General features: G+C 42.5%; 107 protein-coding genes and 1 tRNA gene (2 of these 108 running past the window's edge). 31 read left to right on the forward strand and 77 right to left on the reverse strand.

The window, feature by feature from the left end; genetic code table 11:
- The 3 genes from nadD to I2I33_RS00770 all read right to left on the reverse strand — a co-directional run.
- Positions 1-278 carry the beginning of a nicotinate (nicotinamide) nucleotide adenylyltransferase gene (gene nadD / locus I2I33_RS00760; protein ID WP_087419057.1) on the reverse strand. It extends 319 nt beyond the left edge of the window, so 278 of the gene's 597 nt are visible here — the first part of the coding sequence; the start codon lies at positions 276-278; its stop codon lies beyond the left edge, outside the window.
- A 4-nt stretch (positions 279-282) separates the two neighbouring features.
- The gene (gene gmk / locus I2I33_RS00765; protein WP_087419058.1) at positions 283-843 is read right to left on the reverse strand and encodes a guanylate kinase; all 561 of its coding nucleotides are present in this window, start codon (positions 841-843) and stop codon (positions 283-285) included.
- A 118-nt stretch (positions 844-961) separates the two neighbouring features.
- Positions 962-1840, reverse strand: coding sequence for a YicC/YloC family endoribonuclease (locus I2I33_RS00770; protein WP_087419059.1), 879 nt, complete (start codon positions 1838-1840; stop codon positions 962-964).
- A gap of 112 nt (positions 1841-1952) precedes the next feature.
- Here I2I33_RS00770 and I2I33_RS00775 point away from each other — a divergent pair, with 112 nt between their 5' ends.
- From I2I33_RS00775 to lepA, 4 genes are all read left to right on the forward strand, one after another.
- Entirely contained in the window at positions 1953-3146 is a 1194-nt protein-coding gene (locus I2I33_RS00775) for a uracil-xanthine permease family protein (RefSeq protein ID WP_118304549.1), read from the forward strand.
- Between the two features lie 168 nt (positions 3147-3314).
- Positions 3315-4376 carry a phosphate ABC transporter substrate-binding protein PstS gene (pstS, locus tag I2I33_RS00780; RefSeq protein ID WP_229128138.1) on the forward strand — a complete coding sequence of 354 codons (1062 nt, stop codon included), beginning with the start codon at positions 3315-3317 and terminating at the stop codon, positions 4374-4376.
- Positions 4377-4500: 124 nt separating this feature from the next.
- The gene (locus tag I2I33_RS00785; RefSeq protein WP_087419062.1) at positions 4501-5670 is read left to right on the forward strand and encodes an ATP-binding protein; all 1170 of its coding nucleotides are present in this window, start codon (positions 4501-4503) and stop codon (positions 5668-5670) included.
- A gap of 73 nt (positions 5671-5743) precedes the next feature.
- On the forward strand, positions 5744-7531 hold the full coding sequence (gene lepA, locus I2I33_RS00790) for a translation elongation factor 4 (protein ID WP_087419063.1): 1788 nt from the start codon (positions 5744-5746) through the stop codon (positions 7529-7531).
- 68 nt (positions 7532-7599) lie between these two features.
- Here the strand turns inward: lepA and I2I33_RS00795 are convergent, their stop codons facing one another.
- The 19 genes from I2I33_RS00795 to I2I33_RS00885 all read right to left on the reverse strand — a co-directional run bounded on the left by I2I33_RS00795 (position 7600) and on the right by I2I33_RS00885 (position 32157).
- Positions 7600-8406 (reverse strand): nitrilase-related carbon-nitrogen hydrolase, encoded by an 807-nt coding sequence (locus I2I33_RS00795; protein WP_229128139.1) that lies wholly within the window; start codon positions 8404-8406, stop codon positions 7600-7602.
- Positions 8407-8780: 374 nt separating this feature from the next.
- Positions 8781-8930, reverse strand: coding sequence for a hypothetical protein (locus I2I33_RS00800; protein ID WP_162613658.1), 150 nt, complete (start codon positions 8928-8930; stop codon positions 8781-8783).
- 124 nt (positions 8931-9054) lie between these two features.
- On the reverse strand, positions 9055-9684 hold the full coding sequence (locus I2I33_RS00805) for a hypothetical protein (RefSeq protein ID WP_087419064.1): 630 nt from the start codon (positions 9682-9684) through the stop codon (positions 9055-9057).
- A 92-nt stretch (positions 9685-9776) separates the two neighbouring features.
- Positions 9777-10385, reverse strand: coding sequence for an N-acetylmuramoyl-L-alanine amidase (locus tag I2I33_RS00810; RefSeq protein ID WP_087419065.1), 609 nt, complete (start codon positions 10383-10385; stop codon positions 9777-9779).
- A gap of 56 nt (positions 10386-10441) precedes the next feature.
- Complete coding sequence (locus tag I2I33_RS00815; RefSeq protein ID WP_317193308.1) at positions 10442-10807, reverse strand: 3TM-type holin; 366 nt, start codon at positions 10805-10807, stop codon at positions 10442-10444.
- Complete coding sequence (locus tag I2I33_RS00820) at positions 10804-11193, reverse strand: MerR family transcriptional regulator (protein ID WP_087419067.1); 390 nt, start codon at positions 11191-11193, stop codon at positions 10804-10806. Before I2I33_RS00820 ends, I2I33_RS00815 begins: the two co-directional genes overlap by 4 nt.
- Before the next feature lie 151 nt (positions 11194-11344).
- Positions 11345-11965: a DUF6266 family protein gene (locus I2I33_RS00825; RefSeq protein WP_087419068.1), complete on the reverse strand. Its 621-nt coding sequence runs from the start codon at positions 11963-11965 to the stop codon at positions 11345-11347.
- A gap of 621 nt (positions 11966-12586) precedes the next feature.
- Positions 12587-14053, reverse strand: a complete 1467-nt coding sequence (locus I2I33_RS00830; RefSeq protein WP_087419069.1) for an ATP-binding protein — start codon at positions 14051-14053, stop codon at positions 12587-12589.
- Positions 14054-14215: 162 nt separating this feature from the next.
- Positions 14216-14617 (reverse strand): LytR/AlgR family response regulator transcription factor, encoded by a 402-nt coding sequence (locus tag I2I33_RS00835; protein WP_087419070.1) that lies wholly within the window; start codon positions 14615-14617, stop codon positions 14216-14218.
- A 124-nt stretch (positions 14618-14741) separates the two neighbouring features.
- Complete coding sequence (locus I2I33_RS00840; protein ID WP_140402515.1) at positions 14742-16088, reverse strand: hypothetical protein; 1347 nt, start codon at positions 16086-16088, stop codon at positions 14742-14744.
- Positions 16089-16182: 94 nt separating this feature from the next.
- Positions 16183-16893: a hypothetical protein gene (locus I2I33_RS00845; protein ID WP_087419072.1), complete on the reverse strand. Its 711-nt coding sequence runs from the start codon at positions 16891-16893 to the stop codon at positions 16183-16185.
- Between the two features lie 41 nt (positions 16894-16934).
- Positions 16935-17702 (reverse strand): hypothetical protein, encoded by a 768-nt coding sequence (locus tag I2I33_RS00850; protein ID WP_087419073.1) that lies wholly within the window; start codon positions 17700-17702, stop codon positions 16935-16937.
- 88 nt (positions 17703-17790) lie between these two features.
- Positions 17791-18882 (reverse strand): TlpA disulfide reductase family protein, encoded by a 1092-nt coding sequence (locus I2I33_RS00855; RefSeq protein WP_140402516.1) that lies wholly within the window; start codon positions 18880-18882, stop codon positions 17791-17793.
- An 85-nt stretch (positions 18883-18967) separates the two neighbouring features.
- Entirely contained in the window at positions 18968-22270 is a 3303-nt protein-coding gene (locus I2I33_RS00860; protein WP_087419075.1) for a metallopeptidase TldD-related protein, read from the reverse strand.
- A 337-nt stretch (positions 22271-22607) separates the two neighbouring features.
- Positions 22608-24182, reverse strand: coding sequence for a DUF4998 domain-containing protein (locus I2I33_RS00865; RefSeq protein ID WP_087419076.1), 1575 nt, complete (start codon positions 24180-24182; stop codon positions 22608-22610).
- A 3-nt stretch (positions 24183-24185) separates the two neighbouring features.
- Entirely contained in the window at positions 24186-25532 is a 1347-nt protein-coding gene (locus tag I2I33_RS00870; RefSeq protein WP_195666709.1) for a DUF4959 domain-containing protein, read from the reverse strand.
- Between the two features lie 55 nt (positions 25533-25587).
- Positions 25588-27519 carry a RagB/SusD family nutrient uptake outer membrane protein gene (locus tag I2I33_RS00875; RefSeq protein WP_087419078.1) on the reverse strand — a complete coding sequence of 644 codons (1932 nt, stop codon included), beginning with the start codon at positions 27517-27519 and terminating at the stop codon, positions 25588-25590.
- A 17-nt stretch (positions 27520-27536) separates the two neighbouring features.
- A complete protein-coding gene (locus I2I33_RS00880) occupies positions 27537-30986 on the reverse strand; it encodes a SusC/RagA family TonB-linked outer membrane protein (protein ID WP_229128140.1) in 3450 nt (1149 codons plus the stop codon).
- A 142-nt stretch (positions 30987-31128) separates the two neighbouring features.
- Complete coding sequence (locus I2I33_RS00885; protein WP_195666710.1) at positions 31129-32157, reverse strand: FecR family protein; 1029 nt, start codon at positions 32155-32157, stop codon at positions 31129-31131.
- 109 nt (positions 32158-32266) lie between these two features.
- On the opposite strand from I2I33_RS00885, the gene I2I33_RS00890 reads away from it, so the two are divergent.
- The 3 genes from I2I33_RS00890 (at position 32267) to I2I33_RS00900 (ending at position 34458) form a co-directional block, all read left to right on the forward strand.
- A complete protein-coding gene (locus I2I33_RS00890; RefSeq protein ID WP_195666711.1) occupies positions 32267-32794 on the forward strand; it encodes an RNA polymerase sigma factor in 528 nt (175 codons plus the stop codon).
- 150 nt (positions 32795-32944) lie between these two features.
- A complete protein-coding gene (locus I2I33_RS00895) occupies positions 32945-33661 on the forward strand; it encodes a type IV toxin-antitoxin system AbiEi family antitoxin (RefSeq protein WP_317193304.1) in 717 nt (238 codons plus the stop codon).
- Positions 33658-34458 (forward strand): nucleotidyl transferase AbiEii/AbiGii toxin family protein, encoded by an 801-nt coding sequence (locus I2I33_RS00900; RefSeq protein ID WP_087419081.1) that lies wholly within the window; start codon positions 33658-33660, stop codon positions 34456-34458. Before I2I33_RS00895 ends, I2I33_RS00900 begins: the two co-directional genes overlap by 4 nt.
- 125 nt (positions 34459-34583) lie before the next feature.
- Here I2I33_RS00900 and I2I33_RS00905 read toward each other — a convergent pair whose 3' ends face one another.
- Positions 34584-34895 (reverse strand): helix-turn-helix domain-containing protein, encoded by a 312-nt coding sequence (locus tag I2I33_RS00905; protein ID WP_229128141.1) that lies wholly within the window; start codon positions 34893-34895, stop codon positions 34584-34586.
- 582 nt (positions 34896-35477) lie between these two features.
- Between I2I33_RS00905 and I2I33_RS20515 the strand changes: the two genes are divergently transcribed.
- Positions 35478-35642, forward strand: coding sequence for a helix-turn-helix transcriptional regulator (locus I2I33_RS20515; RefSeq protein ID WP_368660536.1), 165 nt, complete (start codon positions 35478-35480; stop codon positions 35640-35642).
- 10 nt (positions 35643-35652) lie between these two features.
- Positions 35653-35979: a hypothetical protein gene (locus I2I33_RS00915; RefSeq protein ID WP_087419083.1), complete on the forward strand. Its 327-nt coding sequence runs from the start codon at positions 35653-35655 to the stop codon at positions 35977-35979.
- Between the two features lie 54 nt (positions 35980-36033).
- On the opposite strand, the gene I2I33_RS00920 is transcribed toward I2I33_RS00915, so the two are convergent.
- Positions 36034-36444, reverse strand: a complete 411-nt coding sequence (locus I2I33_RS00920; RefSeq protein WP_118304568.1) for a hypothetical protein — start codon at positions 36442-36444, stop codon at positions 36034-36036.
- Positions 36445-36598: 154 nt separating this feature from the next.
- Between I2I33_RS00920 and I2I33_RS00925 the strand changes: the two genes are divergently transcribed.
- From I2I33_RS00925 to I2I33_RS00935, 3 genes are all read left to right on the forward strand, one after another.
- The gene (locus I2I33_RS00925; protein ID WP_229128142.1) at positions 36599-37906 is read left to right on the forward strand and encodes an amidohydrolase family protein; all 1308 of its coding nucleotides are present in this window, start codon (positions 36599-36601) and stop codon (positions 37904-37906) included.
- Between the two features lie 120 nt (positions 37907-38026).
- Positions 38027-38890 carry an agmatinase gene (gene speB / locus I2I33_RS00930; RefSeq protein ID WP_087419084.1) on the forward strand — a complete coding sequence of 288 codons (864 nt, stop codon included), beginning with the start codon at positions 38027-38029 and terminating at the stop codon, positions 38888-38890.
- A 72-nt stretch (positions 38891-38962) separates the two neighbouring features.
- Positions 38963-39985: a 1,9-bis(guanidino)-5-aza-nonane synthase gene (locus tag I2I33_RS00935; protein WP_087419085.1), complete on the forward strand. Its 1023-nt coding sequence runs from the start codon at positions 38963-38965 to the stop codon at positions 39983-39985.
- 237 nt (positions 39986-40222) lie between these two features.
- On the opposite strand, the gene I2I33_RS00940 is transcribed toward I2I33_RS00935, so the two are convergent.
- Both I2I33_RS00940 and I2I33_RS00945 read right to left on the reverse strand, forming a co-directional pair.
- On the reverse strand, positions 40223-40732 hold the full coding sequence (locus I2I33_RS00940) for a threonine/serine exporter family protein (RefSeq protein WP_087419086.1): 510 nt from the start codon (positions 40730-40732) through the stop codon (positions 40223-40225).
- Entirely contained in the window at positions 40729-41505 is a 777-nt protein-coding gene (locus I2I33_RS00945; RefSeq protein ID WP_118304569.1) for a threonine/serine exporter ThrE family protein, read from the reverse strand. The genes I2I33_RS00940 and I2I33_RS00945 overlap by 4 nt, the downstream gene beginning before the upstream one ends.
- Before the next feature lie 100 nt (positions 41506-41605).
- On the opposite strand from I2I33_RS00945, the gene dinB reads away from it, so the two are divergent.
- On the forward strand, positions 41606-42682 hold the full coding sequence (gene dinB / locus I2I33_RS00950; protein WP_087419752.1) for a DNA polymerase IV: 1077 nt from the start codon (positions 41606-41608) through the stop codon (positions 42680-42682).
- Between the two features lie 636 nt (positions 42683-43318).
- On the opposite strand, the gene speA is transcribed toward dinB, so the two are convergent.
- The gene (gene speA, locus I2I33_RS00955; protein WP_087419088.1) at positions 43319-45211 is read right to left on the reverse strand and encodes a biosynthetic arginine decarboxylase; all 1893 of its coding nucleotides are present in this window, start codon (positions 45209-45211) and stop codon (positions 43319-43321) included.
- A gap of 157 nt (positions 45212-45368) precedes the next feature.
- Positions 45369-46832: a hypothetical protein gene (locus tag I2I33_RS00960; RefSeq protein ID WP_087419089.1), complete on the reverse strand. Its 1464-nt coding sequence runs from the start codon at positions 46830-46832 to the stop codon at positions 45369-45371.
- Positions 46833-47052: 220 nt separating this feature from the next.
- Between I2I33_RS00960 and I2I33_RS00965 the strand changes: the two genes are divergently transcribed.
- The 6 genes from I2I33_RS00965 to I2I33_RS00990 all read left to right on the forward strand — a co-directional run bounded on the left by I2I33_RS00965 (position 47053) and on the right by I2I33_RS00990 (position 51037).
- Positions 47053-47328, forward strand: a complete 276-nt coding sequence (locus tag I2I33_RS00965; protein WP_087419090.1) for an HU family DNA-binding protein — start codon at positions 47053-47055, stop codon at positions 47326-47328.
- A gap of 219 nt (positions 47329-47547) precedes the next feature.
- Complete coding sequence (locus I2I33_RS00970; RefSeq protein ID WP_087419091.1) at positions 47548-48015, forward strand: thioredoxin family protein; 468 nt, start codon at positions 47548-47550, stop codon at positions 48013-48015.
- A 257-nt stretch (positions 48016-48272) separates the two neighbouring features.
- Complete coding sequence (locus I2I33_RS00975) at positions 48273-49628, forward strand: hypothetical protein (RefSeq protein ID WP_087419092.1); 1356 nt, start codon at positions 48273-48275, stop codon at positions 49626-49628.
- A gap of 347 nt (positions 49629-49975) precedes the next feature.
- A complete protein-coding gene (locus I2I33_RS00980) occupies positions 49976-50176 on the forward strand; it encodes a hypothetical protein (RefSeq protein ID WP_140402518.1) in 201 nt (66 codons plus the stop codon).
- Positions 50177-50225: 49 nt separating this feature from the next.
- Positions 50226-50711, forward strand: coding sequence for a DUF5053 domain-containing protein (locus tag I2I33_RS00985; RefSeq protein WP_162613660.1), 486 nt, complete (start codon positions 50226-50228; stop codon positions 50709-50711).
- Positions 50708-51037: a hypothetical protein gene (locus I2I33_RS00990; protein WP_087419094.1), complete on the forward strand. Its 330-nt coding sequence runs from the start codon at positions 50708-50710 to the stop codon at positions 51035-51037. The genes I2I33_RS00985 and I2I33_RS00990 overlap by 4 nt, the downstream gene beginning before the upstream one ends.
- Before the next feature lie 128 nt (positions 51038-51165).
- On the opposite strand, the gene I2I33_RS00995 is transcribed toward I2I33_RS00990, so the two are convergent.
- Complete coding sequence (locus I2I33_RS00995) at positions 51166-51318, reverse strand: hypothetical protein (protein ID WP_162613661.1); 153 nt, start codon at positions 51316-51318, stop codon at positions 51166-51168.
- A 50-nt stretch (positions 51319-51368) separates the two neighbouring features.
- A tRNA-Pro gene (locus tag I2I33_RS01000) sits at positions 51369-51441 on the reverse strand.
- A 92-nt stretch (positions 51442-51533) separates the two neighbouring features.
- Between I2I33_RS01000 and rbfA the strand changes: the two genes are divergently transcribed.
- From rbfA to I2I33_RS01045, 9 genes are all read left to right on the forward strand, one after another.
- The gene (gene rbfA, locus I2I33_RS01005; protein ID WP_087419095.1) at positions 51534-51872 is read left to right on the forward strand and encodes a 30S ribosome-binding factor RbfA; all 339 of its coding nucleotides are present in this window, start codon (positions 51534-51536) and stop codon (positions 51870-51872) included.
- Between the two features lie 12 nt (positions 51873-51884).
- A complete protein-coding gene (locus tag I2I33_RS01010) occupies positions 51885-53093 on the forward strand; it encodes an ABC transporter permease (protein WP_087419096.1) in 1209 nt (402 codons plus the stop codon).
- A 14-nt stretch (positions 53094-53107) separates the two neighbouring features.
- Positions 53108-53932: a peptidylprolyl isomerase gene (locus tag I2I33_RS01015; protein ID WP_087419097.1), complete on the forward strand. Its 825-nt coding sequence runs from the start codon at positions 53108-53110 to the stop codon at positions 53930-53932.
- Between the two features lies 1 nt (position 53933).
- Positions 53934-54359, forward strand: a complete 426-nt coding sequence (locus I2I33_RS01020) for a VanZ family protein (RefSeq protein WP_087419098.1) — start codon at positions 53934-53936, stop codon at positions 54357-54359.
- A 52-nt stretch (positions 54360-54411) separates the two neighbouring features.
- Positions 54412-55353, forward strand: coding sequence for an aldo/keto reductase (locus I2I33_RS01025; RefSeq protein ID WP_087419099.1), 942 nt, complete (start codon positions 54412-54414; stop codon positions 55351-55353).
- 74 nt (positions 55354-55427) lie between these two features.
- The gene (pheS, locus tag I2I33_RS01030; protein WP_027201321.1) at positions 55428-56450 is read left to right on the forward strand and encodes a phenylalanine--tRNA ligase subunit alpha; all 1023 of its coding nucleotides are present in this window, start codon (positions 55428-55430) and stop codon (positions 56448-56450) included.
- A 77-nt stretch (positions 56451-56527) separates the two neighbouring features.
- On the forward strand, positions 56528-57394 hold the full coding sequence (locus I2I33_RS01035; protein ID WP_087419100.1) for an N-acetylmuramoyl-L-alanine amidase-like domain-containing protein: 867 nt from the start codon (positions 56528-56530) through the stop codon (positions 57392-57394).
- A 110-nt stretch (positions 57395-57504) separates the two neighbouring features.
- Positions 57505-58101: a penicillin-binding protein activator LpoB gene (locus tag I2I33_RS01040; RefSeq protein WP_087419101.1), complete on the forward strand. Its 597-nt coding sequence runs from the start codon at positions 57505-57507 to the stop codon at positions 58099-58101.
- Between the two features lie 65 nt (positions 58102-58166).
- A complete protein-coding gene (locus I2I33_RS01045; protein WP_087419102.1) occupies positions 58167-59636 on the forward strand; it encodes a COG3014 family protein in 1470 nt (489 codons plus the stop codon).
- 398 nt (positions 59637-60034) lie between these two features.
- Here the strand turns inward: I2I33_RS01045 and I2I33_RS01050 are convergent, their stop codons facing one another.
- The 3 genes from I2I33_RS01050 to I2I33_RS01060 form a co-directional block, all read right to left on the reverse strand.
- Positions 60035-61048, reverse strand: a complete 1014-nt coding sequence (locus tag I2I33_RS01050; protein WP_140402519.1) for a Kelch repeat-containing protein — start codon at positions 61046-61048, stop codon at positions 60035-60037.
- 17 nt (positions 61049-61065) lie between these two features.
- The gene (locus I2I33_RS01055; protein ID WP_087419104.1) at positions 61066-62265 is read right to left on the reverse strand and encodes a hypothetical protein; all 1200 of its coding nucleotides are present in this window, start codon (positions 62263-62265) and stop codon (positions 61066-61068) included.
- A 252-nt stretch (positions 62266-62517) separates the two neighbouring features.
- Positions 62518-63891 carry a dipeptidase gene (locus I2I33_RS01060; protein ID WP_087419105.1) on the reverse strand — a complete coding sequence of 458 codons (1374 nt, stop codon included), beginning with the start codon at positions 63889-63891 and terminating at the stop codon, positions 62518-62520.
- A 336-nt stretch (positions 63892-64227) separates the two neighbouring features.
- On the opposite strand from I2I33_RS01060, the gene I2I33_RS01065 reads away from it, so the two are divergent.
- Positions 64228-65166 (forward strand): ribose-phosphate pyrophosphokinase, encoded by a 939-nt coding sequence (locus I2I33_RS01065; RefSeq protein ID WP_027201316.1) that lies wholly within the window; start codon positions 64228-64230, stop codon positions 65164-65166.
- Positions 65167-65240: 74 nt separating this feature from the next.
- On the opposite strand, the gene I2I33_RS01070 is transcribed toward I2I33_RS01065, so the two are convergent.
- The 29 genes from I2I33_RS01070 to I2I33_RS01210 all read right to left on the reverse strand — a co-directional run bounded on the left by I2I33_RS01070 (position 65241) and on the right by I2I33_RS01210 (position 89734).
- On the reverse strand, positions 65241-65495 hold the full coding sequence (locus tag I2I33_RS01070; RefSeq protein WP_229128143.1) for a hypothetical protein: 255 nt from the start codon (positions 65493-65495) through the stop codon (positions 65241-65243).
- 133 nt (positions 65496-65628) lie between these two features.
- Positions 65629-66270 (reverse strand): DUF6266 family protein, encoded by a 642-nt coding sequence (locus tag I2I33_RS01075; RefSeq protein WP_087419106.1) that lies wholly within the window; start codon positions 66268-66270, stop codon positions 65629-65631.
- Between the two features lie 30 nt (positions 66271-66300).
- Positions 66301-66924 (reverse strand): hypothetical protein, encoded by a 624-nt coding sequence (locus I2I33_RS01080; RefSeq protein WP_087419107.1) that lies wholly within the window; start codon positions 66922-66924, stop codon positions 66301-66303.
- Between the two features lie 21 nt (positions 66925-66945).
- A complete protein-coding gene (locus I2I33_RS01085; RefSeq protein ID WP_087419108.1) occupies positions 66946-67527 on the reverse strand; it encodes an N-acetylmuramoyl-L-alanine amidase in 582 nt (193 codons plus the stop codon).
- Positions 67528-67538: 11 nt separating this feature from the next.
- Entirely contained in the window at positions 67539-67910 is a 372-nt protein-coding gene (locus tag I2I33_RS01090) for a 3TM-type holin (RefSeq protein ID WP_087419109.1), read from the reverse strand.
- A gap of 303 nt (positions 67911-68213) precedes the next feature.
- Entirely contained in the window at positions 68214-68597 is a 384-nt protein-coding gene (locus I2I33_RS01095; protein ID WP_087419110.1) for a DUF86 domain-containing protein, read from the reverse strand.
- Positions 68590-68883, reverse strand: a complete 294-nt coding sequence (locus tag I2I33_RS01100; RefSeq protein ID WP_087419111.1) for a nucleotidyltransferase family protein — start codon at positions 68881-68883, stop codon at positions 68590-68592. Before I2I33_RS01100 ends, I2I33_RS01095 begins: the two co-directional genes overlap by 8 nt.
- 113 nt (positions 68884-68996) lie before the next feature.
- Entirely contained in the window at positions 68997-69389 is a 393-nt protein-coding gene (locus tag I2I33_RS01105; RefSeq protein ID WP_087419112.1) for a LytR/AlgR family response regulator transcription factor, read from the reverse strand.
- A gap of 195 nt (positions 69390-69584) precedes the next feature.
- Positions 69585-70760, reverse strand: coding sequence for a DegT/DnrJ/EryC1/StrS family aminotransferase (locus tag I2I33_RS01110; RefSeq protein ID WP_087419113.1), 1176 nt, complete (start codon positions 70758-70760; stop codon positions 69585-69587).
- Between the two features lie 26 nt (positions 70761-70786).
- Positions 70787-71425, reverse strand: a complete 639-nt coding sequence (locus tag I2I33_RS01115) for an MBL fold metallo-hydrolase (RefSeq protein ID WP_087419114.1) — start codon at positions 71423-71425, stop codon at positions 70787-70789.
- 5 nt (positions 71426-71430) lie between these two features.
- A complete protein-coding gene (locus I2I33_RS01120) occupies positions 71431-72060 on the reverse strand; it encodes a hypothetical protein (protein WP_087419115.1) in 630 nt (209 codons plus the stop codon).
- Between the two features lie 11 nt (positions 72061-72071).
- Positions 72072-72815 (reverse strand): SDR family NAD(P)-dependent oxidoreductase, encoded by a 744-nt coding sequence (locus I2I33_RS01125; RefSeq protein ID WP_087419116.1) that lies wholly within the window; start codon positions 72813-72815, stop codon positions 72072-72074.
- Between the two features lie 9 nt (positions 72816-72824).
- Positions 72825-73874, reverse strand: coding sequence for a 3-oxoacyl-ACP synthase III family protein (locus I2I33_RS01130; RefSeq protein WP_195666713.1), 1050 nt, complete (start codon positions 73872-73874; stop codon positions 72825-72827).
- Positions 73875-73901: 27 nt separating this feature from the next.
- Positions 73902-74960: a 3-oxoacyl-ACP synthase III family protein gene (locus tag I2I33_RS01135; RefSeq protein WP_162613662.1), complete on the reverse strand. Its 1059-nt coding sequence runs from the start codon at positions 74958-74960 to the stop codon at positions 73902-73904.
- Between the two features lie 50 nt (positions 74961-75010).
- On the reverse strand, positions 75011-75238 hold the full coding sequence (locus I2I33_RS01140) for an acyl carrier protein (RefSeq protein WP_087419754.1): 228 nt from the start codon (positions 75236-75238) through the stop codon (positions 75011-75013).
- 5 nt (positions 75239-75243) lie between these two features.
- Positions 75244-76173 (reverse strand): ACP S-malonyltransferase, encoded by a 930-nt coding sequence (gene fabD, locus I2I33_RS01145; protein WP_087419119.1) that lies wholly within the window; start codon positions 76171-76173, stop codon positions 75244-75246.
- Positions 76174-76181: 8 nt separating this feature from the next.
- Complete coding sequence (locus I2I33_RS01150; protein ID WP_087419120.1) at positions 76182-76784, reverse strand: GNAT family N-acetyltransferase; 603 nt, start codon at positions 76782-76784, stop codon at positions 76182-76184.
- Positions 76785-76860: 76 nt separating this feature from the next.
- A complete protein-coding gene (locus tag I2I33_RS01155) occupies positions 76861-77496 on the reverse strand; it encodes a sugar transferase (protein ID WP_087419121.1) in 636 nt (211 codons plus the stop codon).
- A gap of 42 nt (positions 77497-77538) precedes the next feature.
- Complete coding sequence (locus tag I2I33_RS01160) at positions 77539-78603, reverse strand: peptidoglycan bridge formation glycyltransferase FemA/FemB family protein (RefSeq protein WP_087419122.1); 1065 nt, start codon at positions 78601-78603, stop codon at positions 77539-77541.
- A 15-nt stretch (positions 78604-78618) separates the two neighbouring features.
- Complete coding sequence (locus I2I33_RS01165; RefSeq protein WP_087419123.1) at positions 78619-79641, reverse strand: hypothetical protein; 1023 nt, start codon at positions 79639-79641, stop codon at positions 78619-78621.
- 129 nt (positions 79642-79770) lie between these two features.
- Complete coding sequence (locus tag I2I33_RS01170) at positions 79771-80988, reverse strand: glycosyltransferase family 4 protein (RefSeq protein WP_087419124.1); 1218 nt, start codon at positions 80986-80988, stop codon at positions 79771-79773.
- Positions 80989-81042: 54 nt separating this feature from the next.
- The gene (locus I2I33_RS01175) at positions 81043-82143 is read right to left on the reverse strand and encodes a glycosyltransferase (protein ID WP_087419125.1); all 1101 of its coding nucleotides are present in this window, start codon (positions 82141-82143) and stop codon (positions 81043-81045) included.
- 29 nt (positions 82144-82172) lie between these two features.
- Positions 82173-83324, reverse strand: a complete 1152-nt coding sequence (gene wecB, locus I2I33_RS01180) for a non-hydrolyzing UDP-N-acetylglucosamine 2-epimerase (protein ID WP_087419126.1) — start codon at positions 83322-83324, stop codon at positions 82173-82175.
- A gap of 187 nt (positions 83325-83511) precedes the next feature.
- Positions 83512-84540, reverse strand: coding sequence for a hypothetical protein (locus I2I33_RS01185; RefSeq protein WP_087419127.1), 1029 nt, complete (start codon positions 84538-84540; stop codon positions 83512-83514).
- Positions 84541-84564: 24 nt separating this feature from the next.
- Positions 84565-85605 (reverse strand): EpsG family protein, encoded by a 1041-nt coding sequence (locus I2I33_RS01190; protein ID WP_140402521.1) that lies wholly within the window; start codon positions 85603-85605, stop codon positions 84565-84567.
- Between the two features lie 12 nt (positions 85606-85617).
- Positions 85618-87069, reverse strand: coding sequence for a lipopolysaccharide biosynthesis protein (locus I2I33_RS01195; protein ID WP_087419129.1), 1452 nt, complete (start codon positions 87067-87069; stop codon positions 85618-85620).
- 43 nt (positions 87070-87112) lie between these two features.
- Positions 87113-88423, reverse strand: coding sequence for a UDP-glucose dehydrogenase family protein (locus I2I33_RS01200; protein ID WP_087419130.1), 1311 nt, complete (start codon positions 88421-88423; stop codon positions 87113-87115).
- Positions 88424-88444: 21 nt separating this feature from the next.
- Complete coding sequence (locus I2I33_RS01205) at positions 88445-89206, reverse strand: hypothetical protein (RefSeq protein WP_229128144.1); 762 nt, start codon at positions 89204-89206, stop codon at positions 88445-88447.
- A 6-nt stretch (positions 89207-89212) separates the two neighbouring features.
- On the reverse strand, positions 89213-89734 hold the full coding sequence (locus I2I33_RS01210; RefSeq protein ID WP_087419131.1) for a UpxY family transcription antiterminator: 522 nt from the start codon (positions 89732-89734) through the stop codon (positions 89213-89215).
- 666 nt (positions 89735-90400) lie between these two features.
- Between I2I33_RS01210 and I2I33_RS01215 the strand changes: the two genes are divergently transcribed.
- On the forward strand, positions 90401-91120 hold the full coding sequence (locus I2I33_RS01215) for a pirin family protein (RefSeq protein WP_087419132.1): 720 nt from the start codon (positions 90401-90403) through the stop codon (positions 91118-91120).
- 68 nt (positions 91121-91188) lie between these two features.
- Here the strand turns inward: I2I33_RS01215 and I2I33_RS01220 are convergent, their stop codons facing one another.
- From I2I33_RS01220 to I2I33_RS01285, 14 genes are all read right to left on the reverse strand, one after another.
- Positions 91189-92649, reverse strand: a complete 1461-nt coding sequence (locus tag I2I33_RS01220; RefSeq protein ID WP_087419756.1) for a DUF3868 domain-containing protein — start codon at positions 92647-92649, stop codon at positions 91189-91191.
- A gap of 13 nt (positions 92650-92662) precedes the next feature.
- Entirely contained in the window at positions 92663-93241 is a 579-nt protein-coding gene (locus I2I33_RS01225; RefSeq protein ID WP_410491988.1) for a DUF3575 domain-containing protein, read from the reverse strand.
- 7 nt (positions 93242-93248) lie between these two features.
- On the reverse strand, positions 93249-95408 hold the full coding sequence (locus I2I33_RS01230; RefSeq protein ID WP_087419134.1) for a hypothetical protein: 2160 nt from the start codon (positions 95406-95408) through the stop codon (positions 93249-93251).
- A gap of 21 nt (positions 95409-95429) precedes the next feature.
- On the reverse strand, positions 95430-97394 hold the full coding sequence (locus tag I2I33_RS01235) for a hypothetical protein (RefSeq protein ID WP_087419757.1): 1965 nt from the start codon (positions 97392-97394) through the stop codon (positions 95430-95432).
- A gap of 11 nt (positions 97395-97405) precedes the next feature.
- Entirely contained in the window at positions 97406-98851 is a 1446-nt protein-coding gene (locus I2I33_RS01240; protein ID WP_087419135.1) for a FimB/Mfa2 family fimbrial subunit, read from the reverse strand.
- Positions 98852-98861: 10 nt separating this feature from the next.
- Positions 98862-99722 (reverse strand): FimB/Mfa2 family fimbrial subunit, encoded by an 861-nt coding sequence (locus I2I33_RS01245; protein ID WP_087419136.1) that lies wholly within the window; start codon positions 99720-99722, stop codon positions 98862-98864.
- A gap of 57 nt (positions 99723-99779) precedes the next feature.
- The gene (locus tag I2I33_RS01250; protein ID WP_087419137.1) at positions 99780-100976 is read right to left on the reverse strand and encodes a hypothetical protein; all 1197 of its coding nucleotides are present in this window, start codon (positions 100974-100976) and stop codon (positions 99780-99782) included.
- Positions 100977-101292: 316 nt separating this feature from the next.
- Complete coding sequence (locus tag I2I33_RS01255) at positions 101293-102732, reverse strand: sodium:solute symporter (RefSeq protein ID WP_087419138.1); 1440 nt, start codon at positions 102730-102732, stop codon at positions 101293-101295.
- A 50-nt stretch (positions 102733-102782) separates the two neighbouring features.
- Positions 102783-103106, reverse strand: a complete 324-nt coding sequence (locus I2I33_RS01260) for a DUF2149 domain-containing protein (RefSeq protein WP_087419139.1) — start codon at positions 103104-103106, stop codon at positions 102783-102785.
- Complete coding sequence (locus tag I2I33_RS01265) at positions 103103-103705, reverse strand: MotA/TolQ/ExbB proton channel family protein (RefSeq protein WP_087419140.1); 603 nt, start codon at positions 103703-103705, stop codon at positions 103103-103105. The genes I2I33_RS01260 and I2I33_RS01265 overlap by 4 nt, the downstream gene beginning before the upstream one ends.
- Positions 103705-104403, reverse strand: coding sequence for a hypothetical protein (locus I2I33_RS01270; RefSeq protein ID WP_087419141.1), 699 nt, complete (start codon positions 104401-104403; stop codon positions 103705-103707). The genes I2I33_RS01265 and I2I33_RS01270 overlap by 1 nt, the downstream gene beginning before the upstream one ends.
- Positions 104404-104405: 2 nt before the next feature.
- Positions 104406-108869, reverse strand: a complete 4464-nt coding sequence (locus I2I33_RS01275; protein ID WP_195666714.1) for a cobaltochelatase subunit CobN — start codon at positions 108867-108869, stop codon at positions 104406-104408.
- 19 nt (positions 108870-108888) lie between these two features.
- Positions 108889-111126, reverse strand: coding sequence for a TonB-dependent receptor (locus I2I33_RS01280; RefSeq protein WP_087419143.1), 2238 nt, complete (start codon positions 111124-111126; stop codon positions 108889-108891).
- Positions 111127-111200: 74 nt separating this feature from the next.
- Positions 111201-112238, reverse strand: a complete 1038-nt coding sequence (locus tag I2I33_RS01285; RefSeq protein WP_087419144.1) for an HmuY family protein — start codon at positions 112236-112238, stop codon at positions 111201-111203.
- Positions 112239-112488: 250 nt separating this feature from the next.
- On the opposite strand from I2I33_RS01285, the gene leuS reads away from it, so the two are divergent.
- Entirely contained in the window at positions 112489-115260 is a 2772-nt protein-coding gene (gene leuS / locus I2I33_RS01290) for a leucine--tRNA ligase (RefSeq protein WP_087419145.1), read from the forward strand.
- Positions 115261-115299: 39 nt separating this feature from the next.
- Here the strand turns inward: leuS and I2I33_RS01295 are convergent, their stop codons facing one another.
- A protein-coding gene (locus tag I2I33_RS01295) for a hypothetical protein (RefSeq protein ID WP_087419146.1) crosses the window boundary here: on the reverse strand, positions 115300-115343 show its 3' end. The gene runs 1111 nt beyond the window's last position; only the last 44 of its 1155 coding nucleotides appear in the window; its start codon lies beyond the right edge, outside the window — the gene reads right to left on this strand; its stop codon occupies positions 115300-115302.

Genomic DNA, 115343 nt, shown 5'->3' on the forward strand with positions numbered 1-115343 from the left:
TAGGAAGGTTTAGGCATTGAAAATTCGATATCACAGGCTTTCATTCCGGGAATTCCTTTGATGGCAGCCTTCACGATCTCGAAACGCTCGGTCTCCGGCAAAAGGAATCGATCTACTTTAAACGGGTTACAAGGACTGACCACAAACCACACTTCCGCACACAACTTTTTTTCCAACAGGTAACGAGCAATTCCCACGTGCCCGTTATGGATCGGGTTAAACGATCCGAAAAAAAGTCCGATAACAGGTCCGCTTTTCTTTTCCTTACCTTGTTTCATTCGATTATTTCAAAAAATCCCTTACCGCCTTTTCAGCTTCGGCTAAAGCCGTATCTAAATTGTCATTCACAATGACCACGTCAAATTTATCAGCAAATGTCATTTCATACTCCGCTTTAGCCACACGTTGCTCTATCTTCTCCATTGAATCCGTACCCCGTCCGATCAACCGTTGCCGCAAGACCTCCACGGAAGGAGCTTTAATAAAAACAGATAGCGCCTGATCCCCGAATATTTTCTTGATATTCACCCCTCCAACAACATCCACGTCAAATACCACGGCATGACCAGCCTTCCAAATTCGCTCCAGTTCACTCTTCAACGTCCCGTAGAAACATCCCGGATAGACCTCTTCCCACTCTAGGAAATCCTCCGCCTCAATTCTCTCTTTAAACTCATCCGTTGAAAAGAAATAATACTCTTTCCCATGTTTTTCCTCTCCCCGGGGCGCCCTGCACGTTGCCGATACCGAAAACTCCAACCCGAAATCCTTCGCCAACAAGTAATTCACGATCGTACTCTTCCCCGATCCGCTAGGAGCTGAAAATATGATTACCTTACCCATAACAATTGAAAATTGAAAATTGAAAATTGAAAATTGAAAATGAGACCGAATACTCTTTTTCAATCTTCAACTTTTAGTTATTAGCTTTTATCTTTTAGTTTCAATGTTTTGTAACAAGTTACAAAACATTGAGACTCTGTTCCTTTATTTTTTCCAGTTCATCTTTCATGCGGACAACCAGTTTCTGGATGTCATGGTCATTGGCTTTGGAACCCATGGTGTTGATTTCTCGACCGATTTCCTGAGCGATAAATCCGAGTTTACGTCCCGGCGCCTCTTCTTTCTCCACCGTCTCGACAAAATATTTACAATGATTTGCCAAACGAACTTTCTCTTCCGTAATATCCAGTTTCTCCAAGTAATAGATAATTTCTTGCTCTAACCTGTTCTCGTCAATATTTTTAATCTCTCCCCACTCCTTCATCTTGTCTTGCAAGCGTTGCTTGATAGTAATCACTCGTTGTTTCTCGAACTGGGGCACTTCTCCCGACAAGCTTTTGATCAACTCGATCCGTTTCAAAATATCTGCAATCAAAACTTTACCCTCTTGAATACGGAAATCATCGACATCCGACAACGCTTTCTCGATAGCACTTCTCAAACAATTCCAACCTTCTTCATCCAACTCTTCCATTTTAGCTTGCATCGTGTCAGGGAAACGCATAATGGTTTGCAGCAACTCGCTCTTGTTGATTTCCACTCCCAACGAACTCGCAACTTCCAACATCTGATTATAATACTGTCTTACCACCGATTGGTTCACGGCAACATCTTTCTCGTCCTCCGCATTATCAAAATAGATATACACGTCCACCTTCCCGCGTTCCAGAACGTTCTTTATCATATTCCGGATCTCGATATCCTTCTCTTTGTAAATACTCGGAGTCCTCAAATTAATATCCAATTGTTTTGAATTCAGACTTTTTACCTCCACGATCACTTTCTTTGTCCCGCAGTCCACTGTTGCTTTACCGAAACCGGTCATTGATTTTATCATAGCTCTTGTTTTAAATACAAACATTTAACCACAAAAGTAAGGCTTTTTTTGAAAATCCCCGCCAAATAACTACCTTTGTTCAGTTTGTCAAATCATCAGAATATACATAATCATGGATGCGAATCATCTTTCTGCCTTCCAAAAAGGAGTTATCGGGGTACAATTTCTTTTCGTCGCCTTCGGTTCGACGGTACTCGTTCCCTTACTTGTAGGATTGGACCCGTCAACAGCACTTCTTACCGCGGGAATCGGAACATTAATTTTCCATCTTGTCACGAAAGGTATCGTTCCCATCTTCTTGGGAAGTAGTTTCGCATTCATCGCCCCAATCATCAAAGCCAGTGAATTGTACGGTATGGCAGGAGCCCTTTCCGGGATGGTCGCCGTGGGTGCGGTCTACGGGCTTATGAGCTTGTTGGTAAAATTACGGGGAACCGACTTTATCAAGCAACTATTTCCCCCCATCGTGATCGGTCCGGTAATCATATTAATCGGGCTTTCCCTCGCCAGCTCCGGGGTAAAAATGGCAAGCGAAAACTGGGTATTGGCCCTTATCTCCCTGATCACGGCTGTCGTCGTCTCTCTGAAAGGCCGGGGGCTGTTAAAATTAATCCCTATATTCTGCGGAATCATTGTCGGATATCTTGTAGCACTTTTCTTCTATAACGTGGATACCGCCCCGATCAAAGAAGCCGCATGGTTTGCCCTTCCCCAATTCGTGACACCCGATTTCTCTTGGGCTGCCATTATCTATATGGTTCCCGTGGCCATCGCTCCTGTCATCGAACACATCGGGGATGTCTACGCGGTGAACAGTGTTGCCGGTAAGGATTTCGTGAAAAACCCCGGATTACACCGTACACTACTGGGTGACGGTCTTGCCTGTGTTTTCGCCGGGTTAATCGGTGGCCCTCCCGTAACCACGTATTCCGAAGTTACCGGGGCCGTGTCTTTAACAAAGGTGACAAGCCCTGCCGTGATTCGAATTGCTGCCGTGATGGGGATCGTCTTCTCGGTTTTCGGTAAAATCAGTGCTTTGTTAAAATCCATCCCAGCCTCTGTTTTGGGAGGGATCATGCTACTCTTGTTCGGAACAATTGCCTCTTTGGGAATGAGTAACTTAATACAGAACAAGGTTGACCTTTCCAACACCCGCAACATGATTATCGTCTCTCTCATCCTAACCTTCGGTATTGGAGGGGCGGCCTTCGAATGGGGTAATTTCTCCATGTCCGGCATAGGCCTTGCCGCCTTATTGGGCGTCATCTTAAACTTGATATTACCGACAAAAGAATCCAAAGCATAATACAGGCTTCCAAACGTCACTCATCTCTTGTGGATCAACATATCCACCACCCCTTTATGCCCTACCGCGTAACAAAAAAATAACCGTTTTGAAACATTAGATTCACATAATCAGCGGAACTTGCAATCGCAAAAAAGAAAGAAAACAATTTATTTAAATGAATAGAAAATGAAAAACTTACTTTTAACCACAGTTCTTATGTTAGCTGTTATTTTTAGCAGCAACGCGACACATGACGTGAACGGTCCCGCTAAAAAAGTATCTATCTCCGGAGCAGGGGCAACCTTCCCTCTTCCCTTCTATAACCTTGCATTCAAAACTTATCAAGATAAAACAGGTAATTCCATTACCTACGGAGGCATCGGTAGTGGTGGCGGTATTCGTAGCCTGAAAGACAAAATCGTGGATTTCGGGGGGTCCGATGCCTATCTGTCCGACAAAGAAATGAGCGAAATGCCCGCGGCCGTGGTTCACATCCCGACGTGCATGGGAGCCGTGGTGTTGGCGTACAACCTTCCGGGAGTAGACAACTTGAAACTAACCGGGGATATTATCGCCGATATTTACTTGGGCAAAATCACCAAATGGAACGACAGCCGTATTGCAGCCATCAATCCCGGCGTGAACTTACCCGACAAAGCCATGAGTCCTGTCTATCGTTCAGATGGTAGCGGAACCACTTTCGTGTTCAGTGACTACATGACCAAAGTAAGCCCGGAATGGGCCGAGAAGATCGGAACCGGAAAATCATTAAAATGGCCAGTAGGTATGGCCGCTAAAGGTAACCCGGGCGTTGCCGGAGTAATCAGTCAAACTGAAGGGTCCATCGGTTACGTGGGTTCCGAATATGCTTTTGCCATGAAAATCCAATTCGCCCAGATGAAAAATGCGGCCGGTAACTTTATTACCCCAAACACGGAAAGCATCTCAGCCGCGGCGAAAGGAGATATGCCCGCCGATACCCGTACAATGATCACCAATTCGGCCGCCCCGGATGCATACCCGATCAGTTGTTTCACATGGATCATCTTATACAAAGAGCAAGCCTATGCCGATAGAAATCAAGCTCAAGCCGAAGAAACATTGAAACTATTGAACTGGATGCTGGACGCAGAGGCCCAAGCCTTAACCACAAAAGTAAACTACTCCCCGCTCCCGGAAAAGGCAGTAAAAAATGCAAAAGCGTTACTAAAATCAGTCACTTACAACGGGCAACCCGTGTTGAAATAATCAAGTATACACATTATTCAAAAAACTACAAACTCCAAATTGCACTATAAAAGTGCAGAAAACAGCAATTTTCTGCACTTTTATAGTGCAATTTGCGTATATTTGCAGAAAATACATACTAATCATGGATAAACTTTACGAAAGTTTCAACAAACTATTAAAAATTACAAACACCGATTTTATTCGCTATAAATATGCCGAAATTAATTGGGACAGCCATATGTTAGGACTTGTTGGTCCACGGGGTATTGGTAAAACAACAATGTTTCTCCAACATATTAAACAAAACCTACACCCGAAAGATACGTTGTATGTTTCAGCAGACAACATATATTTTACAGAGAATTCTTTGATCGATCTAACAGACAAATTTAGTAAACAAGGAGGGAAACACTTGTTTATCGACGAAATACATAAATACCCTAATTGGTCACGTGAATTAAAACAAATATACGACACCTATCCAGATGTGCAGATACGATTTACCGGATCATCCATTCTAGACATCTATAAAGGAACTGCAGACCTAAGCCGACGAGCTCCTATCTACGATATGCAAGGCCTCTCTTTCCGCGAATATTTAAACATGTTTCATCACATGAATATTCCTGTTTATACAATAGATGAAATATTAGAACACAAAGTAGAAATACCCCAAATAACGCATCCTCTCCCCCTCTTCATAGAGTACCTTCAGCAAGGCTATTACCCGTTTGGTAAAGACAAAACTTTCGAGATTGAATTGGACCAAGTGATAAACCAGACCATGGAGATCGATATCCCACAATATGCAAACATGAATGTCTCCACTGGACGCAAATTAAAACAACTTCTAATGATCATTTCTCAAAGTGTTCCATTTAAGCCAGTCCTACAAAAACTGGCAGATATGATTGGTGTAAGTCGGAATTATTTAGCCGATTACCTACTTTACATTGAAAAAGCAGGCATGATAGCTCAACTTCGTGATGATACAGGGGGGATCAGGGGATTAGGCAAAGTAGAAAAAATATATATAGATAATACGAACCTCATTTATGCTTTAGGACGAGAAAGTCCAAATATAGGAAACATTCGTGAAACATTCTTTTACAACCAGATGCGCGTGAAACAAGAAATCACATCCTCAAAAATTTCAGATTTTCAGATAGGAGAAAGAACATTTGAAATAGGAGGGAAAAACAAAGGACAAAAACAAATAGAAGGTCTCCCAAAAGGATATATTGTAAAAGATGACATCGAAAGTGGATATGCCAATATTATCCCGCTCTGGCATTTCGGAATGAATTATTAAACAAACAGTTCCTTTTCGTTTGAAATTTTCCGCTTTATCCATATTTTTGCAACTTAAATCTAAAATTTCGTAGATGAAGAACATTAGGAATTTCTGTATAATCGCACATATTGACCACGGTAAGAGTACACTTGCCGACCGTTTACTGGAAACGACCGGAACTGTAGTAGGGAAAGATTTACAAGCACAGGTGCTTGACGATATGGATCTGGAACGAGAGCGAGGCATCACGATCAAGAGTCACGCGATACAGATGGATTATCATTACAAGGGAGAGAAATATGTTCTAAACTTGATAGACACCCCGGGACACGTGGACTTCTCGTACGAGGTATCACGTTCCATTGCTGCCTGCGAGGGTGCGCTACTGATTGTCGATGCCACGCAAGGTATTCAGGCACAAACCATCTCGAACCTTTATCTTGCCATTGACAATAACTTGGAAATCATTCCCGTTTTGAACAAGATGGATATGCCCAATGCCATGCCTGAGGAAGTGAAGGACCAGATTGAAGAACTGATCGGATGCGAGCGGGATGATATTATTGAAGCCAGTGGAAAAACTGGTTTGGGCGTGGATAAAATACTGGAAGCGGTTGTAGAACGAATTCCCGCACCTACGGGTGATCCCGATGCGCCACTTCAGGCTTTGGTGTTCGACTCGGAATTTAACTCTTTCCGCGGAATCATCACCTATTGCCGTATCATGAACGGTAGTCTGAAAAAAGGTGACATCGTGAAATTTGTGAGCACGGGCAAGGAATACGATGCAGATGAAATTGGAGTATTACGCCTAGAACAAGAACCCCGCAACGAACTGAAAACGGGAGATGTGGGATACATTATTTCCGGTATTAAAACTTCATCCGAGGTAAAAGTCGGGGATACGATCACGCACGTGGAACGTCCATGCGCCGCCGCCATCGAGGGATTCGAGGAAGTAAAACCCATGGTCTTTGCCGGAATCTACCCGATTGATTCGGAGGATTACGAGGACCTGCGTACCTCCATCGAGAAATTACAGCTAAACGATGCCTCCCTGACCTTCGAGCCGGAATCTTCAGCCGCCCTTGGATTTGGATTCCGCTGCGGGTTCCTCGGAATGCTCCATATGGAAATCGTGCAGGAACGTCTGGATCGGGAGTTCGACATGAACGTGATCACCACCGTTCCCAACGTTATGTACATCGCCCACACCACGAAAGGCGAAGTTTTCGAAATGCACAACCCCTCCGATATGCCCTCTCCCACGGTAATGGACTATATCGAGGAGCCTTATATAAAAGCACAGATCATCACGCCCACCGACTACATCGGCCAAATCATGACCCTTTGTCTCGGCAAGCGAGGCGTACTGATAAAGCAACACTACCTGACAGGAAACCGGATCGAGTTGAACTACGAGATGCCACTGGCCGAAATCGTGTTTGACTTCTACGACAAATTAAAGAGTATCACGAAAGGATATGCCTCTTTTGACTATTTCCAGATCGGTTATCGTCGGGCTAACCTTGTGAAATTGGATATACTGCTGAATGGCGAATCCGTGGATGCCCTCTCTGCTTTAATCCACTTTGATAACGCTTATTCTTTCGGGAAACGCATTTGCGAGAAATTAAAAGAACTGATTCCCCGTCAGCAATTCGACATTGCAATCCAAGCTGCCATCGGTGCGAAGATTATTTCCCGCGAAACCATCAAAGCCGTTCGCAAGGATGTAACCGCAAAATGTTACGGTGGTGATATTTCCCGTAAACGTAAACTACTGGAAAAACAGAAAAAAGGAAAGAAACGAATGAAACAAATCGGGAACGTTGAAGTCCCGCAAAAAGCATTCCTTGCCGTGCTGAAATTGGACTAGTTCATAAGGTTTGTAAAGTTTATAAAGTAAGCGTCCCCCAAGGACGCTTTATTTGTATGCCCCTTAAGCTACTTTATAACCTTACGAACTTTACAAACCTTATGAACCACAACGTCATCCCAATAATCCCTGCATCTCGCCCTTACTCCCCCGTCGGGAGCGATCACGCAACTCTCTCCCCGGTAAACAAGTCCTGTTAAGTCTGTCCCGGCACAATTAACGGCCACGACATACGCCTCGTTCTCGAAAGCCCGTTCCCGTAGAAGTTGATTCCAATCGTCCCGTCGGGATTCCGGCCAATTCGCAATGTAAATGGCAACATCATATTCGCCCTGATTCCTACTCCACTCCGGAAAGCGCAAATCATAACAGATATAAGTTGAGAAACGTATCCCTTTCCATTCCAGTGTCAGATGACGGTCTCCGGGCGAGAAACTACCCTTTTTAAAACAATTATGCTTGTCGTAATATTCGTATTTCCCATCCGGATAAACAGCCAGTAACCGGTTATAATATTTCCCTTCCTCCTTGTAAATCGTGGAACCGATCACCAATGCCCCGGAGTGCCTTGCCCATTTCTTCATCCGCTTGATCACTGTCGGGTAATAGGAAGCCACCTCATCTTTCGAACGCATTGCCTCTTCTTTATCCCGTTTCTTCATCTCACATCCGGAAGTGAAAAGCTCCGGAAATACAATCACATCGGCACCCTTACACAAAGGCACCCGCTTATCAAAAGCCCATAGATTGGATTTCACATTCCCCCATATCAAGTGCGCCTGTACAAGCGCCACCCTCACCGAATCCTGCGCCTTCACGTTTAAGGATAAAACAAACAGGAAACATAACATCCCGCCAAATACTTTCATTTTCATAAGATTATTTAGGCGAATTTACACAAAAATTTTGATTCTTTCCTAGATTGTTGAAAAATTACACGGTTAGGTAAATACCCAAAAAATCACAACTTTCCCCGCTTTGCAATGCTGGTACATACAAAATCAACTTGCTTAGGTTTTGAAACAAAAATAAGGTCAACTTGCTTAGGTTTTGAAACAATTTAATATATTTATAACTGGAAATCAATATATAATAAAACATTTAATATCCCAAAAGTGAGGGGGCTACCCAAAAAGTCTATTTTAAACAACTACCCCCTCCAGCTCCCCCTGTGTAAGGGGGAGCTGGAGGGGGTAGTTTATAGATACTGAATAAGACTTTTTTGGACAGCTCCCTATCCCATTCTCTCTCACCGTCGTTTCACCCATGCTACTGCAAGCGAACTGATCACCCCACCAACGATACTGAAAACTCCTGCCAACAAGTTGTCCGCCATCTGCGACAACACGGCGTTAAAACTCAACGTCGAAAACATACCGATCAAAAAATAATTACCCATTTTGATAATTTAAAATTTAAAGTTTAGAATTTAGAATGGGATTCACGTCCCCGGCATGGATCCTCTGCCGGAGACGTGAGAACTCGTTCCTCTTGCGAAATCACTCGATCAGGAACCATAAAATTTACAGCGTCATCACCCAGCTATCCGAAGCGCTCTTCCCGTTCTTCAACGTGGCGAAACAATACAGTTTCACGTTCTCGTGACTCCACTCCTCCGGGAGAGCGTAGCTCGTGTTACCGTTCTCCCCACGGACTCGCAACGTCACTAGACGGGCTCGCCCAAGCACGCTCTCGTATAACACCGCATACACCTGATCGTCACTGAAGGCGTAACCGTTCTCCTCGTCCTGCATCTCCTGCATGAAAGAATACATCTTGCTCTCTTCCGTGTAAGTCACTTCCACCTTCGGCGGGTACAACATACCGGAAGCGCAAAGCAAGCGTTCGAGATCCACCGTCGCCACGTTCGCCTCGTCCACCGATACCCGGGACATATTCACCTTCACGAAAGCGTTCGCCGCCGAACCTCTACCGATACCCGCGAAGCCTTTCCGGATCACCGGCAACAACTGCCGGGATAACTGTACCAGCGCTTTCATTCTCGCCCGTTGGGCCAGGATCTCCGGCGTCGGGTTGTCCTTCCGGGCAAACACCTTCGCCTTGGCGATGTTCTTCCCTCTCGTGTAACACAACGTGATGTTTCCCACTGATTTTCTTGCTTTTCCCAATAAATACGAGTTAAATTCTGCCATAACTTTACAATTAAAAATTGAAAATTGAAAATGAACTTTACATGCCCGGGGCGGGCCCTGCCCCAAGAAGGTAAATTTTTAGTTTCTAACTTCTAGTTCCTATCTTGAAATTCGCTAAAGGCGAATTCCAACGCCGGCCCCGGGTCGATCTTTCTCGGCGTGATCACCGAGTGACCCACCACGTCACGGATCGGGTAGGTCTCTTCCAGTAGGGTACAGATCTCCCGTAACACCCGGACCTGCCTTGCCGTGTAGCGATGCCAGTACGTCGGGCGATCACCGGAACAATCCGTGTAAACCTCCTCCGGCGGTACCACCCGCCCGCACTCCGCGATAAACAACCCGCCCGAGAACCGGAGTTTCCCGAGGTTATCCAGCTCTATCCCGATCGAGTAACGGTTCAACCCGCCACGCCCGGCGTACCAGCTCTTCCCCGCGTGCCACGCCTCGATGTTGAAAGGAACCAGCTGGAACACCTCTCCCTCCCGACCGATCACCACGTGAGCCGAGGCCGAAACGTCCGGGCGGGTCAGGAAAAGCGCGGAACTCTCGGCACTCGTTCCCGCCGTGTAGTGCAGCACGATCATGTCCGGCCCCTCCAAACGCCGGGTGTTCTTTGCGCTCACCAGGTGAACCACCCCGCCACCCATCAAACGATGGTTGACAATTGAAAATGGAGAATTGAAAATTGAAATTCCCATGAATAAAAATTTAATTAATCAAGTTTTTACCTTTTACTTTTTCCAACTTTTAGTTTTTACTTTTTAGCTTTTACCTTAAAAATCGCCTCCGCCATTTTTTCCCCGCTCCTCCCCACCACGTAACCGCCCAGGCCGATTTCCAGCAAATCCCAAAAGCGGGAAGTATCGGAGAGGATGGGCAGCGTCGTGAACGTCCCCACGAGGACGATCAAGGCGAACACCAGCATCACCAGCGGCCGCCACGATCGCTGCAACCAATTTCCCCGGGCCTCCTCCACCACAGCTGCCGAGCGAGAGCGGGCCACCTCTTTCTCGTGTTCTGCCAGCAATCCCAGCAGGTCCACTTCCAGTTGTCTCTTCTCCCTCGCCGGGAGCGTCAGGCGGTCGATCACCTCGCCAACCGCCCCGACCACGTTCTTCACTCCTTCCAAAGTCGTAAAGCCGTGACGATACAATTCTTCACCTCTGCCGCGAGGTAAAACTTCTTGTTACCCACCTTCCTCTCCGGGATAAGGAGTTGTTTCTCGTAACGCCGTAATGTCTGCCTGGATATTTGCATAGCCCGGCACAACTCCTCGGCATCCATCAACCTGTAGGAAGCGTTTGATGCTGCCTCGATTGCCAACCGCACCTCTTCCCGCAATTCCCTCAACTCTTCAAGTACTTGCACGGACACGTTCGCCGTTTCTTCCCTTTTACTTGTCTCTTTTCTTGCCATGTTTTTATTATTAAAGTTACCCCGTTCCCTTTCCCCACACACACCTCCCCGTAACGACACGCCCGGAACAGCTAAACGCCTCGTCTTCATTTAGTTCATAAAGTTCGAAAGTTTATAAGGTTCATAAAGTAATCCTTCAACCGGAAATCACCCAATCCCTGAATTTTTAAATCTAAAATTTAAAATCTAAAATCAGTAAGGCCCCGTGCGGCTGGAATCTAAAATCATAAATCTAAAATCATTAAATTCTTACGTGTTGGCTCGGCGAATAAGCCTTCCCATCCTTTTCCCGAAAGAAACAATACAAATGGGCTGCCGTTCCCCGTTTACGCTGCAAACGGAAAGTGGCTTTCCCGTCACCCCTAGTCTCCCCGCTCGTCTTGACAAACTCCGGGGAAAACGAACGATCGGCATAAAGCACGGCAACCATGAACTTATCCTCTTTTCCCGCGGAAGGAAGATCTTCCTCCCGTTCCCACGCCACAGAAACCACATCCCCCTCATCAACACGCACCACGAGATGATTCACTTTTTGTAACCGACCGACCGTCAACTGCAACCGGGCAAAATCCCCAATCTTCCCGTCAGGCTTAAAAATCATCATGTTCAACTTCAAAAATAAATTATACCCGCTTTTCCCCGTTCCCTTTGTTGCCAAATACCACACCTTTCGTAATTCCGTCTCCGCCAAACGGTGGTAAAAGCGTATTGCCACCCTCAAGCGGGAACGGCTTTCCCGCTGTTTTGACGTGTTCGCATCCGCATACCGTGCCGCCACACTCCTCACCCGTGTCACCGATCCCACTCGGTAGAAAATCGAATTCCCGATCTTTCCTCGAATATTCTCTTCTGTTATTGCCATCACTCGTTCGTTTTTAAAGTTTTCTTTGTTTTCTGATGCAAAGATAGAGCCTGCATCTTCGACATAAAACTCTAATTCACAGACAACAGGATGTTTTCACAAATAACCTTTTTCGTTTCATATTCGCCATAAATTCGAATCTCTCACTCGTGAACACACAACTCTCCCGATAAAAGAAAATCCCTAAACAGACCGTAGAACAAAGCAATGAACAACCGAAAAACATCCCCGGTAAAGAGGAGACAATCTCCCCCTTTCTCCCACATCAAAGACACCCGCTGAACGTCTTTGATTCGTCTTTGATTCGAAAATGATACGTCATTAATCCCTAACTACATTGGATTCTCAACGGAAGAAGAATGGATATTGCCCGATAGAATATCAAGTAACATACCTAGATTAAAAAGATACCCAAACGAAATTTCTAGAGATAAAGCTATAAATACCAACAATCAAAAAAAACCAAACATTATAATCTAGATGCGATTATTACAAAAGAATTTTTGCCAAAGTCCAAAATAAAGTTACACTACGTAATTCATAGTCATACAGCAGTCCTAATACGTCTAATTCTATTAAACTTTTCATCTAAACACTGTCTGGACAATTAAACTGGAACCATTACATTGAAATATTAGAAATAGAAGATAATAGCAATCGACCTTTCTCGGTTAAACGATACTTTTGATTTCTATGCCTAGAATTTTCAGGATGAGTTTGTTCCACAAATCCATCCTTCATTGCAGGATTCAAATACCCATTAAGAAAATTATCTCTCCCCCTCAAAGACAATACTTCCATAATCTCTTTCACCGATAATTCTTGCCTATCCAAACATGACACGAGCATCCTTACTTGTCCTGTTACTTGTCCCATTACTTGCCCTGTTACTTGTCCTGTTACTTGTCCTGCAACTGGTTCATACCTAAATGTAAGAACAATAAAACCATCTTCCGATTTATATTCTGGCTCCTGCAAATTAGCTTTTTTACATTCTTCAATCATTAAAATAATACCACGCCCCCAACTTTCCAGTAATTTACGTTTATAAAGGACATTGGCAATCAATGGATTTTGTGGTTCAGAACGATGCTCTGACTTCATTTTTTCCAAATCCCAAGCGGGAGGAAATACCCCAGGATTCTCTATTTCCACTCGATCATCATATATCGCAATTCCGACAGATCCTCTAATCGTACGGTATTGTCTATGGCATAGGCTATTAATAATTCCCTCCCGTACCGCTTTATATGGAATAGTCAATTGTTCCTCTCTTTCTAAACCCTCGATTTTACCCGATAGAGAAAGATGTTTGAATATAAAAGCCATTGCGGCATCAAGTAATTTAAAAATATTACCTTGTATTCGCTGATTATCTAAAAATTCCATCTTATCCGTTCCTCTAAAACGCGCCAATCTTAACAAACATTGCGGATATTCTACAAGTTCTTTATTTGCAAACAAAATAGCAGCTGCATGATTAAGTATTCCATTCCTAATAAGGCCAAATTTTTCCAAAATCATAGGAATATTATTTCCTATATTTTCCGGCAAACGACCACACTCAATTCCAAGTCGTACTGTTTTTAAAACTTCATTATCATCTATATCCTGTAAAGAAATATCTCCATTCTCAAATAACTCCCAACGATATTTTGAACCATCACGAAACATTAAAAATTCATTGTATATAGATTGAGGCATCGTGGTTGTCATACTCTCTACACGATAATAAGGACGGCCCTTATATGTAAAAGGGCGTTCAAATCTCGAATCCTCCACATGAAGTGCTATGACCTTTTTATCACTACCAGGGATTGCCACATAAGATAACTGAACTTCAGCCAATGGTTCCAATCGATTAATAGCTTCTGCTATATTTCTTTTAGTATTATCTGCTATATCTTGCCCGATAACTTTCCCTTTATCAGTAACACCAAATAGAACTGTACCACCTTCTCCATTGAGAAAGGCACAAATTGTTTCCATCCCACGTTCCAATTGTCCTGTAGTTTCCTTAAATTCAATCTGAGAACTTTCCAAACCGGTTATCAACGATTTTATTACACCGAAATTATTTATATTCATTTTCAATTATTTGAATAAATACAAATATAATATTTTTATCTATCCTAAACAGTTAAAAATGATCTTATATTCCACTATATTGGATAATATGATACAAAAATATCCACTAATAAAGCCGCCGATGGCCGATTCACCAGGCCGATTGATGATTAAAGATGATAATTATAACTCCTGTTTGCTGTTTTGCCGGGGAAGTTCCGGGAAGTGTAGCACTTGTAATAGGCGGGGACGATAGGCCCGCCCGATCGGGAACCATCGGTCACCGATTTTCACGCTGTTGCCCACAAATGTATCGATGTAATGCCAGTTCAAGATGAAACTCTGGTGTACCCGGATGAACGTGTCGTCCGGCAAAGAGCGTTCCATCACCCCCAAACGATAAGAAATCGTCACTCGACTCCCGTCGATCGCATGAAACTCGCTATAACTGCCCGATCCCTCGACATAAAGAATGTCTGCGTACAAAAGCCGCCGGCAATAATTCTCCCACCAAAGAAATATATGTCCCTCGCCATAACGGGGTTCGCTTGAATGTATTAACGTGTTGGTCTTTTTGTTTTCCATAAATGATTGATTTTACACCTCGTAAAATCTGCCCCGGCGGCTGTAGCGATTATTGACATTCGCGAATAAACCCGGAAAACAAAAGACCAAACAGACATTGTCTAAATCAAAATGTCACTTAAAACTATTCCAAATCAAAATGATAGTTCCCCCAACGGGAAATCTTCCCTTTTTTCTTTTTTACAGGAACGACTTTCATCCGCTTGATGACTTTTCCCTTTTTCACCTTGTAAAAAATTTCCCCACGACCGTGACGGGGACAGTAGTCGCTTTCAGCACTTCGCACATCCGACAAACGCAACTTACCCGTGTACCACGTTGCCTCCACCGGGTTATCGCCATTCCCGGGAAAAACGACATCAAGAGGGATTATTTCCCATGAATTCGCCCGTCGGAGCGAGAGAAGATAGAGTTTATCGTCCCGAATTTCCCAATACCCGATATATCCCCGCAAACGGAAACGCGTGAACTCACCCCGCAACAGGGGACGAATCCGGGCGTAAAGATTCGTGTTATATTGGAAAGGGTAATTCTCCAGATTGTAAGTCTTACCGTTCGTGGTAATCTCATCAAAATCCTTGTTAACCCAAAAAGTAGCCGAACAGATAGCCTTACATCCCTTGCCCTCCCATGCTCTCACTTCTATCAACGGCGCATGTACTCGACCGCGTAACTTCACGTACTCCCATTCAGGCACAAGCTGCACGCACTCTTTCAATTCTTGTATGTAAGGGTTGGAGTAATCATTCTCTACCCATTGTTCGTCATCGTCTCTTACTTGTCCGATAGCGGCTTTATTCGATACCACTCGCACGGCAAGACCGAGGCTGTCTATCGTCCCGTCAGGCCGGGGAGTCACCTGCACTTTAGCAAGCAAATATTTATTCGCCAATTCCGGGAAACGATCCCCGTCAAATAACGTCTCGATCAAATCCCCGGCCTCGACATAGGAGAACATTGATTCTCTCAACTCGTTACGATACGTCGCTTTAGACATGATTCGTCCGTTTTCTACCCGGTATATCCATTCATCCTCGTAATCCGATCGAAATCCCAAAGCACCCCGACGAATACATTTTCCTCCTACCACATCCAGCTCCCCGCTAAACCACGAGGCAAAAACTTTTCCATCTTGCACATAATCATCAAAAATACCGCCTAAATCCATAAACACGACTTCATGATCATCAGAACGCATCGTGCCATAGTGATCTTCGATCTTCTCCAAAAATAAGGAATCCTCCTGCAAACGCCACCACCCATAATACGCTGACGCATCCCGAATATAAGGAGGAGAATATACCCGATCGTACACCTTGGCCGCCAATGTTGAATCTGCGTTTAAAGGATTGGAATACATCCGGAAAGTATCCCTCTCGATAAGAACCATGCTCTGCCCGGAAACTTCCATCGGAACAAAAACACGAAAACAAGCTAAAAATATCCATGGAACAAACTTCAATTTTTTCATCATACCGCAAATTTTAAAAGATAAAAGATTGGACCGCCCCCTAAACCCATCCAAAAGGCGGTCCCCATTCCATACGTTTCTCTCGTTTACTTATTTACTCGTCTTGCTTCCGGCTGTTCATCTCGGCCTCATTCTTTTTGAGTAATCTTTTAAACTCGTCTTTCGGCAATCTCCATGGACTAAATGTACCGAACATATCATAACCAGTCTTATTCAAAATAATGGTCGTGTACTCATTTCCACTTCCAAACGAACCACATACTTCTAAAAGAATCCGTCGACCTCCTTCGCTATCTGGATCCAAAACTTGTAAATCTACCTCTTTGAAAGCTTCACATTTCTCCTTTATTAATTTGTGGTAAAAATTTTTTAATGTGTTCTTTGGGAATCCGTCCAATTTCTGAAAAGCTTCGTCCGGCATAGAAAATTCCACGGTGAAAACTTGTCCATTTTTATCAACAAAAAGCTTAAGATTAAATCCTTCTAAAGCTTTTATCTCGGGAGGAAATATTTCCCAAAGTTGATCCTCCCAATCATAAATAGCCTTGTTCACTTCGTCGGAATTTAGATTATAATTAATTCCTCCCGGGTATTTACTCTCAAACCGTTGAAAACATTCTTTAAAATCAGAGACTCTCAATCTCCAATAAAATTCTCCCGATTCATAGGTCTTCCTTATAGGAATAACTTCCAAACCGTTAATAACTCTTTTGGGCAACGTATCCACAACGTATGGATACCATTGTGCATTTGCGATCATGGTACATGACAAGCATACGAATAGTGTTATAATTATTTTTTTCATCTTTATGCATTTTTGAGGTTAATATAATAAATTCACATTATTCAAATTTTACCGTAAAACCAAACAATAGCTAACAAGCGTGGTCTATAGCCATGCAAATCTTTAACTTTAATATACTTATCTTCGATCTGAAAAATACAAGAAAATCCATAATTATAAAAATCAGATGAGAACTGATCCATATTCTGAACCTCATTGTCAAGAATCTTTTGTAACCAAATTAAATAAGATTCATAATCTTTATGTTCAGAATTCAACCCTTGATATTTATACGGAAATGAACTAAAATCACGACGCATAAATAAATCGGTCAAAACCCTTATCTCGTACTCTTCCCGAGCGGCATACAATCGCTTCCGGTACTCGTCAACCGTGTAAAAAGCAAAAAAATGCAACAACTCATGTATCATGTTTTCTATCTTAAGGTTTTCTACACCAGAAAAACCTATTTCGGAAGAATTAGGATTAAACCAAGATTTCCTTTCATCATCATGTCTTACCGCTACTCGAAACTTAAATCCCCTATTTATCAAATCATCTACAACATCACGCATTTCCGGAATAGAGCGATATATGCTTTGAAGAAAATTCTCCACTTTGCCAAGATAACTCTTGCAATCAGCGGATTTATCGTAATCGATAAGCTTCTTCACCCATTCCTCGTACCCGGCAAAAGGTGGCGATGTCCTACTACTCAAGACCTCCAACCCTTGTTCGTCTTCTACCATATCCATCTCATTAACACAACTACTAAGTGCTAATAGGATGAACACCAAATAACCGATGTCTCTAAATAATTTTGTTTTCATAAGTTTATATGTATTTAGTTTTTAAAATTAGGACCGCCCCTTGGATGAGTTTAGAGGCGGTCCCGGTTCAACGTACTCCTCACACTTGCTATTTCTTCTTTTTCAGCATCTCGTCGATCTTCTTCTCCAAGTCTTTACCCCGGAGATTTTTAGCCACAATACGGTTTTCACCATCGAGGATAAAGGTGCAGGGAATTCCTTTCACACAATACTCCGCGGCAATTTCAGATTGTCCGCCTTTTAAGTCGGACACGTTTTTCCAATCGCTGCCATCCTGACCGATTGCCGACAACCAAGCCTGCCTGTTATCATCAATGGAAACACTGATGATCTCCAACCCTTTCGGGCGATAACGCTTATAGATCTTTATCAAGTTCACGTTCTCTGCCCGGCAGGGACCACACCAAGAAGCCCAAAAATCAACGACTTTCACTTTAGCTTTGGTCTCGTGCAGTGAAAGTACACCGCCATCTGCCAACGGGGCACTGAAGTTGGGAGCGATTTCCCCCACGGCGACTTTTTTCATCATTTCCAGATCAGCTGCAATCTGTTTGCCGTAGGAAGTTGCTTTCGCCTTTTCACTCAGAGCATCGTAACGTTCGGCCAATTTCACCTCGTCCAAACTCTGCGGCAACTTCGAAGCGATCACAAATGCAGACACGGGAGAGTCGTTATGCTTCTTTATTAAGGCCAACTCGTCAGCCTCGACTTTCGCCACTATTTTTTTAAACTCCTGTTGCAATCTCTGTAATTGCGGGGGATTTGCCCGGGCTTGCATATCCAACTGTTTTTGACTTTGTTTCAGATACTTATCCAAATCATAAAATTCTTTCCATACTTTCTGCGCCTCCCCATCGCTCTCCACGATCAACTCGTTTGCGCCCATCGTGATCGTGTAGTTGGCGTTTTCCAGCATGAAAGAAGCCAACACGGCATTCTTTTTCACCGGCATCAGATAGACCAACGTCAATTCCGGCATCCGGCCCGTGAACTCGAACACGCCATTCGTGACCGTGGCCTCGCCAATGTCAAGCATTCCCTTATCCGTGTTGGCCACCAACAGCAATTTACCATTGACCGTGTTAGCCAATTTCCCTTCAATCTTATAGCTATCCTCTTGTGCCATCGTGAACAGGACACAACCTAATAACATACATACTGTAAATAAAATCCTTTTCATCTTTTCCGCTTTTTGTTGTAGAGAAGTGACTGAAAGCCCGCCCGCCGTAACGAACGGGACTTTCAGCACTTCCGATATTCATGTTCTAATCCCGCTGTCTTGGGAGTTTCAACGCCGGTTCCTTCTCCGTCTTCGGGTTAGCCTTCTCGATCACCATGCCATCCACGATCATCCCCGCAGGATAAATCATCGAGGCCGGGTAAGCGTTCGGCAAGTAATTCATCACCTCTTCCTTCGAGGAGATGGCAACCAACTTCAACAACTTCGTCAACTCCGGCATGTGGAAACCCGTGGTCCGGACACGGGTCTCTTTCCCGTCCTTCAAGTCCACCCGGTACACGACAAGTGCCGACCCGGAAATACCTCTCACGATGTAGGCACAGGATTGCCCGGCTGCTTTCGCCGCCTTGATCAACAATTTTTTCATCTTCTCGTGAGCAACGCCCTTTTCCGCCTGCACGTGGATCGTTCCCGTACCCGTCACTAACGTCGGGCTTTGCGGTGACATCATGAAACGGGAACTACCCGTGGTCTCCGGAGCCTTCAACGCAGGGATCCGCCCGTTCAGCATTTTCTTGAACACGCCCTTTTCCACCAGCACCATTTCCGCTTCCGGCGTGACACCGTCCCCGTCCATCTCGTAATAACCGTATAGCGGGGTTCCGTTATATTCCTTCTTGTTCGTGTAGTTCTTCACCGTCAGGCGCTCGTCCATGATCTTCTGGCCGAACTGATCCGCCAATCCCCGTCCCATAGGCATGAGAGAACGGGCCGCGATCAACCCGCCGCGATAAAGCAAGTTATTGGCTAGGACGGTTGCCACGGCACCTCCCTCGAACAGAATCGGGCCATTGTAATATTCCGCCACGGGAGGAGCCGCTTTCAACTGCATCAATCCCTCGGCAAACGCTTTCACCCGCTCTTTCAACTCCTCCACCGAAGGAATCTCTGCCGGATTCAACAGGGAAAGAGAGAACGAATCCCCCAAGTTCGAACCGTCGTCACCGCGGACTTCCGCAGAAACCGTGACACTCACGTATCCACCCGGTTCTTTCAGTTGTACCCCTTCCGTCGTCAGGCGGTACATATCCACCTCCAGCCCGTTGATCGCCACGCTGGAATTATAAATCTCCTTGTACTCGTTGAACACGGCAGACACCTCGGTCACGAGCCGTTCCAAAACACCCTGATCAATCTTGTAGGCCTCCGGACGCTCTTGTACACGGGTAACCGTCGGGAGCGGTTGCATATCTGCCAACGCCGCCTCTTCCGAGGGAAGCGGGTTCTGTTGCAGGTAATTCATTTTCTGCGCCATCATACCCAACGCGTACTTGTACATCATATCGGACGATTCCCACAACCCGCGGCGGATCACGTCATAGTCCACCTCCGAAGGTAATTGCGCGGGAGCGATCTGTTCCTGATACTGCACGTCACTGTTTCTCTGGTAATCACCAAGCAACACCTGCGTGCCGCCACTCATTTGCCACGGGGACACGTTCGAAAGCATTAATCCTCCCAACGAGGCCGCCATTTGAAAATGACGATAGCGGGCTATCGTGTACGAGATATAATAAGGTTTCGGCCCGTTAGGAAGAACTAAAGCTGCCTTGTTACGTTCCTGTTCGGAGCGCATCGCGGCAAAAATAACATCATCCGGATTATTCTCTTTCACCACCTCCGGTTTCGGGGAAGGCAGGATCGGGGCAATATCACGAGCCTGCGCCCGACGTTGCGTTTCGATCTTACTCACGAATATCGTGGGTGAGGATGCCGTCACGGGCACCCATCCCGACTCCGCACCGCAAACGCCCGTGAAAACGCTGGGTTTGTCTCCGGCAGCCGCGATATTGGAGAACATGGACAACGGGGTACCGATCAAATCCACCCCCCGCACCAACTGATCCGGGCGACCGTCCACGAACACCCGGTACACTTCCAAGGGAGTCACGTTGAAGGAGTTCAGACTTCCACCCTCTCCCGTGTACGTGAAACCGCTTGTCACAGTCCGGAAATAGTAACCATACTCTTTCCCTTGTTTTTGAGCCTCTGCCACCAACATGGCCCGAAGTTCATCCTCCGTGTAAGCGTGAGTGGTCTCTATGATCAGGTTGGATTGCCGGGAAACGGGGTCTCCCCCGCCGGAAGTACGACCGTGGCCGTTACTTGACGGGAAACCATCCAGCGGAACCCGGCTCATCAAGAACTCTTTCAACACGCCATTCACCACGTTATCCACCCGGTGAGCTTTTACTCCCTCGTCATCATACACGTAATGACCGTATAAATCGGTATCGGCATAACGTTCCAACAAAGGCGTACAATACACTTGAAATTCAACAGGCAACACTTGCTCTCCCACCATCTTCTTGAAGGTTTGACCGCCCGATTTCAAGCGATGGCCTTCCAGACGGTGACCAAAGATCTCGTGAAAAAACACTCCGCTGGCAGGGCCGGACAGAATGGCGGGACCCGTGTAAGGATCGGCCACCGGGGCATCACGCAACGCAAGCAACCGATTAATCATGTCCCGTGCATCCGCGATCATCCGATCATTATCCGGTAAGTCATCGGGCGTGTAAGCAAAATAGTCCCTGTTCAAGGGCAGTTCCATCCCGTCAGCCGCTTTCAAGGAGGCCATCAACATCACCCGGGTAGCAATCCGGTTCTGCACCACCACGCTCCCCTCGCTATTCACAAAATAGGTGCGCAATACTTGAAAACTAAAACTGGCTGATCCCTCGCTTAACTCGGGGCAAGCCTTGAACACGGCGGAAACCTCGTTCAAACGCTGTTCCCAAGCCCGCTTAATATCCATTTTCTGCCTCCCGGCAGCCAAGGGAGCCTCGTAATAACGTTCCATGGGAGCATCAGAGAAACACGGGGCTTTATCCTCGTCCGCCACGCTCACCGTGGCCCGGGTCTTCGCCTGATCGTACATATTACGGGCGAACTCGTAACGTTTCAACGTTTCCCGCCAAATCGCTTCCCGGATCGCATCCGTGGCATCATCATCCAAGGGTAAAACGACCCCTCGCGCTCCTTGCGCGTTAGGTCCGGCAAACCCTCCTTGCATATTATACTTGAAATTATCCAGATCCGGACTACCCAACCGGACTTGTGGCACCAACGTCCTCATACGATTCTCGTTAGAGGTAGTCACGGCCCCGAATGAACTCACGACCGTTATCGTGCGGTCGTCCATCGCCCGTAAGTTCATGTAATAGGGAACACTTTCCTGTTTTTTCAGTTGCTCCATGCTATACGCCAGCTCCCGTTTCATCAGTTGCAGGAGACGATCCTCCTGCTCTTGAGCGAAAGCCCCGGAAAAACACAACAAGAGTATCCCGCTAAAAAAGAGTTTGGTAAAATGATTGATTTTTAGCATATCGATCTATTTGTAGGGGCCATCCGAAAAGCTCTATCTGTCGCGAAACAAACTCCTCCGGCCTTCGGCCACCTCCTCTATGAACAGAGGAGGAGCTGGTAACTCTTACCAAAGACGGTAAGTAACTCAACTCTCCCTCTGTTTATAGAGGGAAATCGGCGAGTAAGCAAGAACAGACAGAGAGTTTACTCATCGTCTGTCGAGCGAGAGCCGATTCGAGCCTGCAAGCAGGCTCAATACCCGAAGGAGGGAGGGAGTTAAAAAAACAACTTTCCAGACTCCCCCTTTTTAATTACTTATCAAAATTGCTCAAGCGAGCATATCGAGATTCCGTCCTCTACTTCAACTTAAAGAGAAGAATATCCCCCAAAGCGATCGCACAGTTTCCACCCGGGTCTGAACCATCCTGTAAGGTAAACTTGATATAGCGTACCCGCCGGGAACCTTCCGGGAATTTCAACAAAGTAACTTCTCCCGATCCGCGTCCCAGTTCATTGGTTTCAAAATAAGTGACATTCTGCCAATGACCTCCGTCCGTGGACACTTGAATGGAAATCTGAGAAGGCATGATGTATTGCATCCGTCGATCCATCATCGGGTGATACAGGGGTTGTGCAATCTTTATCCCGCTAATCTCTGTTTCCTCCAACAATTCCATAGCCATCTCGTACTTACGAGGCATCGTATTAGACGTGGTTGTCCATGTTGTTTGATAATTATCATCCAACAAAGCATCCAAAACAGCATAAAGATCCGAAGGAGAACAATTAACCTTACTCCCGTTGTCATACGTTTTCAAGGCCTCCGGTGCAATCAATTCCATCTCGGGAAGCGGGGAGTATCCCATGTATTCCATATATGGAGGTTCTTCCGTCTCGAAATAGGGTATATTCCAGCCACCATACCATTCGATTTTCAATCCCAAGACATCCGGTTCACTTGCCTTATCCAAAACTTGAAGACTCCTCTCTATATCACTTCGCAACACGGGATGATCATAATCCGTCGAATATTTATACTTCGAGTCCAGATAACGGTTTTTCGCAAATATCAATTTTTTCAGATTCGGGCAATACAACACGTCCTCGAAAGTTTCCATATCGTAATCAAATTCCAACTCGGTCACCCCTTCTACAAATTTCTCAAATTCCGCTTCCTGCTCTTTCGTTTTAGTCGAATAACCATAACGACGCTCGATAGCATTGACAAATCCTGAACTGAAAATCTTCGTACGGTTCAGAGCCAACGGATCAAATTCAATCAGATCCGGACAACCTTCCACCCTTCCTTTCCGAAGTACATAGACCGTATCCGTCGGGTTCATGCTCACGTCATCAATCGTGATAAAAGCGTTGTAACTCGTTTCCTTATCAAACGTGTAATATTGAATATCACCCTGTGTATTCTTGTATTGCAACTTGATCTCATCAATATTCTCGTTCCACTGGTCGGAGAAGAAAATCAACTTATTTTTCAAGAAATAGGGTTTCACGACCCCTCTCGTGAATGCCAACATAATCTCGTGTTCCCTCGTGTAAGGACGCCCATAGGTCGTTTCCATCAAAGACTCGTTCCCCTCACCGTCCACAGCACAAATATCGAACCGGTACGTCCCGTTTTTCAAATTTTTCAACTCGTAGGATTCGGCCGTATTCGGAAGAAATATCGTATCTCCCAAGTTCTCACATGACCATATCACCTTGATTTTATCAACGGTAGCATCCGTCCCGTTTATCCATTCCAAAAGTAACCGTTCCCAACCGGGAGTGGCATGAACCTCTGTACATTTTGCCACGTAACGGATCTTTCCGTCCCCGGCATAATCGCTATACGTGTCTTCCAAGCTTTCACCGCACCCCACTAACAACGCAGCAGCCGCAAATAGATTTATGATATATTTTCTCATTCTCATAGCTTAATCCTTTTTCACATAAACTTCCAGTTCCTGTAACGTAAAATACTCTTGCAAATTACGATTTATCCCGTCTTCCTTCGACACGTCAAACGTGTCGTGTACCAACACTTTCAAGTAACGATACTTGTTGTTCACAGGAGGGAATTGAATATCCACGTAAATCGGGTCTCTCGTTTCCAGATCTTCCACGTCCTTAGGAGCCAACGTAAGATCCGTTGTAAGACGTGACCAACGTTTTTGTACAGCCTCACGCTTGGGATCCTGATTTAACTGTCCTAAGAAAACCCATCCTTCGTCATCCGGATCCGAAGATGTGCTATTACCATATACCGATATTCGACACGGCACCTTGTCTTCGTAAGAACCAATCCACACGTTCCCCCAAGTGGCAGGACTAACTGCATGATTACCAAACATAGGATAAAGACAATAAATACGAATCCACGCCGGAATTTTCTCTTCCTTCAAGTCAAGAACCATCGGTTTTTCGTAAGCGTAAGGACCGGCAAGATAAGCTCCATAAACTTCCGTCCCCGTACGTGCATCCTTGTCTTCATAAGCAGAAGCGATCAAACGCTCCACACCTTTCAAGTCCCCGTCAAACAGATATTCCACTCCCGTCTTGGCCTTAGCACTTTCCCTTGACATACCGAAATCATTGAAATCGTTCGCAGACATCTGCCATTGTTCTGTCCGGAAAGCATCAATGTCCGGATAAATTTCCTGTCTTACACGGAAACCGTGAAAATCCTCCGTGCGGACAATGACGGTATTCTTCGTTCTTTCTTGTTTCTGTATAAAATTAAGCGTGTCTCCTTTTTGCGTAATCGGGAAACTACTCATCAGAATCGTGTCTTCCTTCTGTGTCAGCGGATTTGTTCCCAAGTAAAAAACATGAACCATCCCGGTAACTATTGAAGGACTTTTGTAAATCACCTGAAAACCGTTCCACGAAGCTCTTACGTTCAGATCTTCGAAAAAAGACCAAGGCGCACTGTCCAGCGTTGAAAATTGATATTCCACCGCTGCCGATTCTTCGCTATTCTTGTTAACGAAAGAGATCCAAGCATTGATTCCCTCCTGACTTCTGGTGAAACCGTCCAACAACACCGAGTCACCACTATATCCACAGGCTTTCAATACATCCAATCCTTGCCAGTCCTTGTAACGGATATTCATGGCAAAGATGTCACTGTCATTCGGCAGGCTGTAATGCATCATCGCCCCACCTGCAACCGGAGTAAACTTAATTTCCAGTCCTTCCGTCGATGGTTCGAAAACCGAATTATCGTCCTCGCAGGCAAACAAAGCGAACACAAATAATAATAAGAAAATGGTATTTTTCATCATTCTATCTTTTTTAAGGATTAAAATTTACAATCTACAATCGTAAATCCATCAATTATCTACCACCCCATCCCGGGTTCTGCACCATTCCAGAAATCAGAATCTCTTCTGCATCAAACGGATCAAGATAATCTCGCGGGGCAATAAACTTATTGCTGCTCCACACCACAACCGGACCTGTCTCATAGTTGTAGAACGCCTGATCTGTGGTTCCAATAACATTCCAACCGTATTGTTTTTCGTTCATCGTCTGATGAGCTGTCAGCCAACGGCGAAGATCCCAGTAACGATGCCCCTCAAAAGCGAACTCAATACCATACTCTTGATGAATAATATCCCGCATTCCGACTTTTGTGGTTACTTTTGTCGGATTGTTGGAATAATTTCCCCAAGCCTCCCTTACAGGCAAAATTCCGGCACGTTCGCGAACCTTATCCAGTGGATCATACACCCGGCTATCCGGCTGATCCAAGTATTCATTCCAAGCCTCTGCCTGCATCAAGTAGACTTCGGCCAAACGAATAATGGCAGCAGTCTCATTTCCTTGCAGATTATTGGAATATCCCAAAGTATTGTACCACGAGAACAAATGTTTTTTCAACCAGTAACCGTTAATGTTTTGCCATGAATTACTGACAATAAAGTCATATTGTGTTCCCCATGGTTCTTCTCCCTTGTGAGCCCGCACAAGCAAGTTATAATCTTTGTCAGCCGTGTTCGTCCCACGCTGCCAGTACATCCGGTCTCCGGCGATAGAGGCATAGAATCGGGGCTCACGACGAAGATGAAGATTCACCACGTCGGTATTCATCGGGATGACACCCTCGTACACGGGACTACTCTCTGATCCCAATTTATAGCGATTATTATAACTCCATGTAATATCAGCGTCAATAGGTAACCCGTTCGACGTGTAGTACATTTCCACCATCTTCATGGATGGAGAGAGGCAACCTAACGCCTGAGAATCAAAATTATCATCATCACCAACCAACCGCGGCAGGAAAAATTGGTGAAATGTAGACGGATATTTCCATTCCAACAAGTATTCTGAATTGGTGAAACGAGAAAATGTCATAGTCTCTATATCAGACATTTTATTCAACAAATCAGTCTTTTTCACGGTTGTTCCCGAGATCAAAGCCCGTCCACCTTCTTCACACATTTCAGCCGCTTTATCGGCAGCTTCTGCGGCTAATAACCATTTATTCCGATCATAAGTGGAATTAAAAAGCAATTCCCCATCCTTGTTCTTGAAGTCGGAATAAAACGCATTCCCGTTGAAAAGAGGAGAGGCAGCATAAAGCAGCACTTTTGCTTTCAGCGCATACACCGCTTCAAGGCTGAACGTATGGCCGTAATTGGATATTCTTTGACTATGTTTGGGCACGTATTCCATGGACTCATCCAACAAATTAATGATCTCCTTGAAACAAGTGTCCACATGTTGACGAGGTAATTGATAATCTTTCACCGGCAAATCTACCGGCATATTCTGTGGAATCAAACAAATAGGCCCATAACGACGCACTAATTCGAAATAGACATACGCTTTCACTGCTTTCACGTCTGCCTTCCACCAGTTGCGATCTTCCTCGCTCATATTGTAGGTATGGTCTACATTTTCAAGGAAAATATTACAGTTGCGAATAACAACATACATCCTGTACCAGATTGACCCGTAAGGATTCTGAGACATCTGAAGACCATCAGCGATCTTTAGCCCATCGAGATTATACAGAGTTGAATTATACAACGCCTGACAAGTTACAAATTCATCCGCTCCAAGATAAGCCGTATTAACCCTAAAATCGGCAAATATACGGTTCAACTCGGAGTAAAGCCCTTTCCACCAATTCTCAACTTTCGTGCGCTGCTCAAAAAGTGATTCAATCGTTTCAATGTCTTTCTCCGGCACCATGTCAAGGTAATTACACCCGGGAAGCAGAAGAATGCCACAAAGTATTGATAATAAATATTTTTTCATTGCTACATATATTTAAATTAGAAACTCAGGTTCAATCCAACCGACCAAGTACGCTGGATCGGATAATTAAAACCATCGTCCCCCAATTCCACGTCCCATATTTTGAAGTTCGTGATTAAGAAGGGGTTGTTGACACGAGCGTAAAATTTCACGCTTTGCATTTTCAACCTGCGCAAAAACTCTTGTGGAAGATTATAAGCCAGTTCAATAGAGGTACAACGTAGGAAACTACATTCTCGCATGAAATAGGTTGACCTTCTTTGTTCTGATCCTGTCCATGCTTCCTGCGGGTTATGCACGGTGATCGATTGCGTGGAAAGACGTGGCCAGAAAGGACGTTCCTTCATGTTATCGGCACTCCAGTGATCATCATAAATAGCCTTCAACATGGCCCGGTTATCCACGAACGGGCTAATTTTCGTGGGACTCATAAAGAAAGCCCGTTTCCCAGATCCTTGGAAAGCAAAGCTAAATTCGATGTTCTTGAAGTTGAAGAATCCACTAAACCCGTAGATTACCCGAGGAGTAGTCGGGAACCCAATGTACGTGGCATCATTCACATCGATCACGCCATCCTCGTTTATATCACGGTAGCGGATATCCCCCGGCATGATGTCACCTCCTTGGGTAGGCGAATTATTGATCTCCGCTTGATCGCGGAAAAGACCTTCGGCAATGTAACCAATCTGTTGTGACAGTTCATGTCCCTCTCTCCGCTGCCATGCCGGTTTACTCGTCGCTTCCTCGATCTTCCTGTAAGTAGCCTTGCTATACGTGAACGTACCGTTCAAAATCATCCAAAGATCCGGCGTAAAGGCATGTTGTACTTTACCTGAAAGATCAATACCCCGAGAGCGAGCCTTACCCACGTTACCTAATTGTGGTTTTTCCAATCCGGTAGTAGACGGCATCGTGTAGCGATAGTCCAAGATATTATGACGAACTTCTTGATAAATGTCGGCATTAAGCTCCACGATTCCTCCAAAGAACTTGGTTTCGATACCAATATTGCTTTGTTCAGCGATTTCCCACGTAAGTTTTTCATTGGGATAAGAAGCAACATAAGGTCTCGTCAAGGAGTTTCCACTAGGAGAAGGATCTAGACCACTATCATTATCCAACAACGGTAGGTGAGTAAAGCGAGGGGATTTAATTACACCATCATTTCCAACCTTACCCCACGAGAAACGGAATTTCAAGAAAGAAAGCCAATGAGCTGTGTGATCGGCAAGAAATCTCTCCTTGGAAGCAATCCAAGCACCACCTAATGCGGGGAAAAAACCAAATTGGTGATCTTTAGCAAAACGTTCAGACCCGTTATACCCGAAACTGGCCTCCGCAAAATATTTGTCCCTAAACCCGTAGGTCCCGCGCATGGACAAACCCAAATTCCGATTCGGGATACCATCTAACACGGATGCGGTTTGAGATGTGGTAGTCTCTTGGGCATTCAACACAACTGTCAAGCTGGTCTGATGTTCACCCCAAGCTGCCACGTGCAAACCCCGTACCTCGTAACTCATCTGCGTGGATTGAGCGCTATTGGTATGTTGAGGATCAGTATCTTTTGCCAATGTCCTTGAGGCTTCAGTACTATTCAAAGCATTCAACTGATGTACTCCAGTTTCAAAATCATAGTTTTTCAGAGAATACATATAAGGTTGTGTTTTATAAGCATTCGCATAGTACCCGGTTTGATTTATCGAAACGGAAGCTCGTAATTCCAAACCCTTGAGAAGAGTCGAAAGATTATGTATATACTCCGCACGAGCCACAGCCGAGTAGCGACGACGATCCTTGTATCCCTGATGCAATATCAAATAAGGATTTACAGTCTGTTGATCCACGGCACCAAAACGAAGATGCGGCCAGTTAGATGATTCATCGGCAGGGTAAGTCGGGGCAAAATCTACCGGAGAGGCATTAAATGCCAAATAATAAGCCTCCGAAACATCAGCATAAGGGCCACGGTATTTATCCAAATTTGCTGAAGTGTTTATATTCAAACGAATCCCGGCACTCAAGTCAATATTCAGGTTCGTACGGAAAGAAAAAGTATTGTTTTCAATATTACATTTGAACTGGTTCAGACGGTCGGTTTTCAACATACCCTCATCCCGTACATAGTTAACAGAAGCATAATACTGCACCAATCGAGAACCTCCCCGCATATTTAACCCGGCACGGTGATTGATGGAGTAATCATGGAACATGATGTTGTACCAGTCGTTCGCCGGATACACCCAAGAAGGATATTTATCTGACCCTGTACGCTCGATACGCTCCACGCTATACTGCGGAGTGGCATCCGGATTACGTGCAAGTAATGCCTGGTTGTACATCTTCATGTAATTGATCGGGTCTACCACCTCTATCTCCCTTGTCGGCATACTCAATACTGCCTCGTAACGAACAGAAGTGTAAACACTACCTTCCTGTCCTTTTTTCGTGGTAATCAAAATTACTCCGTTTGCCCCGCGGGCTCCATACATGGCAGTTGCCGATGCATCTTTCATCACACTGAAAGTTTCAATATCTTCCGGTGTCATACGGGAAAGATCCAGCTTAGACGACTCTACCCCGTCAATCAAGATCAAAGGGTCAATATTGGCATCCGTTTGGAAAGAAGTAATACCACGAATGTAGAATTTGGTATTCATTTCTTCTTCCGTCAACGCACCGGGAATACCTCCCGTTTGCCATCCCACGATACCGGCGATTTTCCCGGCAAACTGGGAAGTCAAGTCACTACTTGAAGATTTCAAGGTTCTTGCATCCACGGTAGTGATTGCCGAAACCACGCTCTCTTTCTTTTGCTCCCCGAAAGCCACAACGGTTACCTCCTCGATATTCTCAGCCGTGGGATTCAAACGAACGTTTAATTTCGTTTTCCCTTTGAGCGGTACGACTTCTGTCTTGTAACCAATGAAAGAAACCCGCAAGGCATCCTCCGGCCGGGTATTGATCGTGTAACGTCCCTCGGTATCCGTGGCCACCCCTTGGGTCGTTCCTTGGATAAGCACCGTGGCCCCGGGAATAGGATTCCCTTTTTCATCCACAACCCGCCCGGTTACGGCTACCAACTGTACCGGTTTTGCCTCCTTAACCACGATCACGACCCGATTCTTTTCGAGAACATAATCATAGGGACTGTCTTTCAACAATGTTTTTAAAGCCTCGTCCACGGTAACATCTTTTACTTCCAAGGTGAAGTGTCGGTTTTTGTCCACCGCCCCGTTACTTTGGAAACCGTAATCAATACCCGTCTGCCGATTAATCTCGGCAAGAATGGTCTCCAGCGTGGCATTTTTCATCGAAATGGTTACTTTCTTCTGGATGACCTGAAACACACAAGATGTCGCCCCGTACGTGTCCCTAGGTATAGCTCCTAGTGTCGTAAATACCAAGAATATATACAACACAATTTTTTTAGCGATAGAGATACCGCCCATGTGATTTTTTTGCATAAATTTGTCGTACTAATTTAATTAAATAGTAAATTCACTTTACTGTTTGATGGTCGCTATGGATAAAGGCTCAATTTTATACGATAGCGATTTTACCCTAAATTATCCTGCCTAGCGGGATAATTTTTTTACTTGTTGTTTTTTACTTCACGATGTAATGCCCCCTTTCTTTTATAAATTTACAATCCGTCATTTCTTCAAGGAATTGAATTACCTCATCAATCGGAGTTTCTTTACTCAAATTCATGGTTACTTCAATCCGGGCTAATTCCGTCCGGGTCTCGAACTCGACCCCGTACCAAGTTGAAATATCTTCCAGCACGAGATCCAAAGGCTTGTCCCGATAGCGGAACACGTTATCCAGCCACGCCGTGGCATATTGCACGTCCACACGTTCCACTTTAATATCACCGGACCCCACGTTATAAGCGACCTGTTCTCCGGGAATGACTTGAATCTCATCACGACCGGGAGATTTAAAACCAATCTTCCCCTCGATCAACACGGTCTCGACCGTCTTTTGCTGGCGTCCCTTCACGTTAAACCGGGTCCCGTAAACCCGAATTTTAGAACTGTCAATATTTACCACGAACGGCTGCCCCGACTTCGTCACGTTAAAATAAGCCTCTCCCGACAATTCCACCTCCCGCAAATCCCCGACAAACTCTTCCGGGTATTTCAAGCGACTCCCGGCATTCAACGTTACCTCTGTCCCATCAGCAAGCGTCACGTTATACGTGAACCCGGCAGGAATGATTAGAGTGTTGTACGCAATTTCGCGAGCAGTCCTTACCGTATCATACGTGATATGGTTATTCGCAATCTGAATGTTCGATTTCTGAACAACGGAATCCATCTTTTTCTCTTTCAGGTTCAAACTGTTCCCGTCCGCCAGAATCAAGGTCGGCACGGCAAACTCGTGATCCATCTTGATCACGCTGACCACTTTTGTCGCCTCAGGCACTTCTTCCTTTTCATGTACCCACAACGAAGCAAACACGAGTCCACAACACAGCACCGCCGCCACGGAACTCCCGCTCCAAATGATCCGACGGCACATTCTCACACGACGCAGCCGCCGATCGAATCGTACTCCTGCGGCCTCAACCTCTTCATCCGAAGGGATTTTCACGTTATCCAGCATTTCTTCTATATCTTTTTCAGTCTTCATGTCTATATCTTTTTACACATATATAAACTGAAACAGGAAAAACTACCGTAGAAAAGTGATTTTTTTCAAAAAAGATTTACATTTGCACAAATAAATCTATATTGGATGTATGTCAAAACAGAACGATATTATCCTTTTGGAATCTTTTAATCGGCGAAACCCGAAAGCCTTTAGTATCGTTTATCGAATGATATATAGAGAATTATACCTATACGCGACCCATATTTTCAACCCGTTGAATCTTCCGGCAGAAGACGTTATACAAGATATTTTCACCGATATATGGCTCCGGGAATCCGTTCAATTCCCGTCACTCCCTTACATCAAAACATTCTGCTTTATCGCATTGAAGAATGCCTACAAGAATAAAATCAAGCATCTGGGATACCAGCAACGTTTCGAACTGGAAAGTAAAGTCGAAAACGAATTTTCGGAAGACATCGAGCAAGTGGAACTATTCCATTCCTTGTATGAATCACTAAAATTCCTACCCGATGATCACGCCACGGTTATCCGCATGTACCTCGAAGGCTGGAAACCCGAAGAGATCGCCACGAAACTGGGCCTCGCCCTCCAAACCGTCTACAACAAACGCCGAGAGGCAGTTCTTATTTTGCGGAAACATATGGTGAAGTAATTGTCTATAATTTATTGCAACCCTAATCAAAAAATGATTATCTTTACAACAAATTATATTGATATGACTATAAGAAATTGGATAAAACAACAAGAAAGTCTTGGTAAGCCCACATTCTCATATCGAGATGTAAAAGTCAATTTTAGTGACATGCCCGAACAACATATCATGAACGAGTTGTACCGTCTGTCAAGGCAAAAAATTATCCAATCAGTTTACAAAAGCTTTTATACCGTGATTCCGATACAATATTCAGTTCGTGGTATCGTCCCCCCCACTTATTATATCGACCAACTGATGGAATATCTCGCTAAACCTTATTATATCAGTTTACTCAGTGCAGCGGAGATTCATGGTGCAGCCCACCAGCGCCCTCAACGCTTCTCTGTCACGACTTTACGCCCCGTGGTAACAACATCTGCACGGAAAAACAACCTTATCGTTTGGAATTATAGAAAAGATATTCCCGAAAATTTACTTTGCAGCAAGAATTCCGAAACCGGGATAATTCATTATTCATCAGCTGAATTGACAGCTGTTGACCTCGTACAATTCGAGCATCAGATAGGAGGATTGTCCGTTGCCGCCACAGTTCTTTCTGAATTAGTAGAAACTATCGACTTCTCCAAAAACTCAAATACTTTATTTCAGACAGCCTCATTAACATCGATTCAACGACTCGGATATATATTGGATTACATACTGGAAGAGACAAAACAGGCCGAGATGCTGTATCAGCAATTATGTCTACTAAACAAAAAGCTCGGCTATACACCTCTTGCACATTGTCTGCCCATCCGTGGAAACAAACGAAACAACAAATGGAAAATTATTATTAATCAAACAATAGAAATAGACGATATATGATAAACAGATCAGCGATACAAGAATGGGGCGCACAAGTACCTTGGACGGACAATGCTCAAGTGGAACAGGATTTACTGATTTCACGTTGCCTCGTGGCTATTTTTAACGATAACTTTCTGCGAAATCAACTGGCTTTCCGTGGAGGTACGGCTCTTCATAAATTATATCTTTCCCCCCAGCCTCGATATAGTGAAGATATTGATCTGGTACAAATAACTGCCGGCCCCATAAAATCCATCATGTCCCGACTAGGCGAAGTTCTTGATTTTATGCCAAATAAAGTAACAAAACAGAAACGATATAATAACACCATGCTATTTCGTATGGAATCCGAAATACCTCCCGTCATGCCGATTCGTTTGAAACTGGAGATAAACTGCTTTGAGCATTTCACTGAAATGGGCCTGGTAGAAGTTCCTTTCTCGGTCGGAAATAAATGGTTTTCCGGTTCCTGTAAGATTACTACCTACCAATTTGCTGAATTATTGGGGACGAAATTACGTGCGCTCTATCAACGAAAAAAAGGGCGTGATTTATTTGATCTGTACGTTGCATTAAAACAAACGGATGTAAATCCAGATGACGTGATTCGCTGCTATCACAAGTATATGAGGTTTACAGTACAACAGCCACCCACCTACAAACAATTTATTCTCAACATGGAGGAGAAAATACAAGATCCAGATTTCCTTGGTGACTCACAATTATTACTGCGACCGGAGATTTCATTCAACCCCCAAGAGGCATATCTAGTTGTGAAAGAGAGGCTCATTGATAGACTTTCTTGGACCAGATAATATACTTTTGGGCCTCGCCCTCCAAACCGTCTATAACAAACGCCGGGAGGCGATTCTTATTTTATGGAAGCATATGGTGAAGTAATAAACTACTCACCTCGTTTGGGAACAAGGAATTTATGAAATTACATTATAGTAAAACTAATTTTACGTCCAAGCCCTTGAAATATCTTAAACAACGTGGAAAGCTGAATATCTGCATGTCCATTTTCGATACGGGAAATATAACTTTTTTTTGTTCCTATTTTAGCTGCAAGTTGCTCCTGCGTCATACCCGCTTTCAAACGCTCCGCTTTTAATTGTTCCCCTATAATGAATGCCTCACAACCATTTTCAAATTCATTACGTTCTTCCGTCCCGATAGCACCAAAATCTTCCGTGATTAAATCCTCAATCGGAGTACATCCTATTGCTTTCAATTCATCATTACTCATCATTTTATTCTCTTTTTTCTGCCATAACAAGTATTTTCGCTTTTACAAAGATAACTAATTAGTGAACAAAAATCAATGATTCATCCGTTTTTATTATTAGAAAACATCAACAGGGATAAAATAGGGATAAGCCCCCCTTTTACTATAGTTATAATCTCCCTTGGACCTTTCCTCTTTCTTTCATCGTCCTTTCATAACCCATTCCCAATATACAGGAAATGGTGCTGAAAGGACGGTATAACGGTCCCGTGAGATTATTACAGTATTATCACAATGTTATTACGAGGTTAAAACTCTAATTAGGCAGGGGTAGAGAATCTAAAGAGAACCTAAGGAGAAGTTTCCCAAATAATCCCACTTATTCGAAGAACCCTCGAAGCTTACACGTAGCTCCCACATTCCACAATATTTAAGCTCTGTGAAAGCTTCGAATAAGCTCTGGTTAAGTGAGATTATCTCGATTAGATTACCACTTTATCTGGGTTAGATTAGGATATAAATTGGGGTTGTCCAAAAACATTTGAATTATCCCGTTTTTATCGTAAATTTGCACTAAAAGGGAAATATATTGCACTATGGATTTCTATCAACTTATTAAAGAACCGTCGTGCTTTACTTGGTCTGACTCAACAGGATTTGGCAGATTATACCGGTTTGAGTCCGCAGATCATCAAAAGTATAGAAACGGGAAAGCAAATACACAAGCGTTCTTATCAAGAGCGTTTACACCGTTTTCTGAGGAATAATTAAATATCACACCATGACAGAAGAAGAGAACAAACAACGGATGCACGATCTATTGGTAGAGATCGAAACCTTGGAAAAAGATGGGTTCCCCATCCAGCAGCAATGTACCGAGGCGATTGCCTGTCTCGAAAGAGCCCATAAAATGTTTGTCCAAAGAGCAACAAAAGAAGGATTCAGCTTACAGGATTGCCGGGTGGGAGAAATAGAAATAAAGCAATACTCGGCGATGAAACAGATGGCTATAAAAGGAGGACTCCCCCACGCACATTATGACCAGCGCATCCGGGAAGTACGAGTCCGGCTATTCGGAGAACAAATGGTAAAAGATAATTTTGATTGACTTCATCAGCTCTCCCGGAGAACCCCAACAAGGAGCTGATGATTTTTGCAACGCCTATTCTTCAACAATCTCTACTTTCAGACGATCCGGTTTTTCTTCCGTGATTTGCAGTTTCGTACCTTTAATTGCTACGCGAATCGCATCCCGGATACTCATTTTACCTTTCACGGCATTTACTTTCACGCTACCCGTCTTTGCCAAATCCGTCTCGATAAAACATCCCGTGGCATGAGCCAAAGCCTGTGCCGTTTCATCGAATCGCTGTGCCGGAATATCATACGGGATTTCAGTAATCGTATCCAGACATCCCCGACAGGGATGACGTAAAGTATCCACAGAACTCGATTCAGCAATTGTTGTGGACTTCGCCTCAACAACCCCAGAATCACTTGTTTTCACCTTATCCTTACACCCGCAGAACAACGCTCCCGCTAGCAAAAGAAAAATTAAACTTACACGTTTCATAATATCTCACATTTTAAAGTTAAACTCCTATCCATCTCACCTATAGCTATCACTCTTGATTTCACTATTACAAATGAAATGCCATACCAGGAAAAACAGTCATATTGTCCCTCGAAACCGGAAATATCACTAACTTTGGCATAAAAACAAGACTATGGCAACTACAATTATATTCAACGCTTGTATCATTACCATGAATGAAGGCATGGAGGTGATCAAAAACGGTTCCATCCGGGTGGAAGACAACCAGATAAAAGAAATTCGAGAAGGAAAAATCGAATCTCCTGACGCGGAGTATTTCGATGCAGAAGGCATGATCGTGATGCCCGGATTTATCAACACACATACTCACGTCCCCATGACCATGTTACGCGGGTATGCCGATGATCTCCCTCTCCACACTTGGCTAAACGAACATATTTTCCCGGCAGAGGCACGCATGGTGACCCCGGAAAACGTGGCAGTTGCCGCCCGCTTTGCTTTTATCGAGATGATCAAGTCGGGAACCACGTGTTTCAACGACATGTACTTCTTTGAAGACATCATCGCCTCGGAAGCCAAGAAAGCGGGTATCCGGGCCGTCGTGGGGGAGTCCCTGATCGACTTTCCGACACCGAGTTTTCACACGGTCGACGAAGGGGTAGCTCGCTGTGAATCTCTCGTTCAACAATGGTACGGGGACAGCTTGATTCATCCTACCATTTGCGCCCATTCTCCCTATACCTGTTCAAAAGAGACGCTACAAAAAGCCAAAATACTCTCTGAAAAATACAACATTCCCCTCCACATCCACGTGGCAGAAACCCGTAAAGAAGTGGAAGACCTCACGAGTCAAACCGGTATGGCCCCGGCCGAATACCTTTACTCGATCGGGTTACTGGACAGGAACGTGATCGCAGCCCATTCCGTCTGGCTGAACCTGAAAGAAATTGAATTATACGCCCGGACCCGCACGTCTGTTGCCCACTGTCCGAAAAGTAATCTAAAACTGGCCAGTGGTATCGCCGACACGGATACATACATGAAAGCGGGCATTAACGTCAGCATCGGTACCGATGGCACGGCAAGCAACAACACGCTGGATATGGTGGAAGAAATGCGCTTCGCGGCCCTCCTTCCCAAAGGCTCCCTCCACAACCCGGAAGCCGTCAACGCCCGAACGGCATTACGAATGGCCACGATCAACGGGGCAAAAGCCCTCGGTATTCATCACCTCACGGGTTCTCTCGAGGTCGGGAAACGAGCCGACTTGATCGTGATTCATGCCGATGCCAGCAATATGCTCCCGATCTACGACGTGTATTCAGCCATCGTTTATGCATCCAACAGCAAAAACATCCGTTCCAGCATGGTAAACGGGAAATGGATTATGCGCAACCGGGAGCTTATGAATATCAATAAAACGGAAACCATGGAGTCCATGAAACACATCGTTAACAGCCAGATTGACAACCGAAAATGATGACATGGAAATGAGTCTTTCATTTTCGAATTTCCATTTTCAATTCTCAATTATATTCGTTAGTTTTGCAAACCTTTTTACAAAGAAAGGAGTTTATAAATACTATAAACCCAATTAGATATGGAAAATAAAAATTATGGAGGACTCGACAGCGAGTTTACGGCATACGAAACTGCCGAGATTGTAGTATTACCTGTACCTTATGACGGGACAAGCACGTGGTTGAAAGGGGCAGATAAAGGTCCCGATGCAATTCTTGAAGCATCGGCTAACATGGAACTCTACGATATTGAAACGGATTCCGAAGTATATACTCATGGTATCGCAACCTTGGAACCGGTGACAGAGGCCTCATCTCCGGAAGCCATGTCTCAGGAAGTTGAAAAACAAGTTGACAAGATATTAACCGACAAAAAGTTCCCGGTGATCCTGGGAGGAGAGCATTCCGTTAGTATCGGTGCATTCCGGGCTTTCGCCAAACACTATGAAAAGTTCTCTGTCCTGCAGTTGGATGCACATTCCGATATGCGTAGCGAATACGAAGGATCGACCCACAACCACGCTTGTGTCATGGCACGTGCCAAAGAAGTGGCAACCGTGGCTCAGGTAGGAATCAGAAGCTCCGCTATCGAGGAAAAAGAGAACATCATGCCGGACCGTATTTTCTATGCTCACGATTTACATGATGCCAAAGAAGGTAACAACTGGATGTACATGGTGTCCCAAAAATTACATGACAACGTGTATATCACGATTGACCTTGACGTTTTCGACCCGGCTATCCTTCCGGCTACAGGAACCCCGGAACCGGACGGACTCTATTACAGAGAAGTGCTGAACTTCCTGAAATTGATCAACGAACGTCACAACATTGTCGGTTTGGACGTGGTAGAACTTTGCCCCAACGAAGTCAACAAATCATCTGACTTTTTGGCTAGCAAACTAATCTACCAGATATTGAGCATAAAATATCAAAACCAATGAAATAATTTTAAATGACGAAATTGAGTCAATAAGGTCCTCATAATTGTACCTTATATTTTTAAGATAAATAGAATGGAAAAGAAAGATTTATTAAAAGACACTATCAAACACATCGACATCAAGTCGTATGACTCAACCCAATTGATCGACGCGATGCGCGATATGTCATTCACCTCTCGCGACACGGCCAGAGCAACCGATATTCTGATGATGATGGTCGGAGAGAAAGAGTGTACTAATATTCTTACCATTGCCGGAAGTACCAGTGCTGCCGGATGTATGCAGGTTTACGTGGATATGGTTCGTAACAAAATGGTTGACGTGGTAGTTTCTACCGGTGCGTCTATCATCGATATGGACTTGTTCGAGGCCCTTGGCTACAAACATTACAAGGGACATCAGGATGTGCCTGACATGCAATTAAGAGAACTTTACATTGACCGTATTTACGATACGTTCATCGATGAAGAAGAATTACAGGCTTGCGACCACACAACTTACGAGATCGCTAACAATTTGGAGCCGCGTCCCTATTCATCACGTGAATTTATCTGGGAAATCGGTAAATGGTTACACGAAGGACACGCCGTGAAGAAAGACAGCTTGATCCAGACTTGCTACGAATGTGGAGTACCCATCTTCTGCCCCGCATTCTCTGATTGTAGTGCAGGATTCGGAATTGGTAAACACCAATGGGAACACCCCGACAAACACGTGTCGATCGACTCTGTAAAAGACTTTATCGAATTGACCCAGATCAAGATCAAGGCAGGAACAACCGGCTTGTTCATGGTAGGTGGCGGAACCCCGAAGAACTTCGCTCAAGACACTGTTGTTTGTGCTGAAATCCTCGGATTCGACGTACCGATGCACAAATACGCCATCCAGATCACCGTGGCCGATGTTCGCGACGGGGCTTGCTCTTCTTCTACCTTGAAAGAGGCTTGCTCTTGGGGTAAAGTTGACGTTACCTACGAACAAATGGTTTACGCTGAAGGAACCACCGTTATTCCCGCTATCGCAAGCTACGTTTACCACAACGGACCTTGGAAAGAGAGAGAATACAAAAACTGGAACAAATTATTCCAAAAATAATTACGACACGAGGGAAACGAAAGTTTCCCTCTTTCTTTTTCCCCTCTTTACCGACAAACAGGTATATTACCAGTAACTTGCCTCGGGAATGCACTATACTCTCGTTAATATCTGAATCGTGAATTCATGATTCATCCCCACAAATGAACCAATCCCATCCGTTGACTTCCCGTTAACTTACTAACGAGACACACAAGAAACCCCGATTCAAGTAACCGTCATTACCTCACTGCATTTCTACTCTTTCCTCCTTCGCAGGAAACGAGTCATTGAAATCGCTTGCTTATGGAAAATGAATAGCGGCAATGACACCCCGATAGCCAACACAGCCAAAACAAAAGCGGTTGTCAATCCGTTGCGGAAAATCTCTACAATCAAGTTGGGGAGAATTTCCTCATCCTCCGTTCTCATGAAACGGATCAATGCCAAGATTGTCTTGTAAGCATACATTCCGGGAATCATGGGTAGCAATGAAGGGAAAGAAAAAACCTCTGCCGGGCAATGAATCAACCGGGCAAAATAAATACTGAACAAACCGATCGTGAACGAGGCACATAACGTGGAGGGGATTAAACCCAAGGCCGTGTGATTCAACAAGTAAAATCGAAGAGCGTGGCCCACGGCAGCCAACAAAGCCGAAATAAGAATCGCTTTCCTCGGGGGATTGGAAATCACGGCAAAACCAATAGCCGCTATCGCCGCAAAAATTCCATCAAGCAATACAGATAATACTAAATCCCAGTTCATAGCGTATCCAATCCTAAAATTAATAATGTTACCGACAACCCCAATGCGATACAAATTATAAGTATCGCCGCATTCACCGCACGAGACATACCTATCAGCACATGACCTCCCAAAATATCAATAATCGAATTAATCAAAGGTACCCCGGGGATCAGATAAAGGACACTGGAAGCCAAAGCTATATCCGGGGTCTTACCCCAGCCGAAATAGGTCCCGACCGAGGCAATAAACGAGGCAATAAAAGCCGATACAACGAAAACGACCATATGATTCACGTGGCGATTCATCATCTCCTGCCGTACCCAAAAACCCACGCAAGTCGCAGCACAAACCAGCATCATGGCAATCCCGTCTCCCCCGAACAAGCGACAGAATGCCGCGTTGGCCAAGGAAACCAAAACCAGCACCACCCAACGGGAAATGCGGGGTTCGTTCATCACCTCATGGTAATGAGCCGTTAACTCGCCCAACGACAGATGATGATCGTAAGCCTCCCAGCTCAAGGCACTTAACTCAGAAATCACTTGAAAGTTAATCGCCAAGGCAGGAATCTTCCGCACGTAAGTTCGCCGGATAGAATAATCTTCCGGATGCTTGATTGTCATGGTAATATTTTTCTGAAAAATCGTCACGTCAATCCCATACCCGAACGACTCGGCAATACGGGAAACACTCCTCACGGCTCTCGCCGTGTGTACCCCGACTCCCATCATACTCGTGGTGTAATCCATCAAGAAATTCGAGAGTTCCTGAATATCAACCTTTCTTTCCATATTATTTAACTATCTACCCTAATTTTCCCCTCGTATTCGGGGCCGCAAATATACATCAAAATTCAAGAGAAAGTTGTATATTTACTCATCGAAACGGGAGATGGAAAACAGAAAAATTATTCATATCGACATGGACGCGTTCTACGCCTCTATCGAACAACGGGATCACCCGGAATACAGGGGAAAACCGCTTGTCGTGGGGCGTCCGGAGAAACGCGGGGTCGTGGCTGCCGCCAGCTACGAGGCTCGCCGTTATGGCATACGTTCTGCCATGTCGTCCATGAAAGCCAAACAGCTTTGTCCCGACCTCATTTTCGTTGGTTCTCACATGGAATACTATAAATCGGTATCCATGCAGATTCACGAAATATTCCACGAATACACGGACATGATCGAACCCCTAGCTCTCGATGAGGCATTCCTAGACGTGACCGAGAACAAAAAAAACATCCCGTTAGCCGTCGATGTCGCCAGAGAAATCAAGAAAGAGATTAAAGAAAAACTAGGACTCGTGGCCTCAGCCGGGATCTCTTACAATAAATTCCTCGCCAAGATCGCATCCGATTACAAGAAACCCGACGGGCTTTACACCATACATCCTGACCGGGCCCCCGCTTTTATCTCCAAACTCCCGATCGAAGCATTCTGGGGTATCGGCAAAGTCACGGCTCGTAAAATGCACTCACTAGGTATACACACGGGGGCTGACCTCAAGGAATGTACACTGACATTCCTTACCCGCAATTTCGGGAAAGCCGGTACCTTGTATCACGATTTTGCCAACGGCATCGATCCCAGAATGGTTACCCCCGAACGAATCCGTAAATCCGTAGGCTGTGAAAGTACCTTCGAGAATGACTTGACGAACTATATCGCTGTCATCATAGAACTATACCACGTGACAACGGAATTAATTCTCCGACTAGAAAAGTCTGATTTCAAAGGACATACCCTAACCTTGAAAATCAAATTCCACGATTTCACCCAAAAGACACGTAGTGTCACTATGGCACACGAGTTACGAACAAAACAGGATATTCTTCCCCTAGCCAAAAAATTACTCAAAGATTTAGAACTTACGCAATTTAGAATACGCCTACTAGGTCTCTCTGTATCAAACCCTTTCGAAGAATTAACCACCGATGGCCCTTTACAATTAAGAATTAATTTTGATTAATTATGAAACCTTTACGTTCATGTGCCGTATATAGGCATATATTTTGAATGTAATCATAGTGTAACCGAAACTTAATACATAAGTGACAAGATTACGATGACAAAACGATACCTTTGTATCGGATTTCAAAAGAGACTTCGATTTTTTTTCATAAATTTGTTATTGGTATTTTGGGTCCCCGCTGAGACAGCGCGGACCATTTTTATTTTAGTATAAATCCTAACTTTTGTCTCCTTGTATTCGTATATAAAAGTGTGTATCGAAAATTAATCGATATAACAGAAATTTAACTACTAATTTTTTTGTATATAAAGAAAAGCCGATACCTTTGTATCGGATTTCAAGAAAAGACTTCAATTTTTTTTCATAAATTTGTTATTGGTTGCCTCCTGCTGTGACAGCACGAGGCTTTTTTTCTTTCACCGATGCTAAACTAGCAAATCTTTTTTTACCCGCAAACATTTGCGTAAAATTTAATAGTGTTAAAAATCAGATTTTTATTAACACGCTGATTACCTGGTCAAGTAAAAATCACGTTAACATTTGCACGACAGGAAATTTACAAAAAAAAAGATCGTGCCTGATTCATTTTAACAAATTCGGCACGACCTCTTTATTTTGTTATTATCTATCGAATTATTCCAAATAGGTATACCCGTACAGTCCGGAACGGTAATTAGACAAGAATTCCCGTCCTTCTTCTGCCGAGATAATTCCCTTTTTCACGGAAGAAGTTACCCATACCTCTACCGTACGAGCCATTCTTTTCGGCATAAATTGAACGTACTCCAACACGTCAGCCACCGTCTCTCCTTCAATCACCTTGTCGATCACGTAATCATCACCTTTCACTTTGATGTGGACGGCATTCGTGTCCCCGAACAGGTTATGCAGGTCACCAAGAATCTCTTGGTAGGCACCCACGAGGAATACCCCTAAATAATACGGTTCTTTATTATTTAACTCGTGTACCGGAAGATGGTACGAGAAATTACGCGTCGAGATAAAATTATCAATCTTCCCGTCAGAATCACAGGTAATATCCTGAATTGTTGCCGATTTAGTTGGTTGCTCATTCAAACGAGAAATCGGTATAATCGGGAATATCTGGTCGATCGCCCATGAATCAGGCAAAGACTGGAATAACGAGAAATTACAGAAATATTTATCCGGCAACATTTTGGAGATTTTCTTCAACTCGTCCGGAGCATGTTTCGTGGCCACTGCCATGTCGTACACGTCTCTAGCCACGGACCAGAACAACCGTTCCACTTGCGCACGGGTGAACAAATCAATCAAGCCAAGATTAAACAAACCGAGAGCATCCTCCCGAATCTGCATAGCATCATGCCATGTCTCGATCAACCGGGGCTGATTCAGGTTCTCCCATAAATCATACAACTCTTTCACCAGCTCGTGAGCATTCTCGTCGATTTCCTCGTTTTCATCGAAAGCGGGCAAACTTGTACTGGCAAGTGCCTCGAAAATCAACACGGAGTGATGTGCCGTCAGAGAACGTCCCGACTCGGTGATAATATTCGGTTGCTCCAGATTATTCTTTTCGCAAGCATCTACTAACGCAGACACGGCATCATTCACGTACTCCTGAATCGAGTAGTTCATGCTGTTCCCGCTCGTGGCCGAGCGTGTTCCATCGTAGTCTACACCCAAGCCCCCGCCAATATCCACGAAATGTATATTGTATCCTAAATTCTTCAATTGCACGTAGAACTGAGAGGCTTCCTTCAACGCCGTCTTGATACGCCGTATATTGGTCACCTGACTACCGATATGGAAATGGATTAACTTCAAGCAATCCGTCATCTTGTTCTTTTCCAGAATGTCCATGGCTTCCAGCAACTCGCTCGAATTTACCCCGAACTTACTGACATCTCCTCCGGACTCTTCCCACTTGCCACTCCCGGAACTAGCCAATTTTATACGAATTCCTATATTCGGGCGAATTTTCAAGCGTTTGGAGATTGTCGCGATATTTCTCAATTCGTTCAGTTTCTCTACAACCAAGTATATATTCCGTCCCATTTTCTGGGCCAAAAGAGCCAACTCGATATAATTCTCGTCCTTGTAACCGTTACAGATGATCATCGCATCGTCGTCAATATCAATCGACAACACCGCGTGTAATTCCGGTTTCGAGCCTGCCTCAAGACCAATGTTATACTTGGTCCCGTGACTGACAATCTCTTCCACCACCGGGCGCATCTGGTTCACTTTAATAGGATAAATGATAAAATTTTTCCCCGTGTAACCATATTCCGTTGCCGCAGCTTGAAAACAACTAGAGATTTTCTCGATCCGGTTATCAAGGATGTCCGGGAACCTTAACAACACGGGAGCCGATACATCCCGCACCTGAAGTTCCTCCATCAATTCCTTGATGTCAATTTTCGGTCCTCCGACTTTCGGCGTTACTGTAACGTGTCCCTTCTCGTTAATCGAAAAATAGTTCAGCCCCCAACCGTTAATATTGTACAGTTCTGCTGAATCGTCAATACTCCATTTTCTCATTTTTATTCTATAAGCTCATTAAGATTGATTGTCCCGCAAAGCTACAATATATTTTCAATATTATACGCTTAATCGCCTAGGATTTCACGATTTTAGCCATTAGATTTCATGCTCCCCGGCATCATGCCAGGCAGAATAACACTCCCGTCAAACGACCTCACATTTTCTGGATCTCCTGAATACCGTCCCGATCTATCACCAAACGGTAACGCTTGTACTCGACCTGCTCCCCATGTAGCAATTGTATCAAGAAATTAAGGTAATATATCTTGTCTCCCATGATCGGGCCATAATCCGCCTCTCCCCTCGGCACGTATAACTCGTAGTCCCGCTCATCCATTTTCTGAACGAAACTCCCCACGTTAAAACGCAATATCTCGTTCACCCCGGCAATATCGTACTGGCTATATTCGCCTAGCGCCTCCGGATCGAGCTGTACCCATTTCCGGTAAAGAATAATTTTCTCCCCGCCATTCCGATTGTCCGCCTCCAACAAATCCGGACGGGCTCTTCGCTCGATAATCTCCTCCGGGACTTTCCTTTCCGAGATAAAATCCACCCCGTCCTTGATCCACCCGACCACTCTCTCGTTCATACTGATCGTTGTCTTCCGGTCAAAATAATTCTTCCCCAGCCGATGGGCAAAATAAAAACGCATCAACTCCTTAATCCGGTCCTTCAACATATAGCTCACCACCAAAGCCACGAACAACGGCATCGTGAAATTCCCGTATTTTTTCTGAAATGAAAAAGCTACCACCGTGGCAAATATCATGGAGAGTCCTGCCGCAATACTATAATATATCTGCTCCACCAGTACTCCATCCTTTTTCTTCGATGCCTTTAAGAACAAATCACTCTCCGCGTATTTCTTCAGCATCCCCCGCCGATAGATCACCGTCCGATTCCGATCCTTACTCTCCGGATCTGCCACGAGATAACCGTTCTGTTTCTTGTAATCAATCTCCGAATGTACCAAAGACAACAATAACTTCACCATCCGATCATAACATCCCGGATCCGTCGTCTTCAAGCCGTCCAGTAACTTGAACGTATGAAATTCCACCAGATTGGAAAGATACTCATCCCCGAAAGAGAAATAATTCAACGCCTCCCGGGGAATACCCGGCACGTTAATAATGGTCTTCAAATCCCGATACCGTTTCACGATCAATTGCACGTATTCAACATACCGATTGACCATCCCTTCCCGTTCACCACTTTCCACCTCATGATGAATCGTCTCTCCCGCCATCCCCCGAAGGGCACTTTTAAAAATGGATGTAAACATCTTGATCTGGTACTCGTAAGAGGCTAACGCATCCCTCGTCCCATCCGCCACCAAATGCTGGAACGCATCCTCCAAGAAAACGAAAGGCGTCCATTCGCCACTCGCAATCTCCTCCAACGTGTAAATCGGGGTGATCAAACGCACGTTGGACTTCACATCCCGGTAGAAAGCCTCCTTGGGATAAGTCGAGGCATTAATATCCAAACTATGAGGCACGAAAAACCACGTGTTCATCCTGAACTCGTTCTCCCCCGTGTCCCGGTCAACATGGTAGCCAACCTTACATTCCACGGAGTACCGATCATGCAACTTAACCTGAATATCTATCATATCATAAAATCACAACGCAAGATACGAAAAAAAGTATAATGAAAACAAAGTACTCCAAGCTAAAAGGATTCCTTCTTGCAGAAGAATATTCTATAATTTCGAACCGTTTCGTGCAATTATTCGTTAATCTACCTATTTAGGTATAATTCATGCTAAATTATTTGTTTCCTGTTTTTTTAATACATAACTTTGTTACACTATAAATCTAAAATAAAAGAGCATGAATAGGCAACAAATAATTAAAGCCGTGACAGAGAAAACCGGCATATCACGAAAAGACACGGCAAAAGTATTTTCTTCCATTTTCGAGACTATTTTAGAAAGTCTGGAAAAAGAAGAATCGGTACGGTTAATGAACTTTGGCAGCTTTACCGTAAAGACTTACAAACCACGCAAAGGCTATAATCCAGCTTCAAAAATAGTTGTCCAACTCCCGGAAAGAAAAGCCATCCGTTTTAAATTAGCCAAACGTGCAGCTTCAAAAAGCTTAAAATAATAACTGACAAGATACAATCACTGAATTCTTTCTCTTCATAAAACAAAGGGTTCAGTGGTTATCCCCCTTCAAAGAACGTTTACTTCCCCGTTCCTCGTTGTCAATACACACCCCATCATTCCATAAAAAATATTTCAATAACATTTGACTCGCATGAATATTATTCGTAAATTTACGAATAGACAGTCTCCATTATAGAATCTTTAAAAAAATATAATCATGAAAGAATACAAAACATACGTACCGGTCGCACTTATCATCTTGATGTTTTTTTCTCTCATGATCTTTCACAAAGACATTGCCACCTACATCTCACAAAGTAAGATTGAACAATTATCCGCCAACTCCCAAAAAAGTATCAGCGACTCGATTGCCCAAAAATACAACTATCATCATAACGGGAAAACTTACGATTACACGTTCATTGAATTTGGCTCCACAGGCTGTCACTCTTGTCGCCAAATGGAAGAAGTCATGGAGAAAATAAAAACCGAATACAAGGGGAAAGTCAATGTAGTTTTTATGAACTTAATGGAACCAGAGAACAAAAGATTCTTCGAATACTACGGGGTCGCCACAATTCCCACCCAAGTATTACTTGACAAGAAAGGGAAAGAATTCTTCCGCCACACGGGTTTTTATTCGGCTGACGAACTATCAACACACTTCACAAGCAGAAACAAATAATTGTAAGCTCATTATTATACAGAAAAGATTCTCCAAATCATTTATATCGAACACAATTTATTACAAACCTCACAAGAAAGATAACGCAAATTCTCGCATTTACTATTATCTCAATATGTGAGAGAAACAATAACCTAGATTCCCTTCCACAGCCTAAATCATAAAAATATAATCTATAACTTCCAATGCTAGTGGACAATTTTTTCTATAACTTTGCATAATAAAATTCACGTGAAATACTATTAAACGTTATTATCATGAATATTGTCAAAAGTAAACGAATCTCGTTTCTGAAACGAAACATTCGCGAGGTGAAGTTTCTTCTATCAATCATGCTACTAATGTACTGCGGCTCCTTACAAGCCCAGGACAAACTGATATTATTAATGGAAGAGCAAACCGGATTCTCGTCACAAACATGGTTTTATTGTGGACTTGGGAACGAACTCGACTTGAAATTAATTGAAAAACATTGGAACGAAGGACGACGTATCACGTCTGCCGCTTATACCTCTAACGGATGGTTCGTTACGATGGCCAAAAACTCGGGATTAACATGGCAAGCTTGTCATTATGATAGCAACTGGCCTACCGATTGGCTCGCCGAACATCGCAAGAATAACCGCTACATCACGTCTATTGGCATGAGTGCCAATAAATGGTTTATCGTGGTATCAGAAGGTACCGGATACACGGACCAGATAAATAATTGCGGGGATTGGGATCAAATGAGTCAATGGATAAAGAAATACTGGAACGAGGACTTTCGCATTACACACGCTGCCCGGCATACTTCCGGATGGGATATCGTTATGAGTAAGAACTCCGGCATAGACCAGCAAACTTATTGTTTCGCCACGGAATCAGAATTAAAAAGCAAACTGGAAGAGCAATGGGCAAACGGGTATTGTCTTCAATTAATAGAATTCGCCAATGGACAGTACTTTATAATTGGTTGTACTTACAAAAACGGGAAAGCTCCCATGCAATCCTACAACATTTCACCAGACGATCCCGGAACTTGTATCTCGGAAGGATGGGACAATCAGAGAAATATTGTCTACATCGGAGGTGGTTTTAACTCTTCCACCCCAAACACGGGCTCAAACCAACAACTAGCCACGAACAATAACTTGAGAAACAACGAAAAATACACGGAATACAACCTCCCGTACATGGGAGGAACCATGAAAATGCGTATATACCCTGATGGCTCCGGGACCACAATAACTGAAACACCATGTCGCCTATGTTATAGTAGCGGACGATGTTCTGTTTGCAATGGTGCCGGGCAATACTGGCACGCTTATTTTAAAACGTGGAATCCCTGTCCTAGCTGCATGGGCTCCAAAGTATGCAAATATTGTCAAGGGAAAGGACAACAAACCATGTCTAAATACTTTGCCCCGGGAGAAGCCGAGGCATACCTCAAGGCTAAAAGAGCAGAAAAGGGAGGCAATCCCGGAAGTAATCAAAATCGGAACAGCAATCCACAGTATACAGATGAGATATACTGGACTCCCAATTACACGGGAAAACCTTATGCCGACGAGTGGTGCGCCAAATGTCAAAAGTGGATGCAACCACACAAACACATTCGTAAACGCCTTTAAATAAAGGGAATGCTGTTACTTTTTCTATAAGCAGAGGAACTTAGCTCTCTCTCTGTTTATAGAAGAAGCGTTAATCCTGTTCAAAACACAGTTAATACGAAGGGTGGGAGAGGTCTTTAACTCGTCATTATATACCGTCCTTATACCAAATATATACGATTCCTTTATAATTTAAATGTAGTCTTTGATTGCAAAAAAAAATTCATGCAATCAAGGAAGGTCGGTAGGTCATGAAGAAAACGCAATCGAATATTAATTATTACCTCTCAAAATAATATTTATTTTTCTTCGTCAATAAACTAAAGTTTATTATATTTGTATGAAGTTTAACCCCAAATACTAAGTTTATGAGGGAATCTTTAAAAGAGTTCTTGGACATTATTGAAAGCTGCAACACCCCCACGACTTTCCATCTATCAATATTAGAAAATCTTTTTCTAATATACACGAAAGGTTGGAAGGAAATGGGGTTAACAGAGAGCGAGAAAGAAACATTAATCAATGCCATTCTTGACCAGTTCTCCAAGTTGCACGAATCCAAGAATTAGCCGTGTCCCCTTCGGGGGACACATTTTAAAGATTACGAAAGGAGGACACATGAAGAAAATAACATTTTTTGAGAACAAGGAACTGAATCACATTTTGAATGAAATGGAAACGTTATCCACGACCGAAGAGAAAGAAGCCTACCTGAAGATCCAGTTAAAAGAACTGGCCAACCTTCCGGAATCCCGCAAAAAGGAGATACAGGCAGCGGCACGCAAAGGTATGGTATCCACGTTAGAGCTGGCCTCTCACGTGAAAGTCATGTATGACTTACAACGCCTTGGTAATATCATATCCTTCGCTTATATAGCGAACGAGTATTTCAAAAAGTCAAAGTCTTGGATCCATCAACGCTTAAACGGTTACATCGTGAATAACAAACCCGCATGTTTTAACACCGGGGAGATTTCCACGCTAGCCACCGCCCTGGAAGAGATAGCAGAAGAGATTCAAAACGTGGCGAAAGACTTGAAAAAAACGATAGCTAGCGAGAAGGAGGGTATGATAAAACTAAAAAAAGGAAAGGAGGAATCATGATTAACCTAACGAGACACACGATTAACGGGAAAATTTCCCTGGGATCACTGGTGAACATGTTGGAAGAATACAAGGATAAAGAAAAGGATATCGCCAACAGAATGTACAAGTTAAGAGGTATATTCCCACGACCGGACGAGTATATCGAGCTACGCGGAGAAATGGCCTTGATCAAAAGCACCTTGTACGATATCCGAAATTGTCTAAAGATTTACCACCGTTACGGGAACATAAATGGACTGGAAGTTATCAAGGATCGTGAATTCCATTTCCCAAAGGAATGGGAGAAAGCCACGAGAATCTTTGATACCCACGAGAAAGAATAAATCGAAACGATATAACGAAACGATCGAGTACCGTACAGTTTTAAAAAGAGCTTTTAATTGAACACCTGTACATACTTGAAAAACCCGTGACAATCTTGCCACGGGTTAAGTTATCAAGATCCGGAAACTTATCCCTGATTTCCCGGAAAATCGTTCCCACCTTGTTTTTCGTGTATACCCTCAATATTCTTGTAACGCAATTGATCAGCGTAAATAACTTGAGTATCGTCCATGAAAGGATTCCAACTGCTTTTCAACTTCCCCGATTTCTTGTAGACCATGTCTACTTAAAAAACAAACGCCCTGATGATCAGAGCGTCTGTACTTTTTGTCGAGATGACTGGACTTGAACCAGCGGCCTCCACGTCCCGAACGTGGCGCGCTACCAACTGCGCTACATCTCGTTTCCGTTTTGCGAGGGCAAAGATAATAAAAGTATCAATTATAATCACTATATTTGTAAAAAATTTTATTGTATAAAATATTTTTCTTCAGAATGGACTCAATTAGACAAAATAAGGTTGGCCGCTTAATCCAACGAGACCTAAGCGAAATGTTTCAGAAAGAGTGTAAAGAATTCACCGCAGGTGCCATGTTATCCGTTACAGCAGTGCGAGTTAGTCCGGATATGTCATACGCCAGAGTTTACCTTAGTATCTTCCCGTCGAACCTGACGGAAAAGGTACTGGAGAGCTTGGCAGAAAAAAACAAAAGCATCCGTTTTATCCTCGGAAAAAAGATCGGCAAACAGACACGAATCATTCCGGAGCTTAAATTTTTCGTGGATGACAGCCTCGATTACATCGACAAAATCGATTCCCTGTTGAAACAATAGCCCGTATCCACGATGAATCTGTCGATATTCATTGCACGGAGATACCTGTTTTCAAAAAAGAAACAGAATGCCATAAACATCATTTCCATCATCAGCATGGTCGGTGTAGCGATTGGCACAACGGCTCTTATTGTCGTACTCTCCGTGTTCAACGGAATCGACACGCTCCTCACGGAAGCAACGGACAGCTTCACCCCGGATCTCACGATTTCCCCGACAAAAGGGAAATTCATCACGAAAGACTCCATTTTGATCGACCAACTGACCCAAATGCCAGAAGTCGCCTCCTGTGACCCCATCGTGGAAGAAAATTCACTCGTGAAATTCGGCGACAAATTGGTTCCGGTGGTCGTGAAGGGGGTAGACTCGACTTACGCCGAACACGTGAATATACTCCCTTCCATTGTTAGTGGCATCTACTCGCTCGAAAAGGACGGTAAACCTGCCGTTGTCATGGGCTATGGCATCGCGGCTGCTTTAAAAATCAGATTAGGAACGCTTTCTCCCGTTACATTCTACTACCCGGATCGAAAAGCGTCTTCCGCATCAAGCTCGGCACTAAACAGCCAGCAAATATACCCGCTCGGGATATTCTCCGCACAACAAGACATTGACGGTAAATACGTGATCACCGGAATAGAAACAGCAAGGGAATTGTTCGGGGTTCCGGGACAAATCTCCAAAATAGAGATAAAATTAAAAGACCCCAATCAGATAGAATCATTAAAAGAAAAACTATCCGTCCAAATACAACCGACATACAAAGTCGAGAACAAATATGACCTGAACCGTTCCTTTTATGCCATGATGAAATCGGAAAAACTGGCCGTCTTCCTGATCTTGTTATTTATCCTGTTAATCGCCTCCTTCAACATCATCGGTTCCGTATCGATGCTAATTATTGACAAAAAAGAAGACATCGGGATTTATCAAGCTCTAGGGATGACCAAAGAAAAAATAATCTCGATTTTCAAGCTGGAAGGCAACCTGATTACCGGATTCGGGGCATTGATCGGTCTGGCATTAGGGACCATATTATGCCTGCTACAAGAATACTACGGGTTCATCACTCTCGGCAACGGGAGCTACATCGTCAGCGCTTACCCGGTGAAAGTCATTGCGTCGGATATTCTGATTATCATGATCACGGTGATTGCCATCGGTTACCTAGCCTCGCATTTCCCGGTAAAATACCTCGTGAACAAAATCGTCAAATCATAAATAAGGATCACGCTATGTATAAACTTTTAACGCTCTCACTTTTATCCCTAACGCTCACCCTACTCCCCTTGACCTCGAAAAGTCAGGAGAAAGAGCCTGTTGTTTTAATCGAAACAAATATGGGAAACTTAAAAGCAAAACTATACAACGATACACCCTTGCACCGGGATAACTTTATCCGGTTGGCAAAATCCGGCCACTATAACGGGACATTATTCTATCGTGTTGTCAAAAATTTCGTGGTACAGGGAGGCTCTTCCGACAGTCGAAATGCTATTGCCGGACAAGCTATCGGCTACGGTAAAGGGGTCACGATTGACGCGGAGATCAAGCCACACCATTATCACAAAAAAGGAGCCCTAGCCGCTCCCCGCCAACCGGACCGGGTAAATGTCTTCAAAGAATCAGATATCGCCCAATTCTATTTCGTGGTCGGTAAAAAATACACGCCGGAAGAACTGGACAAAATCGAGAAATCAATAAACAACCCGATTAAAAAAGCCATCCAGAAGAAATATTATACCCCCGAGAAAAAAGCCATTCTTGACACTTTGAGGGCGCAAAAGAAAGTACCTGAGTTCCGGGCTATCGCGGAAAAGATCAAATCGGACATCAATTTCGAATGGGAAAACAACACGGACAAGCTCTACATGGATGATGAAAAAAGAAAGGCATACACCACGATAGGCGGGGTACACCATTTGGATAAAGAGTACACGGTTTTCGGAGAACTGATCGAAGGTTTCGAGGTTCTGGATAAAATTGCCGCTCTTCCCACGGACAGGCAGGACCGCCCGTTCAAAGACGTCAGAATAATCAGTGTAAAAATAATAGAATAACATGATTCCACGCAAATACTCTTTATTATGGAGGAATATCATCTGGGCAGGAGTAATCTTTTTCTTATGCGCTATTCCATCCGACTCGATCCCTGATCCGAAATTAAATATCCCCCACCTTGACAAGGTGGTACATTTCGGAATGTTCTTTATCATGTCGATATTCCTGTGCAGCGAACTCCGCTATCAGACTCGATTGTCTCTACAAAAAATCTACCTGATCGCCATCGGGTTCAGTTTCATCTACGGGGGACTTATCGAAGTCCTGCAATTCAAATATTTCAACCGGGGCGGAGACTGGTGGGATCTGTTTGCCGACGTTCTCGGGGGAGTGGCTGGTTGCCTGCTATACCCCACGGCGAAAAAACAGAAAGACAAGTTTGTTGATTATCTATACAAGAAACTAAAAAGCCGGAAAGAAATATAACCACTCCGGGGAAAATCTCGTTCACTAAAATGGAATATAAAGATTCATAAATATGAAAACAATTACATTTAGAAACGGGGACCCAATGCCCCTCTTCGGGTTAGGAACCTATCAATCCAAAGCAAACGAACTACACGACGCCATCATTAGCGCACTGAAAGACGGGTACAGGCTGATTGACTGTGCCGCCTATTATAAAAATGAAGAAATCATCGGGGCTGCCCTGCAAGAAACATTCACGTCCGGACTCGTGAAACGGGAAGAACTTTTCATCACGTCCAAATTATGGAATAATAACCACGCCCCGGAACACGTGGAAGAGGCTCTTCGAAAGACTTTGCACGATCTCCGGCTGGACTACTTGGACCTGTACTTGATTCACTGGCCGATAGCACTGAAACACGACATCGAATACCCGCAACAAGCATCCGATTTACTTTCCCCCGAAGAATGTCCCCTCACGGAGACTTGGAAAGCGATGGAACAAATGCAGGCAAAAGGACTATGCAGGCATATCGGGGTTTCGAATTTCAGCATCCCGAAATTGAAAGAACTGATCGCCGTGGCGAAAAATAAGCCCGAAATGAACCAGGTAGAAATGCATCCTTACTTGCAACAAAATGAATTATTCCGATTCTGTCAGTCTGAAGGAATTTACTTGACGGCTTATTCCCCTCTCGGGCGTAATTTGCCCATCAAAAACAAACCCGGCCTGACCAATGAACCGATCATTATCGATTTGGCAAAAAAATACAATTGCACACCGGCACAAATTATCATTGCTTGGGGAGTACAACGAGGGATCGTGATTATCCCAAAATCAGTTCACCCGGAGCGAATCAAAGAAAACATTAAATCACTGGACATCAACATTTCGCCAGAGGATATGACCAAAATTGCCACCCTCGACTCACACACCCGAATGACCGACGGCTCGGCTTGGATTTTCCCCGACGGACCGTATACGATGAAAAATATTTGGGATGAAAAATGAAGTTCTCAAAAGAGTTGAAATGTATGAGACTTTTTTATTAACTTTGTCCACCAAAGATTTCAAATTTTGAGAAGATGTTAGACAAGATTAAACAACTCAGTGCTGAAATAGCCGGTTTCCAGGCGAAAAGCCTAGAAGAAGTAGAACAGTTCAGGATCAAGCATTTAAGCAAGAAAGGAACGATCGCTGCTCTCTTTGATGATTTTAAAACCGTTCCCGCAGATCAGAAAAAAGCCATGGGACAGGAATTAAATGAATTGAAGAACACGGCTCTGGCAAAAATCAACGAGTTGAAAGAGTTACTTTCTAACGCGGAAGAAGATTTAAGCGGTATTGACTTGACGATGCCGGGAGATCCTTTAAAACTAGGAACCCGTCACCCGTTAGCTATCGTGAAAAACGAGATTCTGGCCATCTTCAATAAACTTGGATTCACCATTTCCGAGGGACCGGAAATCGAGGACGACTGGCATAACTTCTCCGCGTTGAACTTCCCGGAAGAACACCCGGCACGTGATATGCAGGATACATTCTTTATCAGTAAGAACCCGGACATCGTGCTACACACGCATACCTCATCCGTGCAAGTGCGAGACATGGAGGCTCATCGTCCCCCGATCCGATTAGTTACTCCCGGAAGAGTGTTCCGTAACGAGGCTATCTCGGCCCGGGCACATTGTATCTTCCACCAAATCGAAGCTCTTTACATCGACGAGAACGTTTCCTTCGCCGACTTAAAGCAAACCTTGACCTATTTTGCAAAAGAACTATTCGGACCGGACACGCAAATTCGTCTTCGTCCGTCATACTTCCCCTTCACGGAACCATCGGCAGAAATGGACGTATCGTGTACACTATGTCACGGAAAAGGTTGCAATGTTTGTAAAGGAACCGGATGGTTGGAAATCCTCGGGTGTGGAATGGTTGACCCCAATGTTTTGGAATTAAATGGTATAGACAAGGAAAAATATACCGGGTTCGCACTCGGTATGGGTATCGAGCGTATCACCATGCTAAAATACGGCATTAAGGATATACGCCTCTTTTTCGAAAACGACATCCGTTTCCTTGAACAGTTTTCGGCCGCAGGCAAATAATATATAAACACAACACAAGAGAGATGAGGATGTCGGTCACACGACTCCTCATTTTTTATTCTCAAACACCGGTTGCTATGAAGAATTTAGTCCTTCTATTCCTGATCACCTTTTCATTCGGGGCTTTCGCTTGCTCTCCCGCTGATTCCGTGTACCGGAAAGATCAAACTTTGCTAAAACATTTCTTTGAATACGCCAATAAAAAGGAAATAGCCAAACTCCCGATCAACGAGAAAGTTGTCGCCATCGGACGCTATTTTCTCGAAACGCCTTACGTGGGAGGAACGTTGGACATCAATCCCCAGGAGGAGCTGGTTGTCAACCTGCGAGAATTTGACTGCGTGACTTTCGTCGATAATGTCATCGCCCTGGCACGCCTAGATAAATACGAAGAACAAAGTATTCCCCAATTCCAAAAGAATTTACAAGAGATTCGGTACCGGAACGGGAAGATAGCAGACTACACGTCACGCCTGCATTACTCTTCCGACTGGCTATACGAGATGACCTGCCTGAACCTTCTGGAAGACATCACGAAAGAAAAAGGAGGTATCCCTTTCCCCAACAAAGTATCTTTCATCTCCCAAAACTGGAAAAAGTACCCGGCTCTAATACAGGATTCCACCCTCGTTACAAAAATAATTGATATTGAAAAGACTATTAACGGCAGGGCATATTACTATATCCCGAAAGAAAAAGTACTCCCTTTCGCGGGACAAATCAAAACCGGGGATATTATACTGATCACCACGAAGAAAAAAGGACTCGACACGGCTCACGTGGGCATTGCCATTGAAAATGAGGGACAAATATACCTGCTCCACGCCTCGGTTTCCGACAAAAAAGTGTCCGTCACGACAGAAACACTCCCCGATTACTTACAACGAATCACGTCACATTCCGGCATAATGATCGGTCGTCTCATCAATTTTAAATCTAATTAACATCCATAAAACTACGCAATACGTATATTTGGTAGAATTATTGTTATAAACTTTTACAAGAACACAAAATATGATCGTGGAAATTGAATAGAAACCTAAAACAACGGAATATGAGAAGAATATTTATCGGAACACTTGTTGTGTTGACCATTGCTTTAATTAACGGATGTGCTAACCGGAAAATCACACGGGTAGACCCGAATGAAACCATCGACCTTAGCGGACGTTGGAATGATAGTGACTCACGGCTTGTTTCCGAAGAAATGATCGGAGACCTGCTTACTTCAGCCTGGATTCCAAGATACTTGAAAGCAAACGACAAACGCCCCGTGGTGGTTGTCGGCCTCGTGGAGAACAAAAGTCATGAGCATATCAACTCAGAAACCTTTATTAAGGACGTAGAAAAAGCAATTATCCGGGATGGTAACATCCGTTTGGTTGTTGCCGGAGAGAAGCGGAATGAGCTTCGAAAAGAAAGAGCCGAACAACAAGATTACGCATCACCGGAAACCACCAAAAAGTGGGGAAAAGAACTGGGTGCCGATTTCATCTTGCAAGGAACAATCAACAGCATCGTTGACTCGTACAAGAAACAAAAAGTCGTGACTTACCAGATCGACCTGCAACTCACGAACATCGAGACCAACGAGGTTGTCTGGATGGGTGACAAGAAGATCAAGAAACAAATCAGCGACCGGGTTCTTTAATCAGTTTGTAAAGTTTATAAGGTTTATAAAGTAACTTCCCCAAAAGTTTAAGATTTTAAAAAGAAATGATAAATATTCATTATCCATACTTTAAAAGAAATAAAATCGGGATTCATAAACCTTATGGACCTTATAAACTTTATAAACCTTATAAACTCCTAGGACTTCTTCTCGTTTTTCTTTTCTCCGGATGCGCCACTTGGTACCAGCGAACGGCAGATTTCCAAGCAGCCGTCAACACGGGAAATTTCGAGAAAGCAAACAAACTCCTAGATAAAGATAAAAAACAAGCCACGGGTAAAAACCGCATCCTCTATTATCTCAACAAAGGATACGTGGAATTCATGCTCGGCAATCCCACCAACAGCAATCAATACTTCGAGACCGCCGAGAACCTGATTGACGAGTATCACAGTAATATCGGGGCTGAAGCCGCGGCATTGGTTACCAATCCGGAAGCACGCCCCTACCGACCGGAAGATTTCGAGGTCATCATGATTAACTTCTACAAAGCCTTGAACTACATCGACCTGAATGACATGGAAGGCGCCCTGGTCGAGGTTCGTAAAATCAATATCAAACTCAACCAGCTAAACGACAAGTATCCCGATAACAAGAACCGGTATCAACGAGATGCTTTCGCTCATCTACTAATGGGCCTGATCTACGATGCCACGGGAGATTACAACAATGCGTTTATCGCCTATCGAAATGCCTACGAGGTCTACCAGTCCGATTATATTAAAAACTTCGGTGTGAAAGCCCCGGAACAACTAAAACAGGACTTGATGCGTACCGCCTATAATTGTGGTTTTACAGCTGAATTAAAACAATACGAGAAAGAGTTCAACACGACATACACCCATACCCCGACACCCGCAGACGGACAACTCGTATTCTTCTGGCTAAACGGGATGGGTCCCGTGAAAGCGGAATGGAGCATCAACTTCGTAAAACAAAAAAGAGGGGACGGGGCAATTGTTTTTCACAACGAATCCCTCGGGCTTACCTTCCCTTTCTTCTTCGGTTCGGGATACAGTGACGACGAAAAACAAAGCATTGCCGATCTGCAAACCCTGCGTGTTGCATTCCCCAAATACATGGAACGTCCCCCGCTTTACGCGACGGGAACTCTCGTGAACGGGACGCACTCGTACCCGTTGGAAATAGCGGAAAATATCAATGAAATTGCATTAAAAACCCTGCGAGACCGCATGGTACGGGAATTTTCAAATTCCCTCCTCCGGGTGGCAGCCAAAAAAGGACTGGAATATTCTGCCCGTAAGCAAAACGAATGGCTAGGCTTTGCCGTCGGTATCGCTAACAGCCTCACCGAGAAAGCGGACACCCGTAACTGGCAAACGTTACCATACTCGATTTCCTACACCCGCCTGCCCTTATCTACCGGAACTAATAATCTAACACTTCGTCTGAATGCCCGAAACGGTTCCCAACACACGGAACAATTCTCCATCGAAGGCGGAGGACGTAAAACCCGTTTCCACGTATTCCAAACAATGGATTCCAGACAATAATGTCCATTCTTGTGATTAAACTGTCGCGAATTGTCACTCTTTTACCGTTACAATTCTTTTCTTACAATAGCTTATTTTAGAGTCCTTTAGAATTCTATCTGTATTTAGCAAAAATTAAAGGAGAAATAAGCGGCCCCAAAAGAATAACAACCGTTTCCCTTCCGTTACATATTCGTTTGGCAACTGGCTATAACCCATGAGCCGAACACCCCTGCCGACTTTATAATTACCTGTTACTCGCTTACCTTTTTCCAAATTCCACAGATCACTCTACCATTACAGGTATAATCTCTCATACTCCATCAAAAATTCACAACTGATTTAAACCAAAAAACCGCTTGACGTTTTGCAAGCGGTTTCCTTGAACTATTTATAGAATTTTCAATTTATATAAACGATTAATTCACAACACGAAAAGTATAAGCCTCAAATGTTCCCTCGCCATTTCCAGGACTCATGGCATAACCTTGCCCTCCAACAGTAAATCCATAATCTCCTCCAACAGGGTAATCCACACTTTTCCAGACATTTTCACTAGGATTATATCCCCATCCAAGAATTTTGTCATTTGACTTCAAACCTCCAAAAACATAAACATAGTCCTGCCCATCCTTGTTCAACACGAAAGATTTTGCAGCATCTGTTGTTGAAAGCCTCTCGGTCTCTCCATCCTCATAGTTAACCGGAATTCCTGTCCATTTTCCTGTGTTCGGATCAAGTTTTTGTAGCCCAGGTCCACTAGGTACACCATACAATTTCCCAAAACAAACATACCCACACCCATCTGCAACAAAAGCTGTTGCCCCATAACGAGGATAAGAAATATTCGATATTTGTTTCCAACCTCGTTGAGGATCAAACTCATAAAAATCAGACAAATAATCTCCTTCTCCAGGAGCTCCCGGTTTAACAATACCTGTCCCTATATATCCTTTTCCTTCTATTGAGAAAGCAACTGCTCCACGACGAGCTTTGCCAGGGAATTGAAATGGAAGTTTTTCCCATTTATGAGTAAGAGCATCATATACGAAGAAATCGTCATACACTTCTTGCTCTTCATGGTTTAACATATACCCTAAACCGACATAAGCTTTTTCCCCAATAACAAATGCCACGGCTCCAAAGCGAGGTTTGCCTGGAAATTCACTTTCAAGTATTTCCCATTCATGGGAATTGGGTGAATACTTACTAAAATGTAGATTATTACCCACGATATTATTCCATCCTAAACCGATATATTCTGTTCCTTCGATATTGAACGTAACCGCATCATACAAACCCAAACTTCCAGACATGGAAACATGTGCTTTCTCTAGTACTGGTAAATGAGCACTTACTTTGTCATCATTGTCATTACACGAAAATAGTAATATGACGCTTAGACATAGTATCCAGTTGATATTTTTTTGCATAATTTTATTATGTTTGCTTATTCAATAACTGTATCTAACCATTGTGAATGCTCACTAATGATTTCATAAAGGAATTGATTTTGTATAGATGCTCGTTCCATCTTAAATATTCCTTGAGCATTCACATCTTTATTAATACCATCCACATCAACAAAATTGATTTTTGCATATGCACCAAATTGTGCAGACAATATATAAGTGTAAGGATCTTCTGTAACCTGTGGCGTTTTTCCTTCTAGTAACATACTGAAAGAAGGGTAAAATGTATAATATACATTAGAGCCCAAACCGCTTACGCCTATATTTATAGCATCAGAGATGACTCCATTTGTTTCTGTCATTACCTTAAACGTGAGATCAAAGCTACATCCATAGAAACCATAAGAATTGGTTCCATTTACCCTTTTTTGACAAACTACTTGTATATATAAATCTCGGGTATATTTAGGAAGATTAAGTCCTATTTTATCTATAAATGTCACTATAAATCTTCCATCAAATGGAATAATCCCATTAAAACCAGGTTGATCTAAATATTGCACAACTCCTTTTCTAATTGTTGATGGTGGAGCGGGGAAGGAAACACGAGATGAAACATTTGAATTCTCAAAAGTGAAATTTTGACCTTTTGTATAATCAAAAATAAAAATATTTTTTTCAGTATCAGAATTAGTCGCTTTTGCTAATATATCTATCTTTTTTAAATCTGCTCCTATCCACACTTTTACATAGTTTTCCGTGATCTGATAAAGAGTGTCCTGAACTGCAAAGAATCCGTCCTTATTTATAACTGAAGAATAATAAGGTACAGCTAAATTGTAATCATAAGACGAAGTCCCATCTGAATAAAACACTTCTTTTATCAACCTTTCTTTTAATGCTAACTCATATAATGGCGAGTGCTTGGGAGCCTTTTCTAAAGACTCTCCACTTAGAGTATCTAAATAATCCATCTGTTTACTCTCTGCTATAATGATATCTTCAAACATTCGTTGTTGAGATTTAAACTGATTTACATAGCCTGCATAGAGGTACTTACCACCATTAATTACTTTTTTCAAAACTTCATGATTAGAAAATACTAACATTCCATTCTTTATTTGAATGTTTTCAATTGAAGGATCGACCTTCACATCTTCATAATCTTTTGAACAAGCAAAAAGTATGGCTCCACCTAAAAGGCAAAAGATCCATTTTAAAGAAACTCTTTTTTTCATAATTCATCGTTTTAAATCATTGCTTTGTAACAAAGCAGTAAACAGTATTTTATTTAAAATAATGCTCTTTACGAAGGTATGAAATAATTTTGACATAAATACAACTATATAGCATAAACTTAAAATAAATTCTCGATCATGCTAATTTACGAATACAACTTTAATCTATATCCTATTGATTCAACCACAAAAAAAACACCCCTCACCTTACTACCGTAAAATGAGGGGAGTCTAAATTATTGACTACAAAATTTATTTCTTCATGATCTCTCCGAAATACTTGTAGAATAATGGAATTGTCGTTATTCCGTTAAAGAATTGCTCCAACGGATAGTTCTCGTTCGGAGAGTGGATCGCATCGGAACCCAAACCAAAGCCCATCAGTACAGACTTGATTCCCAGCACTTCCTCGAAAGTGGCAATAATTGGAATACTACCACCGGAACGCACCGGAACGGGTTGTTTTCCATACACTTCCTCGTATGCTTTCTCGGCAGCCTTGTAAGCCGGGAGATCAATCGGACACACGTAAGAAGGTCCGCCATGCAGGTAATCCACTTTCACCTTCACGTAATCCGGAGCGATAGACTCGAAATATTCCTTGAACAATTTCGCAATCTTCTCGTGTTTCTGGTTCGGAACCAAACGGCAGCTAATCTTGGCGTATACTTTAGAAGGTAATACGGTCTTTGCACCTTCGCCCGTGTAACCACCCCAGATTCCACAAACATCGAATGTCGGACGAATACCCGTACGTTCATTGGTCGTGAACCCTTCTTCGCCTTTCACCTCTTTAATATCTAAAGACTTCTTGTAATTTTCTAAATTGAAAGGAGCCTTGGCCATCTTCGCACGTTCCTCGGCAGTTACTTCCAACACGTCATCATAGAAACCGGGGATCGTGATATGTCCCTTCTCGTCTTGCATATCGGCAATCAACTTGCACAACACGTTAATCGGGTTCGCCACCGCTCCCCCGAAAATACCGGAATGCAAATCAGCGTTCGGACCGGTAACTTCAACCTGCCAGTAAGCCAAACCTCTCAATCCCGTGGTAATTGAAGGAATATCACGGCCAATCATACTGGTATCGGAAACCAAAATCACATCAGCTTTCAACATATCCTTATGATCCCGGCAGAACTTGGGAAGACTCGGGGAACCGATTTCCTCTTCTCCCTCGATCATGAACTTCACGTTACAGTTCAATTTCCCGGATTTCATTAAATATTCAAACGCTTTCGCGTGCATGAAAGCCTGTCCTTTATCATCGTCAGCCCCGCGAGCCCAGATTTTGCCATCTTTAATAACCGGCTCGAAAGGTTTCGTGTTCCACAACTCGATCGGGTCAACCGGCATCACGTCCATATGCCCATACACCAACACCGTAGGAAGAGCCGGATCAATGATCTTCTCCCCGTAAGCAACCGGATTACCCTCTGTTTCATACACTTCTGCCCGGTCAGCTCCGGCAGCTAACATGATTTTCGTCCATTGTTCGGCACAACGATACATATCTGGCTTATGCTCAGACAATGAAGAGATTGAAGGAATGCGAATCAACTCGAATAACTCGTTCAGGAAACGTTCCTTGTTCTCTTCCACGTACTTTTTGATTTCTTCCATCTATTTGAAAATATATTAATTAATAAAATAAACATACTGCACATAATTACAAGTTGCAAGTTTACAAGTTACAAGTTAAGAAAACCAATCTTATCATTGAACAGCAAGCTAGTCAACTTGTAACCTACGAACCTGTAACTTGAAACTGTTCCAACAACATCTTGTTGGAACAAATATAACATTTTCGAGCGAAGAGATCAAACGGTTCGTGTAAAAAACACAACGATTACAACTTGTAACCTGCAAACCTGCAACTTGTAACTGTTCCACCAAATTCCTTTGGTGGAACAAAATAATTTCATACTTTTGCCAAGTGTTTCAACTAATGAATTAGATATGTCAAATCTTCCCGAAATTAAAGTTTTCGCCGGAGAGAATAGTCAATATATTGCAGAAAGTATTGCTAGTTCTCTAGGGCTGGAACTCGGTAAAAAAACGTTTACGAGATTTAGTGACGGAGAATTCGTCACCTCATTCGACGAAACGGTGAGAGGCGAACACGTGTTTATCGTGCAATCAACCTTCCCGCCCAGTGATAACCTCATGGAATTACTCTTGATGATCGATGCCGCCAAAAGAGCATCTGCCTACAAGGTAATCGCCGTAATCCCCTATTTCGGGTTCGCGCGTCAAGACCGGAAAGATAAACCGCGTGTCGCCATCGGGGCAAAACTAGTGGCTAATATGCTACAGGCAGCCGGAGTCGACCGAATTATCACCATGGATTTACACGCTGACCAAATTCAAGGATTCTTCGATGTTCCCGTGGATCACCTATACGGTTCTACCGTGTTGATTCCTTACATCAAATCTTTAGGATTACGTGATTTTGCCATTGCCTCCCCTGACATCGGTGGGGCCAAAAGAGCAAATTCCTGGGCAAAATACTTTGATTCAGGGTTGATCATCTGCCACAAAACCCGTATCCGGGCAAATGAAGTTGCCGACATGAAAGTGATCGGGGATGTAGAGGGCAAAAATATCATCGTTGTTGACGACATGATCGATACGGCCGGAACAATTTGCAAAGCAGCCGATATGCTTATCGACAATGGTGCTGCCAGCGTACGTGCCGTGGCCACCCATGCAGTTCTTTCCGGTAAGGCATACGAAAATATCGAGAAATCAAAACTGACGGAAGTAATCTTCACCGATTCCATTCCCCAGAAACAACCTTGCTCAAAAATTAAAGTATTACCGATCGCTCCCATGTTTGCCGACACGATCCGCAACATCTACGAGCATAAATCGATCAGTGATCACTTCCTCATGTAATTCATTTTTTCATGATATAAAAAATGGCACCCTACATAGAGTGCCATTTTTTACTAAGACTAAAATCTCAAAAATCATTCATTACTAAAACTTACATTATATTCTTTCCCCCATTTTGCCCGTTGCTTACGGATATACTCTCTTATTTCCTGAAAAAACTTTTTATGCGCTTCTTCCGATTTACGTTTTGCTTCTTCAGCAACTTCTTTCATCAAAGTAGTAAGCATTTCATCAGTTGGTTCTTCCAAACTGGTTAAACGATAAGAATTCATCTCTTTTTCAGACATAACCAAAATATTTATTACAAATATAGTCAATTCAAAAGACATAAGCAATTCTAATTTGAAAGATCAGAAACATCAAGCCAACATTTTACAACTTATATGCCGGACCCTCTCTCCTATCTTCTCCCCCCGTCCGGCATGTAAAATCACCATCTCACCAATCTAAAGTTTTCCCATTTCAACCATTAATGGTTAACCGTTTACTATTCGACGCTTTCCTCTTATCTTTCGACAACATGAAAGTATACACCTCCAGATTCTCTTTTACCCATCCATTATCCAAGCTAATCGTCGTCACGCCATTCTCTTGACGGTTCCGGCAAGGTTCCACGATCATTTGGTTTCCCGTTTTCTCGTAAACCACCACGTACAACACGTCCGTCGGGTTAGCCACCACCGACCAGCGACTTTGCGCCTCCTGGGTAATCGTTATCATATCCTGATCCTCGTTCAACGACACGGTCAGTGTTCCATCCTGTAGGCTCCCCTCGGCACACACGATCTTCTCGTAGTCAATCGTGGGGTTATACTCCTCATCAACCGTAACGGCCTTCATATTCGCTTTCACGAAGGCATTATAAAACGTACTTCCCGCTTTTCTTCCCGGGAAACCGAGTTCTGCCGCCGGGGCAAAATACAGCGAAGCCACCTGCAATGCTTTCATCTTCGCTCGTTGCGTCAACTGCCCGGGAGTTCTGGGATTACGCATCGTGCTTCTCTTTCCCCTAGCAATACTATACCCGTTTGCCCCCGCGTACATCGTGATGTTTGCCACTGATTTTCTCACTTCTCCCAATACAAATGATTTAAATAAAGCCATAATCTTAAAATTTAAAATGAAACATATAAATTACAATACTAAATGCACGTTTTCTGAAAAATCACACCTGTTTACCGAACCAAAGAAACAATACAAGTGAATCCTCTTTCCCCGCTCTTCCGTGAGTTCTATCTCCGCGCTCTCATCCCGACGAACACTCCCGATCGCCTCGGGAGTCACAATCCGAAACCTCATGTCTTCCATCATCACCACGCACCACAACTCGTCCCCTAAACGCTCTTCACGTACCACGTATTCATTCTTCCACGTCAGGCGAACCTTATCGCCCTCCCGGCATCCCTGTAACTCACTCGGTAAAAACAAGTTCCCGGCACTGAAATGCACGAGATCATACAGCAACCCCTCCCCGTTAAACGCCCGCATATTAGCCTGCAGGAAAAGATTATATCCCGAACGATGCTCCACCACTCCCAACATCTGCCAGATCCGGGCCAACCATGTCTGCCGGATCACCCCATAAAAAGTCGCCGTCTTCCTCATCCTCTCCCGGTAATACAATTGCAACTCCGAACGACAATCCTTCACCTCTCCCGGGGCAGCTCTCGCGTAAAGATGATCCCCCACCTGGTAGTAAATAACACGTCCCATCCGCCCCGACAAACGATTAAACAAATTTGAATAACAACAAGCCATACTTACCTCCTTTTTTCATTACTAAAACTTCAACCTTTTTCTCAACTCATCAAAAGGAAACGCCGGACCCGGATCCGTCTTTCGAGGGGTGATGTCCGAGTGTCTCACCAAGTACTTGATCCCGTAACACTCTTTCAACAAACGACAGATCTCCTCCGTAACCCCGAACTGCCCCTCGGTAAAAGAATGCCAGTATCTCGCCCTCCCCTCTTCTTCCGTCGTGTACACTTGATCGGGAGAATATTCCCGCCCGAAACTCGAATAATAGCGGTCTCCCACGCGTTGCAACTCCCCGGCATTATCCAGCTCGATCCCGATCGAACAATCATTCAGGTTCACCCGCCCGGCATGGAAACTCTTCCCGGCGTGCCAAGCCTTCACGTCAAAAGGTAACAACTGGAAAACCTCCGCGTCCCTTCCAACCACCACGTGAGCGGCAACACTCGTGTCCGGCCGACCCAAATAAAGTGCCGATGAAATCGCCCCGGCTCCAACCGTACTATGTAAAACAATCGTATCCACACGAGATAGTTTCACCTTACACTTTGAACACTGCAAGTACTTCACGTTATCCCCGAACAACAAATTCTCAATAATTTCCATGATACCCCGTTTTATTTCCATTTCCTTGACAACAAACAATCCGTCACCTTCTCCCCGCTTCTCCCGATCACGTATCCCCCAAGCCCGATCTCCAGCAAATCCCACAACCGGGAACTATCGGACAACAACGTCGATTCCATGAACATCCCCGACAAAATCACCAACGCGAACGCCAACATCACGATAGGACGCCAAGACCTCTGCAACCAATTTCCCCGGGCTTCTTCCCCCACCGCCGCCGACTGCTCCCGCACCAGCTCACTCTTGTAACGATACACCAAAGATTGAATCTCTTCCTGAATCTTCTGCTTTTCTTTCGAAGAAACCGACAAGCGGTTCACGATGTCACCGATCTCTCTAATCACGTTCTGTAATACACCCATAATCTTTTGTTTTTAAATTTGATATACCAAAAGTACACCCCAGAACGCCCGTTACCAACCATAATATCTGAACACACTCATTTATCATCCGAACGGCAGGAAAATTCATCCGAACAGACTTTTTTTCTCCACATACAATTATCTATACCCGCAAAAAAACTTAAATGACAAAGCTACCGTGATACATAGGAAAACAAAAAAAGGTATGACAAAAGCCTTAACACTCTCGTCACACCCTTATTATCGAATACTTTATCTCTACAATTTTATCCGAAGAAACACCTCAAATTTTAGTCACTCTCTTTACATTCTAGATAACTCCACATCACCTTGCACCTGAAGAAGCACATCCCGCAACAACGGCAAATCATCATGTATCGTTTGAAAAACAATTTCCGCATCTATCTCGAAATAATGATGAACAATGATGTCTCGCATCGCCATAACTCCTTTCCAATCCACGGAAGGGTAATTTTTCAGCAAATCTTTATTTGTCAAACGATCTAATTTCTTCACACTTTCCCCTATCGCTATTAACTTCATACAAACACTATCCAACAGGATCATCCCTGATTCCGAAAGCAAAAAATCATTTAATATCTGAATATCTTTCGTTCGCCTTAAAACAACATCGATAGTCTCTATGATTTGTCCGATTTCAGACAACACAAGTCGCTTATCACACATAAATACCCTCCTTCTCTATTCGTTCTCGCAAAAAAGCGTTCATGTGATCCCGTAAACGCACAATATCAACCCGGCATCCGAACAATTGTTCCAAAGTATTTTTCAAGCTTCCAAGACGAAACAATCCCATTGGGGGACACTCTACATACACATCCACGTCACTCTCCTCCGTTTGCTCTCCCCGTGCAACAGAACCGAAAATCCCGATACGGGATATTGCATAATGTCCCGCTTCTTTGTTTTTAAACTCCTTCAACAACTCTATGTACTCTTTTGTGGATTTCATACACGTGTTCCTTTCTTGATTACTATCAACAAAAATAAAAAAATAAACCGACAATACAAAGCGTAATGGGGATAAGGTCACCCCACAAGAATGATTAACAAATTTCCTTACCCCTACATCTCCTTATCCTCTCGCCCCTTTTTCACCCGTCCTAAATCCCAAAAATTAAAACACCCGAAGACCGCCGCTCGGTAAGGTGGACTGACTGGAAGCACGCTCTTACCGATACAGATCGCTTTCCCGATAAAACCATCCACTTCGCAAAGGTTCACGATATAACTCCGGTGTACCCGCCGGAACATATCCACGGGCAAAAAAGGCTCCAACATCAAGAGAGGATAAGCAATCGACAACCGGGGCTTATCCCGACGGTGAATATAACAATAACATCCCGAAGCCTCCACGTACAATATCTCCGAGTAAAAACACCTTTCCCTACGTTCACCCTGACGCACAAAAAAACAGTCTCGCATGAGACCTCTCGTCTGATCATTCGTTTCTTTCATAACGATTATTTTTATATCCCGCAAGATGACCTTTAACAACAAAGGCACGCCCCCGCATGCCTACAAACAACAAGGGTGTGACAAAAGCCCTAACACGCTCGTCACACCCTTGTTATCGAGTATCTTACCTCTATCTAAAATCTTTTACCCCTCAATCCAAAATCATAAATTATTTTCGGTCCTTCAATCTAAAATTTAAAATCTAAAATTAGAAAGTTGTCTCACAACTTTCGCCACTCTTTCTATATCTTGGTCAGTCAACGTCGGCCCAGACGGCAAACACAAACCGATCTCGAACAACCGATCACTCGTTCCGTTCCCGTAAAACGGGGCTTCCTTGAACACCGGTTGCAAGTGCATCGGTTTCCACAACGGACGACTCTCTATATTACCTCCCTCCAAAGTCAACCTCAGGTCTTCCCTCGTGAAACCCGCTTCCTCCGGTTTTACCGTGATACACGTCAACCAGTAATTCGAATTAAAACCTTCCCCTTCTGGCTGGCACATCACCTCCACCCCTTTCACTCCATTCAGTAACTTCACGTACAAATCGTGAATTGCTCTCCTACGGGCAATATGTTCATCCAGCACGAACATCTGCCCCCTCCCGATTCCCGCGCAGATATTACTCATCCGGTAATTATACCCGATCTTCTCGTGCTGGTAATGTGGAGCTTGCTCCCTCGCCTGCGTGGCATAAAACAACGCCCGTTTTGCTCGTTCCTCGTTCGGGCAAACCAACGCTCCGCCACCGGATGTTGTGATCATCTTGTTCCCGTTAAACGACAATGCCGCATATTCCCCGAAAGTCCCGCACTTCCGCCCCTTGTACTCCGAACCCAACGCCTCTGCCGAATCTTCTAATACAGGAATTTTATAATGATTAGCGACCTCCAATATTTCGTTCAATTTTCCCGGCATTCCATACAAATGCACGGTAATAATCGCCTTCGGCAACCGTCCGGTCTTTTCCTCTCGATCCTTAATCGCTTCTTCCAACAACTCCGGATCCATATTCCACGTCTCCTCCTCGCTATCCACGAAAACAGGCCTAGCCCCAAGATAAGCGATCGGGTTTGCCGATGCAGAAAACGTGAAACTTTGACATATCACCTCGTCCCCCTCACCAACACCTAAAAGTATCAAGCCCAAATGTAATGCGGCCGTTCCTGCACTTAACGCCACCACCTGTTTCTCTTCATTTTCAATTTTCAATTCTCCATTTTCAATTAAAAAATCTCGCAGAGATTTTTCAAAAGCATTCACGTTCGGTCCCAACGGGACCACCCAGTTCGTGTCAAATGCCTCTTGTATAAATTCTTGCTCCCGCCCGCTCATGTGAGCCAACGAGAGCCAAATTCTTGATTTCATTCTATTTAAATTTAGAAAACAATCCGTTATAGATTCCTGTATTGTTTTTCAATATCTTCAAGTATGAACGATTCCCCATGTCCCGGGTATACAATCGTTTTCCTACTATCATATTTAATAAATAACCGTTCAACACTTTTCTTAAAATCATCTAGTGAACCCCCATCTTTACGCCGAATAACAGGCTTATGTCCTTTGATAAGCGTATCACCACTAAAAAGATAATTATCAAAACTGAAACACATTGAACCAGATGAATGCCCGCGTGTTTCAGTAAAATCAAAACAAAGTCCGTTCCACATAAACTGACCATCCCCTTCAAATGTCCAATCCACCTTCGAGATACAAAAAGAGTCATCTCGATCTTCGCTAAATAACAACAAAAAATACCGCTGTGGTTTTTTCAAATTTTCAGCACATCTCCGAGAAGAAATAACTTTGGAACCAAACTTATCCCTTAACGTGTTACACCCCCAAACATGATCAAAATGTTCATGAGTAAGTATAATGTATTCAGGAATTAAACAATTCTGATTCAAAAAATTAAACAATTCCTCACAATCTTCTGTACCGGGATCAACTATAACACAACGTCCATCTTTATCGATAATATAGGTGTTAGAAGAAAATATTTCATTTTGTATACAAGATATTCTTAAAGACATTTCATCTATTTTAATAATGCCGCGGGATTTCCTAATACCGTTGTTGATGTTTTAACATTCCTCATCACGACACTCCCAGCACCAACAATAGCATTGGAAGCTATTTTAATTTTAGGATACACGGTACCCCCCGTGTATAAAACAGCATACTTATCAATACAATTTCGGCCACTGATTATTGTCCCCACATATAAATGGACATAATCTTCAATAACAGAATCATGCCCAACATTTACGTGATCTTGAATAATTACATGATTCCCGATTTTTGTATTCATTGATAATGTTGTAAATGCCCCTATAATATTGCCTTCCCCGATAACAGCTGTCCGGCTAATATTAGATTGTGGATGAATAATGTTGACAAATTTACCACCTTTTGCAACAATTTTTTCCACTGCCAAGTGCCTCACGTTTCCATCAACTTCAGCGCATATAAAAACATCATCATCAGACAAACTATAATTATCTACCGTTTCTATTACCGGCAAATCAAAGCATTCCTGCACGGGCATCTCTGATGACTTTAAATATCCTTTAACACGCCATTCTTGGCCACACTCTTTGGACAACAAAGCGTATTCGTGAACGATCCGTGCAAAACTCCCGGTACCGATAATCAACAAATTCTTCATGAAGTTTCCTATTATCTTAAAGTAAAACCTCCATCCATGGTAAAAAAATTCCCTGTCACCCATTGAGATACATCTGCAAGAAAATAAACAGCCGCGTACGCTATCTCTTCAGGTTTTGCAAATCTACCCATCGGGTAATGATCCTTTATTTCCTGAATCTCTTCTTGCAATGGATATTTCATTAACATCTCAGTCTCAACGAATGCCGGTTGAATGCAATTTACCCTTATTCTCATTCCCATAACCTCTAATGCCAATACTCGAGAGAAAGCGTTCAGAGCCCCTTTTGATGAAGCATATAATCCATTAGAAATTGTCGGGTAAAAAGCAGAAATAGAAGAAAGAAACACGATTGATCCAAATTTATTTATTTTCTTTTTCTTCAATAACGATTGTAAAAGCAATACCGGAGCCATAAAATTAATTGACATCATCTGTCCTATTTTCTCCATGCTAATATTCTTAATTAGAGATTTGTCGTTGACCCCAGCGGAAACAACAATCCCATCCAATTTAGGCAAACATGAAACCAAATATTCAACTTGACTGGTAATCACCAAATCTGCTTGCAACATAGAATGGCCTTCTCCCGATAACAATACCAGTGTTTCTTTAAGCCGTTCCTCGTTACGTCCCGTGATAATCAACAAAGCACCCATACGAGAACATTCAACAGCTATTGCACGTCCTATACCGGAAGAAGCTCCCGTTACTAAAATAGTTTTATTCTGTAATGAAAAAGGATTATAATCCATAATATATAATTATAAAAATAATAATTCAGGACAAACAACTCTACCTAATTCAAAATAAACACTCCCCCACGACAATCCCCCACCAAAACCAGTGGCGATAATTTTTTTATTCTGCACACGATGTCCCAACTGGCAGACGATAGTCAACGGAATTGCTGTTGAAGAGGTATTCCCAAAATCACGCATATTATTAGGACATTTCAAGACATCTAATCCTAATTTCCTTATTATTCGCTCGTTAATCATCCAATTTGCCTGATGCAAAACAAAGTAATCTATGCTCTGTTGATCAAGTTCAAAATGCTCAAAAAGATTTTTGATACTTTTAGGAGCTTTTGATATAGCAAAAGAAAAAATAGTAGCACCATCCATGTGTGTCTGCAATCTATTTCTCTCAATACCATCATCACCAACTTCATATTTAAGCGATTCTCCTGTCACGGGATTCCTAAACCCTCCATCAGGAATCATCACAGATTTGTATCCACTACCATCCGTGTGCAAATCAAAATGTAAAGGATGAACATTCTCCGCGTATTCTAACGCTGTTGCCGTACCCGCATCTCCCGATATTAAATTTACCCGATCAAAAGGCGATCTCGTCTTGGAAACTGTTTCACCCACTAATAAAAGAGCCTTTTTAATCCGACCTGCACTAACAATAGAGGATATTGCTGATAATCCATAAACCCATCCCGGACAGCTTAATGAAAGATCAAAACAGATACACTCGGTCGAAAGGTTTAAACGGTCTTGAAGAATACAAGAGGTAGCCGGATAGATATAATCTGTGGTTTGAGAAACAAAAATCAAACATTCTATCTCGGATTTATCCCAACCCAATTCTTCTATTAATTTTTCCGCAGCCTTGTAACACAAATCCGAAGAACAAATATCAGGCTCTGCCACATGGCGTCTTTCCACACCTGTTGTTGATATATATTTCTTTAATTCCTGCTCCGAACTAAACAAAGAAGATTCTAAATTCTCAACGACTCGAAATGGAACACAGGCAGAAAATCCGCAGATCTTAACCCGATCAATACTAAACAAAGCCATACATTCAATTTAATAAATAAACCTTACCTAAATATATTGTATCTCTGAACAAAAAATATCACTTGAAGAGATACGGGCAGAAACTATAGAAAAACCACCACCGATCGTCGTCATCAATAAATCTAATTTTTCTTTTTTTAATACATCTTTCATCTGGGTCACCATCGTCAAAGGGATAGAGGCTCCGGATGAATTACCGTAATCCTGAAAAGAATAAGGCACTTTTTCCTTCGGAATTTTAAGTTTTGTCCTGATCTTTTCGCAAAGAAATTTATTTGCCTGGTGCATCACGAAATAATCAATTTTATCCAAATCAATATTATAATGCTCCGTTAAGCTTCTAACAGACTTTGGAATAAAAGAATTAGCGAAAGAAAATACATCCGCTCCGTTCATTTTTAAATGAGTCCTATTCCGTTTTATTCCATTACCAAAATCCTCCACTATAAACGACTCCGGAGTTATCGGGTTTCGATAGCCACCATCAGGTATATAAACGGATTCCATTTCAGAACCATCCGTCAAAAAATGAAAATCCATCAAGTCACAATTTTCAGGCGAGTACTCCAAAGCAGCCACTGCTCCCGCATCTCCAAATATCAAATAAGTACTTTGATCCTCGTAACTAACATTTTTAGATTGAGTATTCCCAACTAACAACAATGCCTTTCTCATTGAACCGGAAGACAAAAGATTACTTATAACACTCAATCCATACAAGAAACCGGAACAGCCATGATTCAAGTCAAAGGCCATGCAGGACGTGGGTAAACCTAAACGAGTTTGAAGGATACAGGAAGTTGAAGGTAATTTATAATCACCCGTATGAGAAACAAATACTAATAAATCTATTTCAGATTTATTCCAACCTAAATCTGAAATCAACTTTTCAGCCGCAGTGTAACACAGGTCTGACGTACATTGTTCTAAAGTGACCCGATGCTTTCTCTCAACCCCGGTAGATTGTATGTACTTGTTTATTTCCTCCTCTGTCATCAAATCGTATGCTTTAGTTTCAATGACCTGCGATGGGACACAAGCAGCCAAACCCTTGATTTTCACATTTTTTACACTCAAAAAAGACATAATCGTTCTTTTTAGTTTACTCGCTATTATAATAGCGAGTAAATAATTTTTCATCTAGAAATTACAAGTTGATATAATTCTTCGATCGTGTTACAATTACGAATATCCGTACCGGTAACACGTACATCGAATTCATCATCCACCATTGAAATGATTGACAATGCGACTAACGATCCCCATTCTTCCAACTCTTTATAAACTGTTGTTGCCGTAAACACGTCTGCAGACGTATCATCAAATTGCTCTGCGAATAATTGAATAAATTTCTCTAAATTCATAATTATCATTTTTTAAAATAAGTGATTTTATTCATATATGTAGATATTTCTGTCAAAGATGCCACTTTCTTATCTGGACACATACGTGTCACAATTTTCTGTAACGTGTCATCCGTACCAACTTCATAATACTCCGTGATCCCATCTTGCTCCAAATTACGTACAATCTGAGTCCAAAGAACCGGGTGTGTGATATGGTCAATTAAATTAGCCTTAATTTCATCTATATCCACATGCCTTTTCCCATCCACGCACTGGTAAATCGGAATCCTTGGTTTTTTAAAGTCTGTATTTTCTATTATTAGCCCCAATTCACTCCTTGCTTCCTCCATATAAGGAGAATGAAAAGAGCCTCCAATGGCAAGTGGTACAGCCTTTTTTGCCCCCTCAGACTTGAATATTTTACAAGCTAACTTGATCCCTTTTTTTGATCCTGTAATCACAACCTGACCGGGACCGTTATAATTTGCAAAATATACAGGCTCGCCCGATTCTTCCGCGATTTCTTTCAACCTTTTCTCTACAAATTCATCCGAAAAACCAATAATAGCCCCCATAGCTGTATCAAATTTCTCACAAACCTTTTGGGCGATCAAGGCCCGGTTTAGTACCAGATTCAATCCATCTTCAAATGACAAACACCCGTTAACCACCAATGCTGCAAACTCGCCCAAGGAATGACCGGCAACAACGTCCGGTGCAACTTCCTCTTGAGTCAATGCTAAAATCACCTCATAAAGGAAAACAGCGGGTTGTGTGTTTTTAGTCTCCATCAGCTCCAACTCCGAACCATGAAACATGACATCCGTAATACGTCGACCTAATAATTGATTCGCCCACTCAAAATATTCTTTCGCTTTCGGGAATTTCTCGTAAAGTTCCCTTCCCATCCCTTCCTTCTGGCAACCTTGCCCCGGAAAAATAAATGCTTTCATTCGTTATCTTATTTATCCTTTGATATATCTCTGAATCTTCTAATAATAGCTCGAAGTTCATAATCTCCATTATGGAGATACTTATAGTAATCTTCTCTCAGAAGAGCAAATAAAAATCTATTATGATATACGCCATCTTTATATATAGCTTGCTTCTCAATTCCCTCCAACTCGTATTTCATAGATTTCACCAAACAAAGAGAAGTTTTGTGTTCTCCAAGACAACTCCCATAAACTCGATTCAAATTCAATGTGTCGAAAGCATAAGAAAGCAGCAATAAACCTCGCTCGATTAAAGATATTCCATCCCGGTACTCCCGATCACCAATCACGACACCCCCTCCAAAAGCACTCCTGTGTATATAATCAATATTATTAATTGACGTGTATCCTATCATCTTTTGGGATTCATCATTAACGCAGATGGCCCAATAAATATCCGTTGTATTATTCATTATCTTTTCCCTGACCCATTCTTTCTCTCGTTCAGAAGAAACATATCGAAAAGTCCCCCCTGTCAATTTTTGAATTTCCGGGTCATTTCGCCACTTATTAATCAATAAGTAGTCATTGGGCTCAAATGCCCTAAAAAAAATACTATATTTTTCCATATACCTTCATTAATGCTAATATATAATCCATTATCCTATAAAACATTTGCACCGATCACGGCTAATTTTTTCATGATTACAATTTCATTGATTTTAATCGCTCCAGAATATGTAAATCGTCCACGTCCTTCATGTTTGCACTCCCCTCCCCTACCCCTTTTCGAGCGAACACGTTAGTGATAGTTTTAAACAAAATATTAATATCCAATAGCAACGAAACATGGTCCACGTACCAAACATCATATTCGAACTTCTTACTCAATTTCATCAAGTTCCTACCATGAACTTGAGACCACCCGGTAATACCCGGTCTTACTTCCTGCCGGCGAAGCTGGAATTCATCGAACACTTTCAAGTACACCGGAACTAGAGGCCTTGGACCTATAAGAGACATCTCCCCCTTCAACACGTTTATCAACTGGGGTAACTCATCAATGGAAAGAGAACGAATAAATTTCCCGACTTTAGTCAATCGCATGACATCTGGTAATAATTCTCCATTCTCGTCTCTCTCGTCTGTCATCGTTTTGAACTTGATAATCTTGAATATTTTACAATTTTTCCCGGGTCTATCTTGCAAAAACAAAGCTCCTGCCCCCTTGTTGACGATAGTCAACCATACGTACACAACCACTAAAAAAGGGGACAAAACTATCAAGGCAATCAAGGCCACGACAAAATCCAAAAGCCTCTTGAAAAACTTTTTATACATACATTTTCATTATAAAATTAATAATTCCAATGCTTTCTGCTTTTACATTCCTCTATATAATGGAAAAAATAATGAATTCATGTCAAAATTCTTATCATAAGTTTCTCGCATTTTCACAAGTTTTGCATACACATCTGCATTTACGACACATTTACCTACTGAAAACACTCGTCCCTGACTACGAGAAAATGCTTGTTTAAACCTAAAAAGTCCATCTTCTTTCGCACCTAAACCGCCACCTAGATGGAATGTTTTAAATCCCTGTTGACTTCCCCAACACGCAGCCTCGTATAACAACAAATTAGAAGCAGCCAAGGATCGGTATTCCCAAAAAGAACCTGATAAATGGTAATGCATGCGTTGATTGGCATATAACATGATTGACATGGCCACAATCTTTCCTCCATACAAGGCATAGAATATCTCGTGATTACTAGCGAAGTCATTATTTATTGACAAGTAAAACTGGTCTTCAAAATAATAATACGCTGATGCATTATCTTTATCCATTGTACTGTTGTAAATTTTTTTAAAAACAGCAAACAATTGCAACCCCTTGCCGTGGCAAATACTCACACCTAGTTTTCCCGCCTTACGAATCATATTCCGATTTTTACTCGTAAGATTATTCCAGATAACTTCTGGAGACCGGATATCCATCTCGATAGTTTTTCCTACATCAACCGGGGAAAATAAAGAAGGTAAATACCTAGCATTTTCGATTTGAGGGTGATACCGGATAAACAAGGATACTATTTTCTCTCGTTGTAACAATTCAACAAAAGCTTCTTGAAACACGTGAAAAGTTTTTTGACTTGTATCCCCTTCAAAAATAAATCCCCCGTACCCGTAAGGAGTTACCAAGTCAAAATATTCTCGGGGAGTTAACAAACTAGCATAAATAGGCAACATTGAAATATCGCGTTTCATGAACACGCACACTCCTCGTAAACCGGCATCATGGTAGTAAAACAATAATGGCTCTCCATCACCATGCACCTGAAAAGCTTTCACGTACCCGCTCAAGTAATAGACATCATGATCTTTAAAAGACATGACAACCTGATCCCAGTACAAGGAATCCTTTATCAAAATTATTTCAAACATGATTATTCCCGAGAATCAATTACAAATCTCTTCAAGTTCATTTCTTAATTCCTGCATATTCTCCAAGGTATAACGCCCGTCACAATGAAGAGACAACATGCGTTTACTAATATCGATCTCTTTCCCCGTGCTATTTTCAGGAAGATTCCATAAAACCGACGGGTAAATATTCCTTTTTATTAGCTCCACTCTAACTTCTTCTCTCTTAAGATTCGAATTAAACAATAACACTAGAGAAAAAGGATTACATTGCTCATTTTCTAGGGGAAGACAGACCGCACTAGAGAAACAAGCTTGTAGCAAATGGTTCCAGTTCTTTTTTTTCTGCAAGTACCATTCCTCAATACCTATACTTTGCACTAGTTCTAAACTATCGGTAGAAATTCGAGACAACGGTAAATCTTTGAAACCATTCTCTGTTGCCATGTATACATCTCTAAATTTTCCCTTTTCAACATCCTCCCCGACCAAGTAACGCCTTTTCATTTCCATGGCCATGAATCTATTTTTTGAAAAAAATTCGTTCTCGTTTGTTTGTTCCACTTGAGGTAAAACATATCCCACGGGAGACCACAGCACGCCTCCTTCGGCTATGGGCAAGGTCTTTCTCAGTGACGCAATACACCAATTAGCATTACTTTTGATCGACCACTCGCCGATCAAATCATGAGAATGATCTTCTATTACTGGAACGGGAACACGTGAATTATCCCTCCAACTCCTTGTCCCAAAATAATTCATTCGTAATAACACGTCCCCAACTTGAAAATTGAGCTTGTCAATCACATCATCGTCATCTTGGTTACCGGGAAAATCATTATAAAAAGAAACTTTAATTCCCGTTTGACAAATGTAATCTATAACGTCATAACAAAAATAACGAGGAAACCAAACCCGTCTATACTTTCCCCGTTCCAAAACTGCGAGAAGAGCCTGCCTCCCACAAGCGTAATAAATGACTTTTGGGAAATAATCACTAAAAGGCAAGCCTCTTTTTATATCATTACAAAAATGGAAATCCGAACCAAATTCTCTCATTTCACTTGTTTTAACATTTATATTCTGAAACAGAACAAATAAATCCCCGATCCTTGCGAAACGTAAAACAATAAAACAAACTAGCAAAAAGGGGCAATCATTAAAGCGAACAAGAAATCGAACAAGCGTTTAAAACAATTCTGATACATTATTGCTATTGCATTTTTCTAGAATATCCACAACAGCCAAAGACAAATTCGATTTATCAAAAACATCGATTGACAAGCGTCGAGCATTTCTCCCCCATTGGTTTATTAGCTCTTTATTATCTTTGCAACTAACAATTTTTTTATAAAGGTCTTGAGGACTATCCGGATCTACATAAAAACCACAGTCATACTTTTCAACCAAATCTTTTGTCCACCCTGCAGAATTCACAATTATTGGTTTCCCCGCAGATAACGTATCAAAAAGCTTATTCGGAGAATTCGTATATAAAACTGGTAAATTTAAAAATGGCACAATACTAATATCACATATATTAACAATTTCAGATACTACGCTCATTTTATGAGCTCCGAGGAACGACACGTTCGATAAATCATATTTCTTAACTAATTCTTTTAATAAAGGTAAAGTCGCACCATCTCCCATAAAAATAAAATTCACATCATTTATCGACCGTTCATGAAATAATCTCGCTGTTTCAATAATATATGATAAACCATTAGCCCTTCCCATCGAACCGAAGTGAATAACATTAAACTTGTTAACATCAATAGAGAATTCTTTAATAAAATCCTGTGATTTTTCTCGCGGGTAAAATATATCTGGTTTCGACATATTAGGAATGACTGTTACTTTCGACTTGGAGATTCCCGCTGATATAACTCCATCCTTCATACCCGGAGACAATGCTATTATATGTTCCGCATTCAGGTATATCTTCCTCTCCATGAATCTTAAAAATTTAATCACGAAAGGATTACGAATAGCGCCTATTTGTATGGGAAATTCCGGCCACAAATCACGGACCTCAAATACATATCTCCACTTTTTTAAACATTTAAGCCTTAAAGCTATGTATCCGACTGTTAAAGGTGTCGACGTTGCAAAAACAAGATCAACATTTCCCTCCCGTTTTGCTTGGGCTATCGACAATCGCACAAATCGCAAAAAAGACTTAACTTTCTGCCATTTAGACATATAATTATTATAATTATTCCCCAAATAAAGAACATCTATCCCCTCGATTTTCTTTCTTTCATATCCTTTAATAGAACTCCGCGAGGTAATTACCACCACCTCATGCCCACACTTTACCAACTCTTTTGCTATCCAATAAGAACGTGTTCCACCTCGTTCTTCAGGAGTAACAAAATACTGATGAATATATAATATTTTCATTCAATTAATATAAAACACAAATACTTTAAAACATCAACAGAGAAGCTTTACAAATCAATTATTTACAATTTCCTTTATCTTAAGGAAGAAATCTTTATTAACACTCACACAATACTTTTTCCCTATCAATTGACAAGCTCGAATTTTCTGCTCTATATCCAAAGCAGATAAACTACGTATAAATTTTACTAAAGCCTGATCGTCTAAAGGATCAATCGCATAACCAATATTTAAACTATTCACTTTTTCAGCTAAAAAAGTTCCTTGAGTCACAATAATAGGAGTTTCAAAATAAATTGACTCGTATACCTTATTCGGTTCTGCATATTTTACATTTTCAAATTCAGAATCATAAGTAGCGAGTACCATATCAATTTCTGAATAAATCAAGGGTAAATCATCTGGATTTTTAAAAGAACCATGGAAAAAAATATTTGGAAAGGCCTTCAATTCATCATATTGCTTTCTCACATTATCCATGATATATCCATAAAAATGAATCTCATGATGAGGAAAATATTTCAATAACATTCTTGCAAAATTATAGACAGACCTAAATCTAACAGCTCCAACGAAAGCGAATTTGATTTTATCAATATTAATTGGATTTTTAGGTAGTATCTTCAATGATAATATTTTTTCATTTAAACGATTAGGTATTACTGAAATATTTTTAGGGCTTATTTTCCTAAAATGATATTGTACAAAACCTTCTGACGTAAAAACAGTGTGTATTGAACGTTTTATAGCGAATTCATCAATTTTCTTAAAGCATTTTCTTATTAAACTGTTCTTCATATATGTGTATGTCAAATCTGCTTCTTCATAAATAAAACAATTACGGGGTGCTATAATCAATGAAAAAAACGCAATATCTAGACCTAAATAATAATATATAACATCAGCACCACGATATTTGTTAAATAATCCATACAACGATGATATTATTTTAAAAGATCTTTTAAAATAACTTAATGTATTTGAATAACAACCAAGAATTTCAATATTAATATGATCAAAGTTTACACAAGTACTCGTTTCCCGGCTAAAACCATAAGCAGATACCTCATACCCATTTTGACGAAATTCATTAATTCTTTTATAACATCTTGGGTCTTGTACTGTGTTCAATATGAAAACAATTTTCTTTTTCATCTAAATCGATATTTCAAACAAATCTATACTCAAGAAAGAATATCAACAATTCGTTGACAAGCCAGCCCGTCTCCATAGGGATTAATTGCATGACTCATTTTATCATAGAATTCACTATTACATAATAGAATAGAAACATTATCAATAATTCGTTCTGTATTTGTTCCTACAAGCAAAACGGTTCCCGCTTCAAGTGCTTCCGGACGTTCAGTTGTGTCTCGCATAACTAATACAGGTTTCCCTAATCCGGGAGCCTCTTCTTGAATTCCCCCACTATCAGTAAGAACGATGTGTGCTTTCTCCATCAAATAAACAAAAGAAAAATATTCAAGTGGCTCAATAAAAAATATATTATTCAATTGTACCAAGTCCTCCCCAAATATTTCCCTAATTGGTTTCCTAACATTCGGATTTAAATGCATAGGATACACAAAATCAACTTCTGGATATTTTTCGACAAGAACTTTAATAGCCTGACAAATATGGTTAAAACCCTCTCCAAAATTTTCTCGCCGATGTCCCGTAATCAATACTAGTTTCTTCCCATCAATCAAACGTCCAGCATCATATCCAGAATCTCTTAAACTCTTGTCAAGCTCAAAACGAAGCTCCTCATTTGATTCAATTTTACGTATCACCCAGTATAGAGCATCAATTACTGTATTACCAGTAACAATAATTTGTTCTTCCTGTACATTTTCCGCAAGCAAATTAGTTTTACTTAATAATGTAGGAGCAAAATGATAACTTGCAATTTTACCAGTAATTAATCGATTCATCTCTTCCGGCCATGGACTATAAATATTATGAGTTCTCAAACCAGCCTCAACATGGCCAACAGGAATCTGCTGATAAAAAGCGGCTAAAGCAGCAGAAATTGACGTTGTAGTATCTCCATGCACAAGTACAATATCGGGTTGTTCACATTTTAACACATCCCGCATCCCAACAAGAACACGAACTGTAACATCATAAAGATCTTGATTCTCTTTCATAATATTCAAGTCATAATCCGGTACTATATCAAACAAATCCAATACCTGATCAAGCATCTTACGATGTTGCCCCGTCACACATACAATTGTTTGAAATTTATCTACATATTTCTCAAACTCTTTCACAAGAGGAGCCATTTTTATTGCTTCGGGACGAGTCCCAAAAACCAACATTACTTTTTTCACTTAAATATTTATTTGATAAAACAATTACAAACTATTATTTAGCACAATCTTTACTATGGATATAGACAAAGAAAACCATATAATAAATATCCATAATTAATCATTATACTCACACACCTGTCACAACAAGTAATGATTTAAGAAAATAGGACTTTGAAATTTCTTTCACATTAAGTCAAACAAAATTTCACTTTTCACATATAAAACAATCACTTACAACATCTCTTATGACAATTATGTCATCTTCATTTTCGACTTTAGACAAAAAACTATCCAAATACGCTAGTGAATCTGCTGATATATTTTTGGGATGACCAATTATTGTAAAATATTCAGCCCCTTTTTCTTTATATGAACGATATACATATTCAAGATTAAAAAAAGATTGATAATCAATTGAGGCTACTGTGAGCATTTTTGCAGATATTTTACATAAATATTGATATAACACACGCATTTTTGCTTGAGGAAAATCTCCTCCATCCCCCCAATTTTTCGTTCTATACCTTCTCATATTCATTCGCTTTGTTTGGAAATATTTCCAAATACCCATACTTTTGCATGTACTTATAGGTAATTCGTATAGTATTCCAGATCTATCTTCTTCCGCAACATCAGCAGAAAAACGATATAAAGTCTTTATTGACGGTTTTGAATAATCATATCGATGATTCTTCCCCTTATTAGAAGTTTTAGCAAATGGCAGAACAGATGAATCTACCACCAATTTATTGTTTTTCATTACATTATGAAATTCCACAAAATCTTGTATAGAATACCCTCCCGCCCTAAATGCGATAACTTTTGAACCAATTATTTCCTCTAGGAGACAAACACTCTTTTCGAAATAATCACTTGCTTCATTTACAGGAATATCAGATAATTTATAATGATCCCAATCTAAAACCCAAGCTTCTCCAATTAAATCTGAAAAAAACCATTGAGGATGCAAATGAAGTTCAATGTCATGTCCAAATCGTTGTAGCGCAATAATATTTGAAACCACTTTTTCATACTCAGATTTAGCAAATAAATTATTTTCAGACAATTGCTTTAATCTAAAAACATACGCCATATCTACAAATATTACAGCTTTCACACCATGATTTGCACATACATTATTAAAACATTCCATCGGCTTGATCAAACAATTATCAATTGTTCCTACAATATCATTAAGAAATAATTCATAATCAAGCGTTATTAATATTTTCATTATAAGTCTATTTAAATTATTAACTCACTTGCACAATTCATCAAAAAGCAAATTAGAATAAGGCAATACACCAGCAGAACCATTAGACAAAAACACAAAGAAAAATATTCCCACGAACATCAATAATACGCCCCAAATAAAAAGTTTTTCTCTTTCCCTGTTATTAGATAAATATATTGGAAAAAAAATAATTTGAACTATCGAAAAATAAAAAACAATACGTAATCCTAACTCTAATCGATAGGTCATATTATTTATTAACAAGCCAAACAAATAAATTTTAAACCAAAGAGTATCAAGAATTTCTTTTTTTGCTGTCTTATAAATAAAGATGCATAAAATATTCCAAAATAAGATCAATAATATTGCATAAAATATTCTATCTCCTGTCCTAATTCCAGCATCGCTTTCCACAAAAAATTTCGCATAAGGGCCAGCTATTATCCTAAATATATTGCCATCGAAAAAAAAAGTTCCTATAACAAAAGAAAAAATCAACAGCAAATAAAAATAAAAACTATTTAACTTTACATTTCTTATCAATAATATAGAAAACGCAACCAATGCAGATAAATGACAAGTTGCAGCAATGACCATACAAAGAATAAATCCTTTTACTTTTTCTAAATCTAACAAATAATATCCATATAATACAACAGAAACAGCTAACATTTGCCGAGTAACATTCATTGAATAAAAAATAAAAAACAATGAAAAAAGAAAAAATAATGAACTATTTCTATTTGGACTATTCTTTACGATAACATTGGCAAATAAAAATAGCATTATACAACTCACAATCCACTGCATCACATTGAATTGTAAACCTAGTTGGTAACAAACATAATTAAAGTAACCATATAACGGCTCCGGATAACCTTCGTATCCATTCTGGCCGATCATCTCATATATATCTGCGTACACATACGTATCAGCTCCAACTGTTTCCGAACGAAAACCGATAAGAAGTGAAAATAAGAACAATATAGCATAAAATACAAATTTCTTATTCTTAAAGAAACATGTCATCAAGACGATGAACCACAATACACTAAAAAGCCACATATCCAAAACTTACTATCTCAACAAACTCCATCGACTTTTTAAAATTTCATAGCATGTAATACTCCCATCTAATCTAAACAAATACGCTAAAGACAGATAACTCACGCAATATGTCCCTATACACAAAACCATTCCCATCATCCCCTGCCATTCAAAAACGATATTCACAATATAAATCACACCTCCAACAAACAATGATAATAAATAACATGAATAAACATCATGCATCTGCTCTTTTATTCCATAACCGATCATTCGCCCCAAGACATAAGCCCGTATGAAAAAAAATAAATAATCTGCTATAACCATAGCCCACAGCATTTCCATTAATCCCCAGTAAAGTCCCACGGCAACTCCAATAAACCCTATGGCATATTTTAATAACTGCATATTAAAAAAAACATCACTTCGTCCTATCGCCTTCAACACATTCGTATTATTCGCATCAATTGCATAGAGCATTCCTCCAACACACAACACTTGAAAATAAGGAACACTATTTAACCACTCTTCAGTAAATAAACAAACAAACAACGGTCGAGCTATCAGGATCAATAAGATCATCAAAGGAAAATTCAAAAATACTATACTTCGCATACTTTTAGATACAGCTTTTCTCAATACAAAAAAATCATCTTGCAAATTAGCCAATACCGGAAATGTAACCTGCATGACAACTTGAGTGAAACCCATCGCTGGAACTTCAGCCAATTTTTTTGCTTGTGTATAAAAACCTAATTTCGCTGTCGAAAATACTTTGCCAATCACAAGTGGTTGTATATTTTTGTATATCGTATCACCTATATCTGATAATAACATCAACCCTCCAAAACGAAATAAACTTTTTATTGATGCCCAACAAAATACAAATTGGGGCCTCCAATCACTAGACAACCACAACAAGATACTCTTAAATAGATTAAACATTAAAATATTAACGACATAACTCCAAACACCCCATCTTTGATAAACCATATAAATCCCGATAAATGCAGAAAAAAAATATGATACCGCAGATATAATGGCTATTTTCTTAAATTTCAATTGCTTAATCAATATATTACTCTGAATAGAACCACAAGCACCCAATATTAAAATAACCCCATACACACGAAGGCAATCTTTTAATTCATGCATTTTAAAATAATCGGCTATTAAGGGTGCTAATACATAAAATAATAAAAATAATAATATTGATAATATTATATTCCAATAAAATATGGTCGAAAAATCCTTTTCATCAGGTATTTTTCTCTGGATTAAAGCCACTCCAAAACCACCATCTATAAATGTATTAGCAATCTCAACAATGACAACTAATATTCCAATACACCCAAAATCATCAGGAGTTAGTACACGGGCAAATACAAGATTTACAATAAAAGCCATAATCAACATACCAAAACGTTGCACGCCACTCCATAGCATCCCCGAGATAGTTCTATTCTTTAAAGATTCTACCATATATAAATATATTGCATCATGTCAATTATAGCATAACATTGTATTATCCTATCTTATAATATACAAATCCATTCTTTTCGAGTTCATTCTTTTCATAAATATTCCGCCCATCAACAACCACATAATCGTTCATAGATTCGTTTAACTTCCCCCAATTAGGCAGGCGAAATTCTTTCCATTCAGTGACAAGCATTAATGCATCAGCATGCACGGTTGCTTCATACATATCCTTACAATAAATAATCTTATTACCAACACGCCTTTGACACTCTTTCATTGCAATTGGGTCATACACCTTCACAACAACATTCTCTTTCAATAATAAATCAATCAACACCAACGCTGGCGCTTCCCGCATATCATCTGTCTCCGGCTTAAAGGCCAACCCCCAAATAGCAATTATTTTTCCCCTTATATCTCCTCTAAAATGTTTCATCAATTTGTAAAAAAGAATAGATTTCTGTCGTTCATTTACCCCTTCAACAGCTCTCAATACACTCATTTCATAACCATATTGCTCTGCTGTTTTAATTAGAGCCTTCACATCTTTGGGAAAACAACTTCCACCATATCCACACCCGGCATAAAGAAACTTTTTACCAATACGAGAATCTGCACCTATCCCCTTACGAACCATATTTACGTCTGCCCCAACAAGCTCACAGAGATTCGCCATATCATTCATAAAAGAAATACGTGTTGCCAGCATCGAGTTTGCCGCATATTTAATCATCTCTGCAGACTGTATATCTGTAAAGATCATTCGATCATTCGTCAGCATAAACGGTCTATAAAGCCGAGTCATTATGTCTTTAGCCCTTTCCGTGTCAACACCAACCACAACCCGATCCGGACTCATAAAATCGTCCACAGCTGCTCCTTCTTTCAAAAATTCTGGATTACTAGCTACATCGAAATTTATATTCCTTCCTCGCTTATCAATCTCTTCACGTATTACGGCTTGAACCTTTCGTGCAGTTCCTACAGGTACTGTACTTTTAGTCACAAACACAATATATTTACTCATGTTTTTGCCCACAGTTCTCGCCACCTCCAAAACGTAACGCAAATCAGCACTTCCATCCTCGTCCGGCGGAGTACCGACGGCACTAAAAACCACGTCAACATTCCCCAAACAACTTGTCAAATCTGTTGTAAAATTCAAACGTCCTGCTTTATAGTTTTTTAATACCAGTTCATCTAATCCCGGTTCATATATTGGTATAATACTGTTTTTTAATTTTTCGATCTTACTAGAATCAATATCGACACACGTAACATTTACACCCATTTCAGAAAAACAAGCTCCAGAGACTAACCCAACATATCCAGTTCCAACTACGGCTATATTCATAATTTACAATATTTCAAAATATCACAATTCTTTTTCATAAAATCTATAACACGTATCAAATGCCCGTCTTGCCAAAATATCAAAAACTTCCGGCAAGCAACATGTATCATTACGATCTTCAAGTTGTTGAAAATATTCTATTTTCTTATTTTCCAATTGCTTGACACGAACACTCAAACGTGTTCTCTCCTCACCTAGGTACTCCCTCTCCTCCATCGAAAGTTCCATCGTACCAACAACATCCTCATACAAACAGATGGCATCCCACCATGCTAACAAATCGTCACAATCTCCACCACGCATGTATCCCAACGCCTCCATCACCAGCTTACCCGCCAATTTTCCACATTCCGCGTCTCCCGTCAAATAATAACAATTACACAATAGCCGACAAACATTAGGGGTTCGACAAGGCAACACCAGCTTATCACTTCCCCATGGAGTCAGTATATCGTAAGCCGCATCCACTCCCTTCTCCAAAAAATTCAAATCCGAATATAACTGGTAAACATCCATTAAATCTGCGGCATAACCGGCACGAGGATCGGCCGGGAGATCTTTCTTCTGCACGAGGACCTCGTACCAGCGGGCAATCTCTTTCGCCCGCTCGTGAATATCGTATGGGACCCCAAAATCAGCCTCCAACCACGGGTATATTCGAACCATCCTGTAAACCGTGAGATACCCGTGAAGAAAACCAGACAACTTGTCGGGAGAGTACGAACGGAAATTTACCAGGCGTAACCGATCGTACAAATCATTAAATAAACTTTTTTTCATCATCTTGTTCTACTCTATTCGTTCCAGAAAGGAACCCGGGATATAAGACGTCGCGATGGACACAACTCCTTCCAAGCGGATAATCACGCGTTTATGACCCATCAGGCGAACCAACTCACCTTCCAATCCCAGTAAGGGCCCCTTGATCACTCGTACCCGATCTCCCCGCTTCAGATTCTTGTTCAGCACCTCTATCCCACTCGGGGAAAAATCCAGTAAAAACATGAAATCATGCATTTGTTTATCGGGAACAATTAACGAATGACGCCCTTCAATATCTTTTAAATAAACGATATTCAGCCCGTGATCATTTATCAGCGAAAAACTTGTGGTTTTATCCGTACGGATAAAGATCATCCCGTGAATCAAAAGTACCCGGATCGTTTTACGACCCAAGGGCGTTTCCCGGACTTGCTCCTCCTGGGGTAGAAAATTCTCGATACCCAACTCGTCAAGTTTTTTCTTTATCCATAACTCTTGATTCACCCGGGTATGAGCCACGTACCAGTTTATCTTTTTATTGTCAATCATGTACCTTTTGATATTCCCCTGTCAAGGCATTAATCGAATCAAAAACAGCCTTCTCCACATTTCCCGACCGGATGCGCTTCGCGCACTAACCCTTTTACCGGTTTTGATTTAATACCATGTGTTTCAATCGTCTCGCTATAAACAGCGAATCAACGACAGAAAGCTGTCCGCACTAAAGATTTTTTTATTTCAAAAAACGATCGTTTAATGATATTAACATATTATCTTTTTTTACAATTTCTGATAAACGTGTTAACAACCTGATTGTTAAATTGAAGAAAAATATTTTACTTCTATTTGCGCTATATGAAAATTTAGTATATTTGCAACGCATTAAACGATCCTATAATAAACACTCTATCGCATTATAGTTTAACGTTTTACAATACAATCAAACTTGAATTTCTAATTCATATATCAATAATCATTTAACGATTATTTTCCCTTACACCAACATTACCTTATCCTTTCCCTACCTCAAAATCCGAGATTCGACACAACTCCTACATAGCACAGACACATGATTTATGTAGATGCTATGTAGATACTATGTTCATGCTATGTCGTTGAGATAAAGCAACCATAGCATAACCTAGAAATAACCACATTGTAACCTTAACACCCTTCTAACCGTATAACATTATATACACAAAAATAAATAAGGTTATGAAAACAATACTACATAAAGCCGAGAGTCGCGGTTTCTTCGACCACGGATGGTTAAAAACCCATCACACCTTTAGTTTCGCAGATTACTACAATCCACAACGCATTAATTTCGGGGCGTTACGCGTACTTAACGATGACCGGATAGAAGGAGGTACCGGATTTGACCTACATCCTCATAAAAACATGGAAGTCATTTCCATCCCCTTGAAAGGCGACTTGGAACATCAGGACAGTCTAAAACACAAGGACACGATCAAAGAAGGTGAAATTCAAGTGATGAGTGCCGGAACAGGTATCATGCACAGCGAGTACAACCGGAATGACGATCGGCCTAGTGAATTCCTGCAAATCTGGGTATTCCCGAACAAGCAAAACGTTCCGCCACGGTACGAGAACGCCGTGATTTCCGATTTAATCCGCAAGAATGAGATCAGCGAGATCGTATCTCCTTATCCCGGTAACGGCAAAGGATTATGGATTTATCAACAAGCTTGGTTCTCGATTGCCGACTTGGACAAGGATTCTTTACAACTCTACAAGATGAAATCAAAAGAGAGCCTGGGCGTGTATATCTTTATCATTGAAGGAAGTATCGAGCTAAAGGACCTAACCTTAAAACGCCGTGATGGAGTAGGAGTATATGATACCGATGAAGTCGAATTCAAGGCGACCGAAAAATCACGGGTACTACTCATTGAAGTTCCACCACATCAATAAATAGATTTAATTAAAAAGCCCCCGAATCTTAAAAAATTCGGGGGCTTCTTTTATGGTGAAATACACCGCTACCGGTTATTTTCCAACTTCTTCTCGATCTCCTTCAAATTCACCCCTGCATTCTCTACTCCCTTTTGCAAAGCTCTCGTTAATTCCGCCTTCGCCTGATCCAGTTCCCCTGTAAACATATAATATACTCCAAGATTATTCATATATTCAGGTGTATTTTTATCCGATTTATCTAAATAACTCTTTGCCTGAGGAAGATCCCCCCGGGAAAGAGCTATCGCTGCGGCATTCAGATTCGCTACCGGATCATTCGGATAAGTACGAACGGCAATCTCAAACACGTTCCGGAACTCCGGACTTCCCTGGGGATAAGAATTCGCAATATGATACATCTCGTCCAAACTCAAATACCGGGGATTCGTTCCAAGTAGCTGTTTTCCCTCCTCGACGGTTAAGCTACGCACATTATAGGCGACAGAACACTCCACTTTTCGAAGGCGAGGGTAGAGCGAAGACAACATCTGACGATAAACTTTCCCTCCATCCAAACTCTTCAACTTACTTTTTCGAACATTTGCGTCTTCCGTACCCTTAATTATCGCAATAACCTCTCCTTTATCCTTTATATCTGACAATTCCAAAAGTTTCAGTAATCCTTCCCAGTTCTCCTCTCCATTTTGCACATGGTAAACATTCGCGGGGAAAAATACTCTCGTCACAAGATAGTTTTTCAAGGCTTTTGCACGCTCACTTGCCAACCATTCATTATTTTTTAGCGAGCCTTCCGGGGAGGCATATCCCGTAATATCAATACGTGTTACTTCTATATTTTTATCCGCACGAATCTCTCCCAAAAAAGTTTCAACCTCATCCAGTTCCGCCCGGTTATCCATATAATCGGGAAGGATATTGATTTTTCCCACGGGAAAATCAAGCTGTACTTCCCGCTGTTCATCTCTCGTCTTCACAGCCTCTACCCAAGGTTTGGTATAAGACACGACAGGTAACATCTCATACGGCACGGGAAGTAACAAAGATTCCTCATCTATTTCCTGAACATACCCGCCGCAACCGCATAAATCCTCCACGATATTGATACCGGCATCGTGCATCCAGGATTCATAAGGTAAATCGATGGAATAATCAAGTATCTCCCTCGTGTCCCTTCCCGATCGCAATACACTATACGGTAATTCCAGACCTGCCATATCCCGATCTATTGCCATCGCCCGGGCATAGGCTTTATGTTTCAATGCCCCGTTTATCAAGATAAATGATAACTCTATTTGATGGGTTCCGTCCGATAGTACAGGTGTTAACGTCAAGGCTCGCTCCCGGTCAACCTGTAACTGACTCATATCAAGCCGCATGCTCACTCGCAATGTGTTATCCAAACGTTTCACCTCAACAGAAGCGACCTCAATTGCCCCTTTGTATATTCTTTGTTGAGCCACTAACGGGATGCTCGCCATCACCAGTAAAGCGGCTATCATAATTTTATATATTACATTTTTCCTCATAACTTTCATGTTATTATTTGATAATATAAATCAAATTGATACCTAATTTCGTGGGTCCCACGTAATTCCGTCGCCCGTCTTTAAGCTTGGGACCACACTTCTCACATTTATACTTGTCATATTTGATATGGGCATACCCCACGCCAACAGTTCCTTCCAAACTCCAACGGTTACCCAATATCCAGTGATACCCGTAAGCGATACCACCCCCGAACAAATCACCTTGATAACGCTTGTGTTTCCACCCGAACGCTTCAATCCCGCACATATTAAACTGGGCATAAAAAGCATGAACACCAAAGAAATGCCCGCTGAACCGGTCGCACAACCAATAACGTAATCCCGGCTGCACCAACCAATGCTTAAATTTCTTATTCCCCGACCATTTCCAAGGATTGTAATTTCCCGAAATATCCATGGTCCATTTTTCCGACAAGGCGAATTCCACGCCGAGGTTAGGAGTTGCCGTAGCCCAATACAGGGCGTTTGTCTTGATCGCGAATACAGGCATATCGGGAGCTTTATATTTTTCCTGTCCCGAAACACCGATCACGAGTATCATTATGATATTCAATAAAAGAAGTTTCTTCATCACCATCCTAATTTAAATTAATTGTGGGTTGCTGCAAAAGTTGCTTTATGCTATATGCCCCAGTATATCTCGCATTCCCTGATCTGATATAAAAAGTAATAATGTCAGAAACTTTGGTCCCCGCCTTTATTACAAATGTATATGTACTTGTATTTGATGTTCTAAAATTACCGACCATATTCGTATCGGAAGTAGTCACTTGAAAAAGTTTTACCAGGTAAATATCGTTAACCCGAATCGGTCCGCTCACTTGTACACCCCGAGTAAGTAAATTGTCATACCGAACGGTTGTACTTCGGAAACCCGGAGCCGAGATCACGATGTCTTCACTACTCATCGCCTGACTCGAACGGAAGTTAACCGTCTGTTCCCCTATCGGAGCCGAAGTGTAAGTACGTTCATACCCGCCGTTGACTTTCGTCCATCCGGCATCACTCGTGGAAAGGCTTTGTGTAGCAATATACACTTTTAACGGGTAAGTCGGGGGAGTATCTTTTAGTTCCGGCATCGAAAAATGGAACACGGCCGCCTCATTCAAACCATAATTCACGACATTATTACCATTTACGGACACATCCGCAAAATAACGGGACTGTAGTTTTATTGATGCCGTGTGAAAATAATCGTTTTCAATCGTTATCGTCTCGTCGCTATTTTCGTAACTGGTCTTAAAATTCAGACTCTTCTCTCCCGGTCCCTCGGCCCAATACACGTACTTGTACATCCCGTCCTCAAACAGGATTTCCATGTTTTTGTTCGGATCGACCGGGTAAAGATTATTGGTTGAAATAACACATCGCACCGGATACAAGTATTTCGGAATAGAAGAGGGAATGTTGAATTTTAATGTCACATCTTGATCCCGTTCCGTGTACAAGACAGGAGAAACGGTTGCCGGTAAAAAACTATACAAAGAAGACGAGGTCACCGTTATCACACGGGACAACACACCCGCCTTCACGGAAATCGTTGCCGTGTTCTGTCCGGACACGACCTCGGCGACATTCGCCGTAATAACCCCCTTATTATTATCGTAAGACAACCCCGTCAGTATATTATTCGGATCCTCAATAACAGAGACATCCACCTCATTGTCCGAAGTCTCCCCATTCTTAGTATAATGAGCGGTCACGTTCAACGCACCCCCCTGAATAAACAACAAGTTAATCTGGCCCACGGTCAGGTTATTGTTATTATTGTCCGATATGGTGGGAGAATCTTTAAAAATCTCGGCATAAATATTATTAGAAGGTTCCGCCGTTTTCGCGTCCTCAAAAGAGGCACTACCACTCGCATCCTCACTGAAAGATTCTATCTCAACCCGGTAATGATAATTTCGCACAATCGGATAAGGTTTTTTATCTTCATCCAAGAGTTGAATCTTATAATATTTATCCACGGTCTCACCACTCAGCCTCCCTTTTATAATCACGTAACATTGATCGTTAAACAAATTCATTTCCTCGTTCATGTATTTCGGGGATAAATCACAATCTGCCACGGTCTGATCAACTTTCTGCACGGAACCTAATGGAAGTGTCGGGGTATTCTCCAAGATAACAAAAGGCAAAGGTGTTGCAGTCGGATTAAACGGAGCCACGGTCCCGACAGTCGCGTAATTACACAAAGCATAACCCGTCACGCTGAAATTCGTCGCCTTATTCTCTACTGTAACCTTTGCTCGATTCCGGAACAACACGGTACTCACAGAAGTCGCTCCTTCCGCTAATTCCGCCCGTCCCCAAAACATCAACTGTCCGCCTGCCAGCACGGGAATCAGTTCCCGTTCATCTTTCTGCAAAGCAGCCCTATCATCAAAAGAGATTATTTCATCATGATTCGCGATAAAGTGGATGATCCGTGTCTTTTCCGGGAGTTTAACTTTAAACTCACCCGTTCCGATTCCCCCGTTTTCCCGGGCAACCAAATCCGTCGCGTGCAAACGTGCCAGGAACAACCCCTGAGCATCAAATGTCAATAACCACATATCACGAACAGCATTTTCATCTGATACGGCTCTCCCCAAGGTCGTGTTGAACTCCGGTATATAGAGCGAAACATCGAGAGAAATTTCTTTTCCTCCCGACTCATCCCATCTTTCCGGAGCATCAGTACAGGAGAATGCTGAAAAGGATATAATTAAATATATATATATTAATTGTTTCATTGCTCATAAACATTAAGTTACTCATCTATCTTTCACATCCCTCACACACCGAACAGCAGCATATAGCTCCCCGGAAGTGGCGGCATTTCCAACCCTGGGGTCCATGAAATTCACCGCACCCGACATCCGGGAACTCCAATACCATCCCCCTTCAAGAATTTTTTTCACGTCACTCAGACGGATATTCTGAAGTATATCTATCATATATATTTCGGCCAATGTTGGCATCCGCCAATCCGAATAAGTCTCCCCCGTTGTCGAATCCCGTTCAACGTACGTGTTACATTTATCTCTAGCGACAACATAATTGCCGGCCGCCGTTGCCCCGTGTTGTGACGCCAACATGAAACGGGGAGAGATCCTCCTGTTATTCTCCTCCGAGTCTATCGTGTTGCCGTCAGCATCCACCCGGGGATACCCCAGTACCGCATGCTCCCTGATATACGAGGCATACGAAACCCCTAACGTCGGATTAGGAGCGTAATGCGTGTACCCGGTTCCGAAATCTTCGTCAAATTCATCCGGATCGGGCAAAGAAGAGAAATCCGCAACAAACGAATTTATAATAAACATTTTTTTATTGTTCTGTCCCTGACTTCCATCCGGCGCGTCCAAAGAAACATCATACCCGATATACAGGGCCGGATACTGCTCAACCTGGACATCTTGTGTCATTCCGGACTCATTCGTTACCGTGAACGTAACGGTCTTTGCCACAAAATTGTTCGGGAGTTTACTGTTTATCACAATATCACCCGATTTTGCACTCTTACTCCATTCTATACTTACCTCATTCGCGGCAGGCGTTTTCCCATTCACCTTTATATTACTTATCGTAACCGGAGTGGAAGACTGGAATGTCGTGGTATATTTTGTACTGTTCGGCATCGTGATCCGAGAATCTTCAACATACAAAAAGTTGATCCCCTCCACGGACACAAGCACCTCCTTTGTCGTCCAATTTTCTATGGTGTATTGCGTGGTTAATTCCACGGCCTTTTCAGGATCTGGAGACCCAACCGTATCTATCGTGACAGAAATATCATAGAGATAATTCCGTTGTAATTTATAAAACGTTTCCGTGGACTTGTCATTCTCATCCAAAGGGATCCGGTAGTTTACAGGAATCCGGTAATAATTATGTGTATACCCAATCAAACCCTTACTCATGGGAACATCCAGCAAAATATACGTCTCTTTATTCACATCGTCATTCCAGTCGTTCGCGTAAGCATACATGACAAACGCAACGTGAGTCGTCTCGTCAACAATCGAAGGAGTAAAATCAGACATCTCCAACAAATCCGGGGTAAAGGAATTCCCGTTCTCCAACACCCTGCTGTTCACCGCATAATTCACTAATTTCTTATTTATCCCGTTTCCACTTTCCAGCGTATACCCGTTCGAACAAATCACCTTTACCCGTATTTTTGATGCAGCACGTTTTAGAGATACCGGTATCTCCTTATTCACTATAATTTTATTGTTCAAAACCATTGCGGAAGACACCCCATCCATCAAGAAATAATCCTGCTGGCCATCCGGATTCAAACCGGACACGGATAAATCTTTCAATGCACTCAACATATACCCGTCAGCGGGGATCACTCCCGCATAATTCACCACAACGTAAGTCTCGTACTCCGCATCAGATTCAAATACTTCCTGAAAAACATTTAAATCAGCCGTATACTCCCCCGTTCCGGTCAATTCTGCAGAGGGTACAATATGCTGGTAATAAGCACAATTATCATCTCCTTTTTTATATATAAACACGTCCAGCGTTTTGATTCTATTCTCGTTCAAACCGTCATCCCCATCCTCACTATCATCTGTCACTCTCGCCACAGATGCCCCGGCAAACGAGAGTCGAAGAGAAATATCCCCCACATTTCCGTTATCCGGATTCGCCGGTTCATCACGTGTACAGGACGAAACCACGCACAACATGAAGGCCAATATCCATATGATATTTCTGTGTTTCATAACCATATCTTTTATTTATAACCCATTTGTGTGATCAGAATATCCGTATCATTGTTGCCCGGAAACTTTCTCGCACCACCATTCTGCAATGGATTTATTTTCAACTTTTTACCATTTACTGTAATATACATATACGTGTTTCTGGGTACCCCACTCCAACTTTTCGTCGCTCCAACCCGAATAACATATTCATTCTCTCTGGCGACACCACTGGACACGGCCTTCTGTTCATCTACCACTCCTTTCTCTGTAAAAAAGAAATCCAGACCATTCGTCAGCGTTGCCGTCCAGACGGCTCCGGCCGGGGCCGTCAACTTAAAACTATAACTGGCATAAGAAGTCTCGCTTACCGGAGTATTATCTTTCACGTACGGAAAATAAACCGTGCCTGTCGTAGCTCCCACATCACTCCCGCTATAAGCGGCCAACGAATAATCCCCCTCTTTCACTAACGTACCACCAATCTGGGACTCCGCAACTATCCAAGGCAATGGCGTGATTTTCACAGCCAATTTGTTATCAGGATGCTCAAACATCGCCAACACTTGATAAACCGTGTTTTGATTCAAGCTATATTTATCCGTTTCGTGTCCGGTATCCGTGATATACCCTTTACATTTATATTCTTTCCCATTAATCCTCAAAGTTACCGATAAATAAGGAGTTATCGTCTCGTCTACCGTGGCAGAAGAAGGTATTATATTCTGATAGCTATAAAAGGATGCGTGAGCATTTTCCGGAACAATCGAACTCAAATCCGCGGGCATATTCTGTAATATCGTATTCGTCGTGATACTCTTGAACTCTGTTCTCATATTTACCGGAACAAGCATTTCACGATTTGTAATATCACATTTGCTATTCATCACCTGATTGACAAAATCAACAGAAACAACTTGCACATCATCACTCGTCAACTCACTATTCTTAAACATATAAATATCCAGGCGGGCCACCAACCTCTTCATAGGTACTTCCACATCAGTAGAAACCCCGGTAACAGACACCTCTTTCTTCCCGATCATCAATATGGAACCTTCAGAAAAAAACGTGTTAGTCACGGTCATATTATCCAACTCCTGCATTGTTGTGTTCTCCGTCAAATTCACCGAAAGAATCTTATCTGTCCCGGCATAATTACCGATAGCATAGATTACTTTGGTTTGGGAAGATACGGTCAACACCCTGCGGTATAAATCAATCGCCTCCGGTGTAATATCAGGAACCAGTTCAAAATAATCACAGTTACCGTCCGCTTTATTAAAAACATATATAGCAAGACTTGAAAATTTACTATCATTACCTTTCGCCAGATGATCCATTTCCGCCCGGGAAGTGAAAGACAAGGTCAAATTAGCCTCCTCAACGGAATCGCTTTCCTTTTCGTCACACCCTGTCAACGACAGGATGAAAGAAAGTAACAAAAGACCTATTCGTATATTTCTAATTTCCATCATAATCCCTCATTTATATTCCGGGTTTTATATTCTCTTCCTCCCAAGGCGTCACCGTAACAGTCAACCCATTGATCTTAAAACGAATTCCGACAAATGCCTCGTTGATACCATCCACGGTAATCTGATTATCCTGCATAAAATCTTTCAACTTCAGATTGTATATCACCTGGTTCGTACTCTTGTCAATCAGATTGACGTACACATCATTATCGTCATTAAAGCGCAAAACATTAAATTTAGCGTCAGACCTTCCCGTTTCGGAATCCCTCTTGGCAATCGGATAATAATGCTCCTTCACCGTCGAAAAGTTTCGGGCAAAATCCACGGTCGGACTCAGATTTCCCACTTCAATCTGCAAAGGCATTTCCTCTCCCTCCAATCCGACAATTTCCACCCGCATCTTTATATGAGAACTGTTAAAATAAACCGTATCCCGTTCCTCCCCATTTCCCTGTATGGTTATATCTCTCATCCCGAAATACAAGCTATCATTCGTGGTGATAATCTCTTTGGTAAAATAGTGAGGTGCTGCTACCATCGCTGAAGTCAATGATGCATGATCATTTATTCGCGTGGTTTCATAGGCATTTCCCCAGCAAACCAGATGATAATTCCCTCTCGGCAGATCTAGTGCCGTACCCTGAGAGAGTCGAAGTTCTTCCCGGTCGAAAACACGATTCATCACCAACACTCCCGATTCATCATACACGTACAAATTCACCTTATCGATCTTCTGAGGGAAAATTTCCTCATCCGTATCTCCCAAATAGCTGAAATAGACATATACATCACAATCATCCTGGGATTCCTTTATACACGCGGAGAAAAGAAGGAGAAGGAGTAAACTCCCGATTATTTTGATTCGTTTCATCTTTCCGTATTTTGAGAAACAAAATGCGATGGCACTTTGTTTCTCTCATTATTAAAATCATCCTTCAAAATCGAAATCCGGAACAATTGTTTCCTCTGCCCAAGGTTCGATCGTTACATGAATCAACACGTTATACTGGATATTACTCAAATCATTATCCAACATCGGAACGATCTCAATATCCATGTTGTAAATTGTTCCCGCCTTAAAATCGGCAGCAGTCATTTCCGCACCATTTTCTTTATAAAATTTAACGATATTAGCGAATCTCATCGTCTTAAAAAGATCAGGATTAAACACATCATGATCCGTCGAGGTTAATGTCGTCACGGCAAGATCCGCAAGATCCAGATGAATCGTCGGTAAAGCTGTCCCCGGAAAGAAATTAAATGCATAACATTTATCCGTTGTCTGCAAAGGAAGATCTTGATATACACCGCTTGAATAATTCACGTAGCTGGCATAATCAGCAGCATCCAACGTGGAAGTCATATCAAAAAGCCATTTCCCCTCCTTCATGTGATCCAAGAATGTGGTATTGTGGTATAATTCATCAAGAGTTCCCGGTTTATTATACTTATAATAAAAATTATTCAGGTAGATACCTTTCAATTTTCCGGAAAATCCGGTCCATTCCACCGTTGCCTTCTTACTTTCATTACCGATTTTACGGGTAAATTCAAAGTTTCCATCTGCCTTAAACGTTAAGCTCTTAATTTGCAAACGTGCCACAATAGGTACAAGACTCACGTTTGCCGTGTAAGTCTGTCCGGAAGTGGGATTCGGATCTATCGGCTCAGGGTTAATCGGAGTCAGATCTTCATCTACCCCATAATACATTACTGCCGATCCCTGTTGATCCGTAAGGTTTGTCGTGATCACGTTACTCACAACATCCGATCCGGGATTCCCGTACACGTAAACTTTCGCCACAGATTGAGGGATATTGACAAATTTAAGTCCTTGAAGAGGATCGGTCAATTTCACCCAATCGGAATTCAAATCTGTACTCTTATTTATCTGTCGGTTAACAATTACCGTATTAGCAGCATCCGTAATATTAATCGTTACACTCTCTATATCCTTCGTGTCTTTCGTGACAATATCCGTGGGACCGCTGGCTCGAGATAAATTATTCAACGCAACGGATACAGAAACACTATCACTTTCAATTCCCTCATCACCCACACTGTCATTACAAGCAAGAAATCCCACGCTTGCTAAAATCATTAAAAAATAATTCCCAATTTTCATAATCTTTAGTTCTATGTTACAAATATATTTCAGCTAAGAAATAAGACGATAATAGTCACAGCCATCCCCTCATCGAAAAGGTATGGCTACAAATCGATTTTCGAATATTCCTTGTTATGGGGATTCTACGACATTTTTTTTAATAGGTTATATTTTTATGCAGAATATTAGAATGATTTTAAATTACGACCCTTATCTTTATCATAATAAGACCATCATATTCATCCTGATATTGTATCTTTTGTGCTTTTTAGAGAAATAGAAAGAAACTCGTTGTTTTTTTAACTCATGCGCGGGAAGTATTAACCGAAATCGATCAACGACGCTTGTCCCGAATAAGTAACAACCCAAGATAACAAAGCAGCCCGTTAAACAGTAGAATCTCGAAACCAAATTTATACCCGAAAAGAAGTTGTTCCGAGTAACAATTCACCACGTAAGAGATCACCGGTGAAAGCAAACACACCCAAGGAAGATATTTCTCCCGTACTTGATATTTTGTCGTTAAACCAAACGTGAAAAGCCCTAAAAGAGGCCCATACGTGTAACCTACCGCTTTAAAAAGAGACGATATTACACTCGAATTGTTTAATTCTCGGAAGAGTACAACCACGAAAATCATTAATAACGAAAATACGATATGCACTCCCATACGCTTTTTCTTCTCATCCTTATTTCCCGGATCTATTTTCAGAAAATCAATACAGAAAGAGGTCGTTAAAGCAGTCAATGAAGAATCAACCGAAGAATAGGCCGCGGCAGTTATTCCCAACAGGAAAAACAAACCGGCCGTAGCCCCGAAATAATTCAGGGAAAGGAAGGGAAACACGTCATCAGACTTACCGGGCAACACGATACCTTCTCTTTCTGCATATATGTAAAGCAAGGCTCCCAGCATCAAAAACAATACGTTCGTCACCAAGAATAAAAAAGAAAATGAAAACATATTTGTCTTACAATCCCGCAAGGAACGACAAGTCAGATTCTTCTGCATCATATTCTGATCCAACCCATTCAAGCAAACCGTGATCGCCACTCCTGCCAAAAACTGTTTCACCGTATTCTGTCCCGACCGCCAGTCAAAGTCAAACACTCTGGAAAGAGGGCTCTCCTTTATAGCTGCAATAGCCGAAGAAAAATTGAAATCCAGTGCCTTGTTTACCACCACGATTGTCAACCCGACAGAGATCAGAATAAACACGGTTTGCAACGTGTCTGTCCAAACGATCGTCTTAATCCCTCCTCGCACGGTATAAATCCACACGAAAACAATCGTGATAAACACGGTCAACCAGAAAGGCACACCTATGGCATCAAAGAAAGCCAGTTGTAACACACCAACGACCAAGAATAACCGGAAAGACGCACCCACCAATTGCGACACGATAAAAAAGAAAGAACCTGTCAACCGGGCCTTCTCCCCGAAACGAGTTCCCAACCAAGAATAAATAGAAACCAGGTTTTGCCTGTAAAACAAAGGTAAAAGCACGAGTGCAATCACGATATACCCCACGCAATTACCGAGAACCAAGGTCAGATAAGTCCAATGTGTATTACCGACCTCCCCGGGAATAGAGATAAAAGTCACCCCGGAAAGTGTTGTCCCGATCATCCCGAAAGCCACCAAATACCAAGGCGAATTCCGGTTCGCAGTAAAAAACATCTCACTATTGACTTTCCTGGTTGTCACAAAGCCGACCAGGATCAACAATAAAAAATAAGCCAGTAAAACCGTTAAAACTAAACTCGTGGACACAGGCACTTTCTTTTAATTCCACGACAAATATAGTGTTTTACGCTCTCTTTCTATTCCGGAACATAAATAATTTCACCATTTTCAAGTTCATACGCAATCCCCACTTTCTTCCCTCGTTTCCCCGACTGGTTCTGATCCTCGGAAGGAGTGTACCGGTTGATCTTTTCGCCTTCCTTGGTAATAATCTCCATGTTCTCCTTTCCCGGATTCTTCACCATCGTGAAATCCTCTGTCGAGAGCATCTCTGTCATATTATACCTTGTCACCAATGCCACCATCAGAGCCACGGCAAACACCATCGCCACATCAAAAAGATTCGACACCGCGCTAATCGGGTCATTATCCTCTTCTTTCTTTAACAGATTACGTTTCATCTCTTCTCATTCTTTTCATTCAACACTTCCACAAGACACTCCAAGTTAGTCATGTCCTGCAAATACCAACGTTGTTTCACCTGCTGGGTCAAGAAACCGATCGCACCGGCCACCAACCCGATCACCGTCGTGGCAAAAGCAACCTGCATATTATAAGCCATAGAAGCAATGTCTCCCGTGGACAAACCGACTAAAGCAGGTCCCATCGGGATCAAGGTACCCATCAAACCTAAAATCGGTCCTAACTTGGTCAACGTTTTAGATATCGCCAAATCCTTATCCGCCGCAATCTCGAAATTAGCCAACAAACGTTGAACTTGTGCTTTATTCTGCTGCTCCGCCAAGATCCGTTTCATAAACATCACTACCAAAGAATTACTCTTTTCCGGTAATTTCTCTGCAAAATGATCCACGTTATTCACGTGCAACGTCTCCATCTGTTCCCGGATCAGCTTATCCGTCTTGCGAATAGAAACATATTGACCAAAGAAACTCCCTACCAGTAAAAGGGAACGAAAAAACAACAAAATCAACAACACGATAACAGGCACTAACAATCCCGTTGAAATCCAAAACATGATATCAGAAATAGCATTCATTATCTTCTCAATTTAAAAGTTAGTTTTCTTTTAATTACATACACCATCCACCCTGCAATAGCTCCCACTAAAAATAGTACAACACAACCGGTCAATGCCGACCAGTCCACAACGCCTACCCCCTCCACTGCCGTTCTCCCGTTTACCGTGGCAATAATTCCTAAGATAGCAACCAAAGCATTTGTCAGGAAAAACAACTCCAAACGCAAGTCTTCTTCCGGCAACAACCACCTGATCAACCATCTTCCCAAAGGAATAACCACGAAAACAAACAGACCAAACAACCAAGCAATCAATTTAAATGAAACCCCTGGAAAAGAGAATATAGCCTGTGTCAAACCAAAGAATAAAACCGGAATAATCAACACCCCCGGAAACCAATACAATAAGCGATAAGCCACCATCATACGTTTCTTCACCGGAGAATAATTTGCCACATGAACTGCCAACAGGCAGAATGCCATCTGCAAAACAATCTCCAAAGTCAACACAACGGAAGTATCCAACATCAATTGATTGTCTGACAACCAATCAGCAATTTGTGTTTTTGATTGTTCGATAGCATAAGGCCACATCAGAATCACAAATATAGTGGCAATACCAGCAGCGGCTCCCACCGCTACTGGTTTCCAGAAGGTTTGTTTCAACAAAAAATTAAATGCTGTCAGCAAAATTAATATCAATACAATTGTATCCATTGTTACATTCTGTTTCTACGTCTTTTACGCATCAAAACTGCCAGACCGCCCAAAATTACAATAACACCGACAACAATCCAAACGGTATTCACCTTATTCGTGTGTTTTTGTGTCTCGGAAGTAATTTCATCCTTCTTCATCACGACACCTTTAGACTGATCTGCCGCCACTTCCCGCACATTCTTTATGCTATTCTGATATTGCTTAGCAGCTTCGGGTGTCGCTTTAGACGCAATAAAATCACGTAATTTGGCATTATCGCATACAAACCCGGAACAAGCCGGCTTATATTTCTGAATCAAATCCGTATGTAAATTCGATAAATCGGCCAATTGCTGATCCGTCGCCTTCCACATTCCCTTACGTGCCGTCTCCATCATAACAGCCGTGATTTCCTGTAAGGCTGCCGGACTCTGTTTCTCAAAGAAATCCTGTACCCCCAAATTAAATTTATCCTTCACATACACATTGTAAATCTCGTCCCACATCTCGTTATCGATCACCGAAGGTTTCATCACGTTCCAACCGTATGTATTACGGACAATTTCAGCAAAACCGGCTGCAGAAGTCGCCTCTCCTTTCATTTTCTCCTTGATATAAGAAGGGTTGAAAATCGTGGTTCTCGACTCCACGCCGATAGCCTCTTTCACCTCCTGCATCTTATTGTTATTCCGGTTCCGATAATCACTGAGATAAGCATCCGGATCTTTCCCTGTCACGTTGCGAACCGTCAGGTTCAAGCCTCCCATAAACTCGTACACGTGATCCAAACTTAACGCTCCCCACGTGTTACTCTGCCGGGGTTGAACCACCACGTCCGTACGGGTCAAGGCCGCCTCGAAAGCAAACTGTTGGAATTTCTCCCAGTTCTTCTCGCTACCGTAATAAGCACCCATGTTATTCAAGTAGGTGGCTGCAATTTCCGACTCATTTTCCCAACGGTCTCCGGCATCAACCATCCCCTGTATTCCGGTTCCGTAACCACCATTCGTACCCCCGAAGACCCGGAAAGTTGAAATCTCACGGGCATCTTTCGGGGAAATACCTTTATCAATCAATGTCTTTTCCGCTTCCAGCACCCCGGCCGCCACTTGATTCTCATATTGGTCATTCTTGGCAGCAGCAGCCATCTCCACGGCCCGGTTCACCAAGAAAAGACGAGATGCAGCAATATCCCGTAATTGTCCGGAAGTCTGTACAACCACGTCAATACGCGGACGCCCCAAATCAGCCGACGGGATTAATTTCAAATCACTCACCCGCCCGAAAGCATCCCGCACGGGTTCCACTCCAAGCATATACAACACTTGGGCAATCGTGGCCCCACCCGTTTCAATAAACTCTCCGGACCAAAGCGTGTAACTGACCTTTTTCGGGAACTCCCCGTTATGTCGTTTCTGATACATCTCGATTGTACTCTTTGCCAACTGCATTCCTTTTTCCCAGGCTGATTCCGTCGGCGTTTCCTCTGCATTTATAGCAAAAAGATTCCGTCCCGTCGGCAAAGTATTCGGGTTCACGATAGGATCTCCCCCGGGAGAAGGAGCCGTGTAACCGCCATTCAAGGCGTTCATCAACGACTGCAACTCACAATCCGGACTTTCCTGTAATGCCCGCTTATAATTATTCACGTTTTTCAACGTCCGTTCCACTTCCATAATAGCCAGTGCCTTATTCACCTCTTCTTTGGAATATTCCTTGGCCTTCTTTCCCATCATCGCCTTCATCATGGCACTCATATCCGGGTTTCCACCCTTTGATTTTCCCATAGAGGCCTTCACCTTTTCGATAGCCTCCTTCGGCATACCCATTTTTTCGGCCATCGCCATCATATCGCCAGTCCCCTTGTTTCCCGGCATCTCTCCCATCTTCGCATCCGGGCCTTTTTCACCATTTTCCCTTCCCATAGCCGCTTTCATTTTTTCCAAAGCCTCTTCGGGCGCTCCCATCCTTTTTGCCATCTCCAAACGCTCTTCGGGAGTCTTCCCCTCACCCATCTGTTTCATCATATTCTTCATCATTCCGGACATAGGATGTCCTCCCTCTTCCTTCTTCACAGGCATAACTTCCGGTTGTTTCGCCGCGGCAGCCATCATCATCGCCATCATCCCCTTGGGAGCATTCCGGTCTTGATCGATTTCACGAGCCTGCGCCAACTCTTCTTTCGTGATACCCGCCACCCGACAAATGAAACCATCATCCACTTTCTCCTGACCATTCAACAGTCTCCCTACCAATCGCTTGGCCGGATCGAGATAACGCTCGGTAAAAATAGTTTTCCGTTTCAACACATCAGCATCCGCCTTACCTCTCAACCGATCTAACCCGAACAACCCGTAAGCTATCGGATCGGTTGCCATCGAGTAAACAGACGATTCAACGCGGGCAGCCTCGTATGGAACCCCCATCGTGTACAATTGTCCGGTAACCTTCTCCGCCGCCAACTCATCCGCGAAATTCTCGATCTTCAATATTTCCTCTTCCGTGTAGGGAACATTCAACACGCTATCCAACCCCAACTCCCGATGCATCCCCAAAGAAACAGCTAACTCCTTCACCGACAAGGCAGCCTTCTCCACTTCCTTCAGATCAGCCGTACCTTTCTCCGGGTAGGCTTTCTGATTATATATCTTTATTCTTTCCGTCAGATTCCGATAAATGCCCCTCACGTTACTCTCCATAAACGGGGGAGTCAAATAAGATTGCAACACGCCATACCCGCGACGTTTGGCAATCATCCCCTCACCCACGTCACCGATAGAATAGATGTAAAGATGAGGCACGCTGCCCACCAATCGATCGGGCCAATCCAAATCACACAACGCAGCTTGTTTTTTGGGTGTAAACTCCAAACTACCATGCGTTCCGAAATGAATCATGGCATCCGCCTTGAACCCGTACTGCATCCACAAATAAGCGGCCACGTAGGAATGAGGAGGTGCGACATCCGTCCCGTGTACAATCTGGAAAGCATTATCCCCACCTCCGGCTGCCGGCTGCGGCATAATGACCACGTTCCCGAACTGTATGCGGGATACCCCTAACTTACCATCGGCAGTACTCATGTATTCCCCGGGAAACTCCCCGAAAGCAGCTACCACCTCGGCATATTTTTCCGGCCGTAAAGCCTGTTTCACCCAACTCTCGTACTCCTCTTTTGAAATCAGTAGCGGGTGACTCTCTTTCAGAAAACGATCCATCACCCCGTTCGCGTAAGTACCGAACACGGCTCCTTCCGCCATGATCATCTTCTCCAATTCCTTGGAATTTGCCGGAAGATTCTCGACCCTATATCCCTCTTCCTTCATCTTTTTCAAAAGATTATACAACGAGGGGACCACTTCCATTCCGGCAGCACTCATGGCACTTTGTCCCGGACCTTTATAATAGTAAATAACAACTCGTTTCTCGCTATTCGGCTTTTCCTTCAAAGCCAACGTCTTCTGAATATTCTCCACGTATGTCTTCAACCGTGAAGGAACTGCAAAAGAATGACGCAATCCCTCTTTATCCTCGTACTGGGCAAAGAGTGCCGACGTCCGGATGGCCCCGTCAATTTCAGGGGTAACGATACTCTGTGACATAAATCCCCCGGACATCCCCATCGGATCTTGTTCCCATTCTTCTACCAGACTATTTACGGTCAACGGGGCAAACAACAGAATATTACGTTCCTCCAGATATTTCACAACTTCATCTCCCAGCCTGCCATGAGCCATATTGATAATAGCATCCGGGCTAATTTCACGCACAAAATCAAGCAGACGCCGTAAAGACAAAACCGGGTAAACATTATACCCCACTCGCTCCAATGTATCAATCAATCCCGTGGCATCTGCCATCTGCCCGGTCACCACAATCTTTTTCGCCCCCTCCTTATATAATTGCTTACTCTTCAAATACTTCTCGTACTCTTCCACGGAAATAAAATCAAGCTCGTCTCCCGGCTTATCCATATCGACATGATACAACACATCCGAAGACCTCTCGATCGGGGCTCCCGGTTCCTCCACGGAAATCAACTTCTTATCCATATTCTTCCGGATATAGTTCAGCATATTCTTGTAATTCCGTCTTCCACCGCTTCCCAGATAACCCCGCAAAGCGACTTGGTCAACAGAATCAATCGTGCATATATTATTCGCCGGATTCGTCGCCATTGTCGTGTACACGAGTACACCTTTATCTGCCGCTTTCTGTATCTGCTGCCGCTGTTCCTCCACGACACGCAGCCCCATGCCATTCACAAACACCATATCAAAACCGGACAACCGATCCAGTTCCTCCACGGGTACCTCCTGTAATTTAATAAATGAATTGTCATTCGCCTTCGCGATACCTCCCATCGTAATCGTCTGGAAATTCACGAAAGCAATCTTGGTGGTTCCGAACCAGACGTTGTACGCCCAGATCCCCAACAAGACGATAATTAAAAGACACCCCAACGCAAGCCACTTTTTTCTCATCAGTATTCTCTTTTATGGATTATAATTTTAATAAATCTGCTATATTCACCGACAACGTCCCGATAAAACCTATGCCCCTCTGCGGGGTCACCGATTGATCGGCTGTCACATTTTTATCCTTGAAATCAAACAGGTTATCAATACCTGCCGTGAAACGGAAACCTCTTGGGAAACGGGCACCGAGATTCAAGGAACAGAACGTCCGGCTCTCATATTCATTTTTCACGTAACCACCCACACTATTCTTGTACCATGTCTCCACCGAAGACATCCACCGCCCGTTCAAGGCTGCCGACAAAGCAACCTTCCCGAACGTTTTGGAATAATTTGCCGTAAAAGTCAAACTATGCGGACGATCACTCGCCATATTATACCCATCCACTTCGGAATGTACATCAATATAAGCGTAAGCACCTTTTAGGGTCAAACCATTTTTAAAACGGAACTGCGCCATCACGTCAACACCCGTTCTTGTTGCATCATCTGCATTATAATATTGCTGATCTTTCCCGTCCGAGGTCAAGCCCAAAGCGATCTCGTCAAAGAATCTCGTATAATAACCGGAGACGGAACCATTAAAAATTCCTTTCGTCACCTCGGCCGAAAACGTTCCCTGGTGACTGATCTCAGGCTCCAAATCTTCGTTACCGTATATCATGAAAAATCCCTGCCCGCCCATATCATATTCACTATACAATTCTTTCAAAGATGGTATGCGAAATCCCATCCCGTAGCCACCGCGCAGCGTCAAAACACCATATTTATACATCAACGAAATTTTCGGGCTGGCGTGGAAACCGTATTTTGAATGACAATCCGAACGAACTCCAGCCAACACGCTAAACGAATCACTCACCTTATAATCTTCCTGCAAATACAAAACATACGTCTGAGCATCAAATTTCTTCCCCGAACCGTTATCAAACCAATAATGTTGCAATTTCTGCGTATTCACTTCTATCCCAGCCGTCAAGGTATGTTTTTCATGGATATATCCGGTATAATTCAACCGGACGGTATTGGTTAAATCTCCAAAAACCTTTTTAGAAGGCAATGAAGTGGTATAAACGTAACGCTTTTCGTAATTCTCAAACACATACGAGAAATCCAGTATATGAGAATCATTAATAGCATAATAAACCCGAGGGTTTATACTGTAATTGGAAAAGCGATCCTGCTCTTTTTGCTCCACGTACTCCAACACGTCATTATTATAATACGTCCCATTCAATGAGATCCGAAAATTCTCGTTAAACGTGTAACTCAACTTCTGATTTGCTTGCCAAATCTCGAAGCCATTTACACTCGACATCCCTTTCTCCGAAGTATCCGCAACCACGGAATCTCTCCCGTATATATCCTTATAATACGAATACTCGATTTGCCCTTCTTTATCTTTTAAGGCATAAGCATCTCGCTTACGGTAGGAAAGAGATGTCAATGCAGAGAAACGTCCTTGTTTAGTCCCCAAAGACAGGGAATATTTACTCTCATCATTATTTCCATAACGCACAGAAACGTTCCCCGTGAAAGGACGATTCGCATCTTTCGTAATAATATTCACCACTCCCCCCATTGCCTGAGAACCGTAAAGAGTGGACATCGGTCCCTTGACAATCTCAATACGTTCCACATTATCCATATCAATCAAACTATAATCAATATTATTACTGGACCCCTCTCCGGCAACACGTTCTCCATCAATCATAAATAACACGTATCCTCCGGCAGATCCTTGGAATTTCAACTCCGGCAATCCGGAACCATGGGCCAGCCCGAACTGTAAACCCGGCATTTCATATTCCAGTAAACTTTGCAAATCCAATGGATTCACTTGTGCTATATCTTCCGATGAAATCACGCGGGTAAGCACCGGAACATCCTTCAACGGTTTCAGCGTACGGGTTCCCGTGATCACTACCTCATTCAACGCGTTATTACTCGGCTCCAACACGAAACGATATAAACTGTCAACCCCGGGGGTCACTTCCCGCTCTTGCGGTTCATATCCCGTGAAACTCACCCGTAACACACATTTATTCTTCGATGATAACTTAAAAGAAAACTCCCCTTTAGCATTTGTCCCGGCCCCGACCACCGTTCCTTTTACCCACACGGATGCTCCCGGTAATCCCTCGCCCTTCTCATCGGTAACAATTCCCTGCACTTTGAAAGAAGGAGCCTCATTGGTATGCTCATCAGCCATCAATGCTGACGACAAAAGAATAAAAAACAATATCAACAAATCACGCCTCATAAAATTCTTTTTTTACGGAAAAAACCGTAAGAGAAAGTTTGTTCCTCTTACGGTTGATAAATCATGAACAAAAATTATTTTAGAGGAAACTCGTAATCAAATGTAGCAGCCTCATTCTTACCCGTGGCATCAGACATATCCGTGAAACGCAATTTTGCATATTCGCCGCCGGCAGTCTTCACAACAAACACTTTGCCATTAATTTCATAAGAATACGGGGGCATTGATCCGGTAGGAGTTGCCGTTACCCATTTAGCCAGCACTTCGTTAACCTTCGTGGGTTGGTACCCAACAAAACCACTCATCATTCCCGACATATCCACCATAACTTCCCCATCCACATCTGAAGTGAAACTTTCTCCGGTAACACTGGCAGAAGTAACACTTTCCAAATCCGTGGTCTGCAACATAATAGCTGCCCCACCATTCGTTTTTATATCATACCGATGGAAAGCAATATCCCAATCGAAAGAAGTTTCATCACCATCCACTCCATAAGTCTTTCCGGTAGATTCCCCTGCAAAGGTTCCTCCCATATTCATCTGCATACCTCCATCTTCCATGGCCCTTACATTCATATACAAAGCAAGACTAAAGTCTGCATCTTTCGTCGTACCAATTGTTCCATTTATCGACATATAATAATCCGTCGTGGTTTCATCGTCCTTTTCCATCGTAACAACCGACTTCTCACTTGAGATATTCCATACATTACCCTCTTTCTTAGCAATGGCTTTTAAAGAAAAACTAGCACCCGTTGTTTCTGTTCCACTCATTCCACCAATTTCACAAGCCGGGAAGGAAATAACCACGGTATCTCCGACACCTTCATTAATCACCATCAACAAAGAATCGGTATTCTTTATAAGAGTACTAGAACTCAAATCTCCGTAATATACTCCCGTTACAGCCCCTTCCATACTCTTTACTTTCAACGTTTTCACCGTCTTCCCCTCTTTGAAACTAAAATATGACCAAGCATCATATGGATCACAATCTACAGTAACGGACTCTCCATTCCAAGAACCACCGTTATCATCATCATCCGTACAAGCCGCAAAACACGCACCGAACAACATGATAACCACAAGAAACCAATTCATCTTTTTCATTATATTTAAAAATTTAGTTTAACAACGATTTAGTGTCGCAAAAATAAAATAGCCCACTCCCTCCCACAATCCCTTAAAATGGGTAAAAAACACCCTTTACATACTTGATTATAGGGATAAGATCAAGACTTGTTTCTTTGGTTCTTACCGACAAAATTTAAAATTAGCATCGTACATTATTCTCCAACATTAATTTCGTGTGATTTTTATTACCTTTGCGACTCATTACGAGAACTAAAAAAGGATTAACATGGAATACAATTTCAAGGAAGTCGAAAAAAAGTGGCAAAGCTACTGGCAAGAAAACAAAACTTACCGGGTGGAAGTCGATCCTTCCAAGCCCAAATATTACGTGTTGGATATGTTTCCTTACCCATCCGGGGCAGGGTTACACGTGGGACACCCGCTAGGCTACATCGCTTCCGACATCTATTCCCGTTACAAACATCTGAAAGGATTCAATGTCCTGCATCCCATGGGATATGACGCGTATGGTCTGCCCGCAGAGCAATATGCCATCCAAACCGGACAACACCCAGCCATCACCACGGAGAAAAACATCCGTCGCTACCGGGAACAAATGGATAAAATCGGGTTCTCCTTCGACTGGGACCGTGAAATCCGGACCTGCGACCCGGAATACTACAAATGGACCCAATGGACTTTTATCCAGATGTTCAACAGTTTCTATTGCTACGACGAGCAAAAAGCCATGCCGATTACCGAACTGGTAAAAGCATTCGAGGCCGTCGGAACCCAAGGGTTAAACGTCGCTTGCGGTGAGGAGATGGACTTTACCGCCGAGGAATGGAAAAACAAGAGTACGAAAGAACAACAAGAAATATTACTGAACTACCGTCTTGCCTACTTGGCTGACACCATGGTAAACTGGTGTCCCCAACTGGGAACCGTGCTGGCAAATGACGAGGTAAAGGAAGGATTATCTCTTCGCGGAGGTTATCCCGTGGTACAAAAGAAGATGCGTCAATGGTCATTGCGGGTTTCCGCCTATGCCCAAAGATTACTTGACGGGCTTGACAACATTGATTGGTCCGACTCCTTGAAAGACATCCAACGTAACTGGATCGGTCGTTCACAAGGAGCAGACGTGAGGTTCGACGTGAAAGACTCCGATCTGAAATTAGAGATTTTCACCACCCGTCCCGACACCATCTTCGGGGTTAGTTTCATGGTTTTAGCTCCCGAGTCAGACTATGTGAAACCGTTAACAACTCCCGAACAGGCTGATGCCGTTGCCGAATATTTGGATTACGTGTCCAAACGCACGGAACGGGAACGCCAGACCGAGGTGAAAAAGGTTACGGGAGTCTTCACCGGATCTTATGCCATCAACCCGTTCACCAACGAGGCTATACCCATCTGGATCAGTGAATACGTTCTTTCCGGCTACGGAACCGGAGCCATCATGGCTGTACCGGGACACGATAGCCGTGACTACGCCTTCGCCAAACACTTCAACCTGCCCATCGTACCCGTTGTCGATGACGGGGAAGGACACGATATGTCGGAAGGCTCCTACGATGCAAAAGCAGGTAAAATGATCAATAGCGGCATTATCAACGGCATGGAAGTCAAAGAGGCCATCGCCTACATTGCCGGAGAAGTAGAAAAACGAGGCATCGGTAAAAGCAAAATCAACTACCGCCTGCGTGATGCCATCTTCAGCCGCCAACGTTACTGGGGAGAACCGTTCCCCGTGTACTACAAGGACGACCTTCCTTACATGCTGGACGAATCCAAACTTCCGCTAGAACTACCGGAAGTCGATAAATACCTGCCTACCGAGAGCGGGGAACCACCCCTCGGACGGGCTAAAAACTGGAAAACAGAAGACGGTTATCCATTAGAATTAAACACGATGCCCGGTTTCGCCGGTTCATCCGCTTATTTCTTACGCTACATGGACCCACACAACAATAAGGCATTAGTTGATCACGAAATATGCAACTATTGGAAAAACGTTGATCTTTACCTCGGTGGTTCTGAACACGCCACGGGTCACTTGATCTACGCCCGTTTCTGGAATATGTTCCTGTATGACCTCGGTGTGGCTTGCGAGGAAGAACCCTTCAAGAAACTGATCAACCAGGGAATGATCCAAGGACGTTCAAACTTCGTGTACAGAATACAAGGCACGAACACCTTCGTTTCCGTCGGGTTGAAAGATCAATATAAAACCACGGAAATCCACGTGGATGTAAACATCGTCAAGAACGACGTGCTGGATCAAGATGCTTTCCGGGCTTGGATGCCGGAGTACGCCAATGCCGAGTTTATCTTGGAGAACGGAAAATACATCTGTGGATGGGCCATTGAAAAGATGTCAAAATCCATGTTCAACGTGGTAAATCCCGACACGATCATCGAAGAATACGGGGCCGACACGTTACGCCTGTACGAGATGTTCCTCGGACCGCTGGAATTCAGCAAACCTTGGGACACGCAAGGGATCGACGGGGTGTACAAATTCTTACGCAAATTCTGGCGCCTGTTCCAAGTCGGCGAAGACTTCAGCGTAAGCGACGAGATACCTTCCAGAGAAGAGTTAAAAGTGCTGCACAAAACCATCAAGAAAGTGGAATACGACATCGAGAACTTCTCGTTCAACACGTCCATTCCGGCATTCATGATTTGCACGAACGAATTGACCGCCTTGAAATGTAACAAACGAGCTATCCTAGAACCTCTCGTGATCGCTCTCGCTCCTTTTGCCCCACACATGGCAGAAGAACTATGGAGCTTGTTGGGACACACCCAAAGTATCACGAAAGAGTCATTCCCCCAATGGGAAGAAAAATTCCTAGTGGAGGACGCTTTTGAATACCCGGTATCTTTCAACGGCAAAGTTCGTTTCAAATTATCCATGCCTTTGACGGCAACTAACGCTGATATTGAGGCCGCAGTCAAAGCTGCACCAGAATCAACGAAATGGCTAGAAGGAAAAGAGATCAAAAAGATGATCATTGTCCCGAAGAAAATCGTGAACATCGTTATCGGATAAATCAAAGTAAAAAAGAGGAGAAATCTCCTCTTTTTTACTCTAATTATTTTTCACTTTCTGCATCCACGTATCAAACTCATCAT

The sequence above is a fragment of the Butyricimonas sp. BSD2780061689_150309_C8 genome (genome assembly GCF_015560935.1).
In the GTDB taxonomy this organism is placed as follows: Bacteria; Bacteroidota; Bacteroidia; order Bacteroidales; family Marinifilaceae; genus Butyricimonas; species Butyricimonas paravirosa.

Coding starts and splice junctions, on each gene's coding strand:
- gmk (WP_087419058.1), bottom strand. CDS start 843: ATGGGTAAGGTAATCATATTTTCAGCTCCTAGCGGATCGGGGAAGAGT.
- I2I33_RS00770 (WP_087419059.1), bottom strand. CDS start 1,840: ATGATAAAATCAATGACCGGTTTCGGTAAAGCAACAGTGGACTGCGGG.
- I2I33_RS00775 (WP_118304549.1), top strand. CDS start 1,953: ATGGATGCGAATCATCTTTCTGCCTTCCAAAAAGGAGTTATCGGGGTA.
- pstS (WP_229128138.1), top strand. CDS start 3,315: ATGAAAAACTTACTTTTAACCACAGTTCTTATGTTAGCTGTTATTTTT.
- I2I33_RS00785 (WP_087419062.1), top strand. CDS start 4,501: ATGGATAAACTTTACGAAAGTTTCAACAAACTATTAAAAATTACAAAC.
- lepA (WP_087419063.1), top strand. CDS start 5,744: ATGAAGAACATTAGGAATTTCTGTATAATCGCACATATTGACCACGGT.
- I2I33_RS00795 (WP_229128139.1), bottom strand. CDS start 8,406: ATGAAAATGAAAGTATTTGGCGGGATGTTATGTTTCCTGTTTGTTTTA.
- I2I33_RS00800 (WP_162613658.1), bottom strand. CDS start 8,930: ATGGGTAATTATTTTTTGATCGGTATGTTTTCGACGTTGAGTTTTAAC.
- I2I33_RS00805 (WP_087419064.1), bottom strand. CDS start 9,684: ATGGCAGAATTTAACTCGTATTTATTGGGAAAAGCAAGAAAATCAGTG.
- I2I33_RS00810 (WP_087419065.1), bottom strand. CDS start 10,385: ATGGGAATTTCAATTTTCAATTCTCCATTTTCAATTGTCAACCATCGT.
- I2I33_RS00820 (WP_087419067.1), bottom strand. CDS start 11,193: ATGAAGACGAGGCGTTTAGCTGTTCCGGGCGTGTCGTTACGGGGAGGT.
- I2I33_RS00825 (WP_087419068.1), bottom strand. CDS start 11,965: ATGGCAATAACAGAAGAGAATATTCGAGGAAAGATCGGGAATTCGATT.
- I2I33_RS00830 (WP_087419069.1), bottom strand. CDS start 14,053: ATGAATATAAATAATTTCGGTGTAATAAAATCGTTGATAACCGGTTTG.
- I2I33_RS00835 (WP_087419070.1), bottom strand. CDS start 14,617: ATGGAAAACAAAAAGACCAACACGTTAATACATTCAAGCGAACCCCGT.
- I2I33_RS00840 (WP_140402515.1), bottom strand. CDS start 16,088: ATGAAAAAATTGAAGTTTGTTCCATGGATATTTTTAGCTTGTTTTCGT.
- I2I33_RS00845 (WP_087419072.1), bottom strand. CDS start 16,893: ATGAAAAAAATAATTATAACACTATTCGTATGCTTGTCATGTACCATG.
- I2I33_RS00850 (WP_087419073.1), bottom strand. CDS start 17,702: ATGAAAACAAAATTATTTAGAGACATCGGTTATTTGGTGTTCATCCTA.
- I2I33_RS00855 (WP_140402516.1), bottom strand. CDS start 18,882: ATGAAAAGGATTTTATTTACAGTATGTATGTTATTAGGTTGTGTCCTG.
- I2I33_RS00860 (WP_087419075.1), bottom strand. CDS start 22,270: ATGCTAAAAATCAATCATTTTACCAAACTCTTTTTTAGCGGGATACTC.
- I2I33_RS00865 (WP_087419076.1), bottom strand. CDS start 24,182: ATGAGAATGAGAAAATATATCATAAATCTATTTGCGGCTGCTGCGTTG.
- I2I33_RS00870 (WP_195666709.1), bottom strand. CDS start 25,532: ATGAAAAATACCATTTTCTTATTATTATTTGTGTTCGCTTTGTTTGCC.
- I2I33_RS00875 (WP_087419078.1), bottom strand. CDS start 27,519: ATGAAAAAATATTTATTATCAATACTTTGTGGCATTCTTCTGCTTCCC.
- I2I33_RS00880 (WP_229128140.1), bottom strand. CDS start 30,986: ATGCAAAAAAATCACATGGGCGGTATCTCTATCGCTAAAAAAATTGTG.
- I2I33_RS00885 (WP_195666710.1), bottom strand. CDS start 32,157: ATGAAGACTGAAAAAGATATAGAAGAAATGCTGGATAACGTGAAAATC.
- I2I33_RS00890 (WP_195666711.1), top strand. CDS start 32,267: ATGTCAAAACAGAACGATATTATCCTTTTGGAATCTTTTAATCGGCGA.
- I2I33_RS00895 (WP_317193304.1), top strand. CDS start 32,945: ATGCCCGAACAACATATCATGAACGAGTTGTACCGTCTGTCAAGGCAA.
- I2I33_RS00900 (WP_087419081.1), top strand. CDS start 33,658: ATGATAAACAGATCAGCGATACAAGAATGGGGCGCACAAGTACCTTGG.
- I2I33_RS00905 (WP_229128141.1), bottom strand. CDS start 34,895: ATGATGAGTAATGATGAATTGAAAGCAATAGGATGTACTCCGATTGAG.
- I2I33_RS00915 (WP_087419083.1), top strand. CDS start 35,653: ATGACAGAAGAAGAGAACAAACAACGGATGCACGATCTATTGGTAGAG.
- I2I33_RS00920 (WP_118304568.1), bottom strand. CDS start 36,444: ATGAAACGTGTAAGTTTAATTTTTCTTTTGCTAGCGGGAGCGTTGTTC.
- I2I33_RS00925 (WP_229128142.1), top strand. CDS start 36,599: ATGGCAACTACAATTATATTCAACGCTTGTATCATTACCATGAATGAA.
- speB (WP_087419084.1), top strand. CDS start 38,027: ATGGAAAATAAAAATTATGGAGGACTCGACAGCGAGTTTACGGCATAC.
- I2I33_RS00935 (WP_087419085.1), top strand. CDS start 38,963: ATGGAAAAGAAAGATTTATTAAAAGACACTATCAAACACATCGACATC.
- I2I33_RS00940 (WP_087419086.1), bottom strand. CDS start 40,732: ATGAACTGGGATTTAGTATTATCTGTATTGCTTGATGGAATTTTTGCG.
- I2I33_RS00945 (WP_118304569.1), bottom strand. CDS start 41,505: ATGGAAAGAAAGGTTGATATTCAGGAACTCTCGAATTTCTTGATGGAT.
- dinB (WP_087419752.1), top strand. CDS start 41,606: ATGGAAAACAGAAAAATTATTCATATCGACATGGACGCGTTCTACGCC.
- speA (WP_087419088.1), bottom strand. CDS start 45,211: ATGAGAAAATGGAGTATTGACGATTCAGCAGAACTGTACAATATTAAC.
- I2I33_RS00960 (WP_087419089.1), bottom strand. CDS start 46,832: ATGATAGATATTCAGGTTAAGTTGCATGATCGGTACTCCGTGGAATGT.
- I2I33_RS00965 (WP_087419090.1), top strand. CDS start 47,053: ATGAATAGGCAACAAATAATTAAAGCCGTGACAGAGAAAACCGGCATA.
- I2I33_RS00970 (WP_087419091.1), top strand. CDS start 47,548: ATGAAAGAATACAAAACATACGTACCGGTCGCACTTATCATCTTGATG.
- I2I33_RS00975 (WP_087419092.1), top strand. CDS start 48,273: ATGAATATTGTCAAAAGTAAACGAATCTCGTTTCTGAAACGAAACATT.
- I2I33_RS00980 (WP_140402518.1), top strand. CDS start 49,976: ATGAGGGAATCTTTAAAAGAGTTCTTGGACATTATTGAAAGCTGCAAC.
- I2I33_RS00985 (WP_162613660.1), top strand. CDS start 50,226: ATGAAGAAAATAACATTTTTTGAGAACAAGGAACTGAATCACATTTTG.
- I2I33_RS00990 (WP_087419094.1), top strand. CDS start 50,708: ATGATTAACCTAACGAGACACACGATTAACGGGAAAATTTCCCTGGGA.
- I2I33_RS00995 (WP_162613661.1), bottom strand. CDS start 51,318: ATGGTCTACAAGAAATCGGGGAAGTTGAAAAGCAGTTGGAATCCTTTC.
- rbfA (WP_087419095.1), top strand. CDS start 51,534: ATGGACTCAATTAGACAAAATAAGGTTGGCCGCTTAATCCAACGAGAC.
- I2I33_RS01010 (WP_087419096.1), top strand. CDS start 51,885: ATGAATCTGTCGATATTCATTGCACGGAGATACCTGTTTTCAAAAAAG.
- I2I33_RS01015 (WP_087419097.1), top strand. CDS start 53,108: ATGTATAAACTTTTAACGCTCTCACTTTTATCCCTAACGCTCACCCTA.
- I2I33_RS01020 (WP_087419098.1), top strand. CDS start 53,934: ATGATTCCACGCAAATACTCTTTATTATGGAGGAATATCATCTGGGCA.
- I2I33_RS01025 (WP_087419099.1), top strand. CDS start 54,412: ATGAAAACAATTACATTTAGAAACGGGGACCCAATGCCCCTCTTCGGG.
- pheS (WP_027201321.1), top strand. CDS start 55,428: ATGTTAGACAAGATTAAACAACTCAGTGCTGAAATAGCCGGTTTCCAG.
- I2I33_RS01035 (WP_087419100.1), top strand. CDS start 56,528: ATGAAGAATTTAGTCCTTCTATTCCTGATCACCTTTTCATTCGGGGCT.
- I2I33_RS01040 (WP_087419101.1), top strand. CDS start 57,505: ATGAGAAGAATATTTATCGGAACACTTGTTGTGTTGACCATTGCTTTA.
- I2I33_RS01045 (WP_087419102.1), top strand. CDS start 58,167: ATGATAAATATTCATTATCCATACTTTAAAAGAAATAAAATCGGGATT.
- I2I33_RS01050 (WP_140402519.1), bottom strand. CDS start 61,048: ATGCAAAAAAATATCAACTGGATACTATGTCTAAGCGTCATATTACTA.
- I2I33_RS01055 (WP_087419104.1), bottom strand. CDS start 62,265: ATGAAAAAAAGAGTTTCTTTAAAATGGATCTTTTGCCTTTTAGGTGGA.
- I2I33_RS01060 (WP_087419105.1), bottom strand. CDS start 63,891: ATGGAAGAAATCAAAAAGTACGTGGAAGAGAACAAGGAACGTTTCCTG.
- I2I33_RS01065 (WP_027201316.1), top strand. CDS start 64,228: ATGTCAAATCTTCCCGAAATTAAAGTTTTCGCCGGAGAGAATAGTCAA.
- I2I33_RS01070 (WP_229128143.1), bottom strand. CDS start 65,495: ATGTCTTTTGAATTGACTATATTTGTAATAAATATTTTGGTTATGTCT.
- I2I33_RS01075 (WP_087419106.1), bottom strand. CDS start 66,270: ATGGCTTTATTTAAATCATTTGTATTGGGAGAAGTGAGAAAATCAGTG.
- I2I33_RS01080 (WP_087419107.1), bottom strand. CDS start 66,924: ATGGCTTGTTGTTATTCAAATTTGTTTAATCGTTTGTCGGGGCGGATG.
- I2I33_RS01085 (WP_087419108.1), bottom strand. CDS start 67,527: ATGGAAATTATTGAGAATTTGTTGTTCGGGGATAACGTGAAGTACTTG.
- I2I33_RS01090 (WP_087419109.1), bottom strand. CDS start 67,910: ATGGGTGTATTACAGAACGTGATTAGAGAGATCGGTGACATCGTGAAC.
- I2I33_RS01095 (WP_087419110.1), bottom strand. CDS start 68,597: ATGTGTGATAAGCGACTTGTGTTGTCTGAAATCGGACAAATCATAGAG.
- I2I33_RS01100 (WP_087419111.1), bottom strand. CDS start 68,883: ATGAAATCCACAAAAGAGTACATAGAGTTGTTGAAGGAGTTTAAAAAC.
- I2I33_RS01105 (WP_087419112.1), bottom strand. CDS start 69,389: ATGAAAGAAACGAATGATCAGACGAGAGGTCTCATGCGAGACTGTTTT.
- I2I33_RS01110 (WP_087419113.1), bottom strand. CDS start 70,760: ATGAAATCAAGAATTTGGCTCTCGTTGGCTCACATGAGCGGGCGGGAG.
- I2I33_RS01115 (WP_087419114.1), bottom strand. CDS start 71,425: ATGTCTTTAAGAATATCTTGTATACAAAATGAAATATTTTCTTCTAAC.
- I2I33_RS01120 (WP_087419115.1), bottom strand. CDS start 72,060: ATGAAGAATTTGTTGATTATCGGTACCGGGAGTTTTGCACGGATCGTT.
- I2I33_RS01125 (WP_087419116.1), bottom strand. CDS start 72,815: ATGGATTATAATCCTTTTTCATTACAGAATAAAACTATTTTAGTAACG.
- I2I33_RS01130 (WP_195666713.1), bottom strand. CDS start 73,874: ATGGCTTTGTTTAGTATTGATCGGGTTAAGATCTGCGGATTTTCTGCC.
- I2I33_RS01135 (WP_162613662.1), bottom strand. CDS start 74,960: ATGTCTTTTTTGAGTGTAAAAAATGTGAAAATCAAGGGTTTGGCTGCT.
- I2I33_RS01140 (WP_087419754.1), bottom strand. CDS start 75,238: ATGAATTTAGAGAAATTTATTCAATTATTCGCAGAGCAATTTGATGAT.
- fabD (WP_087419119.1), bottom strand. CDS start 76,173: ATGAAAGCATTTATTTTTCCGGGGCAAGGTTGCCAGAAGGAAGGGATG.
- I2I33_RS01150 (WP_087419120.1), bottom strand. CDS start 76,784: ATGGAAAAATATAGTATTTTTTTTAGGGCATTTGAGCCCAATGACTAC.
- I2I33_RS01155 (WP_087419121.1), bottom strand. CDS start 77,496: ATGTATAAAAAGTTTTTCAAGAGGCTTTTGGATTTTGTCGTGGCCTTG.
- I2I33_RS01160 (WP_087419122.1), bottom strand. CDS start 78,603: ATGTTTGAAATAATTTTGATAAAGGATTCCTTGTACTGGGATCAGGTT.
- I2I33_RS01165 (WP_087419123.1), bottom strand. CDS start 79,641: ATGAGAGAATTTGGTTCGGATTTCCATTTTTGTAATGATATAAAAAGA.
- I2I33_RS01170 (WP_087419124.1), bottom strand. CDS start 80,988: ATGAAAATATTATATATTCATCAGTATTTTGTTACTCCTGAAGAACGA.
- I2I33_RS01175 (WP_087419125.1), bottom strand. CDS start 82,143: ATGAAAAAGAAAATTGTTTTCATATTGAACACAGTACAAGACCCAAGA.
- I2I33_RS01185 (WP_087419127.1), bottom strand. CDS start 84,540: ATGAAAATATTAATAACGCTTGATTATGAATTATTTCTTAATGATATT.
- I2I33_RS01190 (WP_140402521.1), bottom strand. CDS start 85,605: ATGTGGCTTTTTAGTGTATTGTGGTTCATCGTCTTGATGACATGTTTC.
- I2I33_RS01195 (WP_087419129.1), bottom strand. CDS start 87,069: ATGGTAGAATCTTTAAAGAATAGAACTATCTCGGGGATGCTATGGAGT.
- I2I33_RS01200 (WP_087419130.1), bottom strand. CDS start 88,423: ATGAATATAGCCGTAGTTGGAACTGGATATGTTGGGTTAGTCTCTGGA.
- I2I33_RS01205 (WP_229128144.1), bottom strand. CDS start 89,206: ATGATGAAAAAAAGTTTATTTAATGATTTGTACGATCGGTTACGCCTG.
- I2I33_RS01210 (WP_087419131.1), bottom strand. CDS start 89,734: ATGATTGACAATAAAAAGATAAACTGGTACGTGGCTCATACCCGGGTG.
- I2I33_RS01215 (WP_087419132.1), top strand. CDS start 90,401: ATGAAAACAATACTACATAAAGCCGAGAGTCGCGGTTTCTTCGACCAC.
- I2I33_RS01220 (WP_087419756.1), bottom strand. CDS start 92,649: ATGAGGAAAAATGTAATATATAAAATTATGATAGCCGCTTTACTGGTG.
- I2I33_RS01225 (WP_410491988.1), bottom strand. CDS start 93,241: ATGAAGAAACTTCTTTTATTGAATATCATAATGATACTCGTGATCGGT.
- I2I33_RS01230 (WP_087419134.1), bottom strand. CDS start 95,408: ATGAAACAATTAATATATATATATTTAATTATATCCTTTTCAGCATTC.
- I2I33_RS01235 (WP_087419757.1), bottom strand. CDS start 97,394: ATGAAACACAGAAATATCATATGGATATTGGCCTTCATGTTGTGCGTG.
- I2I33_RS01240 (WP_087419135.1), bottom strand. CDS start 98,851: ATGATGGAAATTAGAAATATACGAATAGGTCTTTTGTTACTTTCTTTC.
- I2I33_RS01245 (WP_087419136.1), bottom strand. CDS start 99,722: ATGAAACGAATCAAAATAATCGGGAGTTTACTCCTTCTCCTTCTTTTC.
- I2I33_RS01250 (WP_087419137.1), bottom strand. CDS start 100,976: ATGAAAATTGGGAATTATTTTTTAATGATTTTAGCAAGCGTGGGATTT.
- I2I33_RS01260 (WP_087419139.1), bottom strand. CDS start 103,106: ATGAAACGTAATCTGTTAAAGAAAGAAGAGGATAATGACCCGATTAGC.
- I2I33_RS01265 (WP_087419140.1), bottom strand. CDS start 103,705: ATGAATGCTATTTCTGATATCATGTTTTGGATTTCAACGGGATTGTTA.
- I2I33_RS01270 (WP_087419141.1), bottom strand. CDS start 104,403: ATGGATACAATTGTATTGATATTAATTTTGCTGACAGCATTTAATTTT.
- I2I33_RS01275 (WP_195666714.1), bottom strand. CDS start 108,869: ATGAGAAAAAAGTGGCTTGCGTTGGGGTGTCTTTTAATTATCGTCTTG.
- I2I33_RS01280 (WP_087419143.1), bottom strand. CDS start 111,126: ATGAGGCGTGATTTGTTGATATTGTTTTTTATTCTTTTGTCGTCAGCA.
- I2I33_RS01285 (WP_087419144.1), bottom strand. CDS start 112,238: ATGAAAAAGATGAATTGGTTTCTTGTGGTTATCATGTTGTTCGGTGCG.
- leuS (WP_087419145.1), top strand. CDS start 112,489: ATGGAATACAATTTCAAGGAAGTCGAAAAAAAGTGGCAAAGCTACTGG.